The 87,107-nt window shown below is 69.8% G+C and carries 45 protein-coding genes; 24 read left to right on the forward strand and 21 right to left on the reverse strand.

Annotation, left to right across the window (positions count from 1 at the left end):
- The first annotated feature begins 5 nt into the window (after positions 1-5).
- The 6 genes from ON21_RS24420 to ON21_RS24445 all read left to right on the forward strand — a co-directional run bounded on the left by ON21_RS24420 (position 6) and on the right by ON21_RS24445 (position 4,363).
- Positions 6-833 carry a thymidylate synthase gene (locus ON21_RS24420; protein ID WP_051021291.1) on the forward strand — a complete coding sequence of 276 codons (828 nt, stop codon included), beginning with the start codon at positions 6-8 and terminating at the stop codon, positions 831-833.
- The gene (locus ON21_RS24425; RefSeq protein WP_039801212.1) at positions 830-1,330 is read left to right on the forward strand and encodes a dihydrofolate reductase; all 501 of its coding nucleotides are present in this window, start codon (positions 830-832) and stop codon (positions 1,328-1,330) included. The genes ON21_RS24420 and ON21_RS24425 overlap by 4 nt, the downstream gene beginning before the upstream one ends.
- Positions 1,331-1,503: 173 nt before the next feature.
- Positions 1,504-1,830: a cupin domain-containing protein gene (locus ON21_RS24430; protein WP_039801215.1), complete on the forward strand. Its 327-nt coding sequence runs from the start codon at positions 1,504-1,506 to the stop codon at positions 1,828-1,830.
- Positions 1,831-1,887: 57 nt separating this feature from the next.
- Positions 1,888-2,946 carry a Dyp-type peroxidase gene (locus ON21_RS24435; protein WP_039801217.1) on the forward strand — a complete coding sequence of 353 codons (1,059 nt, stop codon included), beginning with the start codon at positions 1,888-1,890 and terminating at the stop codon, positions 2,944-2,946.
- Complete coding sequence (locus ON21_RS24440; protein ID WP_039801223.1) at positions 2,943-3,743, forward strand: family 1 encapsulin nanocompartment shell protein; 801 nt, start codon at positions 2,943-2,945, stop codon at positions 3,741-3,743. Before ON21_RS24435 ends, ON21_RS24440 begins: the two co-directional genes overlap by 4 nt.
- Positions 3,744-3,832: 89 nt before the next feature.
- Positions 3,833-4,363 carry a hypothetical protein gene (locus tag ON21_RS24445; RefSeq protein WP_039801225.1) on the forward strand — a complete coding sequence of 177 codons (531 nt, stop codon included), beginning with the start codon at positions 3,833-3,835 and terminating at the stop codon, positions 4,361-4,363.
- A 154-nt stretch (positions 4,364-4,517) separates the two neighbouring features.
- Here ON21_RS24445 and ON21_RS24450 read toward each other — a convergent pair whose 3' ends face one another.
- Positions 4,518-6,011 (reverse strand): peptide deformylase, encoded by a 1,494-nt coding sequence (locus ON21_RS24450; protein WP_051021292.1) that lies wholly within the window; start codon positions 6,009-6,011, stop codon positions 4,518-4,520.
- A gap of 179 nt (positions 6,012-6,190) precedes the next feature.
- On the opposite strand from ON21_RS24450, the gene ON21_RS24455 reads away from it, so the two are divergent.
- Genes ON21_RS24455 through ON21_RS24465 form a run of 3 tightly spaced genes read left to right on the forward strand, consistent with a single transcriptional unit; the run spans position 6,191 to position 9,253 of the window.
- Complete coding sequence (locus ON21_RS24455) at positions 6,191-7,177, forward strand: dTDP-glucose 4,6-dehydratase (RefSeq protein WP_039801227.1); 987 nt, start codon at positions 6,191-6,193, stop codon at positions 7,175-7,177.
- Positions 7,174-8,154, forward strand: coding sequence for an ATP-grasp domain-containing protein (locus ON21_RS24460; protein ID WP_039801328.1), 981 nt, complete (start codon positions 7,174-7,176; stop codon positions 8,152-8,154). The genes ON21_RS24455 and ON21_RS24460 overlap by 4 nt, the downstream gene beginning before the upstream one ends.
- Positions 8,138-9,253, forward strand: a complete 1,116-nt coding sequence (locus tag ON21_RS24465) for a DegT/DnrJ/EryC1/StrS family aminotransferase (protein ID WP_039801236.1) — start codon at positions 8,138-8,140, stop codon at positions 9,251-9,253. The genes ON21_RS24460 and ON21_RS24465 overlap by 17 nt, the downstream gene beginning before the upstream one ends.
- 7 nt (positions 9,254-9,260) lie before the next feature.
- Here the strand turns inward: ON21_RS24465 and ON21_RS24470 are convergent, their stop codons facing one another.
- Together ON21_RS24470 and ON21_RS24475 are read right to left on the reverse strand one after the other, a co-directional pair.
- The gene (locus ON21_RS24470) at positions 9,261-10,421 is read right to left on the reverse strand and encodes a UDP-N-acetylglucosamine--N-acetylmuramyl-(pentapeptide) pyrophosphoryl-undecaprenol N-acetylglucosamine transferase (RefSeq protein ID WP_039801239.1); all 1,161 of its coding nucleotides are present in this window, start codon (positions 10,419-10,421) and stop codon (positions 9,261-9,263) included.
- 268 nt (positions 10,422-10,689) lie between these two features.
- The gene (locus ON21_RS24475) at positions 10,690-11,361 is read right to left on the reverse strand and encodes a TetR/AcrR family transcriptional regulator (RefSeq protein WP_039801330.1); all 672 of its coding nucleotides are present in this window, start codon (positions 11,359-11,361) and stop codon (positions 10,690-10,692) included.
- Positions 11,362-11,582: 221 nt separating this feature from the next.
- Between ON21_RS24475 and ON21_RS24480 the strand changes: the two genes are divergently transcribed.
- From ON21_RS24480 to ON21_RS24495, 4 genes are all read left to right on the forward strand, one after another.
- A complete protein-coding gene (locus ON21_RS24480; protein ID WP_039801245.1) occupies positions 11,583-13,118 on the forward strand; it encodes an amino acid permease in 1,536 nt (511 codons plus the stop codon).
- A gap of 73 nt (positions 13,119-13,191) precedes the next feature.
- Positions 13,192-13,944 (forward strand): DUF1989 domain-containing protein, encoded by a 753-nt coding sequence (locus ON21_RS24485; protein WP_039801247.1) that lies wholly within the window; start codon positions 13,192-13,194, stop codon positions 13,942-13,944.
- Positions 13,941-14,555 (forward strand): urea amidolyase associated protein UAAP2, encoded by a 615-nt coding sequence (locus ON21_RS24490; protein WP_039801249.1) that lies wholly within the window; start codon positions 13,941-13,943, stop codon positions 14,553-14,555. The genes ON21_RS24485 and ON21_RS24490 overlap by 4 nt, the downstream gene beginning before the upstream one ends.
- Entirely contained in the window at positions 14,552-16,600 is a 2,049-nt protein-coding gene (locus ON21_RS24495) for a 5-oxoprolinase/urea amidolyase family protein (protein WP_083880856.1), read from the forward strand. Before ON21_RS24490 ends, ON21_RS24495 begins: the two co-directional genes overlap by 4 nt.
- Positions 16,601-16,648: 48 nt before the next feature.
- Here ON21_RS24495 and ON21_RS24500 read toward each other — a convergent pair whose 3' ends face one another.
- A complete protein-coding gene (locus tag ON21_RS24500) occupies positions 16,649-17,800 on the reverse strand; it encodes an epoxide hydrolase family protein (protein ID WP_039801334.1) in 1,152 nt (383 codons plus the stop codon).
- 62 nt (positions 17,801-17,862) lie between these two features.
- Here ON21_RS24500 and ON21_RS24505 point away from each other — a divergent pair, with 62 nt between their 5' ends.
- The 3 genes from ON21_RS24505 (at position 17,863) to ON21_RS24515 (ending at position 20,616) form a co-directional block, all read left to right on the forward strand.
- A complete protein-coding gene (locus ON21_RS24505; protein ID WP_039801250.1) occupies positions 17,863-18,813 on the forward strand; it encodes a helix-turn-helix transcriptional regulator in 951 nt (316 codons plus the stop codon).
- 164 nt (positions 18,814-18,977) lie between these two features.
- Positions 18,978-19,754, forward strand: coding sequence for an SDR family oxidoreductase (locus tag ON21_RS24510; protein ID WP_039801252.1), 777 nt, complete (start codon positions 18,978-18,980; stop codon positions 19,752-19,754).
- A 202-nt stretch (positions 19,755-19,956) separates the two neighbouring features.
- The gene (locus ON21_RS24515; RefSeq protein WP_039801254.1) at positions 19,957-20,616 is read left to right on the forward strand and encodes a GAP family protein; all 660 of its coding nucleotides are present in this window, start codon (positions 19,957-19,959) and stop codon (positions 20,614-20,616) included.
- A gap of 15 nt (positions 20,617-20,631) precedes the next feature.
- Here ON21_RS24515 and ON21_RS24520 read toward each other — a convergent pair whose 3' ends face one another.
- Complete coding sequence (locus tag ON21_RS24520; protein WP_039801257.1) at positions 20,632-21,105, reverse strand: MarR family winged helix-turn-helix transcriptional regulator; 474 nt, start codon at positions 21,103-21,105, stop codon at positions 20,632-20,634.
- A 107-nt stretch (positions 21,106-21,212) separates the two neighbouring features.
- On the opposite strand from ON21_RS24520, the gene ON21_RS24525 reads away from it, so the two are divergent.
- On the forward strand, positions 21,213-22,349 hold the full coding sequence (locus ON21_RS24525; RefSeq protein WP_039801259.1) for a GDSL-type esterase/lipase family protein: 1,137 nt from the start codon (positions 21,213-21,215) through the stop codon (positions 22,347-22,349).
- Positions 22,350-22,367: 18 nt separating this feature from the next.
- On the opposite strand, the gene ON21_RS24530 is transcribed toward ON21_RS24525, so the two are convergent.
- Positions 22,368-22,979: a TetR/AcrR family transcriptional regulator C-terminal domain-containing protein gene (locus ON21_RS24530; protein ID WP_039801262.1), complete on the reverse strand. Its 612-nt coding sequence runs from the start codon at positions 22,977-22,979 to the stop codon at positions 22,368-22,370.
- Between the two features lie 71 nt (positions 22,980-23,050).
- Between ON21_RS24530 and ON21_RS24535 the strand changes: the two genes are divergently transcribed.
- Positions 23,051-23,608, forward strand: a complete 558-nt coding sequence (locus ON21_RS24535; RefSeq protein WP_039801265.1) for a peroxiredoxin-like family protein — start codon at positions 23,051-23,053, stop codon at positions 23,606-23,608.
- Positions 23,605-24,087, forward strand: a complete 483-nt coding sequence (locus tag ON21_RS24540; protein WP_218004138.1) for an anthrone oxygenase family protein — start codon at positions 23,605-23,607, stop codon at positions 24,085-24,087. Before ON21_RS24535 ends, ON21_RS24540 begins: the two co-directional genes overlap by 4 nt.
- Before the next feature lie 293 nt (positions 24,088-24,380).
- Here ON21_RS24540 and ON21_RS24545 read toward each other — a convergent pair whose 3' ends face one another.
- The 9 genes from ON21_RS24545 to ON21_RS24585 all read right to left on the reverse strand — a co-directional run bounded on the left by ON21_RS24545 (position 24,381) and on the right by ON21_RS24585 (position 75,664).
- Positions 24,381-25,982, reverse strand: a complete 1,602-nt coding sequence (locus ON21_RS24545; protein ID WP_157170948.1) for an MFS transporter — start codon at positions 25,980-25,982, stop codon at positions 24,381-24,383.
- 231 nt (positions 25,983-26,213) lie between these two features.
- Complete coding sequence (locus ON21_RS24550; protein ID WP_039801271.1) at positions 26,214-26,813, reverse strand: Uma2 family endonuclease; 600 nt, start codon at positions 26,811-26,813, stop codon at positions 26,214-26,216.
- 108 nt (positions 26,814-26,921) lie between these two features.
- Positions 26,922-27,497, reverse strand: a complete 576-nt coding sequence (locus ON21_RS24555) for a Uma2 family endonuclease (RefSeq protein ID WP_039801273.1) — start codon at positions 27,495-27,497, stop codon at positions 26,922-26,924.
- A 160-nt stretch (positions 27,498-27,657) separates the two neighbouring features.
- Positions 27,658-71,322 (reverse strand): non-ribosomal peptide synthase/polyketide synthase, encoded by a 43,665-nt coding sequence (locus ON21_RS24560; RefSeq protein WP_039801275.1) that lies wholly within the window; start codon positions 71,320-71,322, stop codon positions 27,658-27,660.
- A gap of 583 nt (positions 71,323-71,905) precedes the next feature.
- Complete coding sequence (gene cobM, locus ON21_RS24565; protein ID WP_039801277.1) at positions 71,906-72,673, reverse strand: precorrin-4 C(11)-methyltransferase; 768 nt, start codon at positions 72,671-72,673, stop codon at positions 71,906-71,908.
- 58 nt (positions 72,674-72,731) lie between these two features.
- Entirely contained in the window at positions 72,732-73,157 is a 426-nt protein-coding gene (locus ON21_RS24570) for a PPOX class F420-dependent oxidoreductase (RefSeq protein WP_039801279.1), read from the reverse strand.
- Between the two features lie 180 nt (positions 73,158-73,337).
- Entirely contained in the window at positions 73,338-73,676 is a 339-nt protein-coding gene (locus ON21_RS24575) for a zinc ribbon domain-containing protein (RefSeq protein ID WP_039801281.1), read from the reverse strand.
- Positions 73,677-73,802: 126 nt separating this feature from the next.
- Positions 73,803-74,420: a response regulator gene (locus tag ON21_RS24580; RefSeq protein WP_039801283.1), complete on the reverse strand. Its 618-nt coding sequence runs from the start codon at positions 74,418-74,420 to the stop codon at positions 73,803-73,805.
- Positions 74,417-75,664: a sensor histidine kinase gene (locus ON21_RS24585; RefSeq protein WP_083880857.1), complete on the reverse strand. Its 1,248-nt coding sequence runs from the start codon at positions 75,662-75,664 to the stop codon at positions 74,417-74,419. The genes ON21_RS24580 and ON21_RS24585 overlap by 4 nt, the downstream gene beginning before the upstream one ends.
- Before the next feature lie 130 nt (positions 75,665-75,794).
- Between ON21_RS24585 and ON21_RS24590 the strand changes: the two genes are divergently transcribed.
- The 3 genes from ON21_RS24590 (at position 75,795) to ON21_RS24600 (ending at position 78,223) form a co-directional block, all read left to right on the forward strand.
- Positions 75,795-76,841: an ABC transporter permease gene (locus tag ON21_RS24590; protein ID WP_039801285.1), complete on the forward strand. Its 1,047-nt coding sequence runs from the start codon at positions 75,795-75,797 to the stop codon at positions 76,839-76,841.
- 95 nt (positions 76,842-76,936) lie between these two features.
- The gene (locus ON21_RS24595) at positions 76,937-77,722 is read left to right on the forward strand and encodes an ABC transporter ATP-binding protein (protein WP_051021295.1); all 786 of its coding nucleotides are present in this window, start codon (positions 76,937-76,939) and stop codon (positions 77,720-77,722) included.
- A 24-nt stretch (positions 77,723-77,746) separates the two neighbouring features.
- On the forward strand, positions 77,747-78,223 hold the full coding sequence (locus tag ON21_RS24600; RefSeq protein WP_157170949.1) for a hypothetical protein: 477 nt from the start codon (positions 77,747-77,749) through the stop codon (positions 78,221-78,223).
- 9 nt (positions 78,224-78,232) lie between these two features.
- Here the strand turns inward: ON21_RS24600 and ON21_RS24605 are convergent, their stop codons facing one another.
- From ON21_RS24605 to ON21_RS24615, 3 genes are all read right to left on the reverse strand, one after another.
- Positions 78,233-79,171: a protein kinase family protein gene (locus tag ON21_RS24605; protein WP_157170950.1), complete on the reverse strand. Its 939-nt coding sequence runs from the start codon at positions 79,169-79,171 to the stop codon at positions 78,233-78,235.
- A 41-nt stretch (positions 79,172-79,212) separates the two neighbouring features.
- Positions 79,213-79,575, reverse strand: coding sequence for a hypothetical protein (locus ON21_RS24610; protein WP_039801290.1), 363 nt, complete (start codon positions 79,573-79,575; stop codon positions 79,213-79,215).
- A 208-nt stretch (positions 79,576-79,783) separates the two neighbouring features.
- Positions 79,784-80,281 carry a hypothetical protein gene (locus ON21_RS24615; protein ID WP_051021297.1) on the reverse strand — a complete coding sequence of 166 codons (498 nt, stop codon included), beginning with the start codon at positions 80,279-80,281 and terminating at the stop codon, positions 79,784-79,786.
- Between the two features lie 113 nt (positions 80,282-80,394).
- Here ON21_RS24615 and ON21_RS36050 point away from each other — a divergent pair, with 113 nt between their 5' ends.
- Complete coding sequence (locus tag ON21_RS36050; RefSeq protein ID WP_051021298.1) at positions 80,395-81,699, forward strand: helix-turn-helix domain-containing protein; 1,305 nt, start codon at positions 80,395-80,397, stop codon at positions 81,697-81,699.
- Between the two features lie 252 nt (positions 81,700-81,951).
- Positions 81,952-82,611, forward strand: a complete 660-nt coding sequence (locus tag ON21_RS24625; RefSeq protein WP_051021299.1) for a QsdR family transcriptional regulator — start codon at positions 81,952-81,954, stop codon at positions 82,609-82,611.
- A gap of 241 nt (positions 82,612-82,852) precedes the next feature.
- Here the strand turns inward: ON21_RS24625 and ON21_RS24630 are convergent, their stop codons facing one another.
- From ON21_RS24630 to ON21_RS24640, 3 genes are read right to left on the reverse strand one after another with little or no spacing between them, the layout of a single operon-like run.
- A complete protein-coding gene (locus ON21_RS24630; RefSeq protein WP_051021300.1) occupies positions 82,853-84,283 on the reverse strand; it encodes an MFS transporter in 1,431 nt (476 codons plus the stop codon).
- Positions 84,280-85,512 (reverse strand): MFS transporter, encoded by a 1,233-nt coding sequence (locus ON21_RS24635; RefSeq protein ID WP_157170951.1) that lies wholly within the window; start codon positions 85,510-85,512, stop codon positions 84,280-84,282. The genes ON21_RS24630 and ON21_RS24635 overlap by 4 nt, the downstream gene beginning before the upstream one ends.
- A 20-nt stretch (positions 85,513-85,532) precedes the next feature.
- A complete protein-coding gene (locus ON21_RS24640) occupies positions 85,533-86,753 on the reverse strand; it encodes an ATP-grasp domain-containing protein (protein WP_051021302.1) in 1,221 nt (406 codons plus the stop codon).
- Between the last annotated feature and the right edge of the window lie 354 nt (positions 86,754-87,107).

The following is an 87,107-nucleotide window of genomic DNA, read 5'->3' on the forward strand; positions in this document are numbered from 1 at the left end:
CAGACGTGGCTCATGACGCGCTCGCTCCGGCATCGGCTCCCGACACCCAGTACGAGGACCTGTTGCGGCTGGTGCTGGCGTCCGGCACGAAGAAAGCCGATCGCACCGGCACCGGAACGCGCAGCATCTTCGGCCACCAATTGCGCTACGACCTCGCGGCGGGCTTCCCGCTGATCACCACGAAGAAGGTGCATCTCAAGTCGATCGTCTACGAGTTGCTGTGGTTTCTGCGCGGCGACTCCAACATCGGCTGGCTGCGCGAGCACGGCGTCTCCATCTGGGACGAATGGGCGGACGCGCACGGCGAACTCGGCCCGGTCTACGGCGTGCAGTGGCGGTCGTGGCCCGCGCCGGACGGAACGCACATCGACCAGATCTCCCAGGTGCTGCACACGCTGCGCACCGACCCCGACTCCCGGCGCATCATCGTCTCGGCGTGGAACGTCGCCGACCTGGACAAGATGGCGCTCGCGCCCTGCCACGCGTTCTTCCAGTTCCACGTGGCCGACGGGAAACTGTCCTGCCAGCTCTACCAGCGCAGCGCCGACCTGTTCCTCGGCGTGCCGTTCAACATCGCCAGCTACGCCCTGCTGACCCACATGATCGCCCAGCAGACCGAGCTGACGCCCGGTGACTTCATCTGGACCGGCGGGGACTGCCACATCTACGACAACCACCTCGATCAGGTCGCCGAGCAGCTCGGCCGCGACCCCTACCCGTTCCCCACGCTGCGGCTGCATCCCGCTCCGACGCTGTTCGACTACCGCTACGAGGACGTGGAGGTAGTCGGCTACCGGCACCATCCGGCCATCAAGGCCCCGGTGGCGGTGTGAGCGAACGGACGGTCGGGCTGATCTGGGCGCAGACCCTGGACGGGGTGATCGGATCCGGCAACGCCATCCCTTGGCGGCTGCCCGAGGACATGGCGCACTTCAAGGACGTCACTTGGGGACACCCGGTGGTGATGGGCCGACGGACCTGGGATTCGCTGCCGCCGCGGTTCCGGCCGCTGGCCGGGCGGCGCAACATCGTGGTGACCAGACAGCCGGACTGGTCGGCCGAAGGGGCCGAGCGGGCGTCGTCGGTGCCGGAGGCGCTGGCCAGGTGCGCTCCGGACGCGGTCTGGGTGGCCGGTGGCGGCGAGATCTACCGCGCCGCGCTCGAGTTCGCGACCGACCTGCGCGTCACCGAGATCGATACCGCGGTCGATGGCGATGCCTTCGCGCCGTCGATCGGACCGGAGTGGCGGCCCGACCACCCGGAGCCGTGGCGCACCTCGGAGACCGGGCTGCGCTTCCGCATCCGGCACTACACCCGGCGGTCCGCTTAACGCGCCACGCCGAACGCCGCCCACACCGGCGGGGCCGGTGAAACCCGGCCCGCGCCGCGGCGGACTCGGGCATACTCCTCGATATGCGGGCGGCCGGACCCGCGTCCGGTCGAACGCCTCGAGCCGTTGCCAGCAGCCCGGCATCGGCTGTGATGCTCTGCGAAAGGCGGTCCATGGAAAAGAAATCGCTGACTGCGGTAGCGCGCCAGCAACTGAAGCTGGCCGCCCTCGCCACGAGCGGGCGCAGTTCACAGACAATCTATGGCGGCCACACGCATACGCTGCGGCAAACGGTGGTCGGCCTGATCGCCGGGCACAGCCTGGCCGAACACGACAACACCGGCGAGTCCACGTTGCAGGTGCTCAGCGGCACGCTGGTGCTGCTCAGCGGCGCCAACGAATGGAAAGGCTCCGAAGGCGACCTGATCGTGGTGCCCAAGGCGCGCCACAGCGTCAAGGCGATCGATGACGTCGCGTTCCTGCTGACGGTGGCGATGTAGCCACCACGATGCGGGTCCGCGCTCCGGCCGGACCGGCCGGGCACTAGGGTGTCGATCATGGGTGAGCCGCAGCCGATCCTCGAACCGCTCACACCGTCCGCGATCTTCTTGGTCGCCACGATCGACGAGGGTGGCGAGGCGACGGTCCGCGACCTGCTCGCCGACATCACCGGCCTGCGCCGCTCGGTGGGCTTCCGCCTGCCGGGCGCGAACCTCACCTGCGTCACGTCGATCGGCTCCGACGCCTGGGACCGACTGTTCGCCGGGCCGAAACCGGCTGAGCTGCATCCATTCCCCGGTTACGTCGGCGAACGCCACACCGCGCCCGCCACTCCCGGCGACCTGCTGTTCCACATCAAGGCCGAGGTGCAGGACGCCTGCTTCGAGCTGGCCATGGCGATCGCCGACCGGTTGGCCGGTGCGGGGACGATCATCGACGAGACCGTCGGCTTCCGCTACTTCGAGCAGCGCGATCTGCTCGGTTTCGTGGACGGCACGGAGAATCCGGAAGGTCGCGCGGCCTACGCGGCGGCGCTGGTGGGCGACGAGGACCCGGAGTTCACCGGCGGCAGCTACGTGATCGTGCAGAAGTACACGCATCCACTGACGGACTGGCGCGCGCTGACGGTGGAAGAGCAGGAGCGCGTCATCGGCCGCACCAAACTGGACGACTTCGAACTCCCCGACGAGGTCAAGCCCGCCGACTCGCACGTCGAGGTCAACACGCTGATCGATCCCGACGGCACCGAACGCCAGATCCTGCGCGGCAACATGCCCTTCGGCAGCGTGCGCGAGGGCGTGTTCGGCACCTACTACATCGCCTACGCGGCCACACCGAGCGTCACCGAACGCATGCTCACCCGCATGTTCCTCGGCACCGACGAGGCGGCTTACGACCGCATCCTGGATTTCTCCGTCGCCCACACCGGCACCTCGTTCTTCGCACCCACCGTCGATTTCCTCGACGATCTGCCGCCCGCGCCGTGGGAGGCGGCGGAATCCGCGGTGTCCGTGGACACCGACGGCGCTGGTCCCGCAGATCTGCCCGGCATCGCCGCGCCCGCGGGCGACGGCGCCCTCGGTATCGGCTCGTTGAAAAGGAGCATCCGGTCATGAACAACCTCCATCGCGAACTAGCGCCGATCACGTCCGAGGCGTGGGCTGCCATCGAGGAGGAGGCGACGCGCACGTTCAAGCGGCACATCGCGGGCCGGCGCGTCGTCGACCTGTCCGGTCCGCACGGCGTCGACTACTCCGCGGTGGGCACGGGGCACACCACGCCGATCGACGCACCGGACGCGGGGGTGTTCGCCCGTCAGCGAGTGGTGGCGCCGCTGGTCGAACTGCGCGTGCCGTTCACGCTCGACCGCGAGGAACTCGACAACGTGGAGCGCGGCGCGCAGGACGCCGACCTGGACCCGGTGAAGGACGCCGCGAAGAAGATGGCGTTCGCCGAGGACCGGGCGATCTTCGAGGGTTATCCGACCGCGCAGATCACCGGCATCCGCGCGAGTTCGTCCAACGATCCGATCACGCTGCCCAGCGACACCAGGCTGGTCCCCGAGTCGATCGCGCAGGCGTTGACCGCGCTGCGGCTGGCCGGTGTCGACGGGCCGTACTCGGTGCTGCTCAGCGCCGATCTGTACACCGCGGTCAGCGAGACCTCCGACCACGGCCACATGATCCGCACGCATATCGAGCGCTTGATCCCGGAAGGGGAGATCATCTGGGCGCCCGCCATCGACGGTGCGATCGTGCTCACCACCCGCGGCGGCGACTTCGATCTGCGCATCGGCCAGGACCTGTCCATCGGCTACCTGTCGCACGACAGCACGTCGGTGCAGCTGTACTTCCAGCAGAGCCTGACGTTCCTGGTGTACACGGCCGAGGCCGCGGTCCCGCTGACCCTCTGAGCACCGGTCACATCTGGGAACGGCCAGGTGCGCGGCCGGAACGCGAAACGGTACGGTGGCCGGATATGCGCCATGAACAGGTAGGTGAGATGACAACGGTGCGGGCGGGTGTCGTTCCGACGCAGCGCGCCGTGTTCTACAGCGTGCTCGGCGTTCTGGCGACCGTCACGATCTGTGGTTCGTTCGTCGCCGCGTTCGGGGTGAACCGGGTGTTCACCGGCCTACTGGCCGGAGCGGTCGTCGGCATCGCGGTACTGACCGCCCTGTTCACCCGGGACGCCGTCGTGCTCACCGATCACGCCATCTACCGGCGCAAGCCGTGGACGGTCTCCAGTATTTCGTGGGACCGGGTGGTGGCCGGGCGCTTCACGCTCGACGAGCGCGCCCGGTGGTCACTGGCGCTGGACCTCTCCGGCGGCGACGAACCGCACGGCGAACTGGTGCTGCTGTCCATTCCCCCGGTGGTCCGCCCGGTCGCGGGAGCGTACGACCTGCGCAAACGCGACCAGGTGACGGAGATCCGGGCGATACTGCGGCGCAAGCGGATTCCGGTGACCGTGTTGCCGCAGATCGCGGGCGCGTTGCAGGAGCATTGGCAGATCGCGCCGCCGACGCACTGAGGGGCGCGACCGCTTGATAGAGGCGGAACTTCCAATACCTCCGGCGCACCGCCCTTTACGCCCCCGCCCGAGCCGAGTTCGTTCCCTCCGCCATTGGGGCGCCGGGGCGGTGAAAACCAGGTTCAGTTAGTGGTGGAAGGTTTATCCATCCGCGTCAGTAGGTCCAGTTCGTGCCGGTGCCTCGGTACTGCTCCACGGAGATGGGCTCGGCACCAGGCTTCATGTGATCGAGGTAGAGCCGTCCGTGCAAGTGGTCCACCTCGTGGGCGACCAGGCGCGCGACGCCGCGATCGAACACGGTGATCCGGGTGTTGCCGTCGATATCGGTGTGCTCTACGTGGATCGTCAACGGGCGCGGTACCCGCCCGCGCAGGTCGAAGAAGCTCAAGCATCCTTCGTATTGTTCGTCTTCCCCGCTGGTTTCGACGATGCGTGGGTTGAACAGCGTGATGGTATCTCCGTTGGGGGTTCGCACGATCGCTGCGGCACGGCTGATGCCGATCTGGGGCGCGGCGATGCCCATCCCCTTGCCGAATACGTGAGCCTGGGCTACACGTTCGGCGGCTGAATTCAGTTCGGCCACGACGCGGCGCGCGTCTTCGGCTTCGGCCGGCAGGTCGAACGGGCGCGCGACCTGGCGCAGGATCTCGTCACCTTCCTGCGCGATGCCCAGTCCAGCCATGATCTTGCTCGGTGGGGTGCGTTCGTCATCGCTGCGTCCGCGGAAGTCCCATTCGAGGCGGTAACGCGCATGCAGCGGCGGATCGTCGGTGGACCAGGCGTAGATGTGCCGTTCCCGGTCGACCTGCTGGGAAATGGGCGTGCGGAACGGCTGACCTTCGGCCGCCATCGAGGTCTGGAGCCCCCAAACCGAGGGCTCGAGCGCGGCGGGGAAGTCCAACCGCACCGACAGGCGGTTGGTGGGTAGGCGGACCGCGCGCTGAAACCAGTTGCCCCAGTGCGCCTCTGAGACGGTGTAGTCGTACTCGATCCAGCAGGCATGGCCGGGGTAGAGCGGGAAGTGGCGGCCACCATCGAGTTCGCTGAACATCAGCCAGACTTCCTTGAACGCATCGCGGTCATGGTGGGCGGTCCAGGCCATGGGCTCGGCGCGGTGTTCGCCGTGCCAGGCATGCAAGTCGATCTCATCCCAGGTCAGTGGGTGTTCCTGATAAAGCTGGTTGGATCGCTCGGGGTCGCCGGGGTAGCGGTCGACCGAGATCCGGATCAGGTAGCGGGTGATCGGTTCGGAGCCGCCGTTGATCAGGCGCCGCCGTTGGCGCAGCCGGTAGGTGTGCCCGTCGAAGGACAAGCTCGCATCGTCGTGATCAACCACCAGTGACCCGGCAGCGTCGCTGAGATCGACAGCGGCCGGACGGGTGACGGCGGAGCGGGAGGCGCGGAACTCCTCGAACGCGGCCCGCAGTGCCCCACCGGCTTGAAGGGCCGACTCGGCGCAGGCGGCGAACTCTCGGGATGGCTTCTCGGTGCCGGATTCGATCTTGGACACATACGGGCGGCTGTAGCCGAGTTTGGCGGCCAGTGCCCGGCGTGACAGGCCACGGACATCGCGCCAGCGGCGCAACTCGAGCGCGAAGGCATTGACCTGCGTCACGGCATTGTCGGGCGAGGTTTCGGCCGGGGTCACTGTCGGTGCTCCTGTTCGCGCAGGGTGTGCATGTGCGTGAGTACCCCGTGAGTATGCGCCCACTCTGACGAAACACCCTGCATCCGTGGGGAAATTGCACACCCAGCGACCCACCTCCGGCTTGATCTGTTGATTGCCCTGGGGTGGTTCGCGGCCAATACGATTCGGGGAGACACAACATGAGCAGAGTCCTGGTGACCGGGGGTGCGGGTTTCATCGGCTCGCACTACGTCCGGCATCTACTCGGCCACGATGACGTCGAGCAGGTCACTGTGCTCGACGCACTCACTTACGCTGGGCACGCGGAGAACCTCGGCGCCGCGATGCTCTCGCCGCGGCTGCGTCTGGTTACCGGCGATATCGGTGACTCCGTCCTGGTGGATGAGTTGGCGGCTTCACACGACGAAATCGTCCACCTGGCCGCGGAGTCACACGTCGATCACTCCTTCGCTCAGGCCGCACGGTTCATCGCCACGAATGTGGCAGGCACGCAGACGGTTCTCGATGCCGCCCTCCGACACCGGATCGCCAAGGTGGTGCATGTGTCCACCGATGAGGTGTACGGGCCCGCGCTTGAATGTGCCGCGAGCGAGGACGCCCCGATGGCGCCGACCGTGCCGTACGCGGCGAGCAAGGCCGCTGCGGACCTGATCGCGTTGTCCTACTACCGGACTCACGGCGTGCCGGTGTGTGTGACTCGCTCGTCGAACAACTACGGCCCGCATCAGCACCCGGAAAAGATCATCCCTGCCCACATCACCGCGTTGTTGCACGGAACCAAGATCGTGCTGCATGGCGACGGACAGCATGTGCGGAACTGGCTGCACGTCGCCGACAACTGCGCGGGCCTGGAGCTCGTGCGCCGCCACGGCACTCCGGGGCAGGTCTACAACCTGGGCGGTGGAACCGATTTGACCAACGAAGCCCTCACAGGGCTGATCTTGGCCGCGATGGGCGCGGACTGGGATCGCGTCATCCGGGTGCCCGATCGCCGCTGCAACGACCGCCGCTACGCGATGACCTGGGACAAGATCGCCCGGCTGGGATACCGGCCCCGGCTCAGCATCGCAGACGGGCTCGCCGAGACCATCGCTTGGTATCGCGCCAATGCCGACCTATGGGCGCCGATGCTGGCCGCCCGCGCCGGCGCCGGTGTCCGGCGGTGAGCGAGGCACGGGTCCTGGTCACCGGTGTCGGCGGCCAGCCCGGTTTCGACCTGGCGCGGCGCCTGCGTCAGCTCGGCGCCACGGTCATCGGCGTCGACGCTGACCCGCTGGCCAACGGGTTACTACTGGACGGGATCGAACCGCGGCTGTGCCCGCATGTCGAGGACACCCATTACGGGCCGGCACTGATGAAGCTGTGCGGCACCGAGGCCGTCGACGCGGTTGCCCCCACCGTCGAAGCCGAGCTGCCTGCGCTTATCGAGATGACCGCCGGAATGTACACGCTGGGTACGCGGACCTGGCTGCCGCCGAGTTCGGCCGTCACCGCCTGCCGGGACAAAGCCACCTTCGCCGAGGCGCTCGCGGCGGCCGGCGTCGCACACCCGGCAACGTGGCTGCCCGAACAGCTCGAAGGCGCGCCCTCCGATGGGGAGTTCGTCGTCAAACCCCGTCGGGGCCAGGGATCACGTGGCGTCCTGGCTTGTCAGGGCCGTGACCGAGCGCGCGCGGCCTGCCTGCTGATCGAGGACCCGATCGTGCAAACCCGGATCATCGGCACCGAATTCACCGCTGACTGTCTCGTCGGCGACGACGGCCGAGCTGGTGTCGTCCTGCGGTGGCGGCTGCTGACCAAAGGCGGGCTGTCGATCGTGACCAGCACCTTCACCGACCCCGACATCAATGCCCTCGTGCGCGCCACCCTAGTCACGGTCGGAATCCGCGGGTGGTGTTGCGTGCAGGGTTTCGCTACCGACACCGGCCCACAGATCACCGAGGTCAACGCACGGCCCGCCGGTGCGTTTCTGGCCTCCGAAGCCGCCGGCGCCGACCTGACGGGCCAATACCTTGCTGCCCTGCTCGGTGGGCCGATCGACTACGACCGACTCACCTACCGCCCCGGGGTGAGGCTCACCAAATACGTCGACACCCTCGCCATCGTCACCACCACAGGAGACCGTGATGCTCACGCCGACTGACTCTCCGGCCGTCGCCCGCAACGCCGCCCCGTACCTGCACGGCCCGGAAACTGCTGCCCTCGCCGCCGCGCTGGAGGCCGGCCAGTACGGGCACAACACCGAAACCGAACTCTTCGAGCAGGAACTGGCCACGTTCCTCGGCGTCGCCGACGTCATCACGACCCATCGCGGCACCGCAGCCCTGCACATGGCGTTGATGGCAGTCGGGATATGGCGCGGCGACGAAGTCGTGGTCCCCTCCCAAACGTTCTGCGCCACCATTCACGCCATCCGCGCCACCGGCGGAGTGCCGCGCTTCGCCGACATCGACCCCGCCACCCAATGCGTCACCCCCGAAACCGTCGAGGCCGCGATCACAGTCAACACCCGCGCGGTGCTCCCGGTGTTCTACGGCGGCCGCGCTGTCGATCTGACCGAACTCCGGCTGGCCGACCGGGAAATCGCCGTGGTCGAAGACGCTGCCCACGCCTTCGGCTCCCGACACCATGATGGGCGCCGGGTCGGTGCGACCGGCCAGCTCACCTGCTTCTCGTTCGGCCCGATCAAGAACATCACCTCGATCGAGGGCGGCGCGGTGGTGGCCCGCGACCGCCGCGAAGCGGAACGGCTGCGTACCATGCGGACACTGGGCATCCGCGCCACACAGCTGACCCGCATTCGCACCACCGACTACCGCGTCAACGGATTCGGTCTGCCGTATCACCTGTCCGCCGTGCACGCCGCGGTCGGCCGAGTCCAACTGGCTCACTTCGACCACGTCATCAATCGGCGAATGGCCCTATGGCGCAGCTACGCTCGCGCGCTCGCCGACCTCGAGGAGGTGCGTCTCGTCGACGTCGATATAGACCACACGGTGCCGTTCAACCTGGTCGTGCGAGTGCGTGACCGTGACCAGGTGTTCGCGCGGATGAAAGCGGCCGGCATCGGGGTCGGTGTGCACTACCCGCCCAACCACACCCAACCTGCCTTCGAGCGCTGGCACCGCCGTCTGCCTGCCACCGAGCACTCCGCGGCGGAGTTGCTGTCGTTGCCGTTTCACCTCGCCATGACCGACACCGACGTCACCACCGTCGTCACGGCACTGGCTGGCGCGCTGTAACCCGCAGCTACCTGATCGGCTCGCCGACGGCGACGGCGCGCACCAGCCCAGCCAGGCGCTGTCCCGCATCCGGGCGCCCCAACTCCCGCGCGGCCTTGCCCAGCCGGGCGCGTGCGTCCGGATCGGTCAGCAGCCCGGTGACGGCCGCGCCGACGGTCTCACCGGTAACCGTGCCCGTCACCGTGATCGCGGCCCCGGCCTCGGCGAGTAGTCGCGCCGCCCGCACCTGCTCGCCACCGGCCGACGACGCCAGTGGGATCAGCACCGCGGGTTTACCCAACGCGGTCAGCTCGGCGATCGTGCCTGCACCGGCGCGGCACACCACCACCTCGGCCAACGCCAACGCATCCGCCATCCCCGCACCGTCGATGAAGTCGGTGACGTAGTAGCGACCGGCCAGCTCGCCAGGCAACGCGGCCGCCGTCTGCCGCAACCCTGCAAGGTCCGCAGCGCCGGCCTGGTGAATCACGTTGGCCTGACCCAACAGCGACTTCAGCACCCCGACGACAGCGGTATTGATCTGGTGGGCGCCCTGCGCACCGCCGGTGACCAGCACGGTCGGCAGCCCCCGGTCGAACCCGCGCCCGAACCGGTCCAACGCCGCAGGACCACTACCAGCCAGTACCGCCTCACGGACCGGATTGCCGGTGACCACCGCGCGTACGGCCACCCGCGGCGGCAACACCGCGACAGTCGCTTCGGAGGTCACCGCCACCGCAGTCGCGGCCCGCGCCAAAACCCGGTTCGCCAGACCCAGCCCAACCGTCTGCTCATGCACCACCAACGGGACCCGCAGAACGCCAGCAGCCACACCGACCGGCACGGCCACATACCCGCCCGTGGTCAGTACGACATCCGGCGCGAACGCGCGCAACCGGCGCACCGCCTGCGCCACACCGACCGGTACCCGCGCCATGTCGACGGCATTGGCGCGGGTCATCATCCGTAGCGGGTTGCGGTCTCGGCGCAGCTTTCCCACTGCCACCCCGGTGAAATCGATATCGTCGGCAGCCGCGGTCCGCTGTTCGAGCGAGTCCGCCTGCCCGAACCACAGCACCTGCACCTGATCTGCACCGGCTCGCAGTTCGCGCACAACAGAGAGCGCGGGAAAAACGTGCCCCCCGGTACCACCACCCGCTATCGCTACCCGCACGACGCCGCCTTCCATGATCGGGCTCTCACAACCCGCTCGAGTCTGCCACCAGGTAGGCCGTTCAATCGGAGCTGGTCCGGTCCCTCACGAGCACGCATATGCATCGGCGGCGTAGGTCAATTCCCAGACACGAGTCTTCTCGGTCGAGCGGAACCACGGTCGGCGGCGGTGCGGGAGCCGCCGGGTCATGCGCCGCCAGCCGTGCGGGGCTATTGGCACAGCCAGGATCGGAGTCGGGGAATCGAGCGCAACCGGTAGCCGCACGTCCGCGAGGTCGCGGTTATCAGGTGGGCATTGCCAGGCGGTCGAGCAGCACGATCGCCTCGGACCGGATCGGGTCGAGATCACCGGACCAGCCGAGCGTGCGCAGCACCGCCCCCGGGATCGTGCGCTCCGCGTACCTGGGTGCGGCCCCTTCGTCGGAGCGGATGCTGATCACGGTCTCCACCAGCCGGAACGGCAGCAACTCGGTGCCGGGTACGCTCGCCGCCCCGCCCTCGGCCAGTACCTGCGTGGCCAACGTCTCGTAGTGGCCGCGTAATTCGTCGCGGCGCAGGCGGAATGCGGCGAAGCGCTCGGTGCGCAGTTCCGGAAGCAGGTACAGCGCACCGAGATTCCAGCGCGACGCGCACAGTTGCCGCACGTCGAACAGCGCCAGCGCGTACAGCCGGGCCGGTACCGGTTCGGACGCCGCACGCAGCCGTTCGGCCAGTTCGATCGGGGCGGCGACGGTTTCGGCGAGCAGCGCGTCGAGGATGTCGTCCTTGGCCGCGAAGTGGTGGTACAGCGAGGCCTGGCGGATGCCGACGGCGTCGGCGATCGCACGGGTGGAGGTGTTGGCGTACCCGTTGGTGGTGAACAGTTCGCCTGCGGCGTCGAGGATCTCGGCGCGCGGCGTCGATCCGCGCCTGCGTCGCTGTTCGAGACGCGGCCGTCCGGGCCCGAGGTTTGCCACGGGTTCATTCTGGCAGGTCGGCGCGGGGAAGCTCCGCAGCGGTGGTCGTGCGCACAGCTCGGCGACGGCGGGCGGTGCGTTTTCTGTCATTTGATAGAAATCCCCGCAACACAGAAGTTACCGAAGGTCTCGAAAGCGATACACGCAGGTCACCGAATGAGCGATCGCGGCGGCAAAACTGTCGTCTGATAGTTATTGGCCGCCACGCCGAAGGACCGCCCATGGCCACCACGCTCGCCCCGACCCCGCCGCCCGATCTCACCGGTGACAGCGCCGACCTCGCCCGGTTCGGCTATCAGCCCGTGCTGCACCGCAAGCTCGGCCGCTACGCCTCCTTCGCGGCAGGCTTCTCGTTCGTCTCCATCCTGACCACGATCTTCCAGTTCTTCGGCTTCGGCTATTCGTTCGGCGGAGCCGCCTTCTTCTGGACCTGGCCGATCGTGTTCGCCGGACAGTTCCTCGTCGCGCTCAACTTCGCCGAACTCGCCGCGCGCTACCCGATCTCGGGCTGCATCTACCAGTGGTCCCGACGGCTCGGCGGCGAACTCGTCGGCTGGTTCGCGGGCTGGATGATGATCATCGCGCAGATCGTCACGGCCGCCGCTGCGGCGATCGCCCTGCAAGTGGTGCTGCCATCGATCTGGAGTGGATTCCAGCTCGTCGGCACGGACACCGCGCTCACCTCACCGTCCGGCGCGACCAACGCCGTGCTGCTTGGCAGCATCCTGCTGGTGGTCACCACGCTGATCAACGTGATCGGCATCGACCTGATGGCGCGGATCAACTCGATCGGCGTCACGGTCGAGATCGTCGGTGTGCTCGCGATCATCGCGCTGTTCTTCACCCACACCGAGCGCGGGCCCGGCGTGGTGCTGGAGACCGACCAGGCCGCGCCGGGACCCTACTGGGCCGCGTTCCTGGTGTCCGGATTGATGGCGGCCTACGTCATGGTCGGATTCGACTCCGCCGGTGAGCTTTCCGAGGAGACCAAGAACCCGCGCAAAGTCGCGCCGCGCACCATTCTCACGGCGCTGTCGGTCTCGGCGCTCGGCGGCGGACTGATGCTGCTGGGCGCGCTCATGGCCGCGCCGAGCCTGTCCGACGGCGCGCTGGCCTCCGACGGCCTGGCCTACGTCCTGACCGCGAAGCTGGACAGCCCGGCGGGCAAGGTGCTGCTCGGCTGCGTCGCGGTCGCGATCACCGTATGCACCTTGGCGATCCAGACCGCGGGCTCGCGGCTGATGTTCTCCATGGCGCGGGACGGCAAGCTGCCGTTCGCCCGCAGGCTCGCCGCGGTGCACCCGCGCTACGGCACGCCGGTGCTGCCCGCGATCGTGATCGGCGCGCTCGGCATCGGCCTGCTGGTGCTGAATCTCGGCAACGCCGCGATCTTCGCGACGCTGGCCAGCGTCTGCATCGTCACGCTCTACCTGGCCTACCTGCTGGTGACAGTGCCGCTGCTGGTGCGCCGGTTCACCGGCCTACCGGACGCGGGCACCGACGCACGGCTGTTCGGCCTCGGCCGGTTCGGCATTCCGGTCAACGCGCTCGCCGTGGTCTGGGGCGTCGCGATGGTGGTGAACCTGGCCTGGCCGCGCGCCGAGGTATACACCCCGGCCGGCGGCGGCTGGTGGATGCTCTGGGCCGCACCGCTTTTCGTGCTGCTGGTGCTCGCCGTCGGCGTCCTGGTGCATCGCTTCGTCGTCGGCTGGTCCCGCGGCGTCACCGCGGGCGAGCCCGCGCCACAACCGGCCTGAGCGCCTTCGATGCGGCGGTGCGCCGCCAGGCACCGCCGCACACCCGCACATCCAGCATCCGAGAGGAATCATCGTGACAAGCACTGCGGACACCTCCAGCGCGCGAGCGCACGCACGGGCGCAGGCCGCGGCGGCGACGATCGCCGGTCCAGCGCTCCCCGCGGAGATCGCCGCCTCGAAGATCACCTTCGCCCAGCGGATTCCGGCAGGCGGTTACGCGAACATCGCGCTCGGACGCGGCACCCGCGTCCGCCTGTCCGACCCCGACGGCGCGGCCTGCGCGCACCTGCTGCTGGTGCGCACCGACGCGCCGTGGGAGCGCCTGAACGTCGCCGACACGGTGAAGGTGCCGTGGCAGGCGTACCTGGGCAGCGGCCATCCGCTGCTGTCGGACCAGGGCCGCGTGCTGGCGACCGTGCTCACCGACACCTCCGGCCACCACGACGCACTCTGCGGGCCGACCGACCAGGCCCGCCACTCGCTGCGGCTCGCGGGCGCGAAACACGGCCTCGAGCCCCGCGACGTCGGCCCGACGGTCTCGTTCTTCCGGGGCGTGCGCGTGCGGCAGGACGGCGCGCTGGTCTCGACCGGCAGCGCCGCCCCCGGCTCCGCCGTCGATCTGCTCGTGCACCTGCCGGTCACCGTGCTGGTCGCCAATTCCGCGCACCCGCTGGACGACCGGCCCGCGACGGACCTGGACTTCGTCGCGTGGGCCGCGCCGGAGGAACTCGCCGCTCCCGGCAACGACGACCCGGAATACCGACGCGCCGTGCAGAACACCGAACAAGCCTGGACCGCCGCGCTGACCCTGGAGGCAACCGCATGACCACGGCACGCACCATCGTGCTCGACGAGACCGTCCCCGCCCGCTCGCCCTGGTCGGCGGTGGTCCGGGCGGGCGAATCCCTGGAGATCATCGATCTGCGCGGCAACCAGGCGGTGGACTGCCTGCTGTACTCGGCGGCCGATCACGCCGAGCGCTACAGCGCGCAGGCCACGATCGCCGCCCAGCGCAACATCTTCCTCACCACCGGCAGCGTGCTGCGCACCGACGCGGGCACCGCGCTGATGACGGTGGTGGCCGACGAGGTGGGCAACCACGACACCATCGCGGGCGCGTGCTCCCAGGAATCCAACACCCTGCGCTACGGCCACCACACCCGCCACCAGCACGCCTGCGTGGAGAACTTCCTCACCGAGGCGTTGCGCTGGGGCCTGGGCAAACGCGATCTGGTGTCGAACATCAACTGGTTCATGAACGTTCCGGTCGAGGCGGACGGCACGCTCGGCATCGTGGACGGCTTGTCCGCGCCGGGCAAGCGGGTCACGCTGCGCGCCGAGATCGACACGCTGGTGCTGGTGTCGAACTGCCCGCAGATCAACAACCCATGCAACGGCTTCGACCCGACCCCGGTGCGCATGGTGGTGTCGCGATGACCGTCGCCGAGCTACCGGTGGCCCGGCCGGAAGAGATCGCGCAACCCGGCCGGATCGAGGTCGTTCGCCCCGGCATGCTCACCACCGTGCAGGACTGGCCGGGCCGGGTCGGGTATTGGCACATCGGCGTCCCGCCGTCGGGACCGATGGATGATCTGTCCTTCCGTCTGGGCAATCGCGCGCTCGGCAATGCCGAGGGCGCCGCCGGATTGGAATGCACCCTCGGCGGTCCCGCGCTGCGGTTCACCGCGCCGGGCTGGGTTTGCGTCACCGGCGCTCCGGCGGAGGTGACCGTCGACGGCGTCGCCGTGCCGCAGTGGCGGACGGTGCGGGTGCCCGCGGGCGGTGTGCTGGACGTGGGCGCGGTGCGCGGGCCTGGGATGCGCTGCTACGTGCTGATCGCGGGCGGCATCGACGTGCCCACGTACCTCGGCAGCGCCGCCACGTTCACGCTGGGCCGCTTCGGCGGCGGCACCGGGGCCGCGTTGCGCGCCGGTGACTCGCTCGCGCTCGGCGCGCACCACGGCCGGGTCACGGCGGCCGTGCCGATGGACCAGCAACCCGTGCTGACCCGGCGCTGGGAACTCGCGGTCACCGAAGGACCGCACGGTGCGCCCGAGTTCTTCACCCGCGCCGACTTCGAGACCGTCGTGGGCACCGACTACGAGGTGCACTTCAACTCCGACCGCACCGGCGTCCGGCTGATCGGGCCGAAACCGGAATGGGCCCGAACCGACGGCGGCGAGGCGGGATTGCACCCGTCCAACATCCACGACACCCCGTATTCCGTCGGCGCACTGGACTTCACCGGCGACACGCCCATCCTGCTCGGTCCGGACGGGCCGAGCCTGGGCGGTTTCGTCTGCCCGGTCACCGTCGTGGCGGCAGACCGCTGGAAACTCGGGCAGCTCTCGCCCGGCGACAGCGTGCGGTTCGTGCCGGTGCGCGGTGACCGAGCGGCCTCGATCCGGGAACTCGGGCCCGCGCGCCGGGCCGGGTGGCCGACGGTGTTCTCGGCGGGCGGCGACGGCGACGACGGGGTGTTGCGCCGCTGCGAAGTCGACGACGAGACCGCGGTGACCTACCGTCGCGCGGGCGACGACGGCGTACTCGTCGAGTACGGCGCCATGACCTTGGATCTGGGCTTGCGCGCCCGCGTGCACGCGCTGCATCAGCACCTGCTCGCCACCGGGGTGCGCGGCGTCACCGAGCTGACTCCCGGCATCCGGTCGTTGCAGATCCGGGTGGACCCGCACGTCCTGTCCGTCCCCGCGCTGCTCGACCTGCTCGCCGAGACGGAGGCGCAGTTGCCCGCCTCCGATCAGCTGATCGTGCCCAGCCGGGTCGTCCACCTGCCGCTGTCCTGGGACGATCCCTCCACACGCGAGGCGATCACCCGCTACATGCACGGTGTGCGCGCCGACGCGCCCTGGTGCCCGTGGAACATCGAGTTCATCCGCCGCATGAACGGCTTGGCTTCCGTCGCCGATGTCTACGACACCGTGTTCGGGGCCGAGTACCTGGTTCTCGGCCTCGGCGACGTCTACCTCGGCGCGCCGGTCGCCACCCCGACCGATCCCCGGCACCGGCTGGTCACCACGAAGTACAACCCCGCCCGCACCTGGACGCCGGAGAACGCGGTGGGCATCGGCGGCGCGTACCTGTGCATCTACGGTATGGAAGGACCGGGCGGCTATCAGTTCGTCGGACGCACCACACAGGTGTGGAATCACCGAGCCGGTGCGGCGCCGGTTCCCCCCGGCGCGGACCGGACCGCCTCGGGAGCCGAAACTCCTTGGCTACTCCGTTATTTCGACCGGATCCGCTGGTATCCCGTCGAAGCGGAGGAACTCCTCGACCTGCGCGCCGATTTCGCCGCGGGAAACGTGCGGGTGCGAGCCGAGGACGGCGAATTCCGGTTGGCGGAGTATCGGGAATTCCTCGCCGAGAACGCCGGATCCATCGAGGCATTCCGCGCGAGGCAAGCGGAAGCCTTCGCCGCCGAACGCAATTCCTGGCGCTCGGCAGGGGAACTCACAGCATGAGATATCAACGGCCGTGGCTTGCGTGCGATACCAGCGCGGAGCTGGAGCTCAGCGCAGGTCGCGGAAGAACGCACGGATGTCCGCGGTGAGCAGCGCGGGTTCCTCCATGGCCGCGAAGTGGCCGCCGTGGTCGACGTCGGTCCAGCGTGTGATGGTGTTCTCGATCTCGGCGTAGCGGCGGATGCCGACGTCGTGGGCGAAGACCAGGGCGGCCGTCGGCACGCCGGAGTTCGGCTTCGGCTCGCCCCACGGGGCGTCCTGGGCGTAGCCGACATAGGCCGACGAGCCCGCGGTGCCGGTGAGCCAGTAGATCATCGCGTTGGTCAGCAGCCGATCCCGGTCCAGGATCTTGTCCGGCTCGACCGCGCGCGGGTGGGTCCACTCCCGGAACTTGTCCATGATCCAGGCCAGTTGTCCCACCGGGGAATCGGTCAATCCGTAGGCCAGCGTCTGCGGGCGGGTGGATTGAACGGCGATGTAGCCGTACTCCTCCCGCATGAACGCCTGTATCCGCCGGACGCGATCGCGCTCCAGCTCGGTCAGGCTCGCCAGTTCGCGCTCCACGAGCGGCAGCGGCGGGAGACCGGGCGTGCCGTTGACGTGCACGCCCACGACCCGGTCCGGCGCCTTCCGGCCGACCTCCGGGCTCACCGCCGCTCCGATGTCGCCGCCTTGCGCGCCGTAACGCTCGTAACCGAGTCGGCGCATGAGTTCCGCCCATGCCCGCGCGATTCGCCCGATGGTCCACCCCGCCTCGGCGACCGGTCCGGAGAACCCGAACCCCGGCAGCGACGGGATGACCAAGTGGAAGGCGTCGGCCGGGTCGCCGCCGTGTGCCCTCGGATCGCTCAACGGCCCGATGACATCGAGGAATTCGGCTACCGAGCCCGGCCAGCCGTGCGTCAGCAGCAGCGGCAGCGCACCGGTCTCGGGCGAGCGGACGTGCAGGAAGTGGATGGTCTGCCCGTCGATCTCGGTGGTGTACTGCGGATAGGCGTTGAGCTGCGCTTCGGCCGCGCGCCAGTCGTATCCGGTGCGCCAGTGGTCGACCAGCTCGCGCAGCCACGCGATCGGCACGCCGGTGTCCCAGCCATCCCCTGGCAGCGGGGCGGGCCAGCGGGTGGCGTCGAGGCGGGAGCGCAGGTCGTCGAGTTGCCGCTGCGGGATGTCGATGCGGAACGGGGTGATGTCGTTGCTCATGTGCTCGACGATATGGATCACCTAGGACAGGTCATGCCCTAGCTGTCGGGCAGACTTTTCCCATGTTGGAAACCTCGGCGCGTCTGCTCCGCCTGCTGTCGCTGCTGCAGACGCCTCGCGACTGGACCGGCGCGGCACTCGCCGAACGCCTCGGCGTGGACGTGCGCACCGTCCGCCGGGACATCGACAAGCTGCGCGCGCTGGGTTACCCGGTGGATGCGACGCCCGGCGTGGCGGGTTACCGGCTCGGCGCGGGCGCGAAACTGCCGCCGCTGCTCTTGGACGACGACGAGGCGGTGGCGGTGGCACTCGGTCTGCGCACCGCGGCGGGCGGCACCATCGCGGGCATCGAGGACAGTTCGCTGCGCGCGCTGGCCAAGCTCGACCAGGTGCTGCCCGCACGGCTGCGCCATCGGGTCGGCATGCTCCTCGAGGCCACCGTCGCCGTGCCAGCGGGCGGCCCGACCGTCGACCCGGATGTGCTCACCGCCGTCGCGGCCGCCATCCGCGATCACCATCGCCTGCGCTTCGACTATCACGCCCACGACGGCGCCACGTCGCTCCGCGTCACCGAGCCGCATCGCTTGGCCCACACGGGGAGGCGGTGGTACCTGATCGGCTGGGACGTCGACCGCGCCGACTGGCGCACCTACCGCGTCGACCGCCTGCGGCCGCGCATCCCCACCGGTCCCCGCTTCGCCCCGCGCGCAGCGCCCGACGCGGACCTGCCCGGGTATCTCTCCCGCGGCGTGTCGACCGCGCCGTACCGCTACGCGGCCCGCATCACCCTGCGCGTCGCCGCCGAAGTGGCCGCCGAGCGGATCGCCCCGACCGTCGGCGTGATCGAGGCGGTGGACGCCGAATCCTGCGTGCTGCGAACCGGTTCCGATTCGCTGGACGAACTCGCCGTCTACGTCGCGGGCTTCGGGTTTCCCTTCCGCGTGCACGAACCACCGGAACTACGCACGCACCTGCGCGAACTCGCCGCGCGCCTCGGCGCGGCGGTCGAGTGACCACGCTGTGCCGCTACGGCTTCGCCTCGCGACGGCACGGCGAAGCCCCCCACCTACGCGACCGTGCCGGCGTGGTCCCTGGTGTCACAGTCCGCGCGCGCACGTCGTCGTCTCGGTGAAGCGATGGGAACGTCCCATCGGCACCGACGAGATCGGAGACAGTCATGACCGCGAGGATCCTGGTCACCGGCGGTACCGGCACCCTGGGCCGCGAGGTGCTCCCGCTGCTGCGCGAGACCGGCGCCGACGTGCGCGTGGTGAGCCGCACCGAACGTCCGTCGGACGGCGGCGTCGAGTTCGTCGCGGGAGATCTGCTGCGCGGGGTAGGCATCGATGCCGCGGTCGCAGGCGTCGACACCATCTTGCACTTGGCCGGCGACGCGAAGGGCGACGACGTGGCGACCGCGAATCTGTTGCGGGCCGCCACCGCCGCGGGCGTCGGGCACATCGTGTACATCTCGGTCACCGCCGCCGAACTGCTGCCGATGACCTACTTCCGCGCCAAGTTCGCCGCCGAGCAGGCCGTCGCCGGATCGGGCATCCCGTGGACCACGCTGCGCGCCGCGCAGTTCCACGATTTCGTTCCGAAGCTGGTGGACACGATGCTGAAATCGCCGGTGCTCCCGGTGCTCGGCGGGGTGCGCCTGCAGCCGGTGCACGTGCGCGAGGTGGCGGCCCGGCTGGCGGAGCTGACGGTCGGCGCGCCCGCCGGGCGCGTCCCGGATCTGGTCGGGCCCGCGGTGATCGGCATGCGCGAGCTGATGCGCGACTACGTGGCGCTGCTGGGCAAGCGGCGTGCGCTGCTGACCGTCCGGGTGCCGGGCAAGGCGGGCCGGGTCTACCGCGCGGGCGGCAACCTGGTGACCGACGGGGCTGATGTCGGCAAGCTGACCTGGGCGGACTATCTGGCGGAGCACCGGGGCGCGGTCTCGGCCGGATGACCCGGCGCGGGAGCCGTTGCCGAGCAGACGCGGGAGCCGGGTGCCCGCATCCGAGATCCGCCAGCGCCCCAGAGGAACTCCGCGATCGGCCCGGAGCGGCCACTTCGGCAACGGACGGCGGACTGATCACGATGCGACAACGACACGGGGCCTGACCGGATAAACCAGTGATGAGCTGGGCTTCTGCTCTACTCTCCTGAGGATGGGCGCTGCGCTCGGTGATCTGCTTCCCTTGGCGGTGGGGGTGGCGATCTCCCCGATCCCGATCTTGGCCGCGATCCTGATGATCCTGTCGGCCCACGCCGGCGCCGCCGCCCGTGGGTTCGCGCTCGGCTGGGTGGCCGGGATCGCGGCGGCCACCGTGATCATGGCGCTGCTGGCCGGTCCGTTGGGCGGGGCCGGTGACCGGCAGCCCTCGGCGGCGGGGTCGTGGGTGCGGATCGTGCTGGGGGTGCTCCTGCTGGGATTGGCCGTCGCACAGTGGCGTTCCCGGGCCGACACCGCGGTGCCGGGCTGGATGCGCGCCATCGACCAGCTCACCACCATGAAGGCCACCGTGCTGGGAGCGGCGCTTTCCGCGGTGAATCCCAAGAACCTGCTGCTGTGCCTGTCCGCGGGCGTGGTGATCGGTTCGGCTGGAATCAGCGTCGGCGAGCAGGCGGTCGCGGTCGTCGTGTTCACCGTGCTGGCCGCCTCCAGCGTGGTAGCGGTGATCCTCGGCTACGGCCTCGCCGCCGACCGGCTCCGCGAACCCCTGGAGTGGACCCGAAGCTGGCTGCAAGCCAACAACCATGTGGTGATGGCGCTGGTGCTCGCGATCATGGGCGCGGTCGTAACCGGGAGAGGCATCAGCGGACTCTGAAACAGGTGGACGAGCTCAATCCATCCGGAACGTGGCCTCCGGGTTCGCAGTGTCCCGCACGATCCGCAGCGCCTCCGACAACGCCGCGAGCTGATCGGGCGTGAGCAATCCGACGAACCAGCGGTCGACGGCGGCGAGATAGTCCGGCAGCACCCGCGCCAACCGCGCCGCGCCCGCATCGGTGAGCACCGCGTACGCGCTGCGCCGATCCCCCGGGTCCAGCTCGCGTCCCACCAGCCCGGCACGCGCCAGCCGATCGACGAGCCGGGTGACGCCGCTGGTGGACAGCGCGGTCTGCACCGCCAGTTCCGTCATCCGCAGCCGCCGCCCCGGCGAACGGCTCAGCCGCATGAGCGCGTTCATATCCAGCCCGGACAGACCGTGCGCCTTCCACACCTGCTCCAGCTTGGCGACCACACCGCCGTGGGCCTCGAACAGCAGGCCCATCGTGGTCAGGCGCGGATCGTCGAACAGCTCGGTCACGTCCATACCGGAAACCTACCCGAATGTTTCTCTGCGGATAGTTGACATGAGGATTAAGTCGTCGTAGAAATATGCATACGCAATATTCCTCGCGTCAATTACTGGAGGTTCCCATGTCGCCGACCGCCTGGATCGCCGGATTCCGCTCCGCGGTGATCCGCCCGGACGAGCAGATCAAACTCGCGGAGTCGCGCGCGTTCACCGACCAGACCGTGCGCCAGGTGCTGCACTTGGCGGGCGGCGGCGCGCAGCTGCGGGTGCGGCTGACCAATCGCTACGGGAAGACCCCGCTGACGATCGGCGCCGCCCGCGTCGCCCTGCGCAAGACCGGCAGTGAGATCGTCGCCGAGACCGAGGCCGCGTTGCGGTTCGACGGGAGCGAACAGGTGATCGTGCCGGTAGGCGGCGAAGTGCTCAGCGATCCCGTCGATCTGGCCGTCTCGGCGGGAGCGGATCTGGCGTTGAGCCTCTACCTGCCCGGCCCCACCGGCCTGGCCACCTTCTCCCACCAGCCCGGCGAAACCGCTTACATCGCGGACGGAAACGTCGCGGGCGAGGCCGCGCTCACCACCGTCGACGAGGTGCCCGCGCGGTTCTACGTCGCCGGTGTCGACGTGCTCGCGCCGGTGGCGACGCCGGTGGCCGTCGCGTTCGGCGATTCGTGGTTCGAAGGCGTCGGCACCACGCTCGGCGCGAACCGCAGGTCGGTGGATTTCCTCAACGCGCGACTGGACCGCGGCTGGGTGGTCAACCAGGGCATCGCGGGGAATCGGCTGCTCACCGACGAAATCGGCGAGCCGGGCCTGGCTCGTTTCGAGCGCGACGCGCTCGCCGTGCCCGGCGTGACGAGCGTGCTGATCAACTTCGGCATCAACGATCTCATCCTGGGCGGGATGGCGGGACAGCCGCCCGCGACCGCCGAGGAACTGATCGCGGGCTTCACCACGCTCGCGCGGCGCGCGCACGCGGCGGGGCTCACGATCCACGCCGCGACGATCGGACCCTACGGCGGCTGCGTCTACGAAGGCCTGCCGATCGTCGAGACGTTGCCGACCCGTCAGCGCGTGAACGAATGGCTGCGCGGCACCGACGTCTTCGATTCGGTGTTCGACGTGGCGCGAGCGGTCGAGGATCCGCAGCGACCCGACTTCATCCGTCCCGCATTCGACTGCGGCGACGGCATGCACCTCAACGACGACGGTGCTCGCGCCATGGCCGAATCGGTGGATGTCGCCGCCCTTTTCGGCTAGAGAACGGCCCGACGATCGCTAGGGCTCGAGACCCCGCAGCACGATCTCGACCCCGCCACGGAATTCGTCGTCGGCCGACATGCCCTTGGCCTGACCGGCGGTCTGCGCCAGATGCGGGTATTGCTCCGCGGGCAGGTCGGCCAGCACGATCGTTCCTTGCCCGCGCAGCGGCGCGTAGTGCTTGTTCTGGAGATAGCCGATCAGGAAGGCGATCAGCGTGCGCTGGGCTATGACGCGGGCGCGACCGGTGAAACCCCCCTCGGTGAGCACGGCGAGCATCGTCTCCATCACGCGCAGCGATTCGACCGACGACTGCCGACGCCGCAGCACGATCGGCACGGCGGCCGGATGGGCCGAGAACCCGTCCCGGATGTTCTCGAGCAGGGCCGTCGCACGCTCGCGCCAGTCGCTTCCCTCCGGAAGCGACGTATCGACCCCGGCGAACACCTGGTCCGCCACCAGCACCTCGAGCTCGTCGCGGTCGCGCACATAGCGGTACAGGGCCATGGTGGCCATGCCCAGTTCCTTGGCCACCGCGCGCATCGTCAGCGCCGGCAATCCCTCGCGATCGAGCACGGCCAGGGCCGCCGCGGCGAGATCGACGGTGGTCAGCGAGCGGGGGCGGGGCACGGATTGACAGCGTACGCGTTACGCGCATACTGGTCGTAGGCGTACGAAGTACACCTACGAAAGGAACCCCGATGTCGCTGCCGACCGCTGTTTCCGACCGGACCCTGGTCACCGTCTCCGGCGCCCAGGTCCTCGTGCCGGACCCGGACCGCTTGATCCACTTGCAATTCCGGCGCTTCGCCGGATGCCCGGTGTGCAACCTGCACCTGCGCTCGATCGTCACGCGCCACGCGGAGATCGCCGCGGCGGGCATCCGCGAAGTGATCGTCTTCCATTCCAGCGCGGCGGAATTGCGCAAATACACCGCCGAACTGCCGCTGGACGTAATCGCCGATCCGGACCGGAAGCTCTACCGCGAATTCGGCGTCGAGACCTCACCTCGCGCACTGCTCGACCCGCGCGGCTGGCCCGCCATCCTGCGCGGCGTCGCTCACGACGTCTACGCGACTCTGCGCCGCAAGCAGGCCGCCCCGCCCGCCAAGCCCGAGGGCGGCAGTCTCGGGCTGCCCGCCGATTTCCTCATCTCCCCCGACGGACGCGTGCTCGCGGCGAAACACGGCGCGCACGTCTACGACCAGTGGTCGGTCGACGAACTCCTCGCACTCGCCCCGGTAGAGCGTCGGTCGTGAGAACTGCCGAAAGACCCTTGGTTGCGCGGACCTTCGCGTTGGTTCCCAGCGGGCTGCTCGCCGGTGCGTTCGGGTATGGGGCGGTCAACGTCCTCTACGCTTTCCGCAAAGTCCCGCTGGATGTGCGCTTCACCTTCCACACCGCCTTGATGAGCGTCAACGGCGTGGTCATGCAGTCGTCGATGGGCCTGACCATCCTGAGCACACTGGTGCTCGCGATCCGCTCGACCGGCCGCTCGCGCCTGCTCGCCGGTAGTGCGAGCCTCCTGGCTGTCGCCGCGTTCCTCATCACCCGCCTCGGCAATGTCCCGATCAACCAGAAGATCAAGGTGTGGGCGGTCAGCGGCCCACCCGCCGACTACGCCGAAATCCTCGGCCGCTGGGAGGCGTTCCACTTCGCCCGCACCGCCTGCGCACTCGTGGCCTTCGGATTGGTCGTGGTGACAACCCTGCTCCCGGCGCAGCAAGCACGCCCATGACCACCGTCGAGCTGTTCGTCTCCCGCGACGCACTGGCCGCGGCCAGCCGCCACCCGCGGTGTTGTTGCTAGCATTTCGCGGTGGTAGCGGATTCGTATCCCGCGGTGGACTGTTAGGGCCATCCGAGCATCGTCGTCCCGCTCAAGGCGACAACCGGGATTGTCACGCACAGCCATCCGCAGCACCAGCTGACCTGGGCGCCCGACGGGGTACCGCGTTCCGACGCGAAATCGGCACCACACCCGCCGCGTACTTGGGCGGGCGCGGTGCCGATTCGGTGTGAACCTGACGGATCAGGCCCCCTGGGTGGGACGAGTGCGCTTGCCGCGCAGGTGATCCACGCCGAAAGCGAGCACGGAGGCGACCACCGCGACGCACCCGATCGCGGCGCCGAGGCCGACCATGGAGTTCAGCCCGTCGATCGACGCGGAGGTCGCGATGTGCGACAGGTCCGACGCGATCGGCTGGAACTGCGCGGGCAGCCCGTCGGCCACCGAACGACCGGCGCCGGAGCCGGCCGCCTCCAGGAACTGCTCACGCAGCACCGGCGGGACGGCTCCGGGCAGGGCATCCAGCCCGTCGGCCGCGGAACCGCGCGCCGAGTGGTTGAACATGGCGCCCAGCCCGGCCACGCCGACCGCGAGGCCGACCTGCCGAAGGGTGCCGAAGGTCGCGCTGGCCATGCCCGCGTTCTCGTCGGAGGCGAAGGTGAGCGAGGCCGCCTGGTTGACGGCCGTGATCGCGCCGAGCCCGAGGCCGCCGAGCACCATTCCGGGCAGGAAATGCGTCCAGGAGTCGTCGGAACCGAAGTCGCCCATCAGCCAAGTGGCCAGCGCGACCATGCCCATCGTGACCGGCAGCGAGACCGCGAACGGCACCCGCTTCGCGAAGACCATCGCCAGCGGCGCGCTGATCAGCGCGGCCACGCTCACGGGCAGCAACCGCAGGCCCATCTGCAACGGCGTGTACCCGAGCGTGTTGATCAGGAACACCGCCAGGTAGTTGCTCGCGGCCATCAGCGTCGCCATGTGCCCGATCGAGACGATGGCCGTGCCGGTGAATCCGCGCTTGCGCACCATGGACACGTCGAGCAGCGGGTGCGCGGCCTTGAACTGCCACGCCGCGAATCCGGCCAGCAACACCGCGGCGGCGGCGCCGAGCCCGAGCACCGCAGCCGAGGTCCAGCCCAGCGAGTTGCCGCGGGTCAGCGCGAAGACACCCGTCACCAGGCCACCGGTGAGCAGCAGCGACCCCGGCCAGTCGGCCTTGCGCCCCTCCATCCGCGCCGACTCCGGCATCCGCAGTAGGGCGAGCACGCCGATGAAGATGCCGATCGGGACGTTGATCGTGAAGATCGAGCGCCAGCCGAACTGGGTGACCAGCGCGCCGCCGAGCACCGGGCCCGCGACGGTCGCGCTCGCCATGACGGCGCCGTAGACGCCGATGGCCTTCGCGCGCTTGCCCGCGTCGGGGTAGGCCACCGCGAGCAGCGGCAACGCCGTCGCAAAGATCATCGCTGAGCCGACGCTCTGCACCGCGCGCAGGATGTTCAACTGAAGAATGCTGTCTGCCAGCGCCAACGCCAGCGACGACGCGGTGAACACCGTCATGCCCGCGAGGAAGAGACGCTTCCGGCCGAACCGGTCGCCGAGCGTGGCGAAGGTCAGCAGCAGTCCCGCCATCGGGATGGCGTAAGCGTCGATGACCCACTGCAATCCGTCGATGGACGTGTCGAAGTCGGTGCGGATATCGGCGAGCGCGGCGGAGACCACGGTCAGGTCGAGCATCATCATGAAGATGGCCCCGCTGACCAGGAACAGCACCAGCCCGGCGCGCAGCGGACTTGCGGAAGAGTCGTCGGGCTCGAGGCCGGACGAGGTTGCGATCGTGGACATGTCTTCCTTGTGAAGTTCGCGCACCACCCGCGAAACGCGTGCGGGCGAGTCCATTACGGACCGAGAAGGACGGGAAACGCGCGACCGAAGCCGCGCCCCCGACACTATCCACACCCCCAACCCCCGTAAATGACGTATCAAGCCAAACAAACTCGCGCAGCGACGAGTGGCACATGGTGGAGAGGTCTCTCGCGCTTTGCCGCAACCATGTGCCACTCGCGGCTGTGCGGGCTAGGGCTGTTCCAGTACATCGAAGGGAACGGTTGCCTCGACCGGGTCGTCGAGTAGCAGTACGCGTCGGTGGACTGTGTGGGCCAGGTAGCGGCGGCCGGACCAATCGAGACGGTATTCCTCGATCTCTTCGATGCGTTCTTCCTTCTGATCGAGCCGGACGATCAGGTAGCGAGGAATACCGGCAGCCGCGTATTGGATTCGCTTGTCGTTGATATCGGCATCGATGGTCGACTCCGAAGTGACCTCGACCACCAGCAGAATGTGCTCACGCACGGTGTTGACGTCGTAAGGCTCGCAGTCCCGGATCCAGATGTCGGGGTAGCGGATATTCAACCGCCGATCCGCCGCTGCGGATTCCGCGTCGGCGAATCGTGCGGCCACATCGGAGTCCACGACCATGCACGGCCCGCCATCGCGGCGGGCCGCCTCCAGCATTCCGGCCAGCCGCCGCACCACACGGCTGTGCACCGGGCTTTGGGCCATCATTCGCACTACGCGCCCGTCGATGATCTCGATGTCACCGAGCCCGGCAGTCGCCCCTTCGGCGAACTGCTCGGCCGTCACACGTAGTACCTGTTGCTCGTCGGGAGCGCTCATAGCGACATCATTGCAGTTCGCACCGAACCGGACCACGGACTCGGCTGACGATCACCCCCGGCGGCGAGAGGAACCATTACCACGGCGGAAGATTCCGCTACGGCGAGGTCAGGGCAGGAGGGTGGCGGGGTCGATCGTGAATTCGAAGGGGCTGCGCAAGGTGACGGTGTCACCGGCAGACACCCGGTGGGTCAGCTCGTAGGTGCTGTCGGCACCGAGTTCGTGTGCGAACAGAACGGGAAGCGACTCGCCCGGCAATTGGCCCTTGAAGGCGTTGGGCTCGAAGCGCCAGTAGTTCGTGATGCCGGCTTCGGCATAAACCACGGGTTTGACCATGCGGTCCTGCATCGTAGTGGATTTGGACACCACTTCTACCACCAGTTCCACCTGGTGAGCAGGAACCCCTCTTGCGTCGACATCGATCGAGTCGGCCACCACCATGAGATCGGGAATCGGCTCGTCGTCGCCGATCAGCACGCCGGCGCCTTCGAGCACCAAGCGGCCAGGAGGCAACACCGCGTCGAGGGCACGTCCCAGCCATCTGATCAGCAACTGATGGCGAGGCTTGGGCGCGGCATTCACGACGAGCTGACCATTCAACACCTCGTAACGCAATCCGTCTTCGGGCATGTGATCGAGGTCGGCAGCCGTCCAGCCGTCGCCATGAGGAACTGGCATCGCCATGAAACCACCTCCAACCTCGTAGGACGGTGACGATCGCCGCCGCCGATCGACTCGAGTGTAATCGCGTGGAGCGAATTGATTCGAGTCGATCGAGCGGAGCAACGCCACTGGTGTAGGGCACAGGTCGCCCGGTGCCCTACACCACCGACAGCCGTCGCGTTTACTCCGCGATCACGATCGTGATCTCCTCGCCCGCCGCGTCCGTCGATTCACCCGGCGAGGCGAACCAGTGGGTGACCTCGCCCTCGGTGAGGTCGGTCTCGAGGTCGCCGGTCGGGAGCACGGACAGGGCGCCGGCGGTGGCGGAGACCAGGAACTCCAGGACGGCGGCGCGGCCGGAGAGCGCGGTGGTGTATGTGGTCGACTCGTAGTCGATCTCGTGCTCCTCGCGCACCCGTTCGGCCTCGTCCAGTGCCTCGGACTGGGTGATCGCGACGACCCCGTTCGCCGTGGTGACGACGAACGCCGGGTGCTCCTCACCGAGCGGGCGGACCCGGTCGGCGTAGGAGACCGGGTGCGCGGCCGCCGCGGCGATGTCCTGCTGGACCTGGTCGTCGTCGAGCGCCAGCCAGCGAATGTCGCTGTCGGCCACCGGTCCTGCGGAGATCCCGAACGCGGTACCCGCCGCGGTCAGCTCGTCGGCGGTGAGGTCGCCCGCGAACAGGTGTGCCGCACCGGCCTTCTGCACTGCCCAGGCCGCGACCACCGCGTCCACCGAACGCGGCAGCGTCACCGCGACCACATCGCCGGGTCCGGCGCCGCGGTCGATGAGCACCCGGGCCAGCTGCGAAGAACGCCGATCCAGCGCGTGGAAGGCGACCTCGTCCTCGCCGGCCAGCAGCGCGGGCGCTTCCGGGTCCTCCTCGACGACCTCGCCGAGCACCTTGGCCACCGTGCGGGCGCCGACCCGGCCCACCGGCTCCGGCGCGGAAGCCGCCGCCGTGACACCGGATTCGACCAACAGCCGGGCCCGTTCGCTCTCGTCCAGGATGTCGATGTCCCCGACCAAGGCGTCCGGATCGCCGAGCAGCGCGTCCAGCACCCGCACCAAGCGTTCGGCGAGGGTCTCGACCTCTTCGGCGGTGAACCGGCTGCCCAGGTACTTCAGGGTCAGCTCGATCGTGGCCTCCGACATCACCAGCAGGGTCATCGGGTAGTGCGTGGCGTCGTTGACGCCGACGCCGGTCACCGACATGCCGTCGATCGAGCTGGCGGCCGAGATCGCCTCCTTGTCCATCGGATACGACTCGAACACCAGCAGCGTGTCGAACAGCGCACCGGTGCCCGCCACCCGCTGGATGTCGGTGAGCCCCACATAGTGGTGCTCGAGCAGCCCGGCCTGGTCGCCCTGCAACCGTCCCAGCAACTCGCCGATGCTCTGGCGGTCATCGATCCGCAGCCGCACGGGCAGCGTGTTGATGAACAGACCCACCATCGACTCGACGCCGGGCAGCTCGGCCGGGCGGCCGGAGACCGTCGCGCCGAACACCACGTCGCCGCGGCCGGTGAGCCGGCCGAGCAGGATGCCCCACGCCGCCTGCACCAGCGTGTTCACCGTGACGCCGAGTTCGGCAGCGTGCTTGGTGATCCGGCGGGTGCGGTCGGCGTCGAGTTCGGTGACGACCTTGCCGATCTCGTAGGTCTCGGCGCCGCGCGGCTGCGGCGCGAGCTGGGTGGGTTCGTTGACCCCTTCCAGCGCCGTTGCCCAGGCGCGCAGCGAGGCGTCCCGGTCGCGCCCGGCCAGCCAGCCGAGGAAGTTGCGGTAGGAGGCCACCCGCGGCAGCGCCGTCTGGTCGCCGCGCACCGCGTACAGCACCAGCAGGTCCCGCATGAGCAGCGGCATCGACCAACCGTCCAGCAGGATGTGGTGGGTGGTGATGGCCAGGTGCCATTGCGCGGCGTCGCTGCGGAACAGCGTGAACCGCATCAGCGGCGGCGTGGCCATGTCGAAGTGCGTCGCCTGATCGGCCGCGACCTGCCTGCGCAGTTCCGCGGTCCGCTCCTCGGCGGGCAGCTCGGTGAGATCCACCTCGCGCCACGGCGCCTCGACCCGATCCAGCACCACCTGCACGGCTTGGCCGTCGGCGTCGGTGACGAACGCGGTGCGCAGGTTCGGGTACCGGTCGACGATGCCCTGGGCCGCCGCCCGCAGCCGCGCCACGTCCAGCGTGCCGCCCAGGTCCACCACGGCCTGCATGGTGTAGACGTCCACGGTGGACTGGGTCATCATCGCGTGGAACAGCAGACCGGACTGCAGCGGCGACAGCGGCCACACCTCCGACAGCGCCGGGTAGCTGCGCTCCCACAGCTCGATGTCCTGCTGTCCCACCCGCACCAGCGGCATGTCCGACGGCGTGAAGCCGCCCGCGTCCGGCCGCCGCGCGTGCGTGGCCAGCGCGGTGAGCGCCTCCACCCACAGGTCGGCGAACTCCTGGACCCGCTCCCTGCTCAGCAGACCGGTCGGGAAGGCGAACGACGCGCCCAGCCGCGGCCCCTCGTCGGAGTCGGTGACGATCGCGTTGATGTCGATCGTCGCGTTGGCGGGCATGTCGAGGTCCATGTCGACATCCAGCTGGCCCAGGTCGGCCACCGGCACCCAGCCGATCTCGGCGAGCTGCTCGGGGATCTCCCCGGCCGACATCCGGCCCAGGTAGTTGAAGCTGATCTGCCCGGACGAACCCAGGGTGGGCGCGGTCTCCGGATTCAGCTGCCGCAGCAGGCCGTAGCCGAGACCCTTGTCGGGCACCGCGAGCAACTGCTCCTTGATCGACTTCACGATCTCGCCGAGCGCGGCGCCACCGGCGAACGCGTCGGTGAGGTCGGCGCCTGCCAGATCCAACCGGACCGGGTAGGCCGAAGTGAACCAGCCGACCGTGCGCGACAAGTCCGCGCCCGGCACGACGTCCTCTTCCCGGCCGTGGCCTTCCAGCTTCACCAGCGCCGCGTCCGAACCGTCGCCGCGCCAGCGCGCGACCGTCATGGCCAGCGCCGTGAGCAGGCCGTCGTTCACGCCGCCCCGGTACAAGCCCGGGATCGCGGTGAGCACCGCGTCGGTGACCTCGGCGGGCACGGTGACCTCGACCCGCTCGACGGTGGCGAAGGTGTCCACCGCCGGATCGAACGGACGCTCGCCGAGCAGCGGGTCCGGTGTAGCCGAAACCTCCTGCCAGAATGGCAGTTCCGCGACCCGATCCGGCGCGCCCGCCGCCTCGACCAGGCTGTGCGCCCAGCGCCGCATGGAGGTGCCGTTGGCAGGCAGCGCCACCGGCTGACCGGCGACCAGCTGCGACCAGGCCACCGCCAGATCCGGGATCAGAATGCGCCAGGACACGCCGTCGACCACGAAGTGGTGCGCGACGATCAACAGCACGTCCCGCCGCGGGCCATCGAAAGCGAACCAGACGAACTGCGCCATGGCTGCCGCAGCGGGATCCAACCCGCCCAGCGCACCGTCGAGCGCCTCGGTGGCCACGCGCGCCAGCTCCGCCTCGTCGGTGTCGGCGGCCAGGTCCACGCGGTGCACCAGAGCGTCGACGTCGACCGCGCCGCGCGGCAGCGCCTCGAACGTCCAGTCGCCGTCGGTGCGGCGCAGCCGCGAGCGCAGCACGTCGTGGTGGTCGAACACAGCCGCGATGGTGGCGACCAGGGTCTCCCGGTCGATGCCATCGGGCAGCCGCAGCGCCATGGTCTGCGAGAAACGCTGGTACGACGAGCCGCTCGCGAGGATCTGCCGCATGATCGGCGTCAGCGGGATCTCGCCGACACCGCCGCCGGGCAGTTCCTCCAGCCGCGCCTGCTCCGCGCCCGAGCCGAGCGCGGCGATCTCGGCCAGCGAGGCCACACTGCGCCGCTCGAACACGTCGCGCGGAGTGAACAGCACGCCGCGCGCCTTGGCCCGCGAGACCAGCTGGATCGACAGGATGGAGTCGCCGCCGAGCGCGAAGAACGAGTCGTCCAAACCGATCTGATCGACGCCGAGCACCTCGGCGAACACCTCGGCGATGACGGCCTCGACCTCGCTGGCCGGCGCGCGGAACTCGCGCGGGGCCAGCTCGGGCTCGGGCAGCGCCTTGCGATCCAGCTTGCCGACCGGGGTCAGCGGGATCTCGTCGATCACCACGATCGCCGTCGGCACCATGTGCGGCGGCAGGGTGCGCGAGGCGTACTCGGTCAGCCTCGCCGTATCGATCTCCCGGCCCGGCGCGGCCAGCACGTAGGACACCAGGATCGTCGCGCCCGCATCGGTCTTTCGGCCGATGGTGATCGCGTACTCGACGTCCTCGTGGCTCGCCAGGACGGTGTCGATCTCGCCGAGCTCGATGCGGAAGCCGCGGATCTTCACCTGGAAGTCCGAGCGGCCGACGTAATCGAGCTGCCACGGCACCGACGCCACCGCGGCGTTGCCCGCCCGTTCGCCGGGTTCGGCGAACCAGCGCACCACGTCACCGGTGCGGTACATCCGCGCGCCCTCGTCGCTCCACGGATTGGCGACGAACCGCTCTGCGGTGAGATCCGGGCGGTTGTGGTAGCCGCGCGCCAGCGCGCCGCCTGCCAGGTACAGCTCGCCCGCGACGCCCGGGGGCACCGGGTTGAGGCGGTTGTCCAGCACCAGCGCGGACATCCCGCGCACCGGACGGCCGATGGTGATGTGCCTGCCCGGGGTGAGCTGGGCGTAGGACGAGATGATCGTCGTCTCGGTCGGGCCGTAGGCGTTGAAGTACTTGCGGCCCGGCCACCACTTGGCCAGCAGTTCCGGCGTGGTGATGTCACCGCCGACCGACGCCACCTCGAGCGCCTCCATGCCTTCCGGATCGACCGTGCCCAGCACCGCGGGGGTGATGATGGTGTGGCTCACCCGCTCGGTGCGCAGCAGCTCGGCCAGATCCGGTCCGCCGATGATGGTCGATGGCACGACCACCAGCGTCGCGCCGGTGTAGGCGGCGCACAGCCACTCCAGCACCGACGGGTCGAAGCTCGGCGAGCAGATGTGCAGGAACCGGTGGTGCGATTCCAGCTGGTACAGATCCGCCGCGACGCCGACCAGGCCGCCCATGCCCGCGTGGGTCACGGTGACGCCCTTGGGCATACCGGTCGAGCCGGAGGTGTAGATGACGTACGCCGGGTGGCGCATCGCCAGCGCGGAGTTGCGGTCGGCGTCGGTGACCTGCTCGGCGGACTGGCTCTCGATCAGCTCGCCCAGCGCCGGGTCGTCGATGCGCAGCCATTCCACGTCGCGCGGGAGCCGGTCGACGTACTCGCTCGCGGTGATGCCGATGACCGCGCCGGAGTCGTTGACCATGTGCCGCATGCGGTCTTCGGGGTAGGTCGGGTCGACCGGCACGTGCGCGCCGCCCGCCTTCGCCACCGCCCAGAACGCGGCGACCATCTCGTAGGAGCGCGGGAACGACAGCGCCACGATGCGCTCCGGTCCCACTCCGCGCGCGATGAGCACCCGCGCCAGGCGGGAGGAGTACTCGTCCAGTTCGCGGTAGGTGATCGAGCGGCCCTGGTAGCGCACCGCGATCTGGTCCGGGTCCAGCCGCGCGCCGTGCTGCAGCAGGTCCGGCAGCAGGCCGGTGGCCATGACGTCCTCGCCCGCCACGTGCGTGAGCAAGTGGTACTCCGCCGCGTCCAGCAGCGGCAGATCGCCGATCGGGGTTTCGCGGTCGGTGGCGATCGCGGTGAGCAGCCTGGTGAAGCGCTCGGCGAACACCTGCACCGTCTCGTCGTCGAACAGGTCGCGCGCGAAGGAGAACTCCGCGTACATGCCCGCGTCGTCGGGGTTCTCCCCGGCTTCGCGGATGGTCAGCGACAGGTCGAACTTCGCGGTGTCGACGTCGAAATCGACCGCGCCCACGTGCAGTCCGGGCAGCTCGAAGCTGCTCTCGGGCAGGTTCTCGAACGACAGCGCCACCTGGAACAGCGGGTGCCGCGCGGTGGAGCGCTCCGGGTTGAGCAGTTCCACCAGCCGCTCGAACGGCAGGTCCGCGTGCGCGAACGCCTGCAGGTCGGCGTCCTTGGTGCGGGTCAGGAACTGGTCGAAGGTCAAGTCGCCGTCCACGTGCGAGCGCAGCACCAGCGTGTTGACGAACATGCCGATCACGTCGTCGAGTTCGGCCTCGCCGCGGCCCGCGATGGGCGTGCCGACGGCGATGTCGTCGGTGCCGGACATGCGCGCCAGGAACAGCGCGAGCGCGGCGTGCACGACCATGAACAGCGTCGCGTTCTGCTGTCTGGCGATCTCGGTGAGCTTGCCGTGCAGCTCGCCGGAGATCGGGAACACCACGCGCCCACCGGCGAACGACTGCGTCGTCGGACGCGGCCGGTCGGCGGGCAGGTTCAGCTCGTCGGGCAGCCCGGCCAGCGCGGCGCGCCAGTAGTCGGCCTGCTGGGAGATCAGGCTCTGCGGGTCGTCCTCGGAGCCGAGCACGTCGCGCTGCCACAGGCTGAAGTCGGCGTACTGCACCGGCAGCGGCGCCCAGCCCGGTTCCACACCGGCCGAACGGGCCGCGTAGGCCAGCATCACATCGCGGGTCAGCGGGCCCATCGACCAGCCGTCCGCGCTGATGTGGTGCGCGACGAACACGAGCACGTACTCGGTTCCGGCGACGCGGAACAGCTTGGCCCGCAACGGAACCTCGGTCGTCACGTCGAATCCGGCCGAGATCACCTCGATGATCCGGTGGCGGATGTCCTCCGGCGCGACCGCTTCCGGCGTCAGGTCCGGCACGGCCCGCTCGACGGGCACGATCACCTGGTGCGCCGCGCCGCCCTGTTCGGGGTAGACGGTGCGCAGGGTCTCGTGCCTGGCGACGACGTCCCCGACCGCGGCTTGCAGCGCTGCCACATCCAGCTCGCCGGTGAGCCGCACGGCCACCGGGATGTTGTTCACCGCCGAGGCGGTGTCGAACTGGTTGAGGAACCACATGCGCTGCTGCGCCAGCGACAGCGGGATGTGCTCCGGACGCGGACCGGCGACCAGCTCACGACGGCCGCCCGCGCCCGCGTGCTGCTCGACCTTCGCGGCCAATCCGGCCACGGTGGAGGCTTCGAACAGCACACGCACCGGCACGCGGGCATCCAGTGCCGCGCCGATACGCGCGGCGACCTGCGTCGCCAACAGCGAGTTACCACCCAAGGCGAAGAAGTCGTCGTCCACGCCGACCCGCTCGGCACCCAGGACTTCGGCGAACACCGACGCCACGATCTCCTCGATCGGCGTCGAGGGCGCACGGAAGGCTTGGACCTCGAACTCCGGTTCCGGCAACGCCTTACGATCCAGCTTGCCGTTGACGTTCAACGGCAACGCATCCAACACCACGAACGCCGACGGCACCATGTACGACGGCAGCCCAGCGGTGAGTTCGGACTTCACCTGCGCCACATCGACACCGGCCTCGGCATCGGCAGCCACCAGGTAGGCCACCAGCCGGTCACCGGTCTTCGGATCGGACTTCGCGATCACCGCCGTCTGCGCGATCTCGGGCAGCGCCAGCAGCGCGGCTTCGATCTCGCCCAGCTCTATACGGAAACCACGGATCTTGACCTGGAAGTCCGTACGACCCCGATATTCGAGCTCACCTGTGTTGTTCCAGGCGACCAGGTCACCGGTGCGGTACATCCGCGCACCGGGCTGGAACGGATTCGCCACGAAACGATCCGCGGTCAGATCCGCACGACCGAAATAACCCCGCGCCAACTGCGCACCGGCGAGGTACAGCTCACCGGAGACGCCGTCCGGCACCGGCCGCAACCGGGAGTCGAGAACGTAGACCTGGCTGTTCCATTCGGGCGCACCGATCGACACGGATGTCTCGTCGGCGAGAGTGACCCGGTGGCTGGTGATGGACACCGCCGCCTCGGTCGGACCGTAGAGGTTGAACAGCTCGGTGCGCGGATGTTCCCGCAGGAACCGCTGCGCGACCGAACCGGGCAGCGCTTCACCGATGGCCAGCACCCGCCACAGCGAGTTCGGCATACCGGCGGTCAACAGCGCGTCCAGCATCGACGGCACCACATGCAGCGTGGTAACCCATTCGCGGGCCATCAACTCGTTGAGGTATGCCGGGTCCCGGTGCCCGTCCGGGGAGGCGATGACCAGACGCCCACCGCAGACAGCGGCCGACCAGAACTCCCACACCGACAAGTCGAACGTCGCCGCCGTCTTCAACAGAATCGCATCGGCAGCATCGAGACCGAACTCGATGTTCTTCCACTGCAACTGATTCGCGATAGCGCCATGCGGAACCGCCACACCCTTCGGACGACCCGTCGAACCGGACGTGAAGATCACATACGCCGTGTTCTCCGGACGCAACGGCGCGACCCGATCAGCATCCGTGACCGGCGTCGCATCGACACCCGACAAGTCGAGTTCATCGATCCGCACCACCGGCGCGACCTCGGTCTCGAACTCGGCGTCGGCATTGCTCAACACACAAACCGGCGCCGCCGTCTCCAGGATGTAACTCGTCCGCTCCGCAGCCTGATCCGGATCCACCGGCACATACGCACCACCGGACTTCGCCACCGCGTACATCGCCACGACCAGATCCACCGACCGACGCAACGCGAGCGCGACCCGCGACTCCGGACCCACACCCAACGAAATCAGATGCCGCGCAAGACGATTCACCCGGACATCGAGTGCCCCGTAGGTGATCGACTCGCCGTCCTCGGTGACGAGCGCGACTTCCTTCGGCCCGGCCGCCACCGTGGCGTCCAGCAGCGACACCAGCGTGGCGGCGGTGTCCACCGGCTGCTCGGTCGCGTTGCGCGCGGTGAGCAGCTGCGTCCGCTCGGTGGCGTCGAGCAGTTCGAGGTCGCCGACCGGGGTGCGCGGCGCGGCGATGATCTCGCCGAGCAGACGCGCGAACCGGTCCACGAAGCCCTGCACCGTCGCGTGGTCGAACATGTCGGTCGCGTAGGTGAAGAAGCCGGTGATGCCCTCGGGCGCGCCGGCGTCGTCGTAGCGGTCGGTCGCGATCAGGTGCAGATCGAACTGGGACAGCTCGGTGTCGATGTCCAGGCCGGACACGCTCAGGCCGGGCAGCTCCAGCGCGGACTGCGCCAGGTTCTGGAACGACAGGCCCACCTGGAACAGCGGGTGCCGCGCGGTCGAACGGACCGGGTTGAGCACCTCCACCAGGCGCTCGAACGGCACGTCGGCGTTGGCGAACGCCTGGATGTCGGTCTCGCGCTGGCGGGCGAGCAGATCGGTGAACGCCTCGCCCGCGTCGACCCGGGTGCGGAACACCAGGGTGTTGACGAACATGCCGATCAGGTCGTCCAGAACGGCTTCGCCACGGCCCGCCATCGGCGTGCCGATCGCGATGTCGTCGGTGCCCGACAACCTGGCCAGCAGGACCGCCAGCGCGGTGTGCACGACCATGAACAGCGTCGCGCCCTCGGCGCGCGCCAGCTCGATCAGCGCCTGATGGGTCTGCGCGTCCACCCGTAGCTCGACCTTGCCGCCCGCGAAGGACTGCACCGCGGGGCGCGGCCGGTCCGAGGGCAGGTCCAGCTGATCGGGCAGCTCGGCCAGCGCCTGGCGCCAGTAGGCGACCTGCTTGGCGGCCAGCGACTCCGGATCGTCCTCGTCGCCGAGCAGTTCGCGCTGCCAGATGCTGTAGTCCGCGTACTGGACTTCCAGCGGCGCCCAGTTCGGCGCCTCGCCCGCCGACCGCGCGGCGTAGGCGATCATCAGGTCCCTGGTCAGCGGGCCGACCGAGGAGCCGTCACCGGAGATGTGGTGCACGACCATGGCCAGCACGTAGTCCACCGACCCGTCCGCCGGAGTCTGCGCGCCCTCGCCCGCGATCTGGAACAGCGCGACCTTCACCGGCACCTCGGTGGTGACGTCGAAGATCGTCGAGGTCAGCGCCACCACGGCGGACTCGATCTGCGACGGCGCGACCACCCGCACCTCCAGCCGCGGCACGGCCTGTGCGGGCGGCAGGATGACCTGCACCGGGCCCGCCTCGGTCTGCGGGTAGACCGTCCGCAGGATCTCGTGGCGGCTCACCAGGTCCGCGATCGCGGCACGCAGCGCGGCCACGTCCAGCGCGCCGGACAACCGCACCGCGATCGGCACGTTGTAGGCCGCCGACTGGGTGTCGAACCGGTTGAGGAACCACATGCGCTGCTGCGCCAGCGACAGCGGAATGTGCTCCGGCCGCGGGCCCGCCGTCAGAGCACGGCGGCCGCCCATGTCGGCGTGCTGCTCCACCCGCACCGCCAGCGCGGCGACGGTGGACGCCTCGAACAGCAGACGCACCGGCACCCGAGTGTTCAGCGCCTCGCCCAGGCGGGCGGCGACCTGCGTGGCCAGCAGCGAGTTACCGCCCCAGGCGAAGAAGTCGTCGTCCAGGCCGAGGCGTTTCGACTGGCCGTCGCGATCGGAGATCCGCAGCACCTCGGCGAAGGTGTTCGCCACGATCTGCTCGATCGGCGTGACCGGCGCGCGGAACACCGCCTTCTCGAAGGTGGGCTCCGGCAGCGCCTTGCGGTCCAGCTTGCCGTTGGCGTTGAGCGGCAACGCCTCCAGCCCGATCAGCATCGACGGCACCATGTACGACGGCAGCTCGGCCGCCAGCGCGGATTGCAGCGCGCGCTTGTCCAGCGCGCCCGTGCGGGTCACCACGTAGGCGACCAGCCGATCGCCGATGTTCGGATCGGTGTGCGCGACGACGGCCGCGGCGCTCACCGCGTCCTGCCGCAGCAGCGCGGCCTCGATCTCGCCGAGCTCGATGCGGAAGCCGCGGATCTTCACCTGGAAGTCGGTGCGGCCGCGGTAGTCCAGCTCGCCGGTGGCGCTCCAGGCCACCAGGTCGCCGGTGCGGTACATCCGCTCGCCCGGCGCGCCGAACGGGTCGGCGACGAACCGGTCCGCGGTCAGGTCCGGGCGGCCGAAGTATCCGCGCGCCAGCTGTGCACCCGCCAGGTACAGCTCACCGGAGACGCCGACCGGCACCGGCCGCAGTCGCGAGTCGAGCACGTAGACCCGGCTGTTCCACTCCGGCGCGCCGATCGACACCGACGCCTCGTCGGCGTCGGTGACCAGGTGGCTGGTGATCGACACCGCCGCCTCGGTCGGACCGTAGAGGTTGTGCAGTTCGGCGGCGTTGTTGCGGCGCAACCGCTGGGCGGTCGCGGCGGGCAGCGCCTCGCCGATCGCCAGCACCCGCCGCAGCGAGTCCGACAGGCGGCCACCGGATTCGGTGAGCAGCGCGTCCAGCATGGACGGCACCACGTGCAGCGTGGTGACGCCGGTGGCGCGCATCAGCTCGTTCAGGTACGCGGGGTCGCGATGCCCGTCGGCGGACGAGATCACCAGGCGGCCACCGGACACCGCGGCCGACCAGAACTCCCAGACCGAGAGGTCGAAGGTCGCCGCCGTCTTCAGCAGCACCGCGTCGTCCGCGCCCAGCTCGAAGACGGACGTCTCCCACTGCAACTGGTTGGCGATCGCGGCGTGCGGGACCGCGACGCCCTTGGGCTGACCGGTGGAACCGGACGTGAAGATCACGTACGCGGTGTTCGCCGGGGTCAGCGCGCCCGTGCGCTCGGCCGCGGTCACCGGAGCCGTCGCGTACTCGGCGAGATCGAGCCCGTCGATCTGCACGACGTCGGCCGCCGCGGTGTGGAACCCGTCGCGGCTGGTGGTCAGCACGCAGACCGGCGCGGCGGTACCCAGGATGTAGTCGGTCCGCTCCGCGGGCTGATCCGGATCGATCGGCACATACGCCGCGCCCGCCTTCGCGACCGCGTACATGGCGATCACGAGATCGCTGCTGCGCCGGATCGCCAGCGCGACCCGGTCCTCCGGGCCGACGCCGCGGCCGATCAGGTACCGGGCCAGTCGGTTGACTCGCGCGTCCAGCCCGGCGTAGGTCAGCTCGCGGCGGCCGGTCGGCTCGTCGGCGACCAGCGCCACCGCCGCCGGGGTCGCGGCCACCGTGGCATCCAGCAGGGACACCAGCGTCGCGGTCGGGTCGACCTCGTGCTCGGTGGCGTTCCACGCGGTGAGGATGCGTTCGCTCTCCTCGGCCGCGAGCAGATCGATCTCTCCCACCCGCACCGTGGCGTCGGCCAGCACCGCGTCGAGCACCCGCAGGAACCGGTCGGCGAAGCCCTGCACCGTGTCCTCGTCGAACAGGTCGGTGGCGTAACCGAATTCGGTGATGATCTCGGCGGGCGTGCCGTCCTCGGCGTACCGGTCGTAGAGCGTGACGTGCAGATCGGTCTTGGCCAGCTGCGAGTCGAAGTTGACCGCGCTCACCGTCAGGCCGGGCAGCTCGAAGGTGGTCTCGGCCAGGTTCTGGAACGACAGGCCCACCTGGAACAGCGGGTTGCGCGCGGTCGAGCGCACCGGGTTGAGCACCTCCACCAGGCGCTCGAACGGCACGTCGGCGTTGGCGAACGCCTCCAGGTCGCGTTCTTTGACGTCGCCGAGCAGGTCGGCGAAGCGCTCACCGGCCTCCACCCGGGTGCGGAACACCAGGGTGTTGACGAACATGCCGATGAGGTCGTCGAGTTCGCGTTCGCCGCGACCGGCGATCGGGGTGCCGACCGCGATGTCGTCGGTGCCCGACAACCGGGACAGCAGCACCGCCAGCGCCGCGTGCACCACCATGAACAGCGACGCGTTGTGCGCGCGCGCCAGTTCGTGCAGGCGGGCGTGCCGCTGCGGGTCGATCTCGAAGCGGATCGCCTTGCCCTGGAACGACTGCGCGGGCGGGCGCGGCCGGTCGGCGGGCAGCTCGAGCTGATCGGGCAGGCCGGCCAGCGCCTGGCGCCAGTACGCCACCTGCTGCGCGGCCAGCGATTCCGGATCGTCCTCGGACCCGAGCACCGCGCGCTGCCACAGCGCGTAGTCGGCGTATTGCACCGGCAGCGGCTGCCACTGCGGCGCCTCGCCCTGCACGCGCGCCACGTAAGCGGCCATCACGTCGCGGGCCAGCGGACCCATCGACGAACCGTCGGCCGCGACGTGGTGCACGGTGAACGCCAGCACATGGTCGTTGTCGGCGATCCGGAACAGCGCCACCGCCAACGGCACCTCGACGGTGACGTCGAACGTGGTCAGCGCGAATCCGATGACGGCGCCGAGCAGGTCCTCCTCGGCGACGTCGATCGGGTCGAGCACCGCCGCCGACCGGTCCGCCGGACGGATCACCTGGTGCGGGCCCTCCGCCGAGCGCGGGTAGGTGGTGCGCAGCACCTCGTGGCGGGCGAACACGTCGCCGATGGCCTGCTCCAGCGCGGCCACCTCCAGCGTGCCGGACAACCGGACGGCCAGCGGGATGTTGTCCACTGCCGAAGTGGCCGTGTCGAACTGGTTGAGGAACCAGTACCGCTGCTGCGCGGGCGAGAGCGGGATACGCGCAGGGCGCTGCGCCGCCTCCAGGCGCGGGCGGGCCCGGCCGGACCCGGCGTTGCGCTCCACCCGGGCGGCCAGCGCCACCACGGTGGACGCCTCGAACAGGTCGCGCACCGCGAGCTGGGTGTCCAGCGCGGCGCCCAGCCTTGCGGTCACCTGGGTGGCCAGCAGCGAGTTGCCGCCGAGTTCGAAGAAGTCGTCGTCCAGGCCGACGCGCACGACGCCGAGCACGTCGCCGAAGGTGCCCGCCACGATCTCCTCGATCGGGGTGGACGGCGCGCGGAACACCTTGGCCTCGAACACCGGCGCGGGCAGGGCCTTGCGGTCCAGCTTGCCGGAGGCGTTCAGCGGGAACGCGTCCAGCACGACGAACGCCGACGGCACCATGTAGGCGGGCAGCTCGCCGCCGAGCTCCGCGCGCACGCCCTCGATGTCCACCGAACGGCCCGCGGTCGCGATGACGTACGCCACCAACTGGTCGCCCAGCCGCTCGTCCGAGCGCACCACGACCACGGCCTGCGCGATCGAGTCCAGCGCGGTGAGCGCCGACTCGATCTCGCCGAGCTCGATGCGCAGACCGCGCAGCTTCACCTGGAAGTCGGTGCGGCCCAAGTACTCCAGTTCGCCCTTGTCGGTCCACGAGACGAGGTCGCCCGTGCGGTACATCCGCTCGCCCGGCGCGCCGTACGGGTTGGCCACGAACCGGTCAGCGGTCAGATCGGGACGCGCGACGTAGCCGCGGGCCAATTGCACGCCCGCCAGGTACAGCTCACCCGCGACACCCACCGGCACCGGGTGCAGGCGCGAATCCAGCACGTACACCTGGGTGTTGAACACGGGAGCGCCGATCGGCACCGACACCGTGTCGGCCTCGGTCACCTCGTGATAGGTGACGTCGACCGCGGCCTCGGTCGGGCCGTACAGGTTGTGCAGCAGCGCGCCGGTGAGTTCCTGCATCCGCTGCGCGGTGGCGGCGGGCAGCGCCTCACCGGAGGCGAAGACGTTGCGCAGACTGGTGCATTCGTCGGCGCGTTCCTCGGCCACGAACACCGACAGCATCGACGGCACGAAGTGCGCCGTGGTGACCCGCTCGCCGGTGATGACCTGCACGAGGTAGGCCGGGTCGCGGTGGCCGTCCGGCTTGGTGACGACCAGGCGCGCGCCGACCTGCAAGGGCCAGAAGAACTCCCACACCGACACGTCGAACGTGGCCGGGGTCTTCTGCAACACCACGTCGGTGTCGTCGAGGCCGTACTCGTCCTGCATCCACACCAGGCGGTTGACGATCGCGGCGTGCGAGACCGCCACACCCTTCGGGCGGCCGGTCGAACCGGAGGTGAAGATCACGTACGCGGTGTTCGACGGGCGCAGCGGCGCACGGCGATCCGCGTCGGTGACCGGCTCGTCGGAGTACCCGGCCAGCGAGACCACGTCGATCTCGATCGCCCTGGTCGCGCCGGCGTCGAACTCGTCGCGCGAGGTGGTGAGCACGCACACCGGCTGCGCGGTGTCGAGCACGTAGCGGGTGCGGTCGGCCGGGTGGTCCGGGTCCAGCGGCACGTACGCGCCACCGGCGACGCTCACCGCGTACATGCCGACCACCAGCTCGATCGAGCGGCGCATACCCAGCGCGACCATCGAGTCCGGGCCGACGCCCAGCGAGATCAGGTGCCGGGCCAAACGGTTCACCCTAGAAGCGAACTCGGCGTAGGACAGACTCGTCCCCTCGAACGTCACGGCGGTCGCGTCCGGCGTCCGCGCCAGCTGCGCGGCGAACATCGACACCAGGGTGGCATGCGGGTCGACCTGGTGCGCGGTGTCGTTCCACCGCTCGAGCACCTCGGTGCGCTCGACGCTGTCGAGCAGCTCGACATCGCCGACGGCCACCGAAGGATCCGCGGCGATCGCGGTCAGCATCCGCACCAGCCGCGACGCGACGCCCGCGATGGTATCGGGGTCGAACATGTCGGTGGCGTAGGCGAATTCGGCGGTCATGCCGTCGGCCGCGCCCGAGGCGTCGAACCGGTCGGCGAGGTTGAGGTGCAGGTCGAACTTGGCGGTCACCACGTCCAGCGGCACCCCGGCCACTTCCAGGCCGGGCAGCTCGAAGGTGGCCTCACCGGTGTTCTGGAACGACAGCATCACCTGGAACAGCGGATGCCGCGCCTGCGAACGCGCCGGGTTCAGGATCTCCACCAGCCGCTCGAACGGCAGGTCCGCGTGCGCGAACGCCGCGAGGTCGGTGTCCTTGGTGCGCGCCAGCAACTCGGTGAACGCGATCGCGGGATCGACCGCGCTGCGTAGCACCAGGGTGTTGACGAACATGCCGATGGCGTCGTCGAGCACGGCCTCGCCACGGCCCGCGACCGCGGTGCCGATGGCGATGTCGTCGCTGCCGGACAACCGCGCCAGCAGCGCGGCGAACGCCGCGTGCACCACCATGAACAGGCTGGCGCCGTTCGCGCGGGCCAGCGCGTTCAGCTCGCGCAGCAGCCGCGCGTCGAGCGCGAACTCGTACACGCCACCGCGGTTGGACGCCACCGCCGGACGCGAGCGGTCCGACGGCAGATCCAGCTGATCCGGCAGCCCGGCCAGGGTGTCGGACCAGAACGCGACCTGCTGGGCGATCAGCGACGCGGGATCGCCCTCCGAGCCCAGTGTCTCGCGCTGCCACAGCGCGTAGTCGGCGTACTGCACCGGCAGCGGAGCCCAGGCGGGCGCCTCGCCGCGCGAACGCGCCGAGTAGGCCACCATGACGTCGCGCGCCAGCGGGCGCACCGACCAGCCGTCGCCGGAGATGTGGTGCACCACGAACACCAGCACGTGGGTGTCGGGCTGCGAGCCGTCCATCGAGCCCGCGATGCGGAACAGCGCGGCGCGCACCGGGACCTCGGCGGTGACGTCGAAACCGGTCAGCACCAGTTCGCTGATCCGCTCGGAGATCTCGGCCTCGGACACCTCGATCGGGGTGAGATCGACGGCGCTGTGCCCGGCGGGAAGCACGACCTGCACGCCCTGTCCGTCGGCGGTCTCCGGGTAGACCGTCCGCAGCACCTCGTGCCGGTCCACCACGTCGGCCACGGCCTGGCGCAGCGCCTCGGTGTCCAGGGTGCCGGTGAGCCGGACCGCGAGCGGGATGTTGTTCACCGCGGTCTGGTTGTCGAACCGGTTCAGGAACCACATGCGCTGCTGCGCCAGCGACAGCGGGATCTTCGACGGACGCGGGCCCGCGACCAGCTCACGGCGGCGGCCGGTGCCCTGGTGCGCCTCCACCCGCGCGGCCAGCGCGGCCACGGTCGGCGCCTCGAACAGCGCGCGGACCGGGATACGGGTGTCCAGCGCGGCCCCGAGCCGGGCCACCACCTGGGTGGCGATCAGCGAGTTGCCGCCCAGGTCGAAGAAGTCGTCGTCCAGGCCGACCGCGCGTTCGGCCCGCGCCAAGCCGAGCACCTCGGCGAAGACGTCGGCGACGATCTCCTCGACCGGTGTCGAGGGCGCGCGGAACTCCCGCGCCTCGAAGACGGGCTCGGGCAGCGCGCGGCGATCCAGCTTGCCGTTCGGGTTCAGCGGCATGGCATCCAGCACCACGATCGCGGCCGGCACCATGTAGGACGGCAGCTGCGCGGACAGGTGCGCGCGCAAGGCCTCGACGTCCACCGTCGCGCCGCTCGCGGGCACCACGTAACCCACCAGCTGGTCGCCGGTGCGCGCGTCGGAACGCACCAGCGCGACCGACTGGGCGACCGATTCGTGCGCCGTCAGCGCGGTCTCGATCTCGCCGAGCTCGATGCGCAGACCGCGCAGCTTCACCTGGAAGTCGGTGCGGCCCAGGTACTCGATGGCGCCGGTGGCGTCTCGGCGCACCAGGTCGCCGGTGCGGTACATCCGCGCGCCCGGCTCCCCGTACGGGTTGGCCACGAAGCGATCGGCGGTCAGGTCGGCGCGGCCGAAGTAGCCGCGCGCCAGCTGATCACCCGCGAGGTACAGCTCACCCGCGACGTTCGCCGGCACCGGGTGCAGACGCGAATCCAGCACGTACGCCTGCGCGTTCCAGACCGGAAGACCGATCGGCACCGCCCCGTCCACCTGCTCGGCGACGGGCGCGTGCGTGGCGTGCACGGTGAACTCGGTGGGGCCGTACAGGTTGTACAGCGCGGCGTCGCTGACGCGGCGGATGGCCACGACCGCGTCGGCGGTGAACGCCTCACCGGCGACGAACAGCGTCCGCAGCGAAGCGAGCGCGTCGGCGTCGGCCGGGTCGATGGAGCCCGCGAAAACGGTCAGCATCGACGGCACGAACGAGGTCATCGTGACCCGCTCGGCCGCGATCACCTCGGCCAGGTACTGCGGGTCGCGGTGCCCGTCCGGGCTCGCCACCACGATCCGGCCGCCGGTGCTCAGCGGGCCGAACAGCTCCCACACCGAGACGTCGAAGGTGGCGGGGGTCTTGAACAGCACCACGTCGTCGGCGTCGATGCCGTATTCGCCGGTGATCCAGCGGATCTGGTTGACGACCGCGGCGTGCGGCACGGCGACGCCCTTGGGGCGGCCGGTGGAGCCGGAGGTGAAGATCACGTACGCCGGGTGCTGCGGACGCAGCGGCGCGATGCGCTCGGCGTCGGTGATCGGGTCGTCCGCGTAGCCGGACAACTCCAGCTCGTCGATGCGCAGCGTCGCGCGGCCCGCGCCGTCGAAACCGTCGCGCGCGGTGGTCAGCACGCAGACCGGATCGGCCGAGTCGAGCACGTAGTGCACGCGGTCGGCGGGCTGATCCAGATCCAGCGGCACATAGCCGCCGCCCGCCGCGTGCACCGCGTAGGCGGCCACGACCAGGTCCACCGAGCGGCGCAGGCCCAAGGCGACCAGCGTCTCCGGGCCGACGCCCGCCTCGATGAGGCGACGCGCCAACTGCCGTACGCGCGCGGCGAATTCGGCATAGGTCAACGACACACCGGTGGCCGGATCGATCACGGCGACCGCGTCCGGCGTGGCCGCGGCCTGCGCGGCGAACTCCTCGACCAGCGTGCTCGCCGGGCCGAGGTCACGGGCGGTGTCGTTCCAGCCGCGCAGCGCCTGCTCGGTCTCCGGCTCGTCCAGCAGCGCGATATCGCCGATGGGGCGGTCCGGCTCGGCGGCGACGGCCTTCAGCAACCGGCCGAAGCGCCGCCCGAACTCGGCCATGGTGGCCGGGTCGAACAGGTCGGTGGCGTAGATCAGCTCGGCCGCGATGCCCGCCGTGGTCGCACCGGCGGGTTGCTCGGCGTCGCGTTCGGACAGCACCAGTTGCAGGTCGAACTTGGCAACGTCGATCGGCAATTCGACGCCGCTCACCGTCAGGCCGGGCAGCTCCAGGCTGTTCTGACCGGTGTTCTGGAACGACAGCATCACCTGGAACAGCGGATGCCGCGCCTGCGAACGCGCCGGGTTCAGGATCTCCACCAACCGCTCGAACGGCAGGTCCGCGTGGCCGAAGGCAGCGATGTCGGTGGCGCGCACCGCACGCAGCAGCTCGGTGAACGACGCGCCGGACTCGATCGGGGTCCGCAACACCAAGGTGTTGACGAACATGCCGATCAGATCGTCGAGTGCGCGCTCACCGCGGCCGGCGACCGGGGTGCCGATCGCGATGTCCGCCTCGCCGGACAGCCGCGACAGCAGCACGGCCAGCGCGGTGTGCGCGACCATGAACAGCGTCGCGCCCCTGGTCCGGGCCAGGTCGGTGAGCTGGGCGTGGGTCTGCGCGTCGATCTCGAAGACGTGCGTGGCGCCGCGGCCGGAGGCGACCGCGGGACGCGGGCGATCCGACGGCAGGTCCAGCTGCTCGGGCACCCCGCGCAGCGTGTCCGACCAGAACGAGATCTGCTCGGAGATCACCGAAGCCGGGTCGTCCTCGGCGCCGAGGACCTGGCGCTGCCACAGCGCGAAGTCCGCGTACTGGACCTCGAGCGGACGCCAGGCGGGCTCGCCGCCGTCGACGCGGGCGCCGTAGGCGGTCATCACATCGCGGGTCAGCGGGCCCATGGAGAAGCCGTCGGCCGAGATGTGGTGCACCACCAGGGCGAGCACGTGCTCGGTCGGGCTGATCTCGAACAGCCGGGCGCGGAAGGGCACCTCGGCGGTGACGTCGAAGGCCGTGCCGATCAGCCGCGCGAGCTGTTCGGGCAGTTCGGCTTCGGTGACGTCGATCGGCGTCAGGTCCGGAATGACCTTGGCCGTGGCCACGATCTGCTGATGCGCGGCGCCGTCCACCTCGGGGTAGAAGGTGCGCAGCGACTCGTGGCGGGCCAGCACGTCGGCGACGGCGATCTGTAGCGCTTGGCGGTCCAGCAGGCCCGACAGCCGCACCGCGGCCGGGATGTTGTCGACCGCCGAGTCGGGATCGAAGCGGTTGAGGAACCACATGCGCTGCTGGGCCAGCGACAGCGGCACCAGCTCCGGCCGCTGCTGCGGCGCCAGCGGCGCACGGCCGCCCGCGCCCGCCTTGGTCTCCGCGCGCGCCGCCAAAGCCACCACGGTGGAGGCCTCGAACAGCTCGCGCACACCGAGGTCGGTGTCCAGCGCGGCCGACAACCGGGCCGCGACCTGGGTGGCCGACAGCGAATTGCCGCCGAGGGCGAAGAAGTCGTCGTCCAGGCCGACCCGCTCGAGGCCGAGCACGTCGGCGAAGGTGGCGGCGACGATCTCCTCGACCGGCGTGGTCGGGGCGCGGAACACGGCGGCTTCGAACACCGGCGCGGGCAGCGCCTTGCGATCCAGCTTGCCGGAGGCGTTGAGCGGGAACTCCTCGAGCACCATCACGATCGACGGCACCATGTACGCGGGCAGCTGCCGCCCCAGGTCTTCGCGGACCAGATCGGTGTCCAGCGCGGCGTCCGGCGCGGGGATGACGTAGGCGACGAGCTGGTCGCCCGCGTGCGGGTCGGAGCGCACCACGACGACGGCTTGAGCGATTTCGTCCAGGCCGGTCAGCGCCTGCTCGATCTCACCCAACTCGATACGCAGACCGCGCAACTTCACCTGGAAGTCGGTGCGGCCCAAGTATTCGAGCTCGCCGTGTTCGGTCCAGGCCACCAGGTCACCGGTGCGGTACATCCGCGCGCCCGGCTCCCCGTAGGGGTTGGCGACGAACCGGTCGGAAGTCAGATCCGGGCGCGCCACATAACCCCGCGCGAGCTGGACACCCGCAAGGTAGAGCTCACCCGCGACGCCCACCGGCACCGGCCGCAGCCGCGCGTCCAGCACGAACACCTGCGTGTTGAACACCGGCGCACCGATCGGCACCGTCTCGGTATCGGCATCCACGACCTCGTGGAAGGTGACGTCGACCGCCGCTTCCGTCGGGCCGTAGAGGTTGTGCAAGGCCGCGCCGGTCAGCTCGCGCAGGCGATGCGCGGGCTTGGGCGGCAACGCCTCACCCGAGGCGAACACCAGCCGCAGCGAACCACACTGTGCCGCAGCCGCGTCGGCCACGAATACCGCCAGCATCGACGGCACGAAGTGGGTGACGGTCACCTTCTCGGCGCTGATGATCTCGGCGAGGTAGGCCGGGTCGCGATGCCCGTCGGGCTTCGCGACGACCAAGCGGGCGCCGATCTGCAACGGCCAGAAGAACTCCCACACCGACACGTCGAACGTGGCCGGGGTCTTCTGCAACACCACATCAGCCGGGGTCAGCTGGTAGGCGGTCTGCATCCAGACGAGCCGGTTGACGATCGCCGAATGCGAAACCGCCACACCCTTCGGACGCCCCGTCGAACCCGACGTGAAGATCACATACGCCGTATTCGACGGACGCAGCGGCGCACGACGATCCGCGTCGGTGACCGGCGCCTCGGACAGACCCTTCAGGTCCAGCAGATCGATACGCACCTGCGCGGTATCGATGTCCAGATCGCTACCGGAGGTCAGCACACACACCGGATCGGCCGTGCCAAGGATGTATTCCGTGCGCTCGGCCGGGTGATCCGGGTCCAGCGGCACATACGAGCCACCGGCCACGGCCACGGCGTACATACCGACCACCAGATCGATCGAACGCCGCATACCCAGTGCCACATACGACTCCGCGCCCACACCGCGCGCGATCAACCAGCGCGCCAGCTGGTTCACCCGCCAAGAGAACTCGCGATATGTCAGCGTCGCACCGCGACTCGATGAGGGGTGGTGGTCGGGCGACGGGTGGGCCAGACTTGTCCCCTCGAACGTGATCGCGGTCGCGTCGGGAGTGCGTTCGACCTGGTCGTAGAACATCGACACCAGAGTCGCGCCGGTATCCACCGGATGCGCGGTGTCGTTCCAGCCGGACACCACCAGCTCGCGCTCGGCGGCATCCAGCAGCCCGATGTCGCCGACCACCGCGTCGGGCTCGGCGGCGATCGCGGTGAGCACCCGGACCAGGCGGTCGGCGATGCGGCGCACCGTCTGCTCGTCGAACAGGTCGCGCAGGTAACCCGCGCGCACCCGCAGTCGCGAATCCAGCTGCGCGATCAGGGTCAGCGGGTAGTGCGTGGCGTCGGCCGCGTCCAGGCCGACCACGGCCATGCCGTCGATGTCCGCCGCCTGCGCCTGCAAGCCCGCGGCGTCGACGGGGTAGGACTCGAACACCACCAGGGTGTCGAACAGTCCGCCGATGCCCGCGACCGCCTGGATGTCGGCCAGGCCCACGTAGTGGTGGTCGAGCAGATCGGCCTGCTCGCCCTGGGTGCGGACCAGCAGCTCGCGCACGGACTCCGAGGAGTCGAAGCGCACCCGCACCGGCACGGTGTTGATGAACAGGCCGACCATGTTCTCGACACCGGACAGCTGCGCGGGACGACCGGAGACGGTGGTGCCGAACAGCACGTCGTCGCGGCTGGTCATGCGGCCGACGAGGATGCCCCACGCCGTCTGCAACACGGTGTTCGGGGTGACGCCGAGCGAACCGGCCAGCGCGGTCAGCCGCGCGGTGGTCGCCTCGTCCAGGTCGAAGAAGTACTCGCCGGACAGCGAGGTGATCTCGCGACCGGCGTCCGGCCGCGCCAACAGCGTCGGCTCGCCGACACCGCGCAGCGCGTGCGCCCACGCGGCCAGCGACGCCGCGTGATCCTGCTGCCGGGTCCAGTCCAGGAAGTGCCGGTAGGACCGCACCGCGGGCAGCGCGGAGGCGTCCGCGTGGGCGGCGTAGAGCACCAGCAGATCCCGCATGAGCAGCGGCATGGACCAGCCGTCGAGCAGGATGTGGTGGTTGGACACCACGAACTGCCAGCGATCGGCCGCGACCTGGATCAGCGTGAAGCGGATCAGCGGCGGCTCCGCCAGGTCGAACCGCCGCATGCGGTCGGCCTCGATCAGATCCTCGGCCGCGCCGGATTCGATCCGGTCGTGCTCGGCCCACGTCACGCGGACGCTGTCCAGCACGATCTGCACCGGGTTGCCGTCGTGGTCGCTGACGAACGCGGTGCGCAGGTTCTCGTAGCGGTCCACCAGAGCCTGTGCGGCCGAGCGCAATCGGGCGGCGTCCACCCGGCCGGTGAGCGTCAGCACCGCCTGCGCGGTGTACACGTCCACCGAGGTCGCCGCGAGGCGGGCGTGGAACAGCAGACCGGCTTGCAGCGCCGACAGCGGCCACACGTCGGCCAGCGCCGGGAAGCGCCGCTCCCACATGTCGATGTCCCACTGCGTGCTGCGCACCAGCGCGAAGTCCGACGGGGTGTGCCCGCCCGCGCCCGCCGAATTGGCATGGCGCGCCACCGCTTCCAGCGCCGCGGTCCACAGCTCGCCGAACTCGCGCACCTCGGCGGCCGACAGCAGGGTCGACGGGTAGCCGATGTTCGCGGTCAGCTTGTCGCCCACCACGATCGCGTTCACGTCCAGCGGCGCCATCGCGGGCATGTCCGCGTCGTAGGCGCCGCCCAGCGCGCCGAGTTCCGGCGCGGGGATCCAGCCGAAGCCGCGCAGCGACTCCGGAACGTCACCCTCGGAGACCCGGCCGAGGTAGTTGAAGCTCACCTGGCCGGGCAGCTCGCGCGGCAACTCGGCCGCGGTCTCGGGGTTCAGGTAGCGCAGCAGGCCGTAGCCGATGCCCTTGTCCGGCACCGCGAGCAGCTGCTCCTTGACCGCCTTCACGGCCGCGCCCAGCGCGGGGCCGCCGGTGAACGCGGCGTCGACGTCGATGCCGGACAGGTCGAAGGCGACCGGGTAGATCGCGGTGAACCAGCCGACGGTGCGCGACAGATCCGCACCCGGCACCACGTCTTCCTCGCGGCCGTGGCCCTCCAGGCGGATCAGCAACGAGTCCTCGCCGCGAGCGGCGACCCGCCGCGCCCGCCACTTCGCGGTGGCCAGCGCCAGCGCGGTGAGCAGACCGTCGTTCACACCGCCGTGGAACAGCGCCGGAACCGTGGTCAGCAGGGCCTTGGTGACGTCGGCGGACACCTCGACCTGATGCTTGGCGATAACACCCGAGGTGTCGAGGGCCGGATCCATCGCGCGCTCGGTCAGCAGCGGATCTGCCGTACCGACCACCGAACGCCAGTAGTCCAGCTCGGCCACCCGCTCGGGGCTCGCGGCCTCGCGCTCCAGCGCGTGCGCCCAAGCCCGCATCGACGTGGCCGGAGCGACCAGCTCGGGCGTCTGCCCGGCGGTGCGCTGCCCCCACGCGGTGACGAAGTCCGGCACCAGGATGCGCCAGGAGACGCCGTCCACCACGAGGTGGTGGGCGACGACGATCAATCGGCCGGCGCGCTCGGCGGAATCGGGCTCGAGCCAGACGAACCGGACGACCACGCCCGCGGCCGGATCGAGCCGATCCAGCGACTCGTCCAGTGCCGCCGCGGCGATCTCGACCAGTTCGGCATCGGTGACGTTCGCGTCGAACTCCGTGCGATCGATCAGCGCGTCCACCGCGACCGTGCCCGGCGCGGCGGTCTCGACCACCCAGTCGTCGCCGTCGCGGCGCAGGCTCGCGCGCAGCATGTCGTGGCGATCGATGACAGCGCTCACCGTCGCAACGATTCCTGATCGGTCGATGCCGACCGGCAGTTCCAGCGCCAGCGTCTGGTTGAACCGGCCGAACGAGCCGCGCCGCTCGGCCATGAACCGCACCACCGGCGTCAACGGCATGATGCCGATGCCGCCGCCCGGCGGCTCGGCCAGCGTCGTCGCCGACGCCTCGGCCGCCTCGGCGGTCTCCGCGACCGACGCCAGACCCGCCACCGTGCGCTGCTCGAAGACGTGCCGCGGGGTGAACACCACACCGCGCGCCTTGGCCCGCGACACCAGCTGGATGGAGACGATGCTGTCGCCGCCCAGCGCGAAGAAGGAGTCGTCCACGCCGACCCGCTCCACTCCGAGCACCTCGGCGAACACTTCCGCGATGGTCTGCTCGACCGGCGTGCGCGCCGCGCGGAACACGACCTCGGTCGCGAACACCGGCTCGGGCAGCGCCTTGCGGTCCAGCTTGCCCACCGGGGTGAGCGGCACGTGGTCGATCACCATGATCGACGAGGGCACCATGTAGGCGGGCAGACGCTCCTCGACATGCGCGGTCAACGCCGCCACGTCGATCGACTGTCCTTGCGCGGCAACGACGTACGACACCAGCGACACCGCGCCCGCGGCGCTCTTGTGCCCAACGGTGACGGCGAAGTCGACGGTCTCGTGCGAGGCCAGCGCGGCGTCGATCTCGCCGAGCTCGATGCGGAAACCGCGGACCTTCACCTGGAAGTCGGAGCGGCCCACATATTCGACCTCGCCGGTGCGGGTCCACCGGACCACGTCACCGGTGCGGTACATCCGTGCGCCGGGCACGTACGGGTTGGCGACGAACCGCTCCGCCGACAGGCCCGGGCGGGCGTGGTAACCGCGCGCCAGCTGGACGCCCGACAGATACAGCTCACCTGCGACACCCACCGGAACAGGCCTGAGCTGGGCGTCCAGGATCAGCGACTGCATGCCGCGGGTCGGGCCACCGATGGTGACCCGGTCGCCGGGCGCGAGCGCGTCGCTGATGTTGGTCATGATCGTGGTCTCGGTCGGGCCGTAACCGTTGTGGAAGCGGCGGCCCGAACCGTCCGGCGCGCCACCCCACTTGGCGACCAGATCGGCGGGCACTGCCTCGCCTCCTGCCACGATCACCCGCATACCGGCCAGCGCGGCCGAATCCAGCGACGCGAGCACCGACGGGGTGATGAAGGCGTGGGTGACCCGCTCGGCGCGGATCAGCTCGGACAGCTCCTCGCCGCCGTACACGCCCGGCGGGCAGACCACCAGGGCGCCGCCGCGGCCGATCGCCAGCAGGAATTCCAGAATCGATGCGTCGAAGCTGGGCGAGGCGAAATGCAGTGCGCGCGTGTCGGAGTCGACGTCGTAGCGGGCGTTCTGCTCGTCGCGGAAGTTGGCAAGACCGGCGTGGGTGACCACGACGCCCTTGGGGACGCCGGTGGAACCGGAGGTGTAGATGACATACGCGGGGTGCTCGGGCCGCGCCGGGCGCACCCGGTCGGCGTCGGTGATCGCGGCGGCGTCGAATCCGTCGAGATCGAGTTCGTCGAGCACCAGCCACTCGACCGAGTCCGGCAGCTCGGCGCGCACCGAGGCCACGGTCAGACCGATCGGGGAGCCCGAGTCGGTGACCATGTGCGCGATGCGGTCGGCCGGATAGGCCGGGTCGATCGGCACGAAGGCGCCACCGGACTTCGACACCGCCCACTCGGCGAAGTACGACTCGTCCGAGCGCGGCACGGCGACCGCCACCAGGTCCTCGGTGCCGATGCCGCGTTCGATCAGCAAGCGGGCCAGGCGGTTCGACCGCGCGTCCAGCTCGCCATAAGAGACACTTCTCCCCTGGAACACCACGGCGGGCGCTTCGGGGTCGATGGCGGCGGCCTCGGCGATCAGGTCCGGCAGCGTCCGCGCCGGCGTGGCGGGCGCGCCGGTGCGCGCGATCAGGTCGGCGCGCTCGGCGGCGTCGAGCACGTCGATCGCGCCGACGGTGACCGACGGATCGGCCGCCACCGCCGCGAGCACACGCTCCCAGCGGTCCACGATGGCCGCCGCGGTGGACTCGTCGAACAGCTCGGTCGCGTAGGTGAGCGCCAAAGCCATGGCGCCGGAACCGGTTTCACCGCGCTCGGCGAGGGTGAACTGCAGGTCGAAGCGCGCGACGTTCTCTTCCAGGTCCAGCGCGGACACCGAGAGGCCGGGCAGTTCCAGGGTGGTGCGCTCCAGGTTCTGGAACGCCAGCATCACCTGGAACAGCGGGTTGCGGGCCTGCGAGCGCTCCGGCGCGAGCAGTTCCACCAGTCGCTCGAACGGCACGTCGGCGTTGCCGTAGGCGTCCAGGTCGGTGCGGCGCACCCGGTCGAGCAGGCCGGCGAACGACTCGCCCGGCTCGATGCCCGTGCGCAGCACCAGCGTGTTGACGAACATGCCGACCAGGTCGTCGAGCGCGGCCTCGCCGCGGCCCGCGACCGGGGTGCCGACCGCGACGTCGTCGCTGCCGGACAACCGCGCGAGCAGCACCGCCAGCGCGCCGTGCATGACCATGAACAGCGACGCGCCGCGCTGCCGCGCGACCTCCTCCAGCGCGGCGACCAGGTCACCGGACAGCTCGCGGTGCAGCGTCGCGCCGCGGTGCGAGGCGACCGCCGGACGCGGCCGGTCGGTGGGCAGGGCCAGCTCGTCGGGGATGTCGTCGAGCGCGCGCCGCCAGTAGGCGACCTGCTTCGCCAGCAGCGAGTCGGGATCGTCCTCGGACCCGAGGATCTCCCGCTGCCAGACCGCGAAGTCGGCGTACTGCACCGCCAGCGGGGCCCAGCCGGGAGCGCTACCGGTGCTCCGCGCGGTGTAGGCGGCCATCACGTCGCGGGTCAACGGCCCCATCGAGAAACCGTCGGCCGCGATGTGGTGCACCACCACGACGAGCACGTGCTCGTCCGGGCCGGCCGCGTACAGCCGGGTGCGCAACGGAACCTCTTCGGCCACATCGAATCCGTTGGTGACGAACTCGGTCACCGTCTCGATCAGCCGCGCCGGGTCCACCGCCACGGGGTGCAGATCCAGGGCGATGTCCTCGGCGGGCACGATCACCTGAACCGGGGTGCCGCCGTGCTCGGGGTAGCGGGTGCGCAGCGATTCGTGCCTGCGCACCACGTCGGCCACGGCCAGCCGCAGCGCTTCGACGTCCAGCGCGCCGGTGAGCCGGATGGCGATCGGCAGGTTGTAGGCCGCCGAGGAGGTGTCGTACTTGTTCAGGAACCACATGCGCTGCTGCGCGAACGACAGCGGCACCAGTTCGCCTGCCGCCCGCTCGCGGGCGACCAGCCGGGCGCGGGCCGCGCCGTCGGCGTGCGATTCCACCCGCGCGGCGAGCGCTTCGACCGTCGATGCCTCGAACAGGGTGCGCACCGCGACGGTCGTGCCCAGCGCCGCGCCGATGCGCGCGACCACCCTGGTCGCGATCAGCGAGTTGCCGCCCAGGTCGAAGAAGTCGTCGTCCACGCCGACCCGCTCCAGGCCGAGCACGTCGGCGAACACCGCCGCCACGGTCTCCTGTACGGGGGTGACCGGCGCGCGGAAGGCGCGCGAGGTCGCCGTCGGGGCGGGCAGCGCGCGGCGGTCCAGCTTCCCGTTGACGGTCAGCGGGATCCATTCCAGCCGCACCACGGCCGAGGGCACCATGTAGGCGGGCAGCTGCGCGGCCGCGCCGTCGCGCACCGCGTCCAGCGCGGGCTCGGCATCCGGCTCGGACACCACGTAGGCGACGATCCGCTGATCGCCGGGCTGGTCCTCGCGCACGATGACCGCCGCCTGGGCGATACCGGGCTGGGCCAGGATCGCGGACTCGATCTCGCCGAGCTCGATGCGGAAACCGCGCACCTTCACCTGGTCGTCGGCGCGGCCCAGGTACTCGAGCTCGCCGAAGCGGTTCCAGCGGGCCAGGTCGCCGGAGCGATACAGCCGTCCGCCCGGCGCGTCGCCCATCGGGTCGGCGACGAAACGGGTCGCCGACAGATCCGGGCGTCCGAGGTAGCCGCGGGCCAATTGCGGGCCCGCCACGTACATCTCACCCGCGACGCCGACCGGCACCGGGCGCAGCCTGCTGTCGAGGACGTACACCCGCAGACCGGCGATGGCGCGGCCGACCACGCTGCCGGAGGCGGCGGCGATGGTCGCGGCGTCCAGCGCGCGGTAGGACACGTGCACCGTGGTCTCGGTGATGCCGTACATGTTGACCAGCAGCGGCCCGGCGGAGGCGCCGGTGCCGTCGCCGTGGCGCGCCACCCAGTCCGACAGCCTGCGCAGCTCCAGCGCCTCACCGCCGAACACCACATACCGCAGCGCCAGCGGCGCGGCGTCGGGCGCGGCGTTCCGGTCGGCCTCGGCCAGCTGGTAGAACGCCGACGGGGTCTGGTTGAGCACCGTGACCCGCTCGGCGCGCAGCAGTTCCAGGAACTGCTCCGGCGAGCGCGAGGTGTAGTAGTCGACCACCACGAGGGTGCCGCCGAACAGCAGCGGACCCCACAGCTCCCACACCGAGAAGTCGAAGGCGTAGCTGTGGAACAGCGTCCACACGTCCTCGGGGCCGAAACCGAAGTCCCGGTCGGTGTTCGCGAACAGCCGCACCACGTTGCGGTGCGCGACCGCGACGCCCTTGGGGCGGCCGGTCGAGCCGGAGGTGTAGATCACGTACGCGATGTTGTCCGGCGTGAGCGCGGAGTTGCGGTCGGCGTTGGTGATCGGGGCGTCGTCGGCGTCCTCGACGTTGCCGGTCTCCACCGCGAATCCGTCGAGCACGACCGACGGCAGTCCGGCGGGCACCTCGACCTGCACCGTGGAGTCGAGCACCACGCTGGTCGGCCGGGAATCGGCGAGCACGTAGGCGATGCGCTCGGCCGGGTAGGTCGGGTCCACCGGCACGTAACCCGCGCCGGTCTTCACCACGGCCAGCAGCGCGACCACCAGGTCCAGCGACCGCGGCAGGATCACCGCGACCAGTGTCTCCGGCCCGGCGCCGTCGCTGATCAGCCTGCGCGCCAGCACATTCGCGCGCCGGTCCAGCTCGGCGTAGGTCAGCGTCTCCACGCCGAAGCGGGCCGCGACGCGGTGCGGATGCGCGGCCACGGCCGCGTCGAACAGCCCGACCAGGGTGATGTCCGGATCGGCGAACAGGCCCGCGACGCTCTCGGAGCCCGACGACACCCAGCGCTGCGAGACGTCCAGCCGCTCGCCCTCGCCGAGCAGATCGATGTCGCCGATGGCGACCTGCGGATCCTCGGCGACACCGCGCAGGATGCGCACGAAACGATCAGCGAACGCGGCCACCGTCTCCGGATCGAACAACTCGGTGGCGTAGTTCCACGACAGCGTCAACCCGCCGTCGGCGGCCTCGCCCACGGTGAGCTGCACGTCGAATTTCGCGGTGCCCGGGTCGAACTCGACCGCGGCGACCTCGAGGCCGCCGGGCAGCGCGACCGCGCCGAGAGCGGCCGCGGAGGCCGCCTCGAAGGTCAGCGCGACCTGGAACAGCGGGTGATGCGCCTGCGAACGCGCCGGGCTGAGTACGTCCACCAGCCGCTCGAACGGCACGTCGGCGTTGGCGAACGCGGCCAGATCGGTGCGGCGTACCTGCTCGAGCAGCTCGTCGAAGGCCGCGCCCGGTTCCACCTGGCTGCGCAGCACGAGCGTGTTGACGAACATGCCGACCACGTCGTCGAGCGCGCGTTCACCGCGGCCCGCGATCGGCGTGCCGATCGCGACATCGGTGCTGCCCGACAACCGGCCCGCCCACACCGCCAGCGCGGCGTGCACCACCATGAACAGCGTCACGCCGCGGGCGCGCGCCAGCTCGGCCAGCGCCTCGTGCACCTGCGCGTCGACCGAGAAGTCGTGCGTGCCACCGGCGTTCGAGGCCACCTCCGGCCGGGGCCGGTCGGCGGGCAGCTCGATCTGATCGGGCAGGTCACGCAGCTGCTCGGTCCAGTAGGCGATCTGCCGGGCCGCGACGGACTCGGCGTCGTCCTCGGCGCCGAGCACCTCGCGCTGCCACAGCGCGTAGTCGGCGTACTGCACCTCGAGCGGAGCCCAGGACGGCACCTCGCCGCGAGCGCGCTCGGTGTAGGCGAGCACCACGTCACGCAGCAACGGCCGCAGCGAGAAACCGTCCGCGCTGATGTGATGCAGCACCAGCACCGCGACATGCTCGGTCGCCGACAGCGACAGCAGACTCGCCCGGAACCCGATCTCGGCGGTCACGTCGAAGCCGACGCTCGCCAGCTCGACGATCCGCGCGGGCAGCTCGTCCGCGGCGACGGGCTCGGCGACCAGATCGAAGCCGACCTCACCGACCGGCAGCACGCGCTGGTAACCGGTGCCCTCCACCTCGGGGTAGATCGTGCGCAGCGCCTCGTGCCGCGCGAGCACGTCACCGATGGCCGCGCCCAGCGCGGCGACATCCAGCGCGCCGCTCAGCCGCAGCGCCACCGGGATGTTGTTGACCGCGGTGCGGTTGTCGAACCGGTTGAGGAACCACATCCGCTGCTGAGCCAGCGACAGCGGCACCAACTCCGGCCGCTCCCGCGCCACCAGCGGCGTCCGGCCGCCCTCGCCGGCAGCCGATTCCACCTTCGCGGCCAACGCGACCACGGTCGACGCCTCGAACAGCGTGCGCACCGGGACCTGCGTGTCCAGCGCCTCACCCAGCCGCGCCGCCACCTGCGTGGCGACCAGCGAGTTGCCGCCCAGCTCGAAGAAGTCGTCATCCAGGCCGACCCGCTCCACACCGAGCACCTCGGCGAAGGTCTCGGCCACGATCTCCTGCACCGGCGTGGCGGGCGCACGGAACACCTTGGCCTCGAACACCGGCTCCGGCAGCGCCCTGCGATCGAGCTTGCCCGAAGCGTTCAACGGGAACTCGTCCAGCACCACGTAGGCCGCGGGCACCATGTACCCCGGCAGCCGCGCGCCGAGTTCGGCCTTGACCGACTCGACGTCCACCACCCGGTCCGGATCCGTCACCAGGTACGCGACCAGCTGATCACCGGTCCGCTCATCGGCGCGGACGACGACCACAGCCTGCGCCACCGACTCCAGCGCCGTCAGCGCCGACTCGATCTCGCCCAGCTCGATGCGCAGACCACGCACCTTCACCTGGAAGTCGGTGCGGCCCAGGTACTCCAGCTCGCCGTCTTCGGTCCAGGCCACCAGGTCACCGGTGCGGTACATCCGCTCGGCGACGCCGAACGGATTGGCCACGAAGCGCTCGGTGGTCAGATCGGGGCGGCCCACGTAACCGTGCGCCAGCTGCGCGCCCGCGAGGTACAGCTCACCGGGCACGCCGACCGGAACCGGCCGCAGCCGCGAATCCAGCACGTAGACCTGGGTGTTGAACACCGGAGCGCCGATCGGCACCGACACCGTGTCGGCCTCGGTCACCTCGTGGAAGGTGACGTCGACCGCGGCTTCCGTCGGACCGTACAGGTTGTGCAGCCGCGCGCCGGTCAGCTCGCGCAACTTCTGCGCGGTCACCGCGGGCAGCGCCTCACCGGACGCGAAAACGTTTCGCAGGCTGGTGCATTCGGCCGCGCGCTCCTCGGCGACGAACACCGACAGCATCGACGGCACGAAGTGCACCGTGGTGACCTGCTCGTCGACGATCAGCCGCGCCAAGTACGCGGGATCGCGATGACCGTCCGGCTTGGCCACCACCAGGCGCGCGCCGACCTGCAACGGCCAGAAGAACTCCCACACCGACACGTCGAACGTCGCGGGCGTCTTCTGCAACACCACGTCGTAGGCCGCCAGGCCGTACTCGGCGTGCATCCACACCAGACGGTTGACGATCGCGGCGTGCGAGACAGCGACACCTTTCGGGCGGCCGGTCGAACCGGACGTGAAGATCACGTACGCGGTGTTGGCCGGACGCAGCGGCTTGTGCCGGTCGGCGTCGGTCAGCGGCCCGTCGGGGAACTCCGACAGGTCGAGCTGATCGATGCGCACCTGCCGGGAGACGGTGGTCTCCAGGTCGGAACCGGAGGTCAGCACGCACACCGGGCGCGCGGTCTCGAGGATGTAGTCGATGCGCTCGGCCGGATGATCCGGATCCAGCGGCACGTACGCGCCGCCCGCGGCGTTCACCGCGTACATGCCGACCACCAGGTCGATCGAGCGGCGCATGCCGAGGGCCACATACGATTCCGGCCCGACGCCGTTGACCTTGAGCCAGCGCGCCAGGCGGTGCACCCTGCGGGCGAACTCGGCGTAGGACAGACTCGTCCCCTCGAACGTCACCGCGGGACTGTCCGGAGTGCGCGCGACCTGCGCCTCGAACAGCGAGACCAGGGTCGCGGCGGCGTCGCCGACCGGCGAGGTGAGCGCGGCGTCGACCGGGAATTCGGTGGCGTTCCACCGCTCGATCACCAAGGCCCGCTCGGCGTCGTCGAGCAGGTCGATGTCGCCGACGGTGACCGACGGATCGGCGGCGATGCCGTGCAGCACGCGCACGAAGCGCTCGGCGAACGTGCCGGCGAACGCCCCGTCGAACAGGTCGGTGGCGTAGACGAGTTCGGCGTCCATCGCCGTCTCGGCGCCGGGGACCTCGCTGAGCGTCAGCTGCAGGTCGAACTTCGCGGTCGGCTGGTCGATGCCCAGCTCGGAGACGGTGAGGCCGGGCAGTTCCAGCGCGGTGCGCCCGAGGTTCTGGAACGACAGCATCACCTGGAACAGCGGGTGACGCGCCTGCGAGCGCGCCGGGTTGAGCACCTCGACCAGTCGCTCGAACGGCACGTCCGCGTGCGCGAACGCCTGCAGGTCGCGCTCGCGGACCCGGGCGAGCAGATCGGCGAACGGCTCGGCGGTGTCCACTTCGGCGCGCAGCACCAGAGTGTTGACGAACATGCCGACCAGATCGTCGAGCGCCTGCTCGCCACGACCGGCGACCGGGATGCCGATGGCGATGTCCTCGGAGCCGCTCAACCGCGCCAGCAGGGCGGCGAAGGCGCCGTGCACCACCATGAACAACGTGCTGCCGTGCGTCTGCGCGACCCGGTTCAGGTCCTCGATCAGCTCGCCCGGCACACGGAACCGGTAGGTGCCCGCACCGTAGGAGGCGACCGCGGGCCGCGGGCGACCGGCGAGGCGCAGTTCGTCCGGCAGCCCGGCCAGCGTCTCGCGCCAGTAGTCGAGCTGCTCGGAGATCAGCGAGGTCGGATCGTCCTCGGAGCCGAGCGTGTCGCGCTGCCACAGCGCGAAGTCGACGTACTGGACCGCCAGGGGCGGCCAGCCTGGCTCGGCCGCGGAGGTGCGCGCCACGTAGGCGGTCATCAGGTCGCGCACCAGCGGACGCATGGAGAAGCCATCGGCGGCGATGTGGTGCACCACCACGACCAGCACGTAGTCGTCCGGGGCGAGCCGGTAGGCGCGCAGGCGCACCGGCGGCTGGGTGGTCACGTCGAAGCCGCGCTCGACGAACTCGTAGAGCACACCCAGCAGCTGCCCCTCGGCCACCTCGACCACGTCCAGCTCGGGGATGGCCCTCGTGGCGTTGAGCACCCGCTGGTAGGCCACGCCGTCGCGGGACGGGTAGATGGTGCGCAGCGATTCGTGGCGCCCGACCACGTCGGCGATCGCGCCGCGCAGCGCGTCCAGATCCAGCGCGCCTTCCAGCCGCACCGCGGCCGGGATGTTGTTCGCGGCGGAATCGGCGTCGAAGCGGTTGAGGAACCACATCCGCTGCTGCGCCAGCGACAGCGGCGGGTGCTCGGGACGCACCTGTGCCGTGAGCGCTTGGTGCGCACCGCTTCCCGCGTGCGACTCGATCCGCGCGGCGAGCGCGCCCACGGTCGGGGCCTCGAACAGCACGCGCACGCCGACCTCGGTGTTCAGCGCCGCGCTGACCCTGGCGACCACCTGGGTGGCCACCAGCGAGTTGCCGCCGAGCTCGAAGAAGTCGTCGTCCACGCCGACGCGCGGCACGCCGAGCAGGTCGGCGAAGATCTCCGCGACGATCTCCTCGATCGGGGTCGATGCAGCGCGGAACACCCTGGCCTCGAACACCGGAGCAGGCAGCGCCCTGCGGTCCAGCTTGCCGGAGGCGTTCACCGGGAAGGCGTCCAGCACGACCAGCGCGGCCGGGACCATGTAGCCGGGCAGCGCCGCGGCCAGCGCGGTCTTCACCTCGTCGATGTCCACCGCCACATACGGTTCGCAGACCAGGTAGCCCACGAGCTGATCGCCCGCGTGCGCGTCGGAGCGCAGCACGACCACCGCCTGCGCGATTCCCGGCTGCGCCAGCAGCGCGGCCTCGATCTCGCCCAGCTCGATACGCAGACCGCGCAGCTTCACCTGGAAGTCGGTGCGGCCCAAGTAGTCCAGCTCGCCGTCCGGCGTCCAGGCCACCAGGTCACCGGTGCGGTACATCCGGTCGCCCGGCGCGCCGTACGGGTTGGCCACGAACCGGTCGGCGGTCAGGTCCGAGCGGCCCAGGTAGCCGAGCGCCAGCTGTTCGCCCGCCAGATACAGCTCACCCGCGACACCCGGCGCGACTGGGTGCAGACGGCTGTCGAGCACGAACACGCGGGTGTTCCACACCGGGCGTCCGATCGGCACCGAGACCACATCGGCCTCGGTCGCCTCGTGATAGGTCACGTCGACCGCGGCCTCGGTCGGGCCGTACAAGTTGTGCAGCCGTGCGCCGGTCAGCTCGCGCAGACGCTGCGCCGTCTGCGCGGGCAGCGCCTCACCGGAGGCGAAGACCTGCCGCAGCCGCGGCGCGGGCAGCCCGTCGCCGTTCTCGTTGCCCAGCGTGGAGACGAAGACCGAGAGCATGGACGGCACGAAATGCGCCGTGGTGATCTGCTTCTCGGCGATGATCTGGGACAGGTACACCGGATCGCGGTGCCCGTCCGGACGCGCGACGACCAGCCTGGCGCCGGTCTGCAACGGCCAGAAGAACTCCCACACCGACACGTCGAACGTCGCGGGCGTCTTCTGCAACACCGCGTCGTCGCGACCGATCGGGTACTCGTGCTGCATCCACAGCAGCCGGTTCACGATCGCGGCGTGGCTGACCGCCACACCCTTCGGGCGTCCGGTCGAGCCGGAGGTGAAGATCACGTACGCGGTGTTCTCCGGCCGCAGCGGGCGCGTGCGCTCCGCGTCGGTGATCGGCGCGCCGCTGGTCTCCGCGAAACCGGGCACGCCCTCGATGCCCTCGATCGACAGCGCGGTCACCGCGGGCTGCGGGTCGAGGCCGAATCCGTCCGCCGAGCGGTACAGGATCATCCGCGGCCGCGCGGTCTCGATGATGTAGTTGACCCGGTCGGCGGGCTGATCCGGGTCCAGCGGCACGTAGGCCGCGCCGGTCTGCACCACCGCGTACATCGCGACGACCAACTCGGTGGAACGCCGCAGCGCCAGCGCCACCAGCGATTCCGGGCCCACGCCCGCGCCGATCAGCTGGCGGGCGATGCGGTTGGCCCGTTCCTGGAACTGGCGGTAGGTCAGCCGCTCGCCTTCGAAGTCCAGCGCGATCGCGTCCGGCGTCGCCGCCGCCTGCGCGTCGAACAGCGACACCAGCGTCGCGACCTGGTCCACCGGGTGCCCGGTGTCGTTCCAGTCGATCAACACCCGCGCGCGTTCCTCGGACGCGAGCAGGTCGATGTCGCCGATCGGGACGTCCGGGTCGACGGTCACGGCCGCGAGGATGCGGTCGAGGCGCCGGGCGAACGCGGCGACGGTCGGCTCGTCGAAAAGGTCCAGCGCGTAGGAGAACTCGGCCGACATGCCCGCCGAGTCGCCGTGGTCGTCCTGCGTCTCCGACAGGGTCAGCTGCAGGTCGAACTTGGCCAGCCGGGCGTCGTAGTCGATGCCGTTGACCGAGAGACCGGGCAGTTCCAGGCTGGCCTGCCGGGTGTTCTGGAAGGTCAGCATGACTTGGAACAGCGGGTGGCGCGCCTGCGAGCGCGCCGGGTTGAGCACCTCGACCAGCCGCTCGAACGGCACGTCCGCGTGCGCGAACGCGTGCAGGTCGGTCTCGCGGGCGCGGGCGAGCAGGTCGGCGAAGCTCATCGCGCCGTCCACCTCGGTGCGCAGCACCAGGGTGTTGACGAACATGCCGATCAGGTCGTCCAGCGCGGCCTCACCGCGACCGGCGACCGGGGTGCCGATGGCGATATCGCTGGTGCCGCTGGCGCGGGCGAGCAGTACCGCCAGCGCGCTGTGCAGCACCATGAACAGCGACGCGTTGTGCCTGCGGCCCAGCTCGATCAGGGCGCGCTGGGTCTCGCCGGAGATCACGAACGGGTAGGTGCCGCCGCGGTAGGACGCGACGGCGGGGCGCGGCCGGTCCGACGGCAGCGTCAATTCGTCGGGCAGATCGGCCAGTTCGCGCGTCCAGTAACGGATCTGGTTGGCGATCAGCGAACTCGGGTCGTCCTCGGAGCCGAGCACCTCGCGCTGCCACAGCGCGTAGTCGGCGTACTGCACCGGCAGCGCCGACCACGCGGGCGCCTCCCACGACGTGCGCGCGGCGTAGGCCACCATGACGTCGCGCGCCAGCGGGCCCATCGACCAGCCGTCGGCCGAGATGTGGTGCACCACCATGCCGAGCACGTACTCGGTCTCGCTGATCTCGAACAGCCTGGCGTGCAGCGGCACTTCGCTGGTCACGTCGAACGCCATCGACGCCAGCTCGACCAGGTGGTCGATCAGGTTGTGCTCGGTCACCGGCACCGGGGTCAGGTCCGGCACGATCTGCGCCGCGTCCAGCACCACCTGCACCGGGCCGGTCTTGGTCTCCGGGAACACCGTCCGCAGCGACTCGTGCCGGTCGATCACGTCGATGACCGCGACCTGCAACGCGGCGATGTCCAGATCACCGGACAGCCGGATCGCGACCGGGATGTTGTTCACCGCCGAGGAGGTGTCGAACCGGTTGAGGAACCACATGCGCTGCTGCGCCAGCGACAACGGCACCTGCTCCGGACGCTGCCTGGCCACCAGCGCCTTGCGCGCGCCGTCACCGGCGTGCGACTCCACCCGCGCGGCCAGCGCCTCGACCGTGGACGCCTCGAACAGCATGCGCACCGGCACCCTGGTGTCCAGCGCGATGCCGAGGCGGGAGGCCACCTGGGTGGCGATCAGCGAGTTGCCGCCCAGCTCGAAGAAGTCGTCGTCCACGCCGACGCGGGAGATGCCGAGCACCTCGCCGAAGATCTGCGCGACGATCTCCTCGATCGGCGTTGTCGGAGCGCGGAATTCGCGCACTTCGAACACCGGGGCGGGCAGCGCCTTGCGGTCCAGCTTGCCGGAGGCGTTCAGCGGGAACGCCTCGAGCACCATGATCGCCGACGGCACCATGTACGCGGGCAGCGTGCGGTGCAGCGCGTTCCTGATGCTGTCCAGGTCGACCGGGCCGCCGCCGGTCACCACGTAGGCGACCAGCTGGTCGCCCGCGACGGTGTCCATGACCAGCACCACGGCCTGGGTGACGGCCGGGTGGTCGAGCAGGGCGGTCTCGATCTCGCCGAGCTCGATGCGCTGACCGCGGAACTTCACCTGGAAGTCGGTGCGGCCGATGTACTCCAGCACGCCCGCGCTGCCCACCTCGGGATCGCGCGGCCGCACCCAGCGCACCAGGTCGCCGGTGCGGTACAGGCGGGAACCGGGCGGGCCGAACGGGTCGGCGACGAAGCGCTCGGCGGACAGGTCGGGGCGACCGTGGTAGCCGCGAGCGGTCTGCACGCCGCCGAGGTACAGCTCGCCGGGCACGCCGACCGGAACCGGGGCGAGGCCCTCGTCCAGCACGTAGGTCTGCGCGTTCCACACCGGGCGGCCGATCGGCACCGACGTGGGCGCGACCTCGTTGAGCTGCCAGGCGGTGGCGTGCACGGTGAACTCGGTCGGACCGTACAGGTTGTGCACAGCGGCGGTGGAGAACTGCCGGAACGCGGTGACCGTCGCAGGCGGCAGCGCCTCACCGGCGACGAGAACCGCACGCAGCGAGGCGCATTCGGCGGTGTCCGCGGAGCCGGCGAACACCGAGAGCATGGACGGCACGAACGAGGTCATGGTGACCCGGTGCCGTCCGATGATCTCCGACAGGTAGATCGGATCGCGGTGGCCGTCCGGCGCGGCGATCAGCATGCGGGCGCCGACGGCCAGGGTGCCGAACAGCTCCCACACCGACACGTCGAAGGTGACCGGCGTCTTCTGCAGGATCACATCGGACGGGCCGATGCGGTATTCGGCGGTGATCCAGGCGATCTGGTTGACCACCGACGCGTGGCTGACCGCGACGCCCTTGGGGCGGCCGGTGGAGCCGGAGGTGTAGAGCACGTACGCGGTGTTCGCGGGCCGCAGCGGGGCGCGACGCTCGGCGTCGGTGACCGGCCCCTCGTCGAACTCGCCGAGATCCAGGGTGTCCAGCGTCAGCACCGGGATGTCCGCGGCGGTGACGTTGTCCGCGGTGGTGGTGAGCACGCACACCGGCGACGAGCTGTCGAGCACGTACTCGGTGCGCTCGGCCGGGTGATCGGGGTCGATCGGCACGTAGCCGCCGCCCGCGGTCAGCGTGGCGTAGATCGCCACCAGCATGTCCACCGACCGGCGGATGCCGACCGCGACCAGCTGCTCCGGGCCGACGCCCGCGTCGATCAGCTTGCGCGCCAAGCGATTCACCCGCGCGGAGAACTCGGCGTAGGTCAGCTCGACCGGTGCGCCGAACTCCTCCGCGCCGCGCGTGCCGCCGTCGAACACCACGGCGGGGTCATCAGGCCTGCCCCGCACCTGCTCCTCGAACAGCTCTAGCAGGGTGGCCGCGGGCACCTCGTGTCGAGTGTGGTTCCACTCGGTCAGCACCCGGGCGCGCTCGGCCTCGTCGAGGATCTCGATGTCGCGCACCGTGGTCTCCGGCGCGGCCACGGCGGCTTCCAGCACGCGCAGGTAGCGGCGGCCGAATTCGGCGACGGTGGAAGCGTCGAACAGGTCGGTGGCGAAGGAGATGACCGCGCCCATGCCCGCGGGCTCGCCGTTCGCGCCGCGTTCCTCGGTGACCGTCCACTGTAGGTCGAATTTCGCGATGTCGACCTCGAGCTCGTCGGCGGTCACCGAGAGCCCGGGCAGTTCCAGGGTCGCGTGCGACATCTCCTGGAACGACAGCATCACCTGGAACAGCGGGTGGCGCGCCTGCGAGCGGGTCGGGTTGAGCACCTCGACCAGGCGCTCGAACGGCACGTCCGCGAAGGCGAAGGCGGCCAGGTCGGTTTCCCTGGTGCGGCCGAGGAATTCGGCGAACGACTCGCTGCCGTCCACCTCCGAGCGCAGCACGAGGGTGTTGACGAACATGCCGATCAGGTCGTCGAGCGCCTGCTCGCCGCGCCCGGCGACCGGAGTGCCGATCGCGATGTCGCTGGTGCCGGACAACCGGGCCAGCAGCACGGCCAGCGAGGCGTGCATGACCATGAACAGGCTGACGCCCTGCGCGCGGGCCAGCGCGACCAGCCGCCGGTGCAATTCGGCGTCGATGTCGAAGCTCACCCGGCTGCCGTGGAAGCTCTGCACCGGCGGACGCGGGCGGTCCGCGGGCAGGTCGAGCTGATCCGGCAGGCCCGCCAGCGCCCTGCGCCAGTAGGCGATCTCGCGCGCCGCCATGGACGCGGGATCGGATTCCGCGCCGAGCAGCTCGCGCTGCCAGACGCTGAAGTCCTGGTACTGCACCGGCAGCGGAGCCCAGCTCGGCGCCTCGCCCGCGGCGCGGGACAGGTACGCGGCGGCCACGTCGCGCGCCAGCGGTCCGAAGGAGAAGCCGTCGGCCGCGATGTGGTGCACGACGAACGCCACCGCGTAGTCGCCCGCGCCGTTGCCGCGCCCGCCGGTGACCGCGAAGACCCGAACCCGGATCGGCAGCTCGGTGGAGACGTCGAAGCCGCGCGCGGCGAATTCGGCCAGCGCGCCGTGCAATTCGGCCTCGTCGATCGGCTGCACCTCGATGCCGAGATCGACCTGGTCGACCGGGAGCACCTGCTGGTAGCCGCCGTCGCCGGACTCGGGGAAGATCGTGCGCAGCGACTGCTGCCGCTCGACCACGTCCAGCAGCGCCGACTGCAACGCCGCCAGGTCCACCTGGCCGCGCAACCGCACCACGAACGGCAGGTTGTAGGTCGGCACGGTCGGGTCGAACTGGTTGATGAACCACATGCGCTGCTGCGCAAGCGACAGCGGAACCCGCTCCGGCAGCTTCTGGGCCACCAGCGGCGGACGCGATTCACCCACGGGCGCGGCGTTTTCCGCGCGCGCCGCGATTCCGGCGACGGTCGGGGTCTCGAACAGCGCGCGCACCCCGATCTGGGTGCCGAACGCGGCGCCGATGCGCGCCACCACCTGGGTGGCGACCAGCGAGTTGCCGCCCAGATCGAAGAAGTTGTCGTCGATGCCGACGCGCTCCTGGCTGAGCACGTCGGCGAAGATGCCCGCCACGATCTGCTCGGCCTGGGTGCGCGGCGCGCGGAAATCGCCTGCGTCGGCGCTGAACACCGGCTCCGGCAGGGCCTTTCGGTCCAGCTTGCCGCTGGTGTTGAGCGGGAAGGCGTCCAGCACCATGATCGACGCGGGCACCATGTAGCTGGGCAGCTGCTCGGCGGCGAACCTGGTCAGCTCCACCGGCTCGACGGTGTGGCCGGGCGCGGGAACGACGTAGGCCACCAGCTGCTGACCGGTAGCGGTGTCCACCACCAGCACCACGGCCTGGCTGACCGCGGGGTGGGCGAGCAGATCGGTCTCGATCTCGCCCAGCTCGATGCGCTGACCGCGGAACTTCACCTGGAAGTCGGTGCGGCCGATGTATTCCAGCGTGCCCGACTCGTTCCAGCGCACGAGGTCACCGGTGCGGTACATCCGCTCGCCCGTGCTCGACAGCGGGTTGGCGACGAAGCGATCCGAGGTCAGGTCGGGCCGGCCGCGGTAGCCGCGCGCCAGCTGACGCCCGCCGAGGTACAGCTCACCCGGCGCGCCGATCGCGGCCGGGCGCAGCCGCGAATCCAGCACGTAGACCTGGACATTCCACTCCGGGATACCGATCGGCACGGTCACCGTATCGGCGGCCGTCGCCTCCCAGTAGGTCACCGAGACCGCGGCCTCGGTCGGGCCGTACAGGTTGTGCAGCCCCGCGTCGGTGATCGCGCGGAAGCCCGCGGCGGTCTCCGGCGGCAGCGCCTCACCGATCACGAAAACCGCACGCAGCGTGGCACATTGGGCCTGCGTGGCGTGCGCGACGAACACCGTCAGCATGGACGGGACGAAGTCGGTCACGGTGACCCCGTGCCGGGAGATCGTCTCCGCCACGTACAGCGGGTCGCGGTGCCCGTCCGGCGACGCGATGACCAGCTTCGCGCCCACCATCAGCGGCAGGAAGTAGCCCCACAGCGACACGTCGAACGTGGTCGCGGTCTTCTGCAGATACACGTCCGCCGCGGTCAGCCGGTACTCGTCGAGCATCCACAGCTGCTGGTTGACGATCGCGTGATGGGTGACCGCCACGCCCTTGGGACGGCCGGTCGAACCCGAGGTGTAGATGACGTAGGCGGTGTTGTCCGGGCGCAGCGGCGCAAGGCGATCGGCGTCGGTCACCGGATCGGCGGAGTACGCCGAGGTGTCCAGGGTGTCGATCTCCACCCGCCGCACCGCCTGCGGCAACTCCAGCTCGTCGGCCGAGTGCGTCAGCACGCACACCGGCGCGGCGCTGTCGAGGATGTAGGCGGTGCGCTCGGCCGGATGATCCGGATCGATCGGCACGTACGCGCCACCGGCCTTCAGCACCGCGTGCATGCCGATCACCAGCTCCAGCGAGCGGCGCATCCCCAGCGCGACCAGCGACTCCGGGCCGACACCGTCGGCGATCAGGAAACGGGCCAGCCGGTTGACCCGCGCGTCGAACTCCGCGTAGGTGAGCGTCGCGCCCTCGAAATCGAGCGCGATGTTGTCGGGGGTCCGCGCCATCTGCGCGTCCAGCAGCGCCGCGAGCGTGGTCTCCGGAACCTCCTGCTCGGAGTCGTTCCACTCCAGCAGCGTCCGCTCGCGCTCCTCGGCGGTGGTGACCGGAAGGCCCCACACCGCCTCGTCCACCCCGGCGGCGAGGAAGCGATCGAAGAACTCCAGGAAGCGGCCGTGATGGCGGCGCGCCTCGTCCTCGGTGTAGAGGTTGGGGTTGGTCTCGAAGTCGATGTGCGACCGCGTGCCAGCGACCGACTGGTAGAAGTTGACGCCCAGATCCTCGATGCTGCCGGTGGACAGCACGCTGAGCTGACCGACCATCGGGCCCAGCACGATCTCGTTCTGGAACAGCATGATGTTGACCCACGGCCCGAAGAACTCCGTGGTCACCACACCGTCACCCGCCGCGTCGCGGCGGATGTCCTCGTGCCGGTACCGCTGGTGCCGCAACGCGCCGGACACCTCGACCGCCACTTGCTTGAGCAGCTCCGACACCGTCGTGTCGTGGCCGACGTGCAGCCGCAGCGGCACGATGTTCGACGACACGCCGCCCGAGCGGCGCATCGCGGCGGTGGTGCGCGCGGTCACCGGCAGGCTCAGAATGACGTCCTCGACGCCGTTCCACTGCGCCAGGTACGCGGCGAAACCCGCCAGCAGCAGACCGGCGGGCGAGGAATCGTGCCGCGCGACCGCCGCGTCCAGCAGACTGTTCTGCTCCTCCGACAGCGCGGCGCTCACGATGCCGTTGATCGCCGCGGGCGGCGCGGAACGGCCGGTCAGGCTGGTGCCTTCCTCCAGGCCCTCGACCCGCTGCGCCCAGTACTCCTTGTCGGAGGTGAAGCGGGAGCTCTCCCGGTAGGCGATCTCCTGCTCGTACAGCGTGTGCAGGTCGGTCGCCTTGGAAACAGCCGGTTCGGTGCCGTTGACGTAGGCGGTGTAGAGCTCGGCGATGCGGTTGAGGTTGGTCATCGCGCCGAAGCCGTCGAGCGCGATGTGGTGGGCGCGGGAGTACCAGTACCAGTGGTCGTCGGCCAGCTGCAGCGCCGCGACCTTGATCAATCGGTCGTTCAGCAGGTCGAAGGGACGGCTGTACTCGGCGCGCATCCACGCCATCGCGGCGGCGGCCGGATCGGCCTCGCCGCGCAGATCGACGTAGACGACCTTGTCGTAATCGGCGATCGAGCGGTCGATGAACTGCAGCGGCTCGCCATCACGCTCGACGATCCGCAGGAACCCGGAACCCAGCTCGTGCGAGGCGTCGATACTGGCCTGCTCGAGCACATCGACATCCAGCTCGCCGTGCAGGTCGACGTACTGCGCGATCGTGACCGGCACCTGCGGGTCGACGTGCTGCGCGTACCAGATGCCCAGCTGAGCGGGAGACAACGGGAACGCACCCGACAGGTCGGGTGCTACCCCAGACCCAGCGTGTGCCCGTTCGCCACCAGTTTCGCCGTTTCCGCCGAAATCCAGCCGGTCCAACCGTAACCTCGCTTCCGGAACACCACGCAAGCGCTCCCCGACCACACCCAGAGGGGGCGCGCACCTGTTCGAGCGTGGCGCCTGCGTCTCCGGGTTGAGTTCTCACATCAAATCAGGCAAAAAATGTTCATTTGAACTATCTGTCCAACAGGCCGGGCTTGTTACATGGGCTCGACCGTGCCCAGAACCCACCGACCGGCTCCGCCGGGACCTTCTTTGCGAATCACCGGATCAATCTACCGTCGCCCCCGGCAGCCGACCAACCATCGGTCATAGCCGACGAACATCAACGCTGGCAGACGCGTCTTAAGAGGTTTGCCATGAGGATGTTGTGGTTCTCACATGAGTCACCGGCGCACCATTCCGGGAATTTCGGACCGGTGGAGGCGGGCGCCTATTGCAGCTGCCGTCACCGGATGAGAGCAGAGCGGACCAAGATCACCGCAGCTCGGCACGACACTACATGTTGCGCGGACCGCGCCCGCCGAGCCGAGCTTGCCGCGACCGCGCTGCCCGCTGAGCAGGCTGCCCAACGACCGTCCTGCCCAACCGACCGGGGCAGGCGGGTGGCCGCAGTCGGCGGCTACTCGCGCGATGCGGCCGCCGATTCGCGCACGCGCGCCGGGTCGTAGAGGTGGGATTGCGCGCACGACAGCGCGGGCGTGAGCGCGCGGCCCACCAGGATCACCGCCGCCTGCCGCAGCCCGGCTGCCTCGACCTGGTCGGCGATGTCGTTCAGGGTGCCGCGCAGCACCAGTTGCTCGGGCTGGCTGGCGCGGTAGACGACGGCCACCGGGCAATCCGGCCCGTAGTCGGCGGACAGTTCGGCGGCCAAGGCGCGGACGCGGGTGATCGCCAGGTGCAGCGCGAGCGTGGCCCCGGTGGCGGCGAAGTTCGCCAGCGCTTCGGACTCGGGCATCGCGGTGGAGCGGGCCTGCGTGCGGGTCAGCACGACCGACTGCACCAGCTCCGGCACGGTCAGCTCCGCGCCGAGCACCGCCGCCGCGGCGGCATAGGCGGGCACGCCCGGTGTGACGTCCCACGGCACCCCGTGCGCGTCCAGCCTGCGGGTCTGCTCGGTCAGCGCCGAATACAACGACGGGTCGCCCGAGCACAGGCGGGCCACGTCCTTCCCCGCGGAGGTGGCGCGCACCAAACGCTCGGTGATCTGGTCGAGATCCAAGTGCTGCGTATCGATCAGCTCGGCGTCCGGTGCGCAGTACGCCAGCACGTCGGGATCCAGATAGGTCCCCGCGTACAGACACACCGGCGACGCGCGCAGCAACTCGACCGCCCGCACCGTCAACAAATCGGCCGCACCCGGCCCGGCCCCGATGAAGTGCACGGTCATGCGCGCGAGTGTATTGACCGCCGGACATCACTCGTTCGGCGACCGAGCGCCGGGGTGCTCAGGCGGTGGCGTCGAAGTGGGCGATCACCTTGTCCGGGCGGAGGCGGACGACGAGTTCGCCGGGTACACCGTTGCGCTTGCCGAATTCCTCGGCGCGGTCGGCGCCCATGTAGCGGCCGGCGATCTCCGTAGCGGTGCGCAGCAGCTCGTCCGGGTCCTCCGAGAGTGTCACCGAGCCCCGCAGCTGGACCGACGCGTAGGGCGGCTCCTCCAGGTCGACGCACACCGAGACGCGCCCGTCTCTGGCGAACGCCTTGCCCTTCGCAGTGGACTTGCCGGTGTTGAAGACCAGCTCGTCGCCGTCGACGATGAACCACACCGGCGTCACCATCGGCCTGCCGTCGGCTGCCACGAACGCCACCTTGCCGGTGCGGGTGCCATGGGTGAGAAACTCGCGCACTTCGGGATCGGAAAGAGAGGCCATCTGCTCACCCTAGATCTCGCACTCGCTCGGCAGGGGTTGGTCGATCGGCTGTGTCCTGCCTGCGCGCGATCCTCCGCGGAGCGCGGATGAACTGCGCAGGCATCGACCACGCTGAATGGGAGCCGCGATCCGCACGCGCCCGAGGCCGGGCGGTCGACACGCGACGGGACGTCGCTGGGGTCAGCGCTGCCAGTTGGCGTCGGGCTGGTTGGGCGCGGGCGGCTGGGGCCACTGCGCGCCGGGGCCGCCTGCGAGAGGCTGCTGGTACTGGGCGGAGGACTCGGCGTCGGCCCGAGCGAGAAGGTCGGCGACCTGCGGTCCGGCGACCGGTGACGATGCGCCGCACCAGGTGCAATCCAGATGATGCTTGGTGCTGAGCGGGAAGAGCGGGATGAAGAACAGCGTGAACTTGGTGACGAGTTTGCGCAGCGCGTGCGCGGCGGGATTGCCGCAGCGGCCGCAGATCAAGGTGATCATGGCAAGCGTGTGGATACGCTTCTGCCAGCCCCAGATCAGCATGTGAAACCCCCGAAGAGAGAAAATCCGATGCCGGTCACAGTAGTCGATCGGCCGCGCATCGGCGTCAGTGCAGAACGGCCGCTCCTCCAGCGGCGGCGATATCGCCGACCCGGCCGCGCGTCCGCGTCACAGCATGCCGCGCTCACGGGCCCGCGCCACCGCGGAGGTGCGGGAGCGCACGCCGAGCTTTCCATATATATGCACCAAGTGGGACTTCACGGTGGTCTCGCTGAGGAACAGCTGTCTGGCGATCTCACGGTTGGACCGTCCGTCGGAGACCAGCCGCAACACCTCGATCTCGCGCCTGCTCAGCGTGGTGTCGGCGCGGCGCACCCTGGTCATCAGCTTGGACGCCACCGCGGGCGAGAGCACGCTGTCGCCCGCCGCGGCCGACCGCACCGCGGCGAGCAGGTCGGCGGGCGGTGTGTCCTTGAGGATGTAGCCGCACGCGCCCGCCTCGACCGCGCCGAGGATGTCGGCGTCGGTGTCGTAGTTGGTGACCACGAGGACGTTCGGCGGGCTCGGCAACTCGCGCAACCGCGCGGTCGCCTCGACTCCCGACCGGCCGGACCCGAAACTCAGGTCCATCAGCACGAGATCGACCGGCGTGGTCGCGCAGAACGCGACGGCGGCCTCGGCGGTGGCCGCCTCGCCGACGACGGTGACATCGTCGGCGACATCCAGCAACGCGCGCAATCCGGCGCGGACGATCGCGTGGTCATCGGCGAGCAGTAGGCGGATCACGCGCGACCCTCCGCGCCCAGGTCGCGCGACTGCGTGCCTCGCGTTGCCGTTGCGCCGCGTTCCTCCGGCTCGGATTCGGCGCAGCCCGGGACCGTGTCGAGCGGGAAGGACACGGTGACCGCCGTGTGCCCCGGCTCGGACTCGACCGCCATGACACCGCCCTGCTCGTGTACCCGCGACCGCATGGCGGCCAGCCCGAACGATCCCGACGGGCTGCGCTCGAGCAGTTCGGGAGCGATGCCGACGCCGTCGTCGACCACGTCGAGATGGACCGCGTCGTCCGCGTAGGTGAGCGTCACGCGCATCCGGCCCGCACCGGCGTGCCGGATGACGTTCGAGACCGCGCCCTGCGCGATCCGGACCAGCGCGGCCTCGATCGGCATGGGCAGCCGCTCCGGCTGCCCCTCCACCACGAACCGCGCGTTCAGGCCGGGCGTGGCGGCGCGCCGGGTGATCCGCTCCAACGCCTCGGCCAGCGACTGCCCCTCCAGCGCGGCGGGAGCCAGCTCGGCGATGAGCCGCCTGGTCTCGGCGAGGTTCTCCGCGGCCGCCTCCCTGGCCAACCGGATCCGTTGCAGCGCTGGGTGATCCGGCGCTTCCTGCTCGACGGCGTGCAGCAGCAGTTGAATGGAACTCAGCCCCTGCGCGACCGTGTCGTGGATCTCGGCGGCCAGCCGCTCGCGCTCGGCGAGCTTGCCCGCCGTGCGTTCCCGTTCGGCCAAAGTCGCCCTCGCGCTGAGCAGTTCGTCGATCAGCCGCTGACGTTCGGCGGCCTCGCGGAACAAGGCCTGATAGCCGAGCCCGATGCCGACCGCGACGGCGGCTCCGATCACCGGCCCGACGACGCCGGCCACCGACCAGCCGCGGTGCAGGCCGAAGCCGACCACCGCCACGGCGGTCGCGGCGGCGACGACACAGAGATTCCACGGGCGCGGCAGCAGGTGCAGGTACAGGAAGAACAGGCCGAACGCGAGGTAACCCGCGTCCGGCGCGAGCACGACGAGCCCGAGCCACAGCGCCGTCAGCGCGCCGAGCCACACAACAATCGCGCGCCGTCGTCCGGTGAACGCCGCACCGGCGAAGTAGGTCGCGAGAAAAGCCGCGGTGAGGCTCACGGTCGCGGCCGGATGCGCGGCGCCGGGCAGCACCCCGCGCACGGCGACCACCACCGCCAAGCCCGTCATCAGCACGTGCAGGCCGAGCCGCAACGTGGTGAAAACCGGGGTCAGGGGCGACGAGTGCACCGTGCCAGCTTATGTACGGCTATCGCCGGGGCATCCATCGAAAGGTGGAAAACCACCGCCGACTTTCGCGCACCCGCGCTTCCTTCCCCGGCGCGATGGAAACGGGCCACTGCGGCGGGAGCGTGGAGACATGTTCGTCGCACTCCGAGACCTCCGCGCCGCTCGTGGCCGGTTCGCACTGATCACCCTCGTCGTCACGCTCGTGGCGGTGCTGGTGAGCTTCCTCAGCGGGCTCACGGCCGGACTCGCGCACCAGAACGTCTCGGCCGTGGAGTCACTGCCCGGCGACACCGTCGTCTTCGCCGACACCGGCGGCGATCCCTCGTTCGACGCGTCCGTTCTCACCGAGGACCAGATCGCGACCTGGCGCGCCGCCACCGTCGACGTGGCGCCGGTCGGCATCGCGCGCGGCAAAGCCGTCAGTGACGGCAGCGCCCCCGCGCAGGTCGCTCTGTTCGGCACGGACGCGGCGTTCGGCAACCGCTCGGCGACCGAGGCGGGCACGGTGTTGCTCAGCACCGGCGCCGCCGCCGATCTCGATGCCGTGCCCGGTGGTTCCGTCGCGATCGGCGGACGCGCCTTCACCGTGACGGCCGTGCGCGGTGACGACTGGTACAGCCATACGCCCGTGGTCTGGATGACGCTCGCCGATTGGCGCGCGCTCAACCCGCGTTCCGGCGCGGCCACCGTGCTCGCGGTATCGGGCGCGACCGATCCGCAAGCGGCGAACGCCACCGCGCACACCCGGACCACCGACTTGTCCGGCGCGCGCTCGGCGATCGGCTCCTACCAGGCCGAGAACGGCTCGCTCACCCTGATGACCGTCCTGCTGTTCGCGATCTCCGCGCTGGTGATCGGCTCCTTCTTCACCGTGTGGACCATCCAGCGGATGCCCGATATCGCCGTGCTGAAGGCGTTGGGCGCGACCTCGGGCTCGCTCGTCCGCGACGCCCTACTCCAAGCCGCGACCGTGCTCGCGGCCGGTATCGCGACGGGCCTGGGCATCACCGTCGCCGCGGCGGCGCTGCTCGGCGACGCGGTGCCGTTCGTGCTGAGCCCGGCCACCACACTGCTCCCCTCGGCCGCTCTGATCCTCCTCGGCCTGCTCGGAGCGGCATTCGCCCTGCGCTTCCTGTTCACCGCGGACCCGCTCACCGCACTCGGCGCGAGCCGCTGAACTACGGCGCCCGCTCTCCCGACCACCGATCGCGGCGGATCACTCGCGGTGGCGAGCACCCACCGCGCCGCCAGCCCACAGCACTGGAGTTCCAGATGACGCCCACACCCACCACGCTCACCCTCGCGGACGTAACGCTCACCTACCCCGACGGCGCGGGCCGCCTCACCGCCCTGGACCGAGTGAACCTGCACGTCTCCTCCGGCGAGATCGCCGCCATCACCGGCCCATCCGGCTCCGGCAAGTCCAGCCTGCTGGCCGTGGCCGCCACCCTGACCCGCCCGGACTCCGGGCACGTCCGGCTCGAAACATCGGACGGGCCGGTCGATCTCGCCACGGTGAGTCGGCGCGAGGCCGCGGCACTGCGCCGTTCGTCCATCGGGATCGTCTTCCAGCAGCCGAATCTGATCCCCGCGCTCACCGCCGTCGAGCAGATCGAAGTCATGGCGCATCTAGGGCAACGGATCGTCACCTCGCGCCGCCGACGCCGCGAACGTCGCGACCGGGCACTGACTCTGCTCGATTCCGTCGGCCTGGCCGACCAGCGCGACAAGCGCCCCGCGCAGCTGTCCGGCGGGCAACGGCAACGAGTGAACATCGCCCGCGCCCTGATGAACGCTCCGTCCCTGCTGGTGATCGACGAGCCGACCAGCGCACTGGATTCCGAACGCGGCGCGGCGGTGATCGACCTGATCCTGTCGGTCGCCCACGACCACGCGGCCGCCACCCTCCTGGTCACCCACGACCGCACCCACCTGCACCGGATGGACGCGGTCTACCGCATGGTCGACGGACGCCTCGCTCCCGAGACGGCTGCGCCCGTGCGCCTGCCGTCAGGTCTCGAGTCGCCGCCGGAGAGGCCCGCGGGATTGCCAATTTAGTATGCTCCTGCTTATCATCTGCACATGCAGATAAATGACGCACTCCACCGATCCGACGACCAGCCCAGCGGGCCGGATGAGCAGCCGTTTTCCACCGGGACCATGCTCATGCCCTGGCAAGCCGGGCCGCGACACGACACCCGGGGTCCGGTGTTCGTCAGCGTGACCGACTTCCTCGCCGCGTCCGAAGAGGACGTTCAGGCGATCTACAAGACCGGAATGCGGCTGGGCCGGAACTGGCCGGTGATGCACGGCGCGGTCGGCCTGTGGTTGTGGGCCCGGCCGTCGGAGTCGCGCGGCGGCTCCATCTCGGTGTGGGAAACCGAGCAGGACATGCGACGGTTCGTGCGCTGGCCGGTGCACGCAGACATCATGCGGAAGTGGCGCGGCCGAGTCGGTCTGGCCACCGACTCCTGGCAGGCCGCCGAATTCGAAGCGGAGGAAGTGTGGGCGCGGGCGCGGAACACGATCGAACGACGCCCGCACCCGCAGGCCGGATGATCCAGCGGATCATGGTGGCAAGACCCTGGCGTCGGCCGGGATCATGCCGAGTTCGCGTATTTTCTCCAGCCGGGTCACCGCGCCGTTGATGGCGTTCTCGTGCAGACCGGCGTCTCCGAGCGCCGCTCGAAATCGGTCCATATCCACGCCGTGGACCGCGCGGAGCACATCCCCTTCGAGGCGCTCACCCTTCTGCGCCATGACGAAATCGGAATCGATATTGATCTCCAGCGGTCGGGTCGACAGCGGAAACGATCGACCGTGGTCGATGGCGACCACTTCCAGCTGCCCGTCACGTTCCACGGTGCGATAGTTGCCGGGATGCCGATCCATGGCACCGATGATGTAGTCGAGCACTGCGACCTGCTGTTGCTGCGTTTTCGGATACTCCCCCACCGGCCGGGCGGGCTTGGACTCGACGAACTGCTGGATCATGCCGGGCCCGGACGCTCTTCCGTCGGGACCGATCACGCCGTCCGTCCGAGCCGTCGGAGGCACCCGGCCGAAGCCGAGTAGTTCATCGACCCGATATGCCGCGATCTCCCGGCTCGTCAGCGCGCCGGGAGCGTGTACGAAGGGCAATCCCGCGTCGTATTGCTCACCGTGGATAGGTTTGTAGACGTTGAGTTCACCGTCGTCGGAAAGCATCTTCTGCACTGTCGTGGAGCTTTTCAGCGCTTTTTCTCGCATATCACCGTCGAACCCGACATCGGTGGTCAGCCGACGCGCGCTCATCGCCGATTCGGTCGCGCTCGGCCGGTAGTCCCACGTTCGCTGCCGAGCCACCTGCGCCGGATGCGGCCGCACCTGGGTGCGCGCCTCTTCCACCAGATGCGAGGACCGCTCGTCGACGTCCCGGAACTCGCGAGCGCCGAGGTCCAGTGTGCGGCTGGTGCGCCGGTAGGTGCCCGCCGCGGTCTGGGTGCCCAGATCGAGGGTTCTGGTCAAGCGCCGGGTGATGTTGCGAAGTAGAGGGGTGACAGCGTCTTTCACCGAGAGGGCGGCGGGGCCGCGCCATCCGAACCCGGTGCGGGCGGCGCCGACCAAGGCGTGTGGACGCCGGGTCGCTTCGGCTCGTCCGGGGTTTCATCGACGACGCGGTAATAGCTCATCCCGTGGACGTCGAGCAGCGCGCGCAGGAAGTGCGGACCTTCGTCCGGCGTTATTCGCCCGGGCGGGTCGAAAACTTTGACACCGCGCTCGTACAACCTTTCGGCGATCGGGCATCCGTCACGATCGGTCACCGTGAGCGTCACGCCCCCGCCAGGAACCAACCTGAATTCGGCTACTCGGCGTTCCGGCGAATAACCGACGTCATAGATCGCGACCAGAGTCGGCGTGTACTCGGCCATGAACCCTCACCTTCACCTGCGACGAACCGCCCGGCAGCGGCCCGGCATCCGGCCGGAGCGAGGCTCCGGCCGGATGTCGACGTCTCATGAAGGGCAACCTACTACCGAACGGTCTGTTTCTCGCGGTGGGGTTCGCGCTCTCGCGGGCCGCGAGATTCGGGTATCAGCGACCGCGCGACGAAGCGAGAGCGGAAGTGCTTTCGATCGACTACGCGCGCGGCCCGGAAAAGCCGCGGTGTGGCGCGGAGGGCGGACGCCGAGCGAAACCACGCGGCGGGGCGTGCCGCGATTCGAGAGTGATCAGCGCGCACACCGCCATGATCTCGTCCGCACGGAATTCCACATGGTCGAGCGCGGGAGTGATCACCGCGAACGCACCGACGCGACCGACCACGGTGAGCAACGCGGCGAGCGAAGCGGGTGCGGTCGGGCCCGCGACCAGCGTTCGTGCCAGGTCGAAGCCCGACGCCTTCGCCAGCGCCCGGATTTCCATTTCGTGCCTGCGCGTGCGCTGCCCGGAGATGTCGCGGCGCAGGTACCCGACCACTTTCGGCTTCATGATCACCTCTCGTTCGATGGGAGCGCCCGCCGCCGGGGGCTTTCGCCACCGCTCGCGGCTCACCGCGTCCGGAGTGCCGTGCCCGCACGGCATCACCCCGGCGGCGCGCGCACCTCGAGCCTCGAGGAACTGAAGGGACATCACCACGCTGTCAAGCGCACGAGACCAAGTGCGCGATATCTGCGGTTGTCCCTCCCCACCTGCGCGATCGTGCCCTAAAGTCCGCTCATAACTTCGAATTTCGAGTCAGGGGGCCGAAGGTGAGGGACAACGAGATCGACGGCGTATGGGAGTCGCCGCAATTCCGCAAGTTGCTCGCCGAAGGACAACCGGGGCGCGCCCTGGCTCTCGTCCGCAAGGAAATGGGCCTGTCGCAGGCCGATTTCGGTGCGTTGCTGCACTGGGACCGCACCCACGCGGGACGGGTGGAACGCGGAGAAGTGGGAACCATCTTCGACATTCGCGAACTGGTCCGCGCCGCCGACGCGCTGGGCGTGCCGCGCACCGCATTGCTTCCAATCTTGCTGGGTCCGGCCGATCCGAGGACCATCGAAGATGGGGGTGAAGGAGCCGACGACATGGACCGCAGACAATTCGGCCTCGCTGCGACGATCACGACATTGGCGGCGAGCGCTCCGGCGACCACGGTGCCGACGCGAGTCGGGTCCAGCCATGTCGACTACTTGCGGACGCTGACGCAACGCATGTGGCAGCACGACAATCACTTCGGCGGCGGGGACATCGCCGAATTCGCGCTTCGTCAATACGGTTTGGCACGTCGCCTGCTCGACCACGGCACCTATGGTCGGGAAACCGGCGTGCGGCTGTTGGCCGAGACGAGCCGACTCGCTCGGTGCGCGGGCTGGCTTTGTCTGGACGCCGGTCGCCCAGCCGTCGCCCGGCGGTGCTACGTCGAAGCGGTGCTGATGGCCGAGCAGGCCGACAACGACGAACTGCTCGCCAATGCGCTGGCCAGCTTGACGTTTCTGACCACAGACCGGCCGACCAGCCGAGAACCGGTGCGGCTGGCACAGCGGGCCAGTCACCTTGCTCGCCGGATCCCGTCGGCTCGGCTGAATGCCGTTCGCTCCGCGCGGGAGGCCGTGGCGCATGCGGCGATCGGCGAACGACAGGACTTCGATCGGGCGATGACGCGCGCCTGGCGTGAGGTCGATCGAGGGCTCGACGATGTCGACGAGCCGGTATGGCTGCACCACGTGACGCCGTTCGAGATCCGGTCCATCGAGGCCAGGGGCCGGGTCTATCTGGGTCAGCACGACCGGGCGGTGGGCATCTACCGGGAAACGATCGGCACCCGCGGCACCCAGCGTCCGCGTGACGAAGCGTCCTACCGCGCCTACTACGCCGCAGCCCTCGCGGGCCTCGGCGACACCACCTCCGCCATCACCGAAGCACACACCGCCCTCACCCTCCTCGAAGGCCCCGTCAACTCCCCACGCCTCTTGGCCGAACTGCGCCCGGTACGCGTCGCCGCCACCCACACCCACGGCGACGACGCCGAACACTTCCGCCACCGCTTCGACGCGCTCGCCTGCACGGCGTGACCTGACATGTGACTTTGCAGCGCAGCCGCCGAGACCAAATGCGTCAGATCGGCGGTTGTCCCTTCAAACCTGCACGGTTGTGCTCGAAGATCCGCTCATGCCACCGGATTTCGGGTCAGGAGGCCGAAGGGGCGGATAATCCAGTGTTGCACCAAAATGATGATCCGTAGCCGTATTGCAATGTTTCTCCAAAATGTTGCATACTGTGCTGGTCGGCATGCATTTCGAGACAACCGCAGGGAGGTGCGCAGGATGGCAAGGCAGGCCCCCCGCTCCGCCGACACACCGTTGCGGCGCCATCTCGACGGCACCGCGACGTCACGTCCGACCGCTCTCGACGCCTTCCGCGAAGCCCGCAGAACCTTCCTCGCCGGCGACCGTGTGGACATGCAAGCGCTGGCCAAGGGTCTCGCCGTGGACCGCGCCACCCTGTATCGCTGGGTCGGATCCCGCGACCAATTGCTCACCGAGATTCTCTGGTCACTGATCGAACCCACCCTCGCCCGCTCGCGGAAGGCCCACTGCCACTCCGGACCCCCCGCCGTGCCCGGTCAGTCCCCGGCCGCAGCCGTCATGAACGAGGCCATGCGCGCCGTCAACACGAATCCGGGCATGCAGCGCTTCATCGACCGCGAGGGCGAACTGGCCCTGCGCCTGCTGACAACCAAGGCGTCCGGTTTCGAGGCCCGACTGATCGAACTGATCGCCGAGATCATCCGCGAGGAGACCGCCGCCGGTCGCCTGCAATCGTCGATCCCTTCCGAAGATCTTCCGTACGTACTGGTCCGCGTCATGGAGTCCTATACCTACCTCGGGCTCATCACCGGCCAGCAGCCCGACCATGATCGTTCCGCCAGGGTTGTCAACGCACTCCTACCCTGCGGGAAGACCAGCGGTCCGGATGCGGAGTAGCCGACCGGAAGCTGCGTGACGACAGGTGCGTACCTCTTCAGCGGAATCCCCGCTTCCCCGCGAGCCGGATGTCCACATCAGGTTTACCGGACCTGCCGGTGTATTCGACTACATAGCTTGTCGAACAGCAGTCCGAAACCTGATGCGAAAGTGGGCCGAGAGTCACTGTCCGGAAGTATCGGCGCTCGAAGTCGGCGATCCGAGCATCGAATACCGTCGGCTGCCTTGTGAACGACTGTGGCTACTTCCCTGACGGCGGGGCGGCCACCGCGTCGGTTGCCGGTCGAGGCATGAGTGCCGCGGCGAGCATCGCGCCGGCGACGAACAGACCGGCGCAGATCCACATGGCCGCGCGATAGCCCGCACCGAAGGCGATGCCGTCGGTGAGCGGCGTGCGGGAGATGCCGACCAGGCCGGGAATCGCGGCGATGGCCAGCAACTGGGCGACGCGGGCGATCGCGTTGTTGACCCCGGAAGCAATTCCCGCCTCCTCGGTCGGCACCGCGGCGAAGACGGATTCGGTCAACGGAGCCACGAACACCGCCATGCCCGCGCCGAGCAGGAGGACGCCGGGCAGCACCGCGGTGGCATACGAACCGTCCGCACTGATTCCGGCCAGTGACATCACTCCGGCGGCGGACAGCAGCAGGCCGATGGTCATCGGCAGGCGCGCGCCGTGCCGCTGCGCCCACCGCCCGATCCAGCCCGACGACAGCAGCATGATCGCGGTGATCGGGATCGTCGCGGTTCCGGCGACGAGCGGCGAATACCCGGCGACGATCTGCAACTGGAGCAGCAGCAGGAACAGCACACACCCCAGGGCGGCATACACCGGCAACGTCACCAGATTGACCGCGGTGAATTGCCGCGACCGGAACAGCGCGGGCGGCACCAGCGGGTTGCGGACACGGGTCTGCACGATCACGAAGACGGCCACCAGCACCGCACCAGCCGCCTGCATCCCCACCTGCCCCGCGATGAAGCCGTAGGTCAGCACCACCAGGCCCGTGACGACCACCGCCGTACCGAGCAGATCCGGCCGCCGCGGCGCGTACGGATCCCGCGACTCCGGGACGCGGCGCATCGACACGACGGCCACGGCCACGGCCAACGGGACGTTGATCAGGAACACCGAGCGCCATCCGGCCAGTTCCACCAGCCAGCCGCCGACGATCGGCCCGGCCGCGCCGGCCACTCCCCCGAGACCCGACCACATGCCGATCGCCGCGCCTTGATCACGCGGATCCAGCGACGCCGCGATCAGCGCGAGACTGCCCGGCGTGATCAGCGCGCCCGCGACCCCCTGCACCACTCGCGCCGCCACCAGCGTCGCGACGTCCGGCGCGACACCGCACCACGCCGAGGCCAGCGCGAAGACCACGCTGCCCCAGACGAATACCGCGCGACGACCGTACCGATCGCCCAGCGCCCCACCCACCAGGATCAGCGACGCCAGGGCGAGCGTGTAGCCGCTCACCACCCACTGCAGGCCCACCATGTCGGCGCCGAGGTCCGCCCCGATCCGCGGCACGACGAGATTGACCACGGTGGTGTCGAGGGAGACCAGCGCCGAACCGAGCACGGCGGCGGCCATGATCCACCGGCCCGCGCCGGAGCGCAGCCGTGGCCGTTCGGCGAACGTCGGCCCTGCCGCCGCGATGACGTCGCTCATCTGGCCGCGAGCACCAGATACCTGTCGCGGGTCGACTCGGCCCAAGCGACGACGAGGGGAGACAACAGTCCGGCGGCCAGCAGGACGAATCCCGTGACGTACCAGCCGACGACGCCGACATCGACGCACAACCAGGCCAGCAGCGCCGGGCCGACGGTGTCGGCCATACGCAGGCCGATGCTGAAAACGCCCAGATAAGCGCCGATCTCACGGGGCGGGGCGAGCAGGTTCGACGCTTCGAAGCCGCCCGCCGTCTGCCACAGCTCCCCCACGCTCAGGATCGCGCCGCCCGCGACCAGGATGAGCACCGCGATCCAGCCGCCGTGGCCGCGCGCGGAAGCGAACAGGACGCAGGCGACCAGGAACGCCCAACCGCAGCGCCGCAGCGCCGCACCCGCCGCGGGCACGTCCAGGACGCGTCTGCTGGCGCGGACCTGGAACAGCACCACGATGGCGATGTTGAGCATGTCCAGCGTGGCGATCGACCAGCGCGGCGCCGTGGTGGCGCCGATGATCCACAACGGAATGGCGACCGACTGGATGCGGTATTGCAGCGACAGCACACCGTCGAGCGCCGTCAACGCCAGATACGGCCGGTCGCGCAGGGCCGCCCACCGGCTCCGGCCGCCGGGCGACTCGGCGCAGGCGGGTCGCAGCGCGGGCAGCCGGCCGACCAGCAGGGCCGCCAGGGCCAGGAAGATCGCGCCGACGACGATCGCCGTGCGGTAGAGCAGTGCGGAGTCGAACTGCACCGCCAGCGCGGACAGACCGATGCCGACGGCGATGCCCACATTGAGCACCGACCGCGTATAAGCACGAAATTCGTTGGCCCGCTCGGTGACGATCTTGGTGATGATCGCCGTGGTCAGCAATTGCACGCATGCCTGCCCGGCGGCCGCCGCCGGGACGACGAGCAGATACATCGCGAATCCGTCGACCGCGAGGAATCCGAGCGTGGCTACGGCCGCCACGATCAGACTGCGGCGCAACACCAGCAACGGATCATGCCGATCCGAGAGTTTGCCGACCAGTACCCCGCCCACCACGCAGGCGGCTCCGGCGATGCTGAGTCCAACACCGACGCGCATCGGCGAAATGCGCACGATCCTGGTGAAATACAGGACCACGGTGGACAAATAGATTCCGCTGGAGACAGCGGATGCCGCGGTGATCAGGGCCAGCATGCGCTGCGGACCCGGCGGCGGTAGCGCTACGGAAAGCCGAGACACGACAGACAAGTCCGAGCAGATCAGGCGACCGCCGCCGCGACAGGTGAATCGAGCGCCGTGCACACCATTCGGAACCCGCTCACGGTGCGCCGCACCGATTCCAGCACTTCCGCCGTCGATTTCCCGCGAATGCGAAATGCCGCACCGATATCGGCGTAGCCGAACGTTTCGGTGATCACCGACCCCACCTGCGGAATCGAGCAGTGATAGGGGGCGTGTGCGTCCGGAACCGCCCAGTGCACGTCCACCACCCGGCACGGCGGCGCCACCGGCGGGCGGATGAGCAGTTCGGCGACCACCTCGCCGTCGGTGAGCGGCGGCGTGGCGGGCGTCCGGCCGAGCTGGATGTCGACCGCAGCGCCGAGCAGGTCGTATCGGTGCACCTCGCGCCACATGTGGGTGGTTTGCCCACCGCACGCGCGCGCCGCGACCTCCAGAAACTGGACCCGCGGAGAATCGCCCTCGTCGCCGACGAAGAATTCGAGATGGAATACCGTCGGGACGCCCGAGCTGAGCGCAGAGAGAACCGAGTCTGCGAACTCGGTCAATGTACCTATCAATACGGGATCGTCGACCTCGACATAACCCAGGCTTTCCCCGTCGTTGGCGAAATCGAGGCAGGTTCCGAGGTATTTCGAAGCCCGCCACGGCCCGAGTTCTGAACCCGTCCACACGCCGTCTATGGCGCCGACTTCGTCCGGGCAGAATTCCTGGACCAGGAATGGCTCCGCAGCGAGGTCGGGCAATGCGGTCAGATCCGCCTCGGAATTCACCTTGACCACATCGCGGCTGCCGGCGCCGAATCGCGGTTTGACGATGATCGGGAAACCGGATCGCGCGGCGAATTCCGCGACCGAGGACAGGTCGGGAGCATCGCGGAAAGCGGGCACGGAAACGTTTCGGGCGGCGACCGCCTCGGCCATGGTCAGTTTGTCGCGGAACCGGGTGACGTAGTCCGCCCGGTCGCCGGGGATACCGAATTCCGCGCGCAGTTCCGCCGCTGCCAGGAGGTCGAACTCGTGCAGTGCGACAATGCGTTCCGGTGTGCCGAACCGCGCCGCGAGATCGCGCACCGCATCGTGCACCGGAGTCGCCCCGTCGAGGACCGTGACCGCCGCCGCCTGCTCGGGTATCCCGTCCAGCAGCCCGCTCGCACAGACATAGGTGACCAGATTGCCAACGTGATCGATACGTTCGGTATACGGAACATCGACACCACGTACGCGGTGGATCACGGTCACGTGTGGTAGCACAGATTCCTCCGTTTGAAGTCGGCTCACTGAAGTCAAATAAGGCGCCGGAAACGAAGACAGAGTTACGACTCCGCCAACACCCGGCAGCACGGCGGAGAATCATCTGGTGCGAAGACTGATTATGCGCTCACGTAGCGCGTGACCCATCCCTCATACCGCTAAGTATGCACCTTCCCAGGCTTGGCAATTCTTCCCCGAAATGAGAAACGCAGACATATCCGAGCGCGTTGTACGCTGGCCTGTTCGCGCCACGGGCGTGGCCGGTTCAGCGATCCGAAAATCCTCAGCTCAGACGATTGCTGCGTATTTTCTTAGAAGTTGCTGTGAACTGTCCGGCCGAGC

Origin of the sequence: Nocardia araoensis NBRC 100135, from assembly GCF_000308435.1 — a bacterium.
GTDB classification, from domain to species: domain Bacteria; phylum Actinomycetota; class Actinomycetes; order Mycobacteriales; family Mycobacteriaceae; genus Nocardia; species Nocardia araoensis.

Excerpts from the sequence above, each read along its gene's own strand:
- ON21_RS24430 (WP_039801215.1), top strand. The coding sequence starts at position 1,504 with ATGGAAAAGAAATCGCTGACTGCGGTAGCGCGCCAGCAACTGAAGCTG.
- ON21_RS24435 (WP_039801217.1), top strand. The coding sequence starts at position 1,888 with ATGGGTGAGCCGCAGCCGATCCTCGAACCGCTCACACCGTCCGCGATC.
- ON21_RS24440 (WP_039801223.1), top strand. The coding sequence starts at position 2,943 with ATGAACAACCTCCATCGCGAACTAGCGCCGATCACGTCCGAGGCGTGG.
- ON21_RS24445 (WP_039801225.1), top strand. The coding sequence starts at position 3,833 with ATGACAACGGTGCGGGCGGGTGTCGTTCCGACGCAGCGCGCCGTGTTC.
- ON21_RS24455 (WP_039801227.1), top strand. The coding sequence starts at position 6,191 with ATGAGCAGAGTCCTGGTGACCGGGGGTGCGGGTTTCATCGGCTCGCAC.
- ON21_RS24465 (WP_039801236.1), top strand. The coding sequence starts at position 8,138 with ATGCTCACGCCGACTGACTCTCCGGCCGTCGCCCGCAACGCCGCCCCG.
- ON21_RS24470 (WP_039801239.1), bottom strand. The coding sequence starts at position 10,421 with ATGGAAGGCGGCGTCGTGCGGGTAGCGATAGCGGGTGGTGGTACCGGG.
- ON21_RS24480 (WP_039801245.1), top strand. The coding sequence starts at position 11,583 with ATGGCCACCACGCTCGCCCCGACCCCGCCGCCCGATCTCACCGGTGAC.
- ON21_RS24490 (WP_039801249.1), top strand. The coding sequence starts at position 13,941 with ATGACCACGGCACGCACCATCGTGCTCGACGAGACCGTCCCCGCCCGC.
- ON21_RS24495 (WP_083880856.1), top strand. The coding sequence starts at position 14,552 with ATGACCGTCGCCGAGCTACCGGTGGCCCGGCCGGAAGAGATCGCGCAA.
- ON21_RS24500 (WP_039801334.1), bottom strand. The coding sequence starts at position 17,800 with ATGAGCAACGACATCACCCCGTTCCGCATCGACATCCCGCAGCGGCAA.
- ON21_RS24505 (WP_039801250.1), top strand. The coding sequence starts at position 17,863 with ATGTTGGAAACCTCGGCGCGTCTGCTCCGCCTGCTGTCGCTGCTGCAG.
- ON21_RS24510 (WP_039801252.1), top strand. The coding sequence starts at position 18,978 with ATGACCGCGAGGATCCTGGTCACCGGCGGTACCGGCACCCTGGGCCGC.
- ON21_RS24515 (WP_039801254.1), top strand. The coding sequence starts at position 19,957 with ATGGGCGCTGCGCTCGGTGATCTGCTTCCCTTGGCGGTGGGGGTGGCG.
- ON21_RS24520 (WP_039801257.1), bottom strand. The coding sequence starts at position 21,105 with ATGGACGTGACCGAGCTGTTCGACGATCCGCGCCTGACCACGATGGGC.
- ON21_RS24525 (WP_039801259.1), top strand. The coding sequence starts at position 21,213 with ATGTCGCCGACCGCCTGGATCGCCGGATTCCGCTCCGCGGTGATCCGC.
- ON21_RS24535 (WP_039801265.1), top strand. The coding sequence starts at position 23,051 with ATGTCGCTGCCGACCGCTGTTTCCGACCGGACCCTGGTCACCGTCTCC.
- ON21_RS24545 (WP_157170948.1), bottom strand. The coding sequence starts at position 25,982 with ATGTCCACGATCGCAACCTCGTCCGGCCTCGAGCCCGACGACTCTTCC.
- ON21_RS24550 (WP_039801271.1), bottom strand. The coding sequence starts at position 26,813 with ATGAGCGCTCCCGACGAGCAACAGGTACTACGTGTGACGGCCGAGCAG.
- ON21_RS24555 (WP_039801273.1), bottom strand. The coding sequence starts at position 27,497 with ATGGCGATGCCAGTTCCTCATGGCGACGGCTGGACGGCTGCCGACCTC.
- cobM (WP_039801277.1), bottom strand. The coding sequence starts at position 72,673 with ATGACCGTGCACTTCATCGGGGCCGGGCCGGGTGCGGCCGATTTGTTG.
- ON21_RS24570 (WP_039801279.1), bottom strand. The coding sequence starts at position 73,157 with ATGGCCTCTCTTTCCGATCCCGAAGTGCGCGAGTTTCTCACCCATGGC.
- ON21_RS24575 (WP_039801281.1), bottom strand. The coding sequence starts at position 73,676 with ATGCTGATCTGGGGCTGGCAGAAGCGTATCCACACGCTTGCCATGATC.
- ON21_RS24590 (WP_039801285.1), top strand. The coding sequence starts at position 75,795 with ATGTTCGTCGCACTCCGAGACCTCCGCGCCGCTCGTGGCCGGTTCGCA.
- ON21_RS24595 (WP_051021295.1), top strand. The coding sequence starts at position 76,937 with ATGACGCCCACACCCACCACGCTCACCCTCGCGGACGTAACGCTCACC.
- ON21_RS24600 (WP_157170949.1), top strand. The coding sequence starts at position 77,747 with ATGCAGATAAATGACGCACTCCACCGATCCGACGACCAGCCCAGCGGG.
- ON21_RS24610 (WP_039801290.1), bottom strand. The coding sequence starts at position 79,575 with ATGGCCGAGTACACGCCGACTCTGGTCGCGATCTATGACGTCGGTTAT.
- ON21_RS24625 (WP_051021299.1), top strand. The coding sequence starts at position 81,952 with ATGGCAAGGCAGGCCCCCCGCTCCGCCGACACACCGTTGCGGCGCCAT.
- ON21_RS24630 (WP_051021300.1), bottom strand. The coding sequence starts at position 84,283 with ATGAGCGACGTCATCGCGGCGGCAGGGCCGACGTTCGCCGAACGGCCA.